At 42.5% G+C, this 115,343-nt stretch carries 96 protein-coding genes and 2 tRNA genes (1 of these 98 only partly in view); 30 read left to right on the top strand and 68 right to left on the bottom strand.

The genetic code is table 11. The features are described 5' to 3' along the window. Nucleotides 1–391: the start of an alpha-2-macroglobulin family protein gene (locus B4K11_RS15235; protein WP_292951208.1), read on the bottom strand. Its footprint begins 4,511 nt before the window's first position; the window shows 391 of its 4,902 coding nt (coding positions 1–391); its start codon is at nt 389–391; its stop codon lies off the left edge, out of view. A 157-nt stretch (nt 392–548) separates the two neighbouring features. Here B4K11_RS15235 and B4K11_RS15230 point away from each other — a divergent pair, with 157 nt between their 5' ends. Further along, complete coding sequence (locus tag B4K11_RS15230) at nt 549–1,040, top strand: hypothetical protein (protein ID WP_292951210.1); 492 nt, start codon at nt 549–551, stop codon at nt 1,038–1,040. An 81-nt stretch (nt 1,041–1,121) separates the two neighbouring features. Here B4K11_RS15230 and B4K11_RS15225 read toward each other — a convergent pair whose 3' ends face one another. Beyond that, nucleotides 1,122–1,766, bottom strand: coding sequence for a TetR/AcrR family transcriptional regulator (locus B4K11_RS15225; protein WP_292951212.1), 645 nt, complete (start codon nt 1,764–1,766; stop codon nt 1,122–1,124). Between the two features lie 520 nt (nt 1,767–2,286). On the opposite strand from B4K11_RS15225, the gene B4K11_RS15220 reads away from it, so the two are divergent. Beyond that, on the top strand, nt 2,287–3,087 hold the full coding sequence (locus B4K11_RS15220; protein WP_292951214.1) for a response regulator: 801 nt from the start codon (nt 2,287–2,289) through the stop codon (nt 3,085–3,087). A gap of 85 nt (nt 3,088–3,172) precedes the next feature. Here the strand turns inward: B4K11_RS15220 and B4K11_RS15215 are convergent, their stop codons facing one another. The 3 genes from B4K11_RS15215 to B4K11_RS15205 form a co-directional block, all read right to left on the bottom strand. After that, the gene (locus B4K11_RS15215) at nt 3,173–4,039 is read right to left on the bottom strand and encodes an IS3 family transposase (protein ID WP_292951320.1); all 867 of its coding nucleotides are present in this window, start codon (nt 4,037–4,039) and stop codon (nt 3,173–3,175) included. A gap of 556 nt (nt 4,040–4,595) precedes the next feature. Beyond that, a complete protein-coding gene (locus tag B4K11_RS15210) occupies nt 4,596–6,395 on the bottom strand; it encodes a methyl-accepting chemotaxis protein (protein WP_292951217.1) in 1,800 nt (599 codons plus the stop codon). Nucleotides 6,396–6,546: 151 nt separating this feature from the next. Beyond that, nucleotides 6,547–7,227: a M48 family metallopeptidase gene (locus B4K11_RS15205; protein ID WP_292951220.1), complete on the bottom strand. Its 681-nt coding sequence runs from the start codon at nt 7,225–7,227 to the stop codon at nt 6,547–6,549. Between the two features lie 150 nt (nt 7,228–7,377). On the opposite strand from B4K11_RS15205, the gene B4K11_RS15200 reads away from it, so the two are divergent. Further along, nucleotides 7,378–8,034 (top strand): uracil-DNA glycosylase family protein, encoded by a 657-nt coding sequence (locus B4K11_RS15200; RefSeq protein WP_292951223.1) that lies wholly within the window; start codon nt 7,378–7,380, stop codon nt 8,032–8,034. On the opposite strand, the gene B4K11_RS15195 is transcribed toward B4K11_RS15200, so the two are convergent. The 5 genes from B4K11_RS15195 to B4K11_RS15175 form a co-directional block, all read right to left on the bottom strand. After that, nucleotides 8,018–10,033 (bottom strand): DUF3488 and transglutaminase-like domain-containing protein, encoded by a 2,016-nt coding sequence (locus B4K11_RS15195; RefSeq protein ID WP_292951226.1) that lies wholly within the window; start codon nt 10,031–10,033, stop codon nt 8,018–8,020. The two genes, B4K11_RS15200 and B4K11_RS15195, sit on opposite strands and share 17 nt — an antisense overlap. Continuing rightward, on the bottom strand, nt 10,033–11,019 hold the full coding sequence (locus B4K11_RS15190; protein WP_292959450.1) for a DUF58 domain-containing protein: 987 nt from the start codon (nt 11,017–11,019) through the stop codon (nt 10,033–10,035). Before B4K11_RS15190 ends, B4K11_RS15195 begins: the two co-directional genes overlap by 1 nt. Then, complete coding sequence (locus B4K11_RS15185) at nt 11,006–11,926, bottom strand: AAA family ATPase (RefSeq protein ID WP_292951232.1); 921 nt, start codon at nt 11,924–11,926, stop codon at nt 11,006–11,008. Before B4K11_RS15185 ends, B4K11_RS15190 begins: the two co-directional genes overlap by 14 nt. A 308-nt stretch (nt 11,927–12,234) precedes the next feature. Then, nucleotides 12,235–12,540 (bottom strand): hypothetical protein, encoded by a 306-nt coding sequence (locus tag B4K11_RS15180; RefSeq protein WP_292951235.1) that lies wholly within the window; start codon nt 12,538–12,540, stop codon nt 12,235–12,237. Nucleotides 12,541–12,750: 210 nt separating this feature from the next. Next, entirely contained in the window at nt 12,751–13,236 is a 486-nt protein-coding gene (locus B4K11_RS15175) for an FKBP-type peptidyl-prolyl cis-trans isomerase (protein WP_292951238.1), read from the bottom strand. Nucleotides 13,237–13,487: 251 nt separating this feature from the next. Between B4K11_RS15175 and B4K11_RS15170 the strand changes: the two genes are divergently transcribed. After that, nucleotides 13,488–13,754, top strand: a complete 267-nt coding sequence (locus B4K11_RS15170; protein WP_292951241.1) for a hypothetical protein — start codon at nt 13,488–13,490, stop codon at nt 13,752–13,754. Between the two features lie 24 nt (nt 13,755–13,778). Here the strand turns inward: B4K11_RS15170 and B4K11_RS15165 are convergent, their stop codons facing one another. From B4K11_RS15165 to B4K11_RS15140, 6 genes are all read right to left on the bottom strand, one after another. Then, on the bottom strand, nt 13,779–14,552 hold the full coding sequence (locus B4K11_RS15165; protein ID WP_292951323.1) for a LuxR C-terminal-related transcriptional regulator: 774 nt from the start codon (nt 14,550–14,552) through the stop codon (nt 13,779–13,781). A gap of 1,126 nt (nt 14,553–15,678) precedes the next feature. Further along, nucleotides 15,679–16,155, bottom strand: coding sequence for a DUF2947 domain-containing protein (locus tag B4K11_RS15160; protein ID WP_292951244.1), 477 nt, complete (start codon nt 16,153–16,155; stop codon nt 15,679–15,681). Nucleotides 16,156–16,252: 97 nt separating this feature from the next. Further along, nucleotides 16,253–17,143 (bottom strand): sensor domain-containing diguanylate cyclase, encoded by an 891-nt coding sequence (locus B4K11_RS15155; protein WP_292951247.1) that lies wholly within the window; start codon nt 17,141–17,143, stop codon nt 16,253–16,255. 124 nt (nt 17,144–17,267) lie between these two features. Continuing rightward, entirely contained in the window at nt 17,268–18,425 is a 1,158-nt protein-coding gene (locus B4K11_RS15150; protein WP_292951250.1) for a type III PLP-dependent enzyme, read from the bottom strand. Between the two features lie 149 nt (nt 18,426–18,574). Then, entirely contained in the window at nt 18,575–19,177 is a 603-nt protein-coding gene (locus B4K11_RS15145; RefSeq protein ID WP_292951253.1) for a CBS domain-containing protein, read from the bottom strand. Between the two features lie 151 nt (nt 19,178–19,328). Further along, a complete protein-coding gene (locus tag B4K11_RS15140; protein WP_292951256.1) occupies nt 19,329–19,631 on the bottom strand; it encodes a hypothetical protein in 303 nt (100 codons plus the stop codon). 144 nt (nt 19,632–19,775) lie between these two features. Here B4K11_RS15140 and hrpB point away from each other — a divergent pair, with 144 nt between their 5' ends. Then, nucleotides 19,776–22,313 (top strand): ATP-dependent helicase HrpB, encoded by a 2,538-nt coding sequence (hrpB, locus tag B4K11_RS15135; RefSeq protein ID WP_292951259.1) that lies wholly within the window; start codon nt 19,776–19,778, stop codon nt 22,311–22,313. A gap of 53 nt (nt 22,314–22,366) precedes the next feature. Here hrpB and B4K11_RS15130 read toward each other — a convergent pair whose 3' ends face one another. Together B4K11_RS15130 and rapA are read right to left on the bottom strand one after the other, a co-directional pair. After that, complete coding sequence (locus B4K11_RS15130) at nt 22,367–23,962, bottom strand: methyl-accepting chemotaxis protein (RefSeq protein ID WP_292951262.1); 1,596 nt, start codon at nt 23,960–23,962, stop codon at nt 22,367–22,369. Between the two features lie 248 nt (nt 23,963–24,210). Continuing rightward, the gene (gene rapA, locus B4K11_RS15125; protein ID WP_292951265.1) at nt 24,211–27,084 is read right to left on the bottom strand and encodes an RNA polymerase-associated protein RapA; all 2,874 of its coding nucleotides are present in this window, start codon (nt 27,082–27,084) and stop codon (nt 24,211–24,213) included. 139 nt (nt 27,085–27,223) lie between these two features. On the opposite strand from rapA, the gene B4K11_RS15120 reads away from it, so the two are divergent. Next, the gene (locus B4K11_RS15120) at nt 27,224–27,715 is read left to right on the top strand and encodes an NlpC/P60 family protein (RefSeq protein ID WP_292951268.1); all 492 of its coding nucleotides are present in this window, start codon (nt 27,224–27,226) and stop codon (nt 27,713–27,715) included. Nucleotides 27,716–27,780: 65 nt separating this feature from the next. Here the strand turns inward: B4K11_RS15120 and B4K11_RS15115 are convergent, their stop codons facing one another. Together B4K11_RS15115 and B4K11_RS15110 are read right to left on the bottom strand one after the other, a co-directional pair. Beyond that, nucleotides 27,781–28,206 carry a hypothetical protein gene (locus B4K11_RS15115; RefSeq protein ID WP_292951271.1) on the bottom strand — a complete coding sequence of 142 codons (426 nt, stop codon included), beginning with the start codon at nt 28,204–28,206 and terminating at the stop codon, nt 27,781–27,783. Nucleotides 28,207–28,261: 55 nt separating this feature from the next. After that, complete coding sequence (locus B4K11_RS15110; protein WP_292951274.1) at nt 28,262–28,912, bottom strand: glycine-rich domain-containing protein; 651 nt, start codon at nt 28,910–28,912, stop codon at nt 28,262–28,264. A 185-nt stretch (nt 28,913–29,097) separates the two neighbouring features. Between B4K11_RS15110 and B4K11_RS15105 the strand changes: the two genes are divergently transcribed. Further along, nucleotides 29,098–29,328, top strand: coding sequence for a hypothetical protein (locus tag B4K11_RS15105; RefSeq protein WP_292951276.1), 231 nt, complete (start codon nt 29,098–29,100; stop codon nt 29,326–29,328). 16 nt (nt 29,329–29,344) lie between these two features. On the opposite strand, the gene lhgO is transcribed toward B4K11_RS15105, so the two are convergent. The 5 genes from lhgO to B4K11_RS15080 all read right to left on the bottom strand — a co-directional run bounded on the left by lhgO (nt 29,345) and on the right by B4K11_RS15080 (nt 37,905). Further along, nucleotides 29,345–30,541 (bottom strand): L-2-hydroxyglutarate oxidase, encoded by a 1,197-nt coding sequence (gene lhgO / locus B4K11_RS15100; RefSeq protein ID WP_292951326.1) that lies wholly within the window; start codon nt 30,539–30,541, stop codon nt 29,345–29,347. A gap of 73 nt (nt 30,542–30,614) precedes the next feature. Beyond that, nucleotides 30,615–32,750 carry a TRAP transporter permease gene (locus B4K11_RS15095; RefSeq protein WP_292951329.1) on the bottom strand — a complete coding sequence of 712 codons (2,136 nt, stop codon included), beginning with the start codon at nt 32,748–32,750 and terminating at the stop codon, nt 30,615–30,617. A 240-nt stretch (nt 32,751–32,990) separates the two neighbouring features. Next, nucleotides 32,991–34,019, bottom strand: coding sequence for a TAXI family TRAP transporter solute-binding subunit (locus B4K11_RS15090; RefSeq protein WP_292951279.1), 1,029 nt, complete (start codon nt 34,017–34,019; stop codon nt 32,991–32,993). Between the two features lie 402 nt (nt 34,020–34,421). Continuing rightward, the gene (locus tag B4K11_RS15085) at nt 34,422–35,810 is read right to left on the bottom strand and encodes a sigma-54-dependent transcriptional regulator (RefSeq protein ID WP_292951282.1); all 1,389 of its coding nucleotides are present in this window, start codon (nt 35,808–35,810) and stop codon (nt 34,422–34,424) included. Further along, nucleotides 35,803–37,905 (bottom strand): ATP-binding protein, encoded by a 2,103-nt coding sequence (locus tag B4K11_RS15080; RefSeq protein WP_292951286.1) that lies wholly within the window; start codon nt 37,903–37,905, stop codon nt 35,803–35,805. Before B4K11_RS15080 ends, B4K11_RS15085 begins: the two co-directional genes overlap by 8 nt. Before the next feature lie 239 nt (nt 37,906–38,144). On the opposite strand from B4K11_RS15080, the gene B4K11_RS15075 reads away from it, so the two are divergent. The 4 genes from B4K11_RS15075 (at nt 38,145) to arsJ (ending at nt 41,904) form a co-directional block, all read left to right on the top strand. Further along, nucleotides 38,145–39,011, top strand: a complete 867-nt coding sequence (locus tag B4K11_RS15075) for a prephenate dehydratase (RefSeq protein ID WP_292951289.1) — start codon at nt 38,145–38,147, stop codon at nt 39,009–39,011. 329 nt (nt 39,012–39,340) lie between these two features. Then, complete coding sequence (locus tag B4K11_RS15070) at nt 39,341–39,664, top strand: metalloregulator ArsR/SmtB family transcription factor (RefSeq protein ID WP_292951292.1); 324 nt, start codon at nt 39,341–39,343, stop codon at nt 39,662–39,664. Between the two features lie 6 nt (nt 39,665–39,670). Next, nucleotides 39,671–40,684 carry an ArsJ-associated glyceraldehyde-3-phosphate dehydrogenase gene (locus tag B4K11_RS15065; protein WP_292951295.1) on the top strand — a complete coding sequence of 338 codons (1,014 nt, stop codon included), beginning with the start codon at nt 39,671–39,673 and terminating at the stop codon, nt 40,682–40,684. Beyond that, nucleotides 40,681–41,904 (top strand): organoarsenical effux MFS transporter ArsJ, encoded by a 1,224-nt coding sequence (gene arsJ / locus B4K11_RS15060; RefSeq protein ID WP_292951298.1) that lies wholly within the window; start codon nt 40,681–40,683, stop codon nt 41,902–41,904. Before B4K11_RS15065 ends, arsJ begins: the two co-directional genes overlap by 4 nt. A 132-nt stretch (nt 41,905–42,036) precedes the next feature. Here the strand turns inward: arsJ and B4K11_RS15055 are convergent, their stop codons facing one another. The 5 genes from B4K11_RS15055 to B4K11_RS15035 are packed head-to-tail and all read right to left on the bottom strand — an operon-like array spanning nt 42,037 to nt 46,663. Next, complete coding sequence (locus B4K11_RS15055) at nt 42,037–43,290, bottom strand: bifunctional molybdopterin-guanine dinucleotide biosynthesis adaptor protein MobB/molybdopterin molybdotransferase MoeA (protein WP_292951301.1); 1,254 nt, start codon at nt 43,288–43,290, stop codon at nt 42,037–42,039. 11 nt (nt 43,291–43,301) lie between these two features. Further along, nucleotides 43,302–44,408, bottom strand: coding sequence for a molybdenum cofactor guanylyltransferase MobA (gene mobA / locus B4K11_RS15050; protein ID WP_292951305.1), 1,107 nt, complete (start codon nt 44,406–44,408; stop codon nt 43,302–43,304). Further along, nucleotides 44,401–45,078, bottom strand: coding sequence for an energy-coupling factor ABC transporter ATP-binding protein (locus tag B4K11_RS15045; protein WP_292951308.1), 678 nt, complete (start codon nt 45,076–45,078; stop codon nt 44,401–44,403). Before B4K11_RS15045 ends, mobA begins: the two co-directional genes overlap by 8 nt. A gap of 24 nt (nt 45,079–45,102) precedes the next feature. After that, on the bottom strand, nt 45,103–45,804 hold the full coding sequence (locus tag B4K11_RS15040) for an ABC transporter permease (RefSeq protein ID WP_292951311.1): 702 nt from the start codon (nt 45,802–45,804) through the stop codon (nt 45,103–45,105). Between the two features lie 31 nt (nt 45,805–45,835). Next, nucleotides 45,836–46,663 (bottom strand): substrate-binding domain-containing protein, encoded by an 828-nt coding sequence (locus B4K11_RS15035; RefSeq protein WP_292951314.1) that lies wholly within the window; start codon nt 46,661–46,663, stop codon nt 45,836–45,838. A 358-nt stretch (nt 46,664–47,021) separates the two neighbouring features. Between B4K11_RS15035 and B4K11_RS15030 the strand changes: the two genes are divergently transcribed. Together B4K11_RS15030 and B4K11_RS15025 are read left to right on the top strand one after the other, a co-directional pair. After that, on the top strand, nt 47,022–48,410 hold the full coding sequence (locus B4K11_RS15030) for a sigma-54-dependent transcriptional regulator (RefSeq protein WP_292959449.1): 1,389 nt from the start codon (nt 47,022–47,024) through the stop codon (nt 48,408–48,410). Continuing rightward, nucleotides 48,407–50,539 carry a cache domain-containing protein gene (locus B4K11_RS15025; RefSeq protein ID WP_292953257.1) on the top strand — a complete coding sequence of 711 codons (2,133 nt, stop codon included), beginning with the start codon at nt 48,407–48,409 and terminating at the stop codon, nt 50,537–50,539. The genes B4K11_RS15030 and B4K11_RS15025 overlap by 4 nt, the downstream gene beginning before the upstream one ends. A gap of 35 nt (nt 50,540–50,574) precedes the next feature. Here the strand turns inward: B4K11_RS15025 and B4K11_RS15020 are convergent, their stop codons facing one another. Both B4K11_RS15020 and B4K11_RS15015 read right to left on the bottom strand, forming a co-directional pair. Further along, nucleotides 50,575–51,495 carry a helix-turn-helix transcriptional regulator gene (locus B4K11_RS15020; RefSeq protein WP_292953260.1) on the bottom strand — a complete coding sequence of 307 codons (921 nt, stop codon included), beginning with the start codon at nt 51,493–51,495 and terminating at the stop codon, nt 50,575–50,577. Continuing rightward, a complete protein-coding gene (locus B4K11_RS15015) occupies nt 51,492–52,406 on the bottom strand; it encodes a formate dehydrogenase accessory sulfurtransferase FdhD (protein WP_292953263.1) in 915 nt (304 codons plus the stop codon). Before B4K11_RS15015 ends, B4K11_RS15020 begins: the two co-directional genes overlap by 4 nt. 289 nt (nt 52,407–52,695) lie before the next feature. On the opposite strand from B4K11_RS15015, the gene B4K11_RS15010 reads away from it, so the two are divergent. From B4K11_RS15010 to B4K11_RS14975, 8 genes are all read left to right on the top strand, one after another. Then, complete coding sequence (locus B4K11_RS15010) at nt 52,696–53,154, top strand: DUF3305 domain-containing protein (protein WP_292953266.1); 459 nt, start codon at nt 52,696–52,698, stop codon at nt 53,152–53,154. Next, a complete protein-coding gene (locus tag B4K11_RS15005) occupies nt 53,144–53,758 on the top strand; it encodes a DUF3306 domain-containing protein (RefSeq protein ID WP_292953269.1) in 615 nt (204 codons plus the stop codon). Before B4K11_RS15010 ends, B4K11_RS15005 begins: the two co-directional genes overlap by 11 nt. A gap of 275 nt (nt 53,759–54,033) precedes the next feature. Beyond that, nucleotides 54,034–55,704, top strand: a complete 1,671-nt coding sequence (locus B4K11_RS15000) for a 4Fe-4S binding protein (RefSeq protein WP_292953272.1) — start codon at nt 54,034–54,036, stop codon at nt 55,702–55,704. 11 nt (nt 55,705–55,715) lie between these two features. After that, nucleotides 55,716–56,345 (top strand): TorD/DmsD family molecular chaperone, encoded by a 630-nt coding sequence (locus B4K11_RS14995; RefSeq protein ID WP_292953275.1) that lies wholly within the window; start codon nt 55,716–55,718, stop codon nt 56,343–56,345. Nucleotides 56,346–56,419: 74 nt separating this feature from the next. Next, on the top strand, nt 56,420–56,623 hold the full coding sequence (locus B4K11_RS14990; RefSeq protein ID WP_292953278.1) for a twin-arginine translocation pathway signal: 204 nt from the start codon (nt 56,420–56,422) through the stop codon (nt 56,621–56,623). Nucleotides 56,624–56,644: 21 nt separating this feature from the next. Next, nucleotides 56,645–59,509, top strand: a complete 2,865-nt coding sequence (locus tag B4K11_RS14985; protein ID WP_292953281.1) for a formate dehydrogenase subunit alpha — start codon at nt 56,645–56,647, stop codon at nt 59,507–59,509. 13 nt (nt 59,510–59,522) lie between these two features. Beyond that, nucleotides 59,523–60,131 carry a formate dehydrogenase FDH3 subunit beta gene (gene fdh3B, locus B4K11_RS14980; protein WP_292953284.1) on the top strand — a complete coding sequence of 203 codons (609 nt, stop codon included), beginning with the start codon at nt 59,523–59,525 and terminating at the stop codon, nt 60,129–60,131. 58 nt (nt 60,132–60,189) lie between these two features. Then, nucleotides 60,190–61,152, top strand: coding sequence for a formate dehydrogenase subunit gamma (locus B4K11_RS14975; protein WP_292953287.1), 963 nt, complete (start codon nt 60,190–60,192; stop codon nt 61,150–61,152). Between the two features lie 391 nt (nt 61,153–61,543). On the opposite strand, the gene sucD is transcribed toward B4K11_RS14975, so the two are convergent. From sucD to sdhC, 9 genes are all read right to left on the bottom strand, one after another. Next, nucleotides 61,544–62,416, bottom strand: a complete 873-nt coding sequence (sucD, locus tag B4K11_RS14970) for a succinate--CoA ligase subunit alpha (RefSeq protein ID WP_292953289.1) — start codon at nt 62,414–62,416, stop codon at nt 61,544–61,546. Then, nucleotides 62,416–63,582, bottom strand: a complete 1,167-nt coding sequence (gene sucC / locus B4K11_RS14965; protein ID WP_292953292.1) for an ADP-forming succinate--CoA ligase subunit beta — start codon at nt 63,580–63,582, stop codon at nt 62,416–62,418. Before sucC ends, sucD begins: the two co-directional genes overlap by 1 nt. 143 nt (nt 63,583–63,725) lie before the next feature. Further along, on the bottom strand, nt 63,726–65,165 hold the full coding sequence (gene lpdA / locus B4K11_RS14960; protein WP_292953295.1) for a dihydrolipoyl dehydrogenase: 1,440 nt from the start codon (nt 65,163–65,165) through the stop codon (nt 63,726–63,728). Nucleotides 65,166–65,206: 41 nt separating this feature from the next. After that, nucleotides 65,207–66,415, bottom strand: a complete 1,209-nt coding sequence (gene odhB / locus B4K11_RS14955) for a 2-oxoglutarate dehydrogenase complex dihydrolipoyllysine-residue succinyltransferase (protein ID WP_292953298.1) — start codon at nt 66,413–66,415, stop codon at nt 65,207–65,209. A gap of 57 nt (nt 66,416–66,472) precedes the next feature. After that, the gene (locus tag B4K11_RS14950) at nt 66,473–69,304 is read right to left on the bottom strand and encodes a 2-oxoglutarate dehydrogenase E1 component (protein WP_292953301.1); all 2,832 of its coding nucleotides are present in this window, start codon (nt 69,302–69,304) and stop codon (nt 66,473–66,475) included. Nucleotides 69,305–69,552: 248 nt separating this feature from the next. Further along, on the bottom strand, nt 69,553–70,257 hold the full coding sequence (locus B4K11_RS14945; protein WP_292953303.1) for a succinate dehydrogenase iron-sulfur subunit: 705 nt from the start codon (nt 70,255–70,257) through the stop codon (nt 69,553–69,555). Between the two features lie 12 nt (nt 70,258–70,269). Continuing rightward, the gene (sdhA, locus tag B4K11_RS14940; protein ID WP_292953306.1) at nt 70,270–72,042 is read right to left on the bottom strand and encodes a succinate dehydrogenase flavoprotein subunit; all 1,773 of its coding nucleotides are present in this window, start codon (nt 72,040–72,042) and stop codon (nt 70,270–70,272) included. A gap of 3 nt (nt 72,043–72,045) precedes the next feature. Beyond that, the gene (gene sdhD, locus B4K11_RS14935) at nt 72,046–72,393 is read right to left on the bottom strand and encodes a succinate dehydrogenase, hydrophobic membrane anchor protein (RefSeq protein WP_292953309.1); all 348 of its coding nucleotides are present in this window, start codon (nt 72,391–72,393) and stop codon (nt 72,046–72,048) included. Then, entirely contained in the window at nt 72,387–72,764 is a 378-nt protein-coding gene (gene sdhC / locus B4K11_RS14930) for a succinate dehydrogenase, cytochrome b556 subunit (RefSeq protein ID WP_292953312.1), read from the bottom strand. Before sdhC ends, sdhD begins: the two co-directional genes overlap by 7 nt. Before the next feature lie 463 nt (nt 72,765–73,227). Between sdhC and gltA the strand changes: the two genes are divergently transcribed. Further along, nucleotides 73,228–74,505, top strand: a complete 1,278-nt coding sequence (gene gltA, locus B4K11_RS14925; RefSeq protein WP_292953315.1) for a citrate synthase — start codon at nt 73,228–73,230, stop codon at nt 74,503–74,505. 42 nt (nt 74,506–74,547) lie between these two features. Here gltA and B4K11_RS14920 read toward each other — a convergent pair whose 3' ends face one another. Continuing rightward, nucleotides 74,548–75,408 (bottom strand): LysR substrate-binding domain-containing protein, encoded by an 861-nt coding sequence (locus tag B4K11_RS14920; protein ID WP_292953318.1) that lies wholly within the window; start codon nt 75,406–75,408, stop codon nt 74,548–74,550. A gap of 117 nt (nt 75,409–75,525) precedes the next feature. Here B4K11_RS14920 and B4K11_RS14915 point away from each other — a divergent pair, with 117 nt between their 5' ends. Next, nucleotides 75,526–76,008 (top strand): tautomerase family protein, encoded by a 483-nt coding sequence (locus tag B4K11_RS14915; RefSeq protein WP_292953321.1) that lies wholly within the window; start codon nt 75,526–75,528, stop codon nt 76,006–76,008. Nucleotides 76,009–76,042: 34 nt separating this feature from the next. Here the strand turns inward: B4K11_RS14915 and B4K11_RS14910 are convergent, their stop codons facing one another. From B4K11_RS14910 to rlmKL, 3 genes are all read right to left on the bottom strand, one after another. Then, nucleotides 76,043–76,378 (bottom strand): EAL domain-containing protein, encoded by a 336-nt coding sequence (locus B4K11_RS14910; RefSeq protein WP_292953324.1) that lies wholly within the window; start codon nt 76,376–76,378, stop codon nt 76,043–76,045. A 266-nt stretch (nt 76,379–76,644) separates the two neighbouring features. Beyond that, nucleotides 76,645–77,853 carry an ammonium transporter gene (locus tag B4K11_RS14905; protein WP_292953327.1) on the bottom strand — a complete coding sequence of 403 codons (1,209 nt, stop codon included), beginning with the start codon at nt 77,851–77,853 and terminating at the stop codon, nt 76,645–76,647. Between the two features lie 209 nt (nt 77,854–78,062). Then, nucleotides 78,063–80,204 (bottom strand): bifunctional 23S rRNA (guanine(2069)-N(7))-methyltransferase RlmK/23S rRNA (guanine(2445)-N(2))-methyltransferase RlmL, encoded by a 2,142-nt coding sequence (gene rlmKL / locus B4K11_RS14900; protein ID WP_292953637.1) that lies wholly within the window; start codon nt 80,202–80,204, stop codon nt 78,063–78,065. 311 nt (nt 80,205–80,515) lie between these two features. On the opposite strand from rlmKL, the gene rmf reads away from it, so the two are divergent. After that, nucleotides 80,516–80,722: a ribosome modulation factor gene (rmf, locus tag B4K11_RS14895; protein ID WP_292953331.1), complete on the top strand. Its 207-nt coding sequence runs from the start codon at nt 80,516–80,518 to the stop codon at nt 80,720–80,722. Between the two features lie 53 nt (nt 80,723–80,775). Here the strand turns inward: rmf and B4K11_RS14890 are convergent, their stop codons facing one another. The 5 genes from B4K11_RS14890 to B4K11_RS14870 all read right to left on the bottom strand — a co-directional run bounded on the left by B4K11_RS14890 (nt 80,776) and on the right by B4K11_RS14870 (nt 90,547). Then, a complete protein-coding gene (locus B4K11_RS14890) occupies nt 80,776–81,801 on the bottom strand; it encodes a quinone-dependent dihydroorotate dehydrogenase (RefSeq protein ID WP_292953334.1) in 1,026 nt (341 codons plus the stop codon). 224 nt (nt 81,802–82,025) lie between these two features. Beyond that, the gene (locus B4K11_RS14885; protein ID WP_292953337.1) at nt 82,026–82,247 is read right to left on the bottom strand and encodes a DUF2835 domain-containing protein; all 222 of its coding nucleotides are present in this window, start codon (nt 82,245–82,247) and stop codon (nt 82,026–82,028) included. Between the two features lie 56 nt (nt 82,248–82,303). Next, nucleotides 82,304–87,148, bottom strand: coding sequence for an NAD-glutamate dehydrogenase (locus B4K11_RS14880; protein WP_292959448.1), 4,845 nt, complete (start codon nt 87,146–87,148; stop codon nt 82,304–82,306). Nucleotides 87,149–87,385: 237 nt separating this feature from the next. Then, nucleotides 87,386–88,810 (bottom strand): aldehyde dehydrogenase family protein, encoded by a 1,425-nt coding sequence (locus B4K11_RS14875; RefSeq protein ID WP_292953343.1) that lies wholly within the window; start codon nt 88,808–88,810, stop codon nt 87,386–87,388. Between the two features lie 81 nt (nt 88,811–88,891). Next, on the bottom strand, nt 88,892–90,547 hold the full coding sequence (locus B4K11_RS14870) for a thiamine pyrophosphate-dependent enzyme (RefSeq protein WP_292953346.1): 1,656 nt from the start codon (nt 90,545–90,547) through the stop codon (nt 88,892–88,894). 167 nt (nt 90,548–90,714) lie between these two features. On the opposite strand from B4K11_RS14870, the gene B4K11_RS14865 reads away from it, so the two are divergent. The 3 genes from B4K11_RS14865 to B4K11_RS14855 all read left to right on the top strand — a co-directional run bounded on the left by B4K11_RS14865 (nt 90,715) and on the right by B4K11_RS14855 (nt 94,481). Beyond that, nucleotides 90,715–91,650, top strand: coding sequence for a LysR family transcriptional regulator (locus B4K11_RS14865; RefSeq protein WP_292953349.1), 936 nt, complete (start codon nt 90,715–90,717; stop codon nt 91,648–91,650). A 301-nt stretch (nt 91,651–91,951) separates the two neighbouring features. Then, a complete protein-coding gene (locus B4K11_RS14860) occupies nt 91,952–93,628 on the top strand; it encodes a BatD family protein (RefSeq protein WP_292953352.1) in 1,677 nt (558 codons plus the stop codon). A gap of 25 nt (nt 93,629–93,653) precedes the next feature. Continuing rightward, the gene (locus tag B4K11_RS14855) at nt 93,654–94,481 is read left to right on the top strand and encodes a potassium channel family protein (protein WP_292953355.1); all 828 of its coding nucleotides are present in this window, start codon (nt 93,654–93,656) and stop codon (nt 94,479–94,481) included. A gap of 110 nt (nt 94,482–94,591) precedes the next feature. Here B4K11_RS14855 and B4K11_RS14850 read toward each other — a convergent pair whose 3' ends face one another. Next, on the bottom strand, nt 94,592–95,719 hold the full coding sequence (locus B4K11_RS14850) for an OprD family outer membrane porin (RefSeq protein ID WP_292953358.1): 1,128 nt from the start codon (nt 95,717–95,719) through the stop codon (nt 94,592–94,594). Between the two features lie 375 nt (nt 95,720–96,094). On the opposite strand from B4K11_RS14850, the gene B4K11_RS14845 reads away from it, so the two are divergent. Then, nucleotides 96,095–96,514: a GFA family protein gene (locus tag B4K11_RS14845; RefSeq protein ID WP_292953361.1), complete on the top strand. Its 420-nt coding sequence runs from the start codon at nt 96,095–96,097 to the stop codon at nt 96,512–96,514. A gap of 31 nt (nt 96,515–96,545) precedes the next feature. Here the strand turns inward: B4K11_RS14845 and B4K11_RS14840 are convergent, their stop codons facing one another. The 3 genes from B4K11_RS14840 to B4K11_RS14830 all read right to left on the bottom strand — a co-directional run bounded on the left by B4K11_RS14840 (nt 96,546) and on the right by B4K11_RS14830 (nt 101,356). Then, complete coding sequence (locus B4K11_RS14840; protein ID WP_292953364.1) at nt 96,546–99,542, bottom strand: sensor domain-containing protein; 2,997 nt, start codon at nt 99,540–99,542, stop codon at nt 96,546–96,548. A 14-nt stretch (nt 99,543–99,556) separates the two neighbouring features. Continuing rightward, on the bottom strand, nt 99,557–100,066 hold the full coding sequence (locus tag B4K11_RS14835) for a PAS domain-containing protein (RefSeq protein WP_292953367.1): 510 nt from the start codon (nt 100,064–100,066) through the stop codon (nt 99,557–99,559). Nucleotides 100,067–100,459: 393 nt separating this feature from the next. Further along, nucleotides 100,460–101,356, bottom strand: coding sequence for a TIGR01777 family oxidoreductase (locus B4K11_RS14830; RefSeq protein ID WP_292953370.1), 897 nt, complete (start codon nt 101,354–101,356; stop codon nt 100,460–100,462). Nucleotides 101,357–101,449: 93 nt separating this feature from the next. Here B4K11_RS14830 and B4K11_RS14825 point away from each other — a divergent pair, with 93 nt between their 5' ends. After that, on the top strand, nt 101,450–102,055 hold the full coding sequence (locus tag B4K11_RS14825) for a riboflavin synthase subunit alpha (RefSeq protein ID WP_292953373.1): 606 nt from the start codon (nt 101,450–101,452) through the stop codon (nt 102,053–102,055). 117 nt (nt 102,056–102,172) lie between these two features. Continuing rightward, nucleotides 102,173–103,306: a sensor domain-containing diguanylate cyclase gene (locus tag B4K11_RS14820; RefSeq protein WP_292953376.1), complete on the top strand. Its 1,134-nt coding sequence runs from the start codon at nt 102,173–102,175 to the stop codon at nt 103,304–103,306. A 38-nt stretch (nt 103,307–103,344) separates the two neighbouring features. On the opposite strand, the gene B4K11_RS14815 is transcribed toward B4K11_RS14820, so the two are convergent. The 14 genes from B4K11_RS14815 to B4K11_RS14750 form a co-directional block, all read right to left on the bottom strand. Further along, nucleotides 103,345–103,896 (bottom strand): hemerythrin domain-containing protein, encoded by a 552-nt coding sequence (locus tag B4K11_RS14815; protein ID WP_292953379.1) that lies wholly within the window; start codon nt 103,894–103,896, stop codon nt 103,345–103,347. 214 nt (nt 103,897–104,110) lie between these two features. Next, nucleotides 104,111–104,692, bottom strand: a complete 582-nt coding sequence (locus B4K11_RS14810; protein WP_292953382.1) for an HAD family hydrolase — start codon at nt 104,690–104,692, stop codon at nt 104,111–104,113. 135 nt (nt 104,693–104,827) lie between these two features. Beyond that, nucleotides 104,828–105,223, bottom strand: coding sequence for a hypothetical protein (locus B4K11_RS14805; RefSeq protein ID WP_292953385.1), 396 nt, complete (start codon nt 105,221–105,223; stop codon nt 104,828–104,830). A gap of 140 nt (nt 105,224–105,363) precedes the next feature. Then, the gene (gene pepN, locus B4K11_RS14800; RefSeq protein WP_292953388.1) at nt 105,364–107,994 is read right to left on the bottom strand and encodes an aminopeptidase N; all 2,631 of its coding nucleotides are present in this window, start codon (nt 107,992–107,994) and stop codon (nt 105,364–105,366) included. 17 nt (nt 107,995–108,011) lie between these two features. Continuing rightward, nucleotides 108,012–108,839 (bottom strand): DUF2797 domain-containing protein, encoded by an 828-nt coding sequence (locus tag B4K11_RS14795; RefSeq protein ID WP_292953391.1) that lies wholly within the window; start codon nt 108,837–108,839, stop codon nt 108,012–108,014. After that, entirely contained in the window at nt 108,839–109,111 is a 273-nt protein-coding gene (locus tag B4K11_RS14790) for a YeaC family protein (RefSeq protein WP_292953394.1), read from the bottom strand. Before B4K11_RS14790 ends, B4K11_RS14795 begins: the two co-directional genes overlap by 1 nt. Before the next feature lie 68 nt (nt 109,112–109,179). Next, a complete protein-coding gene (locus B4K11_RS14785) occupies nt 109,180–110,052 on the bottom strand; it encodes an alpha/beta fold hydrolase (protein ID WP_292953397.1) in 873 nt (290 codons plus the stop codon). Nucleotides 110,053–110,060: 8 nt separating this feature from the next. Next, nucleotides 110,061–110,954 (bottom strand): rhomboid family intramembrane serine protease, encoded by an 894-nt coding sequence (locus tag B4K11_RS14780; RefSeq protein WP_292953640.1) that lies wholly within the window; start codon nt 110,952–110,954, stop codon nt 110,061–110,063. Continuing rightward, a complete protein-coding gene (locus B4K11_RS14775) occupies nt 110,954–111,934 on the bottom strand; it encodes a metallophosphoesterase (RefSeq protein ID WP_292953400.1) in 981 nt (326 codons plus the stop codon). Before B4K11_RS14775 ends, B4K11_RS14780 begins: the two co-directional genes overlap by 1 nt. Nucleotide 111,935: 1 nt before the next feature. Beyond that, on the bottom strand, nt 111,936–112,817 hold the full coding sequence (locus B4K11_RS14770; protein ID WP_292953403.1) for an NAD(+) kinase: 882 nt from the start codon (nt 112,815–112,817) through the stop codon (nt 111,936–111,938). A 106-nt stretch (nt 112,818–112,923) separates the two neighbouring features. Next, a complete protein-coding gene (locus tag B4K11_RS14765; RefSeq protein ID WP_292953406.1) occupies nt 112,924–113,829 on the bottom strand; it encodes a 1-aminocyclopropane-1-carboxylate deaminase/D-cysteine desulfhydrase in 906 nt (301 codons plus the stop codon). A gap of 200 nt (nt 113,830–114,029) precedes the next feature. Next, nucleotides 114,030–114,980: a sensor domain-containing diguanylate cyclase gene (locus B4K11_RS14760; RefSeq protein WP_292953409.1), complete on the bottom strand. Its 951-nt coding sequence runs from the start codon at nt 114,978–114,980 to the stop codon at nt 114,030–114,032. 161 nt (nt 114,981–115,141) lie between these two features. After that, a tRNA-Val gene (locus B4K11_RS14755) sits at nt 115,142–115,217 on the bottom strand. A 49-nt stretch (nt 115,218–115,266) separates the two neighbouring features. Continuing rightward, nucleotides 115,267–115,343 (bottom strand) — tRNA-Asp (locus tag B4K11_RS14750).

Raw genomic sequence — 115,343 nt, 5'->3', positions numbered from 1 at the left:
ACCCGTTATCAGCTTCAAGACCTGCTCCTAGATCAAGCTGATACTCTGTCGCCGGCTCAATACCCGTGAAGTAAAGCGTTTTACCATCTTCACTTAAAATGGGCTGACCTAATTGAGGTTCAACCTTTATATACTTTTTGAAAGACTGATCAGGCTTGATAGGCGTATTAAATAGAAGGGAGATAGCGTTTAGATCGCCAAATTCACGCTCGGAAATATCAAGGATAGCAATACTAAGCTCATTTACATCTCCAGCAGATTGCTTTTCTAACGCCTGAGCAACAGAATGCCCCTCTCCAGTACTCTTTTGCGCTGCACTATCGTCATCAGAACACCCCACTAGCAATAAAGTTGATAGCAAGCCTAGACTGATCGCTTTATACCCTAACATTCAGATTCTCCCTAGCTGAATACATATGAGGACAGCTTAATCTAAGACGGGGCGCCTTAGATAGTCACACAGGCTCTTTTTCTTAGAGCGCATACTATTGCATTAACCTTCACTTCAAGGGAGACTCTCAGCTATCGATCTAACTAGGTATAGATAAGTGGATAAGACAGAGCCGGAAAAACAAAGCTACTCGTGGGATAAAGAGTTTTTTGAGAAAAAGATAACTTTTTTTACAAATCTACAACTAGGTTCTGTTGGTGCAGCACTTATGTTAATGATGATGAACCTTTCAAAGCTGTATTTACTAGCACCTTTAGTTATCGTGCTTATCTTAGCAAGCTGGTACAAGCATCATATAACCAAAGTAAGCGATGAAGTAAAAAACAGTAGCGTTACATTTTCGCCTAAGTCTGTTCTTGTGACGATCCCTAATCAAGAAATTGAATCACGTGTAACTTTCCGTCAGATCGATGAAATCGGGATACACAAAGAGAACTTCATAGAGACAGTCACTCTTTATTTGAAAGAAGATGAAGATAAAATCGAACTAAAAGCGATAAAGAACGCAAAACAATTCGTCTCAGAGCTTAACCAAGCGGCTTTTAATACAACGGGTAATACGACCGGTAACACAACTGAGCAAAGTTGATCTACCATCTGCAAGAACTCAGAGACTAAAGAGCTCTATATCGGTATAGAAGCTCTTTAGTTAAAAACAGCTACAAAACAACTAGAAATTTATCGGGATAACTGTATCCAATCCTTCTGATAGATATAAACCTTGCGAACTATCTTGCTGTATTGCAGAAACCAACAGAACACGAAGCCCTTGCCAGTAATTCTTTAAACTAACAGAATCAACCCCTGAGAAAAGCCTTGCCGTCAAACCCAGCTGTAGTGTAGAAATCAGCTGTACAGCACTGTGTAATATCACCGGCGGTACGTTAGGCGACACAGTTTTTAACCTTTTCAATCGAAGCAGGGTTAACTCTTCCATAAATTTATTCAGCATCGTACCTATTTGAAGGTTCGTTGCCGCTGCTGAAGTAAAAGCAAACAGTGCACAATTTGATTCATCTTTAACAAGAAAGTTTTCAAATATCTCCTGCTCTACGTACTCAAAAAAATTATCGACCGAATCAGGCTCATCGCACGCTGAAAGTTTAATAATAAAATTTTGAAGTAACCGTTCCAGCACTTCAGATTCAACCTCAGCCATGGTTCTAAAATGGTGGTACAAACCTCCCTTACTAATTCCTGCCAATTCTATTAAGCGACCAGCGGTGAGCGCTTCCAACCCATCTTGGCTGATAATAGAAGTAGCCGATTTCAGAATTAAACTACGTGTGAGACCTGCATTTCCATTTGGAGGCATTGTCTATAACCCTTTGTATCAGTGAACTACACAGGATAGATAAGCAGCCCTTCACTTATCTTAAGCCCTCTTTTATCATGCTACGCCTGTCGAAACAGGTTTCCATCGGTATATAGCAAAAGACTGATATAAGTCAATTTACACTCAAATGATTATGTAAACTCGCTCTGCGGCATTTAAACGGCTAACAAAAATGTATTAAAAAGACCTGTACGCTAAAAGCGAACAGGCCAAAGGGAGGTTGTTGATTACAACAAAAAGAGCAATGAAAAACCTATTAAGCCACCCCCTCTCTGAATTAAAACTTAATACAACAGGGTGCTTATTGAGCAAACGCTACCAAATTGTACATTTAATAAACAAAGTTTTAAAAAAACACTATAAATCAAGCAAGTTAGGTCAATTCCTTAACTGTTTTAACATTTTCTAGTAAACTTTTCATACTCATGATCTAAGCTGTATATATCTGCAGCGGCGGATAAGCAATTCATATTTTTTTCACTATTATGGATCTTAGGATATGGAATTAAGTAGTCTTTATGTCACTGTAATTGAACCGTCAAAGGTTCAACGCCATATTATTACAGGTCATCTAAATAGTTATGGTATTACCAATATTGATGAGTTTACAGAAGCTAAACCTGCGCTTACTCACATGTTGACCTCTCCGCCAGATATCGTACTCTCTTCAATGCATCTACCAGATATGACGGGAACAGATCTAGTGACTCAAATGCGAGGATTAGAGCGGCTAGAAAATGTCACATTTCTCCTCATCTCATCTGAAACACACTACCGCTACTTAGAACCTATCCGACAAGCGGGTGCTATCGCTATTTTACCCAAACCCTTTAGCCGTGCTGAAATGGGAATGGCCCTTAGAAGCACACTGGATTACATCACTGATTTCGAATCCGACAATGACAGTGATGCTTATGATGCACTCAGGGTCCTCGTTGTAGATGACAGCTCTCTGTCACGTAAATATATAAAACAGATGCTTGAATCCCTTTCAATTCAATCCATTGAAACAGCGAAGGATGGAGCCGAAGCGTTGCAACTCATTGATCAAGGCTACCGTTTTGATCTAATCATTACTGACTACAATATGCCTAATGTAGACGGAAAAGAGCTCACAGAGCATATCCGAAACCACAGTGAGCAGCCTACAGTCCCTATTTTAATGATTACTAGTGAGCAAAATGAAAGCCGTCTTGCCGCAGTCCAAAGTGCTGGCGTTTCCGCCTTGTGCAGTAAACCACTGTCTTACGATACAGTTAAACAGCTTATAGAGCAGCTAGTTACCGACTGTGATCTATAGAGAATCATAAGCTCTGAGTGTCTTCCCTCTAGGCATAAAAAAACGCGGTTAATTGAAGTGACCCCATAAAGTTAGACACTTTTTGTTAAGCTGCTGATAAGGCCTGATTACGGTACTCGACCGGAGTCAGGCCTTTTAGTTTTACCTTAATGCGTTTCGTATTGTAATAGTCAATGTATTCACCGATCTGATTTATCAGATCGTCAGCATCCGTGAATTCTTGTTGATGATACATCTCCGTTTTGAGTAAGGCGAAAAAGCTTTCTGCTACCGCATTATCCAGGCAATTCCCTTTTCTGGACATGCTTTGTGTAAGCCCTTTCTCAGATAGAATCTTCTGTGTAAGAGGGTTTCGATATTGCCACCCCTGATCACTGTGTAATATCGGATATTCACACTCTCTCAAGCCATCAATGGCCTCTTCAAGCATATCTGTAACGAGTGGCAAGCGTGCAGACCTTGCTGTTTTATACGTCACCACTTCCCGACTAAACAGGTCGATGATCGGCGATAGATATACTTTTTCGCCTTTGATATTAAACTCTGTGACATCCGTTACCCATTTTTCATTAGGGCGCTGAGCTTCAAAATTGCGCTGCAATACATGCGAGACACTTTTACCTACATCTCCTTTATAGGATTCATAGCGCTTAGGGCGAACCATCGATTTTAATTTTAGCTCTGTCATCAGGCGTAGCACCGTCTTATGGTTTATCCATATATCGAAAGCCCTTAAGGCCAGAAGTATGCGCCGGTAACCATAACGCCCTTTGTGCTCATGAAAGATCTGGCTAATCAACGCCTCCTCATGGACATAACTATCAGGTTTTTGCAGTGCTTGACACTGATAGTAAAAGACACTGCGTGATAGCTCACATGCTTTCAAAAGAGGTGCGAGTTTAAATGTCGTTTGGAGTTCCTGAATAATTAACGCTTTCTCTTGGTTTGAGATTGTTTTTTCAGGTACAAGGTATCTAACTTTTTTAGAACAGCGTTCTCCGCTCTAAGGTATTCAAGTTCTTTTCGAATTCTTCAGCTGTCATCTCACTGATTTGGAAGGCTGAGAGGGCGATGACTTTTGTTTCATAAAAGCTTTTCCGCGTATGTAGGGTTCTAACCCCTTAATGTCTGAAGACCTATAGCGGCGCTGCCAAACATGGAGAATGCCAGGGGATATAAGATTATAGTATGCACTTGTATAGCCTAAAGACCATCGCTCTGCCCACATTTTATTAAGCATGCGAAGCTTATCCTGTGCGCAATAAGGGGAAGGTGGAGAGAGAAAAGCTGATTCACCATGAAACCGGTAAACCTGTGTCCATTAGCGAATCAGTGAAGCGGGAACGTTTAGTTCAGCCCCCAATGCTAGAGAAGATATACCGTTAAGATATTGTTTAGCTGCAGCAATTTTTAAATGCTCTGCTGTACTTTGCCATAAACCCCCCCAATGTTGGTTGTTCAACTATTGGGGGTCACTTCATAATACCGCGTTTTTTGTTATCTACTCTTTAACTAGGATCATCTAAAAGACGTTCAGGCACAAAGCCCATAATCAAACCGCCCCAATGCTGACCATTCACGTATAACGGGATAGACAGATCATTCAAAATTTCCCCTGTATCTCGAATATAGGTCTGCAGTAAGAACGGTGCGGTGGATGATGCACGTCTGATCTCTGCTCGATTACCTGCAAAGATTCGTCTATTACGGCTCTTTAAATTATCTACTTCAAAATTACCCGTCATACGCTCGGATACTTTTGTGTGATGCGCTGCAGCATAACCATTACGGTCTACCGCAATCGCGTATATAAACTCAGGCCTTTGTGCGATAAAGCCATCAAAAATTGGTCGCATCATAGTTTCATACTGATCAGCATAACTCGTGTCATACTTCTCTGGCACTTGACCATCATTAAGGCGCTTATAGTTAGTATCAAACAAGTTACAGCCACGCGATGATAGCTCCTCAAGCGCTGATTGAACTTCTTGGCTCCATTGACGGCCCGTTTGAATCATACCTTCAAACCCACCATAACCAATGATAAACCGAGAGAGCAGCTCTTGAGTTTCCTCTGTGGAGTGCTCCAATTCTTCAGAGTAACGACGCGACTCTTCAATCTCACCATGCATGGCAGTAGAGATATCAGTAATCTCTGATACGTGGTTATGAGATTCTTTGTTCGTGTATGCAAGCTCATCAATCGCAGCACTGATACTACTTAGTTGACCATTTAGATCTTCGAAGTCATTCACCAAACCATGGAATTGATTGTTTGTACTACCAATAAACTCCTCAGTAGAACCAACATATTCAAGAATGGTGACGGCACTAGTCCCTGTTTTATCAACCAGAGAAGACATCTGACTAATATTTTGGTCAATTTCACTCGTAGCAACACTTACTTTCTGTGAAAGGTTTCGAACTTCGTCAGCAACAACGGAGAATCCACGGCCTGCATCACCTGCACGAGCCGCTTCAATTGAGGCATTCAGTGCTAGTAGATTTGTTTGATCAGAGAAATCTTTAACCATGCCTAAAATTTCTGTGATATTACGTGAATTCACCTCTAGCTGATGAACGGTTTCTTGGAAGTCCGTTACTTGATGCCTAATCGCTTCAACCTGCTGTTGAACTCGGCCTAACTCTGCACTTGATGATTTGATCTCTTCTAAATTATGTCCATTTCGTTCAGAGATCTGCAGGGTACTGCCTGCTATGTTATCAATAGCCTGGGTCGCTTCCTGACTAGACTGAAAAACTTTCTGAGCCTGCTCTTCTTGTTTATTAGCAGAACCCTGAGCTTCAATTAATACTTTTTGCAATCTTGTCGAGCTTAAAGCAACGCTCACGCTACGACGGCGACTTTCTGCGATCATCGATTTTAAACTGGTTGAGAATGTATTATAGCTCTCAGCCATGTCTGAAATTTCATCGTGGGTATATTCAGGTAATGTAGCGGATATATCGCCATCTTTGTCCTTAATCGCCTGTAATACATCTGTCATGCCTTTTATCGGTCGCAAAAACAGATGCCGCATAAAGAAGATTGTGAACACACCTGCAATTAAAGCAAAACTGACAGTAGCAAAACCATAAATCCAAAACGAATCTAGATGCGCTTGTATCACCTGAACCGTCGAAGCATCAGTAACCGTCTCTTTCAGACTCGTCTCAAGTTTTCCAAAGTGACTGTAACCTATAAAAAGAAGAACGACGTGCGGCAATAACAAAAAAAGAACATTACCCAAGATTTTTTTGGTTAATGTATTAAAGAAGGTTTTCTCTACACTACTATAAAGGCTCATTTGATCACTCTTTATTGTTATTAGATAAATCTCAAGTGCATCTCGGTAATGCTGCATTAATCAGAATAGCTCAATAATGCGCACTATAATTTTTTAACACTCAGATTTAATTACTGTTTTACCATAAACCTCATAACTTTCAAACAATAGACTACCAAAACACCCAACCATTACATTTCTGTAATGCTTCCCGACAACTTCGCCACTCAGGACAATACTCACCAACTAGATTCCAAAACTCCAAGCTATGATTTAAATGGGTCAAATGTGCTAGTTCATGAATAACGACATAATCTATTAATTTTTCTTCTGCAAAAATTAAACGCCAATTCAGCGATACTTCACCGCGCTGATTACAACTCCCCCACCGGCGCTTATAATCCTTTACTATTAATAATTTAGGCGAACACCCCATACAATTAGCCCAATATATTAAACGCTTTTCCAGATAGGCTTTCGCCTCAGTTTTGTACCACTCCTTTAAGCCTTCTGACGCTCTATCTGCTTGAGGCCGCTTAGATCGATTACTAATAGTAACAAGTAGTCTATTACCCTCTATGGAAACAGATCGGCGCTTACCCACGTCCCAGTGTAATTGAAATGATTTCCCACGATATGGGAAGGCTGCTCCTTGCTCTACTTTCAAACAAGTTGCTTCCAACTGTTGAGACAAAACTAAGTTTTTACGTTCAATCCAAGTTCGCTTATTTTCAACCCATTCGGTGATCCATTGATCACTGACCCAATGTGGCACTCTTATCTCTACGCCTTTTTCGCTAATACGGATAGCCGCTGTTTTTCGTTTACGGCTCCGTATAACGTTATAATTCATGGATATATCATTCATTGTTTGTATTGAGCGCCTACTTACAAGTTGCTTCAAGATGAACATTGTACCGGGCAATATTAAGCAGAGTAACCCAACACTCTTTGTATTATTCTTTAATGAAACACTATCGTATTTCGGTAAAAAGCGTTCTTTATGCTTAATTACGAAACCAAACCAAACCAAAGAAGCCCATTAAACCGAACGACAAACATAGAGATAGGCCCTTTGAAAGAATTACTCGATGAAATCCATAACTGCACACTATGCTCTCGAGAACTGCCTCTTGGCCCAAACCCTGTAATACAGGCAAATAGCAGTGCCGAATTGCTAATAATTGGCCAGGCTCCTGGTATTAAAGTTCACACATCCGGTATCCCTTGGAATGATGCCAGCGGTAAAAGATTAAGAAGCTGGTTAAATATTGATGACGCTTCCTTCTACAACCCTAAAAATGTTGCCATTTTGCCTATGGGGTTTTGTTATCCGGGAAAAGGCAAATCTGGCGACCTTCCTCCAAGACCTGAATGCGCGATGACTTGGCATAATCAGTTAATTTCAGCACTGCCCAACATTAAACTGACGTTATTAATCGGCCAATACTCACAAAAGTACTATTTGTCAGGCACAAAATTCCTCGAAGATCACCGGACATTAACAGAGAGAGTAAGGAATCAAGAAGAATGTCCAGCATCATTTTTTCTTCTTCCTCACCCCTCACCTAGAAACCAAATTTGGATAAAAAGAAATCCTTGGTTTGAAACTAAAACCTTGCCTATGCTTCAGCAGATCATCGCTACGCTCTCTTTTTAAACCCCTTTCGATGAGCTGATATACATTCGGTAACCACCTTGGAAAGCTGATTGATTTCATCACCACCAACCACTGTCGCATACTGATGGTTTACATATAACGCAGATATTTGATCTAGATAGACCTTAAGCTCAGGCCTCATAGTGGATACTCTTAGACAATAACGCGACACAGTTTCACCCTGCATCCTTTCTAAACTCGGTTCAAAAGCACCTATTAAGCCCCCATCGCGAGAGAGGCCTTCAGAAAGTCGAATTATCAATTTATTCGCAGGATTATTATGGACCGTACGTTTAGGCCAGTAGATTAAAAATACGGTGAGCGTAATAACCACTATAAATGGGATTAAGAAGAACATTGCGATACTTAAGATCGAATATGACCCTAGGAGCAGTTCTAGAATTCCCTTTTGCTGATGATGATAGTTCAGTACCCAACGATGCCAGCCATAGTTAAATGCTTCAATTCGCAGCCTGAGTTGTGCAAAAACACTGTTATTAGCAATCCCCCAGGCAGCAAACGGGCTGTCCTTTAGAAAAGAAGTATCATTTGAAAGAATCTCATCAGCCGGTGCTTCAACTCTTTCTGGAGCGACCCATGCTGTTGGATCAAGACGTGTCCACCCCTGACTAGGCAGCCAAGCTTCAACCCAAGCATGGGCATCATATTGTCTTATGAGAAAGTATTCTTCATAAGGGTTTAGCTCTCCCCCTTGATAGCCTGTCACGATACGTGCAGGTACACCTACGGCTCGAAGCATGAACGCTGTTGCACTGGCAAAGTGGCCACAAAAGCCCTCTTGTGTGTCTAGTAAAAATTCCGAAACTGAGTTTTTACCTAAAGGTGGGGGTGACAAAGAATACCTAAAACGGTCATGAAAGTAGCGTTCCACCTTCTGAATAAAGCCCTCATAGCTGCCTGTTTCATCCCACCAAAGCTTAGCAAGATCGCGCGCTTTACGGTTACCTTCGGGTAAATAAAGTTCACGAGAGAAGTTATCGTCAACTGAACGTAACGAAACAGGAAGCTCTAACCGGGAAGTCAGTTGATATTGATTGCGTGCGGTTTGGGGATTAGCCGATGATAACGTACCATCTTTAGACGCCATTAAGTCGCTAGGCCATTTAGAAACATAATCTAAAACAGGCACATAATTCCTCTGGCTTGCCTCTAAAATCATCTCATACTTCAATTGCCCTGTTGCTTGAGGTGCTGGATCGTTTCTTCTCTTTGAAGCAACTAACCCATCCTGATTAAACCAACGCCGGCCATCAAAATCATTTAATACAATAGAGCGCCAATAGAGTTGTGACTGAGCCGGTGGCGCTGATATAAAACGTACACTAAAGGCAGCCTCTGCAGATCGTGTCAGCTGTGTAATATCACCAGGGGACATAGAATCAGATAAGCCGGTTTTGGCTGCTTTATCCAAGCCAACTTCCCACATCGGCCCCAAACGAGGCATTCCGATAAACATTACTATCATCAGCGGTAGCGCAGGAATCAGCATAATCACACACCTTTTAAAAGGCTCTAAAAACGATGTATCCCTATCAATATGACTGCTTAACAGAGCTGATGTAACTATGCTAATAACAACTATGACATAAAGCGCCATGGCAACGCTTTGATCAAATAAAAAGGCAGTAGATAAAACGATATACGCGACATAAAGCACAACCGTAGAATCCCTTCGACTGTTTATTTCAACCATTTTCAAGCCAAAGCCGGCAATTAACAAAGCAACTGTAACACTGATACCTCCGCCTGCTTTATAACTTGCGAGAACGCTTCCTCCCGCCATAAGAACAAGCAGCCCTTTTATCCACCATTTAGGGAAAGACCAACGCCCTGAATAAACCATAAAACGAAAAGAGAGAGTAAACAGTACTAGAAATGGTACCCATACAGGCAGATGCGATAAGTGAGGAAGAGTAACCGCTATAACAGTTAATAATTGCCAAAGTAACGCTGTACGACTTAGCGGCTTATCATTCATTACAGCCGTCCACGTAATTCAAAACGAGCCAACGCAGTGAGTACCGCTTTTAAATGTTGTGGGCCATTACTTGGGGAAAACACAACTTCTGGAAGAGCCAAGCCATACTCAACACCCTGAAATTCAAATTCAAGCGCCCAATATGTCATCACCGACAAACGTTTTTCTGATGGCAATTCAGCCCAATCATCCCAAGATAACCACAATTTCCGATTCTCTTGTCCGACGTAATCTTTTGTCAGTAATCCGCGCCCCTGAGCATAATGTTTCCACGCGATATGCCGTAAAGAAGCCCCTGGGATGTATTCACTTAGACCGGAAAAATCATCCCCCCTGTTATTCTGACCTATCCCCTCATCCAAATCACTCTCTATAGAATGAGGTAACCGCCCTTGCTCTATTTTGGGATAGATAATCGAACCAAGCTCTAACTCAATCCAACTCCAGGCCCTTAAAAGCCCGAAAGGGTAAACAGTCTCTATCTTTATAGCTGGCGGTGAAAAATCACCCCGTGTTCGAGCAAGGGTGGCTATCCTTAGTTTCTTTTCTCTCTTCTTCACTAAATACACTTTAGAAGAATCACGCTCACCTTTAAAAGAAACATTTATACTTTCATAACGCCTTAAATTATTTGCCTTAAGTATCAAGGTGAATTCTGCTAACTCGCCCATATGGCAGTTACGGCCTTCACCAGCTATAACGACCAGGCCTGAGAGATTAAGGAATGTATAATGAATGGTCAGCACACCCAGAGAGATCAAAAGAAACGATATGGCGTGAATGAGATTGTTTTGATAATTTGTAGCAATTAAAAAAAGGGCCATACAAACAACAAAATACAGCCAACCCGCAAGGGTAGGAAAAATAAATATACGTTTCTGATTCAATTCAACTTTCTTCCCCTTTGGCCTACGTTTCGCAGCCCAACGCTGAAACACAGTAGCTAAAGGGGTAAAAATTGAACTCAGTATCTTATCCAATGACATCCACTTCCGTTAAAATCTTCCTAATGCTTGGGTTTTCCCCCTCCCCACCATTTACGGTGGCTGCTCTCAATCTATGGGCAATCACAGGTTCTAGAAGCATTTGTATATCATCAGGTAAAACAAATTCGCGATTATGTAGATAAGCCCAAGCTTTCGCTGTATTCAAAAGCGCCAAGCTACCTCTTGGGGATATACCATATTCAAAACCGTCAGACTCTCGGGTATAACGCACAATACGTTGCAGATAGTCTAAAACACTATAAGACACCTTAACCTCAGAGCACTGCAGACGAATCTGACTTAAATCCTCCAGCGACACACAAGGTTTAAGCGATGATATTTTCTGTCTAACGTCCCCCCCCGTAAGCAGCTCTCTCTCTGCCGCTTCACTGGGGTAACCCAACTGAATTCTCATTAAAAAACGATCTAACTGTGATTCAGGTAAAGGGAAAGTTCCATATTGTGAAATAGGGTTTTGCGTAGCGATAACAAAAAAAGGATCAGGCAACGCATACGTAACACTTTCAATAGTGACCTGACGTTCCTCCATCGCCTCAAGCAGAGCACTCTGTGTTTTAGGTGTTGTTCTGTTAATTTCATCCGCGAGTAATAATTGAGTAAATATAGGGCCTTTATGAAAGACAAATTCCGATTGGTTAGCATTAAAAATAGAGACTCCAAGAATATCAGCAGGCAACATATCACTGGTAAACTGCACCCTTTGGTAATCTAAACCTAAAACCTTTGCTAACGCATGCGCAAGTGTCGTCTTGCCCATTCCAGGCAAGTCTTCAATTAAGAGATGCCCTCCTGTAATTAGACAAGTGATAGCTTGCTGGATCTGAAGATCTTTACCGTAAAGAACATGACTTACACTTTCGATTAATTCCTGTAACTTATGTTGCATTCAAGACCTTCCTCTACTTTTAACGTTCTTCAAAGATGACTTTAAAGGAATCTTTTTAAGCCTTTGGAAACAATGAAAACCACTAACAACGATATCGCTCCTCATAAATGCTAACTTACAGAGCGGTTATGATTTAGGAGTGGATGACTTTCACCACTATGACTTTAACCACTATAGCTTTAACCACAATGAGCTTTAACTGCAATGAAAACTCGCGAGTATCAAGAAACTATGAAGTTAAATCACCCCTACAGAAAAACTTAAGATCTTATTAGGCTTGATCTTTTTTTACAGAACGTCCCATGTCATTAAAAACTCAAAGGTATGCTCTTGGTGCAATAATCTGCATAATCAGACATTGTCGCTTCATCGTCGGTTTCAATTTGAACCAGGTTGGCTGCCCTCACCCCAATACCTAAACAAATATCGTATCCCTCTTTCAAGTTATGGCATGTGATCACATCACCATGATCATTCTTCAGCAGGGCCTTAAAAGTTTGATCATTATCGGTATACACCAACTCTATAACCATTGGGGCATGTCCAGACTCAATGAAATTAACAGCCTTCAGTTGATTCCTAAGTTTTAATTCTCTTACTTCCTCTAGATTCATAAAATGCCCCCTTTTTAAAACCACTTAACAAGGAAAAGGTTAAAAATAGCATTAAGCTTGCAAACGTATTAAGCACAATAACATAGCGATAAGCTTTAGATTTAAGAATAGCCAAGGTTAGGCCAGAGAAAAGAAATACATAACAAAATAAACAATTTAGACAAAAAAAAGCCCGGTTTGAACCGGGCGTCTATAGATCTATAGTAAAGCTTAGTGATCGTGATTACAGCCTTCACCATGCACATGACCATGAGCCAGCTCGTCTTCAGTGGCAGCGCGGACTTCTGTTACTTCAACACTAAATTCAAGAGTCTGACCCGCTAATGGGTGGTTACCATCAAGCTTTACTGTATCTTCAGCAACTTCCATTACCGTTACAGGCTGCTGGCCCCAAGGCGCCTCAGCCATAAACTGCATACCAACTTCAATATTATCGATGCCCTGAAAGTTTGCGCGATCAACTGATTGCACAAGCTCTTCACGAATCTCGCCATAACCCTCTTCGGGTTTAACAACTACATCCAATTTGTCGCCTACAACTTTACCGATCAATGCGCTTTCTAGGCCGGCAACAATATTGTTTGCGCCACAAACGAAAGGTAAAGGTTCTTGGCCTTCAGACGAATCTAGAACATCCCCAGCTTCATTTTTAAGTGTGTAATGAATAAGAGCTACTAAATTTTCAGCGATTTGCATAACAATGTCTCAATTTAAGGGGAGTATCTACCAAACCAAATCACTAACAATACGGTTAAGCAGTTCTGTAGATCCCAAATTTATAAAGTGTGAATAATACCGTTTGAGCTAACTTCCTACCACTATTCAGCCTGAAACTATCAAAGAAGCACCGAAGCACCGAAAAATAGGAATTTTTCTTACACTCAATTTAGGCTTTCTATGCTAATTTTACTGTAAAGAGGGAAGAAGATGGCATTGGAGGCCTGTTTATGGAAAATGCATGCACACACTGTTACGACCTAGTGCTACATCACAAGCACCACTCTGAACTAAGAAAAATAAGTGAACTAAAAGGAAGCGAACTGTATAAATGCTGTTTTTGTCATGCTTATCTACATAAACATAACAACGAATGGGAAATAATCAGTGGTGGGAGCTTTACGGGTACGCCACCAAACAACAATTCCATCAACATTGATAACAGTCTGGATACAACGGAACGAAGCTCAGCCAACACCATCAGCCATCAGCACTAAACAACTGATAGCGATAGGCCTTCTCTAAAGAAATCCCACTTCATGCATGATGGCTACTAGCTGTGTCTTATTTTTGGCATTAAACACCCGTTTTGCCCGAGTAATATGGTAAGTAATACCCTCTTCAGTCAATGCTAATTTATCTGCAATACGCTTAACGGCCATACCCTGAGCTGTCATCTCTAATATTTGGCGGCATGTAGATGAAAGCAGCTCATCTTTGAGATAAGGGTTTTGCTCTTTTTCACATACTGCCTGTAACAGGTCATGGTAGCGCGTAAGAATCGGTAAAAACCATTCACTGATCTTATTGAAATATACTTCGAACTGCTCTGGCGGTAATTGATGAAACAAGCCGAAATAATGGAACCAATAACCATCACTTTTACTTTTCATCGGAATATATACACGCGACGCAACATCGTTCTTATGCCAAAAAGCATCAACATTTCCACTTGGCGATTCAGGTAAAGAACTCACTAACAAGGGAGATTTTATTTCTGGCAAGGCCCCCCAAAGAGGATCATCCTTGGCAATATCTCGATAATACTCTCTCACAACACCGTCAGGTAAAGAGCCGACTAGGTCTGCCCCCTCCTCCCAACGTTTTTTTAACAGTTCAGCGCCAGAATTAATACGCCCTCGGGTCAGTACTGAATAGGTAAAAGAAGAAAATCCCAACTGACTGAGAAGATCATTAATTTCATGTAACAACTTGTCCCACGTACACTCAAAAGCCAATACAGGTTTTTCCTGAAAATCTGGCTGCTGTTTTAGTTGTAGAATAAGGTTTTCCATATCTTCCACTAAAACACTCCCTCTATATATTAATCTACTAACCCAGTGCGTTATAAAACGCCTACAGAGCTATAAAAATACAACTATCATTTGAAATTCAAACAAATATTTTAAAATTCAAACAACTTTGTAATAACTAAAGCCGTACGCATATCTAATACTATCCCTTAATAATAAGCATATTCATAATATGCTGAAGTACCAAAACCTATAGTATCGAGGCTGTTTTTTAATCTTCATTCACATTTTGCTACACTAAAGCCTAATAAACATTGATTTCAATGACCTTCAGAGCATTTTCTTATACTATTTACCCGACCATAACAGTCTGATTTAGCCAATAAAAATCAGTACTAAAGTGTCGGGAAAGTGTAGACCAACTCATAGAGACAGCATCATAAACCACACAAAATGAAGGGCTAAATACTTTAAATGGCAGGGTTTATAAAGTTTAAACCAATCAAAAAAACACGAGATTTCAAACAAAGGTATAACATTTTCAATAAGTTGTTATAACAAAAAGTTTATATAAATTAGCAAAACTTCATTTTATAAAGTATCAATTATTCATATTAAAAATTCATTACGACATAAGATTAAGGCATTAAAAAACAAAGGAGATAATTAAAACAAACTTTTCGGGATCATATTCTATAAAAACAGACGCTTACATTACCTCGGCAATCTATTTTCTCTTTTCGAATATTATCTTATGGCACACTCAATTATACCAAAGGGCTAAGCGAACAAACCCTGAACGGTTTTGAATAATTTAAATAACCAAGGGGGGGGAGAATACACTTTAATCAAACCAAAAAATTTAGCGCTATGCAGGGAAGAAAAAAAGCTCACACATTAGATGCTTCTAATGAGAAATACCTCATCACCACACTAATAGCACCTTTAGTACATGGAAGTTAGCAGAATTAACTTATGCTAAAAATGGAACAGAGGTTACCCTCATGTCACACACGACCGGAAAAACATGATGCGATTCAAGCTGCACGCCTAACTCATGGGTAGGAGTAGGCGCTGGAGTATAGGTAGACGAAGGCGCATAGGCAGGAGTAAGGGCATGACAATAAAAGCCACAACAAATCATAGAGTTATGTGATTTTTAGAGCCTTTATCCCCTTGTACCAATTCGGTAGCTTCCATTGTCAAAAAATTGAGCAACCTCTTTTCTTTTTCGCCCAAGCAGAACAGGACCATTGTCAAAGAAGAGAAAGTTCTTCCAATGTCGCTTAAAAACCCCCCACTTCGTTTCGATAATATGGTCACTTTGATAGCAAAAATAGACCGTAATATTCTCATCCCAACTGGCAACATATTCCTTTAGCAACGAAGGAAGTTCATAGCTGTTTGAGTCCCAAGCAGATTGCCAAAAATCTTTCTCTAACCAATTAGAGTCTTGGGCAGCCCAATCCTTGTCAGCAAAGTGCTCAGGGTGGGAACACTCTCTACTGATATGCTCAGACCATATCTGCTCTGCACGCATCTCTGTCAAAGGTTTTATCTCTTGCATGTCCTCATCTGAGATAGGAAGCTCACGGTGGCGAAAAATCCACGCCTTATTGTAATCTTCAAGGGATATGTAATTCATAGGTCGCTCATTGTAATAACTAGCTAAATTAAGCTAAAAATAAATAAAGGGAGCAATATGCTCCCTTATGTATGTGCAAGATTTGGCTTTCTATAGATTAGGCTTCGCCTTCAACCCTATTATAACCACTTTGCTTAGCAATAAATAAATTCTCATTAGCACGTCGAAGCATATTATTACCATCATCCTCAGGACCACCCAGTGCGGCTACACCTACACTAACAGTAAAATGAACTTCACCTGCAGAATAAGGAATTTCCATCTCTTCCATCAAGCGCCTTACACGCTGCCCTGCTGCCATACCTTGTTCATGGTTAGTTTCTGGCATAAACATAACAAACTGATCATCCCCATATCGCGCTAGGAAATCTGAAGTACGTTTCATTCCATGAATAGATGTAACCAACTGCTGAAGTACTTGATCGCCACAATCCCAAGAGTAATTATCATTAAGATCACTAAACTGGTCGACATCTATCACCATTAGACTGCAAACCCAGTCATAGCGTTGCGCCTGAGCAACCGCTTGCTCTAGCACTGGGCGTAGCGCCCTGCGGTTATATGCACCTGTTAAGGGGTCGCGCTGTGCCTGACTGGTTACTTGCCTTTCCAATCTGCGTTTGGCGGTAATATCTCTAAATACAACAACCGCTTCATCCCCTACTACTGAACAACGCAATTCAATCCATTTTGTTTCAGTAAGACCTTGCTCACGCAGCACAGGAACATGCTCTGGTCGTAACTGTATATCTAATTTAACAACAGCATTTTTATCCGCAGCCTTTACGGTCGCCGCGGTTATATCTCCAGCAATATCAGCTGGAAATATATCTTCTAACTTCCGACCAGTAACCGCTTCAGGATCTAACCATTTCGCGACTCCTGTAGAGCACGACAGTATAAGACCTGTGACTTCAGTAACCATAACAGAATCGGCTGTGGCTGCTAAAAGAGCTCCATAACGTGCTTGAATCTTTTTATCGGACATTCACTACTCCCTAACGGAACCAGACAATTAAAGTGACATATTAAAAAGATAGCTGTTTGCCATCTTAGGAACAAGCGCTTTAATCACTTTTATATCAATGCACTAAATAAAAGCACTCATTTTTTTATAAGATATAGTAATCCAAAGGAGGAAAGCCATTGAACTCAATAGAACTATAACTCGTTGTATATGCTCCTGTTGAAAACCAATAAACATAATCACCAATTTCTAACGATAGCGGTAATTCATATTTATGCTGTTCATACATAATATCTAAGCTGTCACAGGTAGGTCCGGCTAAAATCACTTCCTCTTCAGGGCCCTCTTTCGACGTTGCCAATGGGTATTTTATGGCCTCTCCTAATGTTTCTATTAGGCCATTGAACATACCTACATCGGTATAAACCCATCTCTCTAGTGCTGTTGTGGATTTACGTGATATAAGGACAACTTCTGAAACGATCACACCCGCATCACCGACTAAAGAGCGCCCAGGCTCCAAAATCACCCTAGGTGACTCTTCTCCAAAATCCTCTTTTAAGAAGCGTTTGATCTCTTCGGCATAAGTAGAAAACTCATTTGTTTTTTGGATATAGTTTGCAGGAAAGCCGCCGCCCATATTGATCATTTCAAGCGAGATTCCATATTCACTGTTCAATCGCTCATAAATAATCTTTACTTTAGCAATAGCCCCATCCCATACATCTATATCCCGCTGCTGTGAACCAACATGAAAGGAAACACCATAGGGAACCAGACCTAAATCACGGGCCAACACGGCAAGCTCTATAGCCATTTCAGGGTTGCAGCCAAACTTGCGTGACAATGGCCAATCAGCACCCTCGGATCCATCCGTTAAAACTCGAATATATACCTCTGACCCTGGCGCATTCTCAGCTATATTACGCAGATCAGCCTCAGAGTCAGTCGCATAAAGCCTCACTCCTTTCTCATAGAAATACTTAACAGCCGAACTTTTCTTAATGGTATTTCCGTAACTAATGCGTTCTGCCGACACACCGCAAGCTAATACTTTATCTAACTCCTGAGGTGAAGCTATATCAAAACTTGATCCTAAATCCGCTAACTTTTGAATGACCTCTGCTGCAGGATTGGCCTTTACTGCATAATAGATATCTGCACTTGGAAAGCCATTTTCAAGCTCATGGTAGCGAGTTTGAATAACGGATAAATCAAGCGCTAAAAAAGGTGTAGGATAAGTTTCGGTTAATGCTGTCAAACTCGCTAAAGCGGATCGACTAAACTGCTGAGGTAAAATCATGCGCAATAGCACCACACGACAAAGAATTTATTGAATATGATAGCCCTCTAACGAGCTATCACATGAGATTTTGCGAAGTATAGTAAGGTTTAGATTAACAAGTCCAGTACAAAGTCCAACTAAAGGCACACTGCTTTTTTCAGACAGACTTAACCTTTAATTCCTTGTGATAAAACATTCTCTATCTCGGCAAAGCTTTTAGCCTCATACATCACATCAAAGCTAATTTTTAACCTACGGGAAATATCGCTCGAAGAGATAATACCGCGTATCCTATGAACCCCTGCTGTGCTTTCATCGACAACGATAACATGTTGATCGCCAGAATCCTTTAAGGTCAGCATTATATCCCCTACCTTTGCTTCCTCAAGCTGATTATAGGTAAGTGCCCTAATATTAAATTTACTTAACATTACATGCCTGACCTGCACTTGCTCGCGGCCAACCTGATCCTTTTGCATAAAGGCCATTACCTTTCTACCTGAAGCATCTGATGCGGTTATTATACCTGCAAACCCATCTTGATTATCAAGAACAAATAGCAGCCTAACATGCTGGCTTTTCATATATTCAAGCGCCTCAATTATCGACATAGACTCTGATACAGTAACCGGCTTAATAAGCGTAAAGTCTGTAAAAACATCCAGCGCTGAACTTGATAGGCTCGCAGGGGCTAAAGACTTTTCAGGGGATTGAATATATTCAACAGCAGTGGCGTCAAGCAATCTAATGTTTTTATAATCTTGAAGCATAATATCAAAACCTCGAAGTGATTTTTATTTCAGAATAGTACAGTTCAGACAAATTGCTCTTTTATGTAACTATATAATTATGAAACGTTTATTCATTTTCAAGGCACAAAAAAAGCAGCGTTCAAGCTGCTTTAATAGTAAACCCTGTTCCTCAATACCCCAGTTCACTAGGATCAATGACAACACCCAATGAGCGTTTATCTACAAAATTACCTTTGCTTGTCTCTTTGTATCGGAATGTCACTTTCTTTCCTAACTCAATCTCCAACGCTTTATCCGGAGACATATAGGAATATTTCTCACCATCAACCGTAATAATATGAATATAGTACGGAGGCATACCTACCCACTCAACATGTGGTCCATCCGTTTCTACGCTTTCTAACACACCTCGACCCGCAAGTTTTGGTGTTTTTTTATAGCCGCCTTTGCGACCTCTAAAATTTCCAGCCATTAAGGCTCCTTGACTATTAAACGCTACAATAAAATCACATTGCCTATTCATTGTAGCGCCCCTGAAGATAGTGTAAATCTATATAGCTAAATTCACTCAATAAAACTGCTAGAATACGCCTTCGACTCTCTAAATACTGTCATCATGCCTAACTTACCTATTTTATCTGTCATACCTCAACTATGTGACTCACTTAATAACCGTAACGAGGTCATTCTTGAAGCCCCTCCCGGCGCTGGTAAAACAACTCAAGTGCCATTATCCCTAATCAATGAAACGTGGTTGGGCGATCAGAAAATATTAATGCTTGAACCCAGACGCTTAGCCGCAAAAAATGCCGCAACACGTATGGCGGATATGCTAAATGAGTCCGTAGGAGAAACGGTTGGTTATCGTATTCGACTAGAGCAAAAAATCAGTAGCAAAACACGGATAGAAATCATAACCGAAGGAATACTGTCGCGTTTATTACAGACGGACCCTAGTCTTGATGGATATGGGCTCGTAATCTTCGACGAATTCCATGAACGTAGTTTAGATGCTGATCTTGGACTAGCATTAACACAAGAAGCACGTTCAATTTTCAGAGATGATTTACCTTTAAAGATTCTCATTATGTCTGCCACTTTAGATGGCAAAGCTATCTCGGCATTAATGAATGACGCCCCCATTGTTAGTAGTAAAGGTCGTGCATACCCGGTCGATTTAACGTTTGTTGGAGAACCTAAACGAGGGCAATGGCTGGAAAAGCATGTTGTTAATACAATTTTAAAAGCTATCTCTGATCAAAGCGGGAGCATCCTCTGTTTTTTACCTGGCTCAAAAGAGATTCGCCAAACAGAAACTCTTCTCAACGAAGCACTTAAGTCAGAGCGTATAAGCGATGAAATAGTCGTTTCCCCACTTCACGGAAACTTGAAGCTCAGTAAGCAACAGGAAGCAATCAATCCAGCGCCATCGGGAAAAAGAAAAATAGTATTAGCAACCAACATTGCCGAAACCAGCCTGACGATTGAAGGAATTACAGTCGTCATTGATAGCGGTTTAGGTCGTGAAGCCAAATATGACCCAAAAACCGCGATGACGAGGCTTTTTGATAGGAAAGTATCTAAAGCAACAGCCACACAACGCGCTGGACGTGCAGGAAGGTTATCTCAAGGTACCTGTTACAGGTTATGGCGCGAATCTCAACAGGATCAACTTACACAATTTGATTCAGCTGAAATATTACAAGCAGATTTAACGGGGCTTGCTCTACAGTTGCTTAGCTGGGATATTCAAGACCCTAAACAATTATGCTGGTTAGACTCCCCTCCTGAATCAGCCTTACTACATGCCAACCACTTACTCCAAAAGCTTGGCACTGTCTCTGATGGCAAGATATCTAAGCACGGCGAAGCACTCGCACAGTTCCCGGCTCATCCGCGCATTGGTCACATGCTTATTAGAGGCACTGAGATTGGTCTCAGCAACAAAGCCTGCCTGATTGCAGCACTCTTAATGGAAAAAGATCCATTACGAGAATCCGGCGCAAATATTAATGATCGTTTAGAATGGCTTGATAGCTCGCCCTACCAACAAAAAGAGCTCTGGAAGCGACTACATAAACAAGCAAAGCAATACCAGCAACTCTGCTTAAAGGCTGTGCCATCACCAACTCCCGTTCAAGTACCCACTGAGGAACAAGCAGGCCTATTATTAGCTTTTGCCTACCCTGATCGTATTGCTAAACAACGCAGCAAAGGCAGTACTACTTATAAAATGAGCAATGGCCGTGCCGCTAACTTATTCAACCTTGATAAGCTGACTATTCATCAATGGATATCCATTGCACAGGTCATTGGTAAAGAGGGGCAAGCAACCGATTTGATTCCCTTAGCTGCTCCAATCAATCCATTACACATTAAGAGCTATCTTAAAGAACTCACTAAAACGACAGAAGTTATAAACTGGGATAATCAAACAGATAGAATTGTTGCAGAATCGCAAACAAAGCTCGGAACGCTAGCAATAGATTCAACACCCTTAAAATCTCCATCTCAAGAATCGATTACCTCATCACTGATAGAGGTCATTCGAAAAAGAGGAATCGGAATACTCCCTTGGACAAAAGATTTACTTCAGTGGAAACAGCGGGTGAGTTTTCTACACAATGTAAGTATTCAAAACCAAAAATCACCCACAAGTGCTTCAATCAAGTGGCCTAATCTAAGTGACAAATGTTTAGAGAAGGATTTAGAAACATGGCTAGGCCCCTATCTACATAACGTAACGCGCTTAGCCCATCTTAAGCAGCTTGATATGAAAAGTATTCTCCACTCACTATTGCCATGGCCGCTTCCTCAGGAACTAAACAAACTTGCACCTGAAAAGTTACGCGTACCTTCAGGCTCTAGCATCACAATCGACTATTCTCAAAACCCTCCGGTGTTAGCAGTAAAACTTCAGGAGATGTTTGGCTGTAAAGAAACGCCCAAGATAGCAAATCAGGTAGCTCTACAGCTTCATCTACTCTCTCCTGCAAGGCGCCCCCTCCAAGTCACACAAGATCTAGCCAGCTTTTGGGAAAATGCTTATAAAGAAGTCCAGAAAGATATGAAAGGCAGGTATCCTAAACATCCTTGGCCTGATAACCCTTTAGAGGCGATCCCTACTTCAAGGGTTAAACATAAACGCACATAAAACAGCGCCACTTAAATAAGTGGCGCTGTTTTGGTAATCCGCTCAGCTCAATTTTATAACCGGAACTTCATTACTAGTTGATTCAATTCATGTGCTTCACGACGGATCTGCTCCGTAGCTTCAACAACACGTTGAGTATCATTTTTAGTTTGGCCTGCTATATCAGAGATATTAACAACTCTATTATCAATATCTGATGCTACAGACGACTGCTGCTCAGCTGCAGTAGATATCATCGTATTCATAGAAGAGATGGTATTAGCCGAAGTAATAATTTGATCTAGAACATTTGCGGCAGATGATGAAAGTTCACTACTGCGCTCAGCTAAATTGGTAGTCACCTCCATGGAAGTTACTGCATTTTCAGCTTTTTTCTGAAGTCGCTCAATAATATCCTGAATCTCTTTTGTAGACTGCTGCGTTCGTTGAGCTAAGGTACGAACTTCATCCGCTACCACAGCAAATCCACGTCCCTGATCTCCTGCACGAGCAGCCTCAATGGCAGCGTTCAGTGCCAACAAATTTGTTTGCTCCGCAATACCGTTAATTACGGATGTTACATTACCTACGGCTAAGCTTTCGGATTCCAGCTCTTTTAGGATATTCGCAGTATTATTTAATTTATCCAGCATCTCATTGGCTTGAGAGCCTGATTCACCGACAACATCTCCACCACTTTTGGCATAAGCATCGGTCTCTTGTGCAGCTTTCTCAGCCTCTACTGCATTATTTGCAACTTCCTGAACAGTTGCACTCATTTCAGTCATTGCCGCTGCAACAAGCTCGATATCTTCGTACTGTTTACTAACACCTGCATTTGCATCAGAGGTTGCTTGCACTACATTATCAATATGTAGCTCTGTATTCTTTGAGACTTTTTGTACCGATTGTAATAAGCCACCCACATGATCCAGCATTGTATTATATGCCTTAAACATCTGACCTATCTCATTATCTGTATGACTCACAGTAAAACGGTGCGAGAAATTTCCTTGCCCTACTTCTGTCATTCTCGCATTCAAGCGCGTGATATTATCCATAAGCATACGCAAACCAAAAACGCGTCCAAAAACAACCAGCAGCAATATACCTACAACGCAGACAAATGCTAATAGCAGCTGATTCCGGCTCGTAGTACTCGCCTTTTCGGTCATCATCATAACCGCCTTATTCATCTCTTTAAGCACTACTGGCGACTGTACTTGTATGGCCGACAATGACTGATCATTGCTCTCAATAATATGCTGCTCAATAACTTTCTTATAATCACTCCACAACTGTTCAACATGCTTCAGTTGAGCCTTAATCTCTGGATCTGTTGTCGCATTTAAACCTAGTTTTGTGTCACCATTCAAAATAGCCTGATGCGACGTTTCAAACAGTTGCATCGTTTTCTTCAGCGTAGATTCTTGCTCAATTTGAGCGGCTACCAACAAAGCTTCCTTCGCAATCTTTTGACTTAACATGCGCTGGCGACCGGCCATATTGATCGTTTGCGGATTAATCGCCATGCTGAAATACAAACTAATACCAGAAGACGCAGCCAGTATAAATACTAATGCGTAAGACAAAGTGAACTGACTATTCAGGGTTTTAAAACCGAACGCCCTCAGCACAGTGTCAATTAATGTGGAGATAGAACCAAACATATTTCACCTCTAGACTACGCATTAACAACTACTCGGCACTGCCAAATAATGCTTAAATTTGATAAGTGGCAAGCTGTATTAACACACCTGCCGAAAACTCTAATCAAGTGTATACCATTATAATTAGAACGTATTGCTTAAGATCAATCAGCGATCTAATCACTTAGCTTAACGTACTTTTAAGTCATTCTATTTACAACAAAAAAAACCAGAATGAACTGGTTTTTTAAATATCACTTAAAGGCTACTTATTCATGGGTGACAACAGCGACACGTATCGCATCCATTTTCAGGGAAGCCCCTTCAAGTGATTCGATAAGTTTGGCAGTTAAAAGATCATGAGCTTCAAGCTCTTCATCCCGTATATTAGGATTCACTTTGGATAATGAAACTAAACGCTCCTTCTCCTCTTGCTGTTGCTCCTTCAACGATGATAAAGCTTCTGCTAAAAGCTGCTCTTCTGTCTCTTCGACCTGACTTTCAAGCTTAGTTACTAACGTGTTTATATCATCACGAGTGTGCTTAACAAGGTTATACGCTACATTCTTGCCTACACGCTTACCTAACGTTGCAAAGTGCTGCTCGGTAATAACATCCGTTAAATCATTGCCATTACTATCGATAACTCGACGCAAACAAGCGTCGGATAGATATCTCTGCAGCTGTAAGGACTTTTCGGAGATACAATGAACTCGGAAAATAGCTTCAATCAATAAACTACCCGCCTTCAAAGGCAACAGCTTCATAGTACATAGAGTAGAACTACCGTAGCTTCCCTCCAGCATCATCTCCATTGAACCAGACACCATAGGATGCTCCCAGCTAAGATAATGCATATCTTCACGAGACAAGGCCTCATTGCGCTGGAAAGTCGCCGTCATACCATCACTCGGTAATCCGGGGAAATGACTACTTAGCATGTGATCACCGGGATGCAAGATGACCCCGTTAATACCTGTTGTTTCCTGCTCCACTCCAAAGTGATCGAACACTCGCCCCATATAAGAAGCTAACGTTCCCGGTTTGCTATCCTCTTCAACCGCATCAAGCAGGCTTTCAGCCAGATCCGTATTACAAGAGTTAAGCTCCAATAAACGATCACGACCTTGCTGCAGTTCACTTAGCAGTTCTGATTGGCTAGATGCTGTTTTCTTAATCAGAAGCTCAACCTCATCAGCCTTATCTGTATTTTCCATACACTGATGGAGCTCTGTTGCGTACTGCTGCATCAAACTATGACCTGTAGGACACACCTGTTCAAACGCGCCCAAACCTTCCGCATACCAACGTAACAACACCTCTTGCGCGCTATTTTCAAAATACGGAACATGTATATTGACGTCTTTTAGCTGCCCGATGCGATCCAAGCGTCCGATTCTCTGCTCTAGCAGATCAGGATTCATTGGTAGGTCAAACATCACCATATTATGAGCAAACTGGAAATTTCGCCCTTCACTACCAATTTCAGAACAGACTAATAATTGAGCACCTTGCTCACTGTCTGCGAAATAAGCCGCTGCACGATCACGTTCAACTAGGCTCATCCCTTCATGGAAAAGAGCGGTACGTCGCCCTTCAAATAAACGCAGCTGTTTCTCAAGCGTAATTGCCGTTTGAGCATGCGCACAGATAACTAAAATCTTTTCGCCACGGTAATCATCAAGCCATTTAATTAACCAATCAGCCCGGTTATCTTCCAATAGCCACGCAGAACCGACTCCGTCACCTATTAAGGTTTCAGGATGCAGGCGTCGCTCCATAGTCGCCTCATCTATAACATCTTTATAAGCTTCAGGCAGTTCTAATTTGTAGGTATGCAGTTTTCGTTGCGGAAAGCCTTTAACACTTTCACGAGTATTCCTGAACAACACACGACCTGTGCCATGCTGATCTAAAAGCGCTTTTACCGTTTTATCGATCAATTCAGCTCTAGCGTCACTGTCATCGTCTTTATGCTGTTCTAACAGGTCGGCAGCTTCATCGCCTAAATACTGGTGTAGCAGACCGGTCATTGCCTGATCACTAAGAGCGCTCTCCCAGCTTTCGGGTTCTTGTAAAACTTCAATGAGCTGATTAACACATTTAAAGTCTTGCTCTTCTGCAATGAATTTCTCTAGATCATAATAACGATCAGGGTCAAGCAACCTTAAACGAGCAAAGTGACTTTCTATCCCTAGCTGCTCAGGAGTCGCAGTTAACAGCAGCAACCCTTTAACCTGTTGCGCTAATGCCTCTACACAACGGTAGGAGTGACTTGCACCCTCTTCGCTCCAACCTAAGTGGTGTGCTTCATCCACCACCATCAGATCCCAACCAGCACTCACCGCCTGATCTAAATATTTATCTTCTTGAGTGAATAGAGAAAGTGGACACAAAACAAGTTGAGCGCTTTCAAATGGATTCCCTTCGCTGTCGATACAACGCTCTTCATCTAAAATTGAAAAGTGAAGATTAAAACGACGCAGCATTTCAACAAGCCACTGGTGAATCAAACTATCCGGTACCACAATTAAGATACGGTTAGCTAAACCTGACACCAATTGCTGATGAATGATTAGACCCGCTTCAATCGTTTTACCTAAACCGACCTCATCCGCTAATAACACGCGTGGCGCCATACGCTTACCAACTTCAGATGCAATATAAAACTGATGTGGAAGATATTGAACACGCGGACCTAAAAGACCATAAGCTTCAGACTGCTGATGGTTATGTTGATGCTTTAACGTTTCTAAGCGCAGCTCATAGTGTCGTAATTTATCAATTTGGCCTGCAAATAGACGTTCATAAGGTTTACTGAAATGAACAGCACTTTCCAATGATGCTTCATGAATGATCTGCTCATCTCCATTTTCATCATCACCGAAATAGATCACACATCCTTTGCTTTCTTGATGTTCAGTCACGGTAATAGAAAGCCCCTCATCATCCGCGATCTGGTCACCTATTGGATAAATGATACGACTTAATGGAGCGTTAGTTTGCGCATAGGTACGCTCTTCACCTGTTGCAGGAAACAATATGTCTACGCGTCGATCTACCAGTTCTGTGACGACACCTAAACCAAGTTCCGCTTCTGTGTAACTATACCAACGCTGGCCAATCTGAAATTCTTCGGTCATTATCAATCGCTTTCTAGAGATGATGAAAAATAGCTGGGCATGATAGGCAGTTCCGCCAAGAAAGCCAAACTGTTTAGTACATATTAGTTAGGGTTATACTGTTAGCAAATGAACTTATGATCATTTATGGAGACAATTGATGAATTTACGAACAATCGCTGTATGTTTTTTACTCATTCTTACGTTGCAGGGTTGTAGCTCTAACTCCACAAAAACACACTCTCAAACACTCGCGATAACCCCACAATCATCTACAGCCTATGATTTATTAGCACAACACTCAAAATGGGAAGGTACACCTTATCAGCTAGGCGGAAACTCCCGAAAAGGTATTGATTGCTCTGCTTATACAAAAATCACATATCAAAAAGTATTTGGTTTAAATCTTCCTAGAACCACCATTGATCAAGTTACCACTGGAGAAAACATCCAACGTAGAAACCTAGCCCCTGGTGATCTGGTTTTCTTCAGAACCGGAAGTAAACAACGTCACGTAGGTGTGTATGTTGAACAAGGTGTATTTATGCATGCATCCACCAGCAAAGGGGTAACCTTAAGCAGACTAGATAACCCTTATTGGCATCAACACTATTGGAAATCTATAAGGCCACAAGGAAAGTCAGAAATTTAATTTGAAGAAAAAAACCGTAGCTCATCACTACGGTTTTTTTTAAAAGGAGGAATCAAAAGACGACGCTATTCCATCGCTGCTTTGACTTTATCCGCACCTTGAGCCGTTGCTTCTTTTGCAGATTCAATCGTATCTGCCGTTACCTCTTTAACCGTTTCGATAGAGTCAGATGTTACATCCTTAGCTTTCTCTACCATTTCACCACTTACATCTTTAGCCTGTTCCAACATTGCGTCTGTTTTCTCACTGACGTCACCAGAAACTTCAGCCGCTTTTTCTTTAGCGCCTTCAAGCGTCATTGCTGCGCCTTCTTTTATCTTATCTACAGCGCTCTTTTCATCAGAAACAGACTCATTGTTTACAGCTGCTCCTGGAGAATCAACAACTACATCGGCTGCTTTAACCGGTGTTTTCTCCTCTTCACCACAACCCATAACCAAAAAAGCAGAAATACCTGTAGCCGCTAACATTTTCATCATTGCCGTGTTCATTCTTTTTCCTCAAGTAAAGTTGGAACTATCTTAATTCTGTTAAATTAACTAGGTCTTAATCTCCCCCGCAACCACCACTACTGCATCCACTGTCATTTGAACTATGGCTGTCACTACTGCCTCCGGAACAACCACTTCCGCAGCCAATATGACTCGCACAGTATTGATCCCCCTTCTTTCCTTGGCAATTCAAAGAATACTTAAACCCGTTTTCAATTTTTAACTTAGCGTCTATCGAAAAAAGAAGAGGTAACCGCTGAGGAGACTGAGTATTAATACTCTCCCGAAAACAGGATAAGCGCCACGCTCTTTTAATACCCTCTTGCGCAATAGTAGGAGAAGACATAGCTTCGGCTGGAGTATGATGTAAAAAGCGCCCCAAAGCCTTATTACAAAAGTGATGATACTCTCGAGTGAATAAAATAAACTCATGCCATGCAACATCAACAGCCTGAGATGGCATAGCTAGCGCTTTTCGTTTAGCCAATAAGCTAATCTGAAAATATTCCCGAAGTCCCTCTATAACAGACTGAACCTCCCGTTTAGATAAATGCGGGTATTCAGCTTGCACCCTTTCATAAACTTTGTCCGGAAAAACAAAACTATCAACCAACTGACTTCGTTTAACATGAAGCTGCTTTCTTTTTAAACGTAAAAAAATAAAAGCAGATATAACAATAATAATGACGATTAAAAGCGGTGACATAATTCTTCCTTGTGGGGCATTCAAGCAACAAATACTACATCATTTTATCCGCGGTTTAAGAGCATAATGAAATTCACTATTCTCATATCTCAATAGCTAAAATTAAGAAATAGTCCTATACACTTAATTGAAGAGTGGATATAAACTGTACTCATAATAAGAAAATAAAAAGGATGGAGAGTAGCATGAAGGAATGTCAAAAGTGTATCGACACAATCGAAGAGAACGATGGGTATCCGACACAAGAACAATTAGAAAACATAGGTGTAGCAAAAGCAAAAAAGTGGTGCGAGATCTGTCAGCAATTAATGATTGCAAACTATCGCATCCGTAAAGAATGCGATCAGCCACAAGATATTTTCAGCCGAACACCGCATAGTAAATCCGATTCAAGCTACACGCGATTTGATGTTTAAGTCGCGTGTAACTGAATTACTTTTCAACTAACTCTGATACCTTCTCTACAATATGCTTTCCAATAGGGATTGCAGATGTTGCAGCAGGTGATGGTGCATTGCATACCGCTAATGCACGGCCCGTACTCATAAACAAGAAGTCATCAACAATATCACCATTTTTCGACACTGCTTGAGCACGGATACCCGCAGGATAGGACTCAAGATCTTCAGGGGTTAATTCCGGGCAATACTTCTGAACCAGTTTAAGATAACCACGCTTCGATAAAGAGTTTTTCAACTCCACCATACTCACTTTAAAGTGGCGCATCAGCAGCTTAATCATCCCTGGGTATGTCAACATCTGAAAGCTATCTTTCAAGCTGATATCTGTTTTCTTATACCCTTCTCGCTTAAACGCTAACACAGCATTTGGCCCAACCGTCACATAACCATCAATCATCTTGGTTAGATGGACGCCTAAAAACGGCAGATCTGGGTCAGGTATAGGGTAGATGAGATGATTAACAATCTGATTATGCTGAACCGGTAACCGATAATACTCGCCCCGAAAAGGAATAATACGAAAATCAGGTTCAAGCCCCATCATTTGAACCATTCTATCCGATTGTAAACCCGCACATGCAATCAAAAACCGACCATGAAAGCGGCCATTGGAGGTAAATACAGTAACGCGATCAGCGAACTCTTCAATCCCCGTAACAGCAGTGTTATAAATAACCCTACCCTTAGCCGTCTCGACCAAACCACTCATACACTGCGTGATTTTGGTATAATCAACGATCCCTGTCGAAGGAACAAAAATAGCGCCAACACCAACAATATTTGGTTCTCTTTCCCGTAAGCTGGCCTGATCTAGTACTTCAATTTCAATACCGTTCTCAGCGCATCGATCGACTAGCGCCATCATGCGGCTTAATTCAATCTTATCGGTGGCAACCAGCAACTTCCCACACTCATCAAACGGGATATTATGCTCGGTACAAAAAGCTTTAGTCGCGATATTGCCCTCTTTACAAAAGAGAGCTTTCAAACTTCCAGGCTTATAATAAACACCGGCATGTATAACACCAGAGTTATGGCCTGTTTGATGCTGGGCAGCCGTCGGCTCTTTCTCCAATACAAGCACCGATTTATCAGGATACTTATACTGTAACTCCCGAGCCGTAGACATACCCAGAATACCGCCACCAATCACGATAAAATCGTAAATTTCTTGTTCTAAACTAGACGTCACAAAATCTTCCTACTATCGCAATTAATTGGGTTATTTGACGGCTATTGAATTACTCCTGAACGGCATTACTGCTAGCCTTTTTACTCAGAATAAATATTCCAATAAAAGCTAAAACTGCGACAAGGTTAACCAGTATCTCGCCATGTGGCCATAACAATACAATGGCTAAAAGCCCAGACAACACCCTCAGCATCCAACTTAATGGACCTTCTAAATACCCTTCCATAAATCCAACAAAAGCATATAACCCAAACACGGCAAAAACAAATATGCTGAATACTTCCATCGCTCCGCCACCAATGAAATTGGTATAAGCGAAAAGCAAAGGAACAATATACAAACCTTTAGCAATTTTCCACGCCATAAATCCTGTTGCCATCGGAGGTGTTTTAGCGATTGCCGCCGCTGCAAAGGCCGTTAAACAAACAGGAGGGGTCACATTCGAGTCTTGCGACAGCCAAAAAATAATCATATGTGCTGATAACAAGATCATTGCAAGTACTTCGGGCGCCATCGCCTGTTCAAGCAGCTGCCCTTTAAAATCAGACGGTACAGATGCGAGTAACGCTTTAGCGTCAATTTCACTCATGGGCGCAGAAAGCAAAGCGACCTTATCCATATCAACCAACATAAATATGGTGCGGGCCGCTTCAGGCAAACCTCCAGCAACCATCATATCTAGCAAGCGGCTTTCAGCCATCAACCCATAAAGAGCAGGAGCCGAAAGTGTCGCTAAAACAATATAGGCAGCAGTTACAGGCAACCCCATCCCTAAGATAAGTGATGCCAATGCAACTAATACAATCGTGATAAATAAACTGCCACCCGCCCATTCTGTCACCATTAACGAGAAAGTATTACCTATTCCCGTCATAGCGACCACATTAACCACTAGGCCAACGGCGATTAGCAACATAGCCGTCGTTGCCATATTGCGAGAACCTTGTGCTAAAGAATCTAAAATATCTTTGACACCCATAGGCTTCTTGGATAACCAAGATGCAGCAATCACTGAAATAATTGATATACCCGCAGCATAGGTTGGTGTGAATCCATAGATAAGCAACGATACTAATACAACCAACGGCAATAAAAAGTGCCAACCACCTTTAAAAACTTCTCCAATGGAGCGGGTATCAACTTCAATCGCATGTGCATGACTACGCTTAGCCTCTACTCGAACAAAGAAACCAACAGATAGGAAATACAAAAGTGCGGGAAGTGCAGCAATAGAGATAATATCTAGATAAGAGATTTGAGTATAAGAGGCCATAATAAAAGCACCCGCACCCATAACCGGTGGCATCAACTGCCCACCTGTAGAAGCTGCCGCTTCAACCCCGGCAGAAAAGCGAGCAGGAAAACCTGCTTTTCGCATTAAGGGAATGGTAATTACACCAGTAGAAACCGTATTAGCGACAGAAGAGCCTGAAACAGAGCCCATTAAACCTGAACCAAGCACAGCAACGAAGCCAGGACCACCAACAAACCGTCCCGCGGCACACCGAGAAAGATCAATAATAAAATCGCCGGCGCCCGACTTCACTAGAAAAGCACCAAACAAAATAAACATGAATACGTAGGTCCAAGAGATTCGCGCGATCTGCCCAAACATACCTTCAGATGAAAAATAAGAACGGTAAAGTAGAGTTTCTAGACTCAGACCAGCAAAACCAAACATGCCATCAATATACTTACCCCACCAAAACACATAGGTTAAGGCGAACAATATTAGACAGGGTATAAACCACCCTGTCGTGCGACGGGCCATCTCCAAGGCAATAAAAATAGCGCACATAGAGAACACCCAATCCCACTGAGCAAACTTAACACCTCGCTCATACAATGCGTCTTCAAAACCAACTAGATACAACGCGCATACTATTGCTGCAACACCGAGCAATAAATCCAAACCTAAGGCTAGTTTTTGTTTGCCTTTATCTGAAGAGTTAAACATCGGAACCATCAGAGCACATAGCAACGCAAATCCACCAAAATGAACCGCAGAGACATATAATTCTGACCAAGTGCCTAGTGTATTAAAGTAAATGTGTACTAAAGCAAATGCGACACCTACCCAATAAATGACTTTACCCGTTACTGAGTCTTCGGGTCTCTGAGCTAACTCAAACCCCTTCAGTTTTTCATCTAGATCTTGTTGGGACACGTTACTATCACTCGCCATGGTTCTATCACTCAAGCAGATTTGGTCCACACTCTTCCGCAATCTAGATACGCTAGCTTAAGGTACAACAACTTAAGCTACGACAACTAAGAAATGTATGCAGAAAAAATAGTGGTTATTATTAAGAAAGGCGCAAGCTAACCTCGCTGGAAAAGCTAACTTGCGCCTGTTGGAACACAATCTAAGAACACTTATATTAAACTAGCCACTTTTAAAGCGGTTAATTCAGTTACAGGCTGATTACTTAGCCATTAGGTGTTCAGGAATTTCAACGCCTACTTCCTTATAATAACGAGCTGCGCCCGGATGCAATGGAACAGGCAAGCCTGCAATCGCTTTTTCCAAAGCCATCGCTTTTGTTGCTTTATGGATGCCATTTAGGAAAGGAAGGTTTTCATAAACCGTTTTGGTTAACAGATAAACATCTTCTTCAGTAACGTCATCACGTACCGCTAAAAAGTTAGGCTGCGCCATTGTCTGAATATCTTTAGTTTGGCCTGGGTATGTATTCGCAGGAATCACATAACGCGTCCACAGTTTATAACCACCATTCGCTTCTTTAATCTGCTCGTCTGTAAAATTTAATACCGTAATATCACTGCCTAAAGCTGCATAAGCACGTGTAATTGCAGAAGTAGGAACACCCGATGGGATATTCATCCCCTCAATAGTGCCGTTCTGAAGTGCATCAGCTGAAGCACCGTAACCCATATGCGCCAAATTAAAGCCGTCGGCATTAACGCTTAAGTTACTTAAAATTGTGCGGCCTGAACCCTCAGTACCTGAATTTTTCTTACCGATTGAAAATTTCTTATCAGCGAATCCATTTATATCAGCGATTGTGCCGGTTTTAACAAAATCGCTTTTTACTACAAACTGCTCAACGTTTTGCCACAACATAGTCACTGAACGTAAGTTCTTTTGAGCGCCTGTCGCTTTTAAACTGCCTTCACCTTCCCATGCCCATGCGCCGTAAAGTCCTTGAAGAATGGCAAACTGCGCCTCGTTTTCACCCAGTAACTTAACATTTTCACCCGAGCCAGCAGAGTTAATAGCAGACATAGATATTTTATGTTTAGGCTCTAACTTAACCTTAGCAAGCGTCGCCAATGCAACTCCCACTGGATAGTAAGTTCCACCCGTTGAAGCCGTCGCTAAAATATAAGACCGTTTATCAGCGGCCTGTACGATACCAGCAGCACCTACCGCAGTGCTCACAGCTAAAGCTAAGCCCATACCTTTAATGAAAGTGCGTTTTGTTATTGTCATGCTCTTACCCTTCTTCATTATTGGAGTTTCTATAAATTGGTTACCCCTCTTACATAGCAAACGGGGTGCCAACATAAAGAACATGGAGTATTTCCTTAAATAACAACAAGTTAAATAAAGCACAAAAACCACAATAACAGCAATAGGCAAAAAACAGCTCATTAAATCTTATCGAACAAGCAAAAATCCGCTTATTGGTTATCAACTAAGCGCTTAAAACCTACAGAACGTAGCTTTGATGGATAAAAGAGTGAGATAGAGGAAAATGCGAACACTTATAGTAAAAATATAGCTGAAAAGGCCGCTAGAAATCAGACCTTATTGAATGATAAGCAAAAAACCGCCTACTCAAACAAAAACAATAAAAATCATAAGGTTAGCGGCAAAATCCGTAAACACAACTTAAACAAAATCAGTACGTACTAAACCATACTTAGCCATTTTTTGATTCAATGTCCTTCGCGGAAGATCCAGTGCTTCCATAACTAATTTTATATTGCCATGATGTTCAGTTAAGGAGCGCTTAATAATCTCCGCTTCGAAAATGGCAACCTGTACAGATAATGACTGGGTTTGATCTGACTCTACTGTGTCAGAACTCACCACCACTTCATCCGGAAATAAAATATCAGCAACAGACATTCGTTTATCTAACGCATAACGCACGGCTACATTCTTTAACTCACGAACGTTACCCGGCCACTGATAGCTTTGTAGCGTGCGTATATCCTGTACTGATAATGCCCGAGCCTCTTTGTCATGACTTTCCGCAGTCATTCCCAAATAGTGCTCAAAGAGAAGAGGCGCATCTTCTTGCCTTTCACGTAGCGGAGGGATCTGAAGCTGAGTAACATTCAAACGATAAAAAAGGTCCTCACGAAAGTTCTCATCTGCTCTTAAATCAGTTTTTGCTGCAGCTATGACTCTGACATCTACAGAGATCGGTGAATTGCCACCTAGCCGTTCAATAACGCCTTCCTGCAAAGCTCTTAAAAGTTTAATTTGAAGGTGCAATGGCATACTTTCAATTTCATCAAGAAAAAGCGTGCCTCCGCTGGCATACTCAAATTTCCCTATACGTCGCTTAGTGGCACCTGAAAATGCCCCCACTTCGTGACCAAACAGTTCACTTTCGATCAAAGATTCAGGAATGGCTCCGCAATTTATCGGCACAAAGTGTGCTTTTTTACGAGGACTATATTGATGCAGTGACTGTGCAACCAGCTCTTTGCCGGTACCCGTTTCACCATAAATGATAACGTTTGTATCCAAATCAGCTAGCGTCACAATTTCCTGCTTTAACCGCTGAATGACAGGTGAAATACCAATTAAACGTTTATCTATTCCGCTTGAAGAGGCTAGGTGGTGCTGTAATCGCAAATTATCCAACATCAAGCGACGCTTTTCACAAGCTCGCTGGATTGTTTCAACTAATCTCTCAGGATTAAATGGCTTTTCTATAAAGTCATAAGCCCCTTTGCGCATTGCCCCGATGGCCATATCAACATCACCATGACCTGTAACCAACACGACTGGTAAAGCCGGTACGCGTTCTAGTATCAAGGCCATTAACGTTAAACCATCCATACCTGGCATTTTCACATCACTGACAACAATCCCTCGAAAGGATTCACTGATATGTTCAAGTGCTTGGGCTCCATCACTACAACCAATGACTTCAAAGCCAGCCATCTTTAGCCATTGCTCCGTCGACTTCCTAACCATCGCCTCATCATCAACGAGTAAGACAGTTCCTCTAAAGCTATCACCTTCTGATCTAGTGTTATTCATGGCTGTTAACTTCTTCCTCACTCAGCACAGGTAGGTGAATGGTAAAACATGCGCCACCTAAAGCGCTATGGCTAACCTGAATATCGCCATTCAAGTCACGTAGAATTGATTTAACTATAGCGAGACCAAGACCTAAACCATCTCCCATCTGCTTGGATGTAACAAATGGATCAAATAACGAATCCATAAGTGCTTCATCAATGCCCTCACCTGAATCATTCACAGAGATAATAACTTTATCCTTAACACTCAACTCAATTTGCAGGTTTTTATGAGCACTTGAAGCCATAGCATCCAACGCATTCTTCACTAGATTCACTATAACCTGCTCTAAACGTGCATTATCACCTAAGACATAAAGAGTTTGATCATCCATGCAGGTTATTAATTCCACGCCCTCATCTTGAATTCTTTGTTTAAAAAGTAGCAAAGAATGCTCAATCACCATCTGCACTGAAATCGGTACTTTTGCTTCCGGTTTTTTATAGGCATAAGTTTTTAATTGTGAAGTAATGGCAGCCATATGCTGTGTCAGAGAATCAACCTCTGATAGATTCTCAGACATCATCTCTGGCTGATCTAGTAATTGTCTGCAGATAGCGACATAATTACGCATGGCAGTTAAAGGCTGATTAAGTTCGTGAACAACCGCCGTCGACATACGTCCCAAAGCAGCCATTTTTCCAGCTTGAACAAGCTCATCTTGAGCATCTCTAAGCTCTTTTGTTCGTTGCTCTACCTTCGACTCCAATGATTCATTTGCCCTTTTCAGAGCGAGTTCGAGCCCTTTACGACGTGAGATATCTATAATCGTCACTAGGTATTGTTTATGAGTCTTCCGTTCAATCGCAGCCGAACGAAGTGAAGCGTTTACAGGTTCCATTTTCCTTATGGAGATCATCAATGGAAACTCGGTTTGATCCCCACGTAAACCAACGGATTCATAGCCAACTAAGGGAGAAAAGCCATCCCAATCCAAACGCCCCAACATTCTAGCGAGTGGAGTATTATCATCACAAATAAGCAGATCACTCATCTTGCGGTCAATAATTAACCCTATAGATACACTAAATTGCTTTAACGCCGTACTGTTAGCAAAGGTAATTACGCCATCAGGACTGACCAGCAGTAAACCAACCTGCGCATGGTTAATGATTGCCTTCTGCTGTGCTTCATTACGGGCCAACGCCAGGCGAGTTTCATTCTGGGAGCGCAGCTTCAACTGTCGTTCACGGAACAAGAGCCCAAGCAAGCCAATGGCAAAACACCCACCAAATGCGAACAAAGAAGCATTGCGGACATTTTTCTGCACCGCTTCCGTACTATTTAATACGGTGACCTCCCAAGCTAAATCATCTAGAGCAACAGATCTGGAAAGCCAATTATCTTTATCCCTTGCCCACAACGTGGTCGTCACACCGTTACTTAACATTTGTTTAGAGATAAGTGCTTGTGTTTTAAGTTTTTCGAAACGTGCAAAAGCGCCCGTAGAAAAGAATAATGTCCCATCGAAATCACTTAATAATACTGTTCCAGTTGAACGCACCTTTTTGACCATACTCTGCAATTCAATTCGAACAACCGCTGCACCGATGAAACGACTTCCATCATAAATTGGGGACGATAGAAAATATGCCGGTCGCTGCGTCTCTATATTTAAACTAAATTGTCTCCCACGGTGGCCATTTTTTGCTTGTTTAAAATACTTTTGAGTATCATGAGAACGTTCGATAAAAGTATTTTCATCACGCCAATGACTATATGCAAGCGCTCTTCCTTCGCTATTAAGTAAAAAAAGTGAGGACGATCCTGCAACCAAATTCGTTTGTTCTAAATACAAACTAACATCTGCACTTTTCTCGTAGGTCGGTAAAGCCAACAAGGCCTTAACATCACGATTTTGTGAAATAAGAAAAGGAAGATAACGGTATTGATCTAAACCCGCTCGGAGCTCTGTAATAACCTCCAGCAGTTCATCAGAACCTTGTTTATGGATATTTTGTAGCGTCCAGTCACGGGTGACATTCACGACCTGCCAAGTGAACAGCAATGTAAACACGAGGAAGATTAAAGCAATCAGTAAACGTTGAATCATTACAAACCTTCTACTAGGACTGATAGATCATTATTCACTAACATTAAGGATCTACAAAAAGAATTCTACATCTTCAGAAATGTAATCAGCATCTGATCATGACAGGATAAAAACAAACCAAACCTCAAACAAACCTATTAAAACGTTAATCTAATGGAATAAGCCATGTGGAACAGTAACAGAGTACCTACGACTGTGTAATAATATGCGCTCCGTTTTATATTAATAGATTAGATACTATGACAGATCTTCCGGCGATTATCGCATACCAAGGCGTTCCAGGTGCTTATTCACATTTATCCTGCCGCAAAGCATTTCCAGAACTACAAGCTCAAGCATGCCATACGTTTGCCGATGCGATGTTTATGGTGGATAGCGGAAAAGCTCGTTTTGCAATGATCCCTTTGGAAAACTCAACCGCTGGACGCGTTGAAGAGATCTATCGTTTAATGCCGAAAACAAAATTGCATATTGTTGGGGAGCATTTTGAGCCGGTCAACCACTGCCTATTAGCACTCAAGGGTAGTGATATTGCTCAGATTAAAACCGTGGCCTCTCACCCTCAGGCACTGGCCCAATGCTACGATAACCTGAATGATTTAAGCATTAGCCCAATTGCGAGTTTAGATACTGCAGGTGCGGCGGCCGAACTCAGCGAAAACCCTGTACAAGGCCACGGCGCGATCGCATCTAGCCTCGCGGCAGAGTTATATGACCTTGAAATTCTCCGTGAAAATTTTCAGGACAAATCGGGCAATACTACTCGTTTTATGATACTTGCACGTGATAGCCACATGCCTGAACTGCGAACAGATACACGCTTCATGACCTCTATTATGTTTACAGTGCGTAATATGCCCGCAGCGCTATACAAAGCGCTAGGCGGTTTTTCCACTAATGGTGTCAATATGCTGAAGCTCGAGAGCTATATGGCCTCTGACACAATGAGAGTATCCAGTTTTCACCTTGATGTTGAAGGCCACCCCGCTCAAAAGTCTATGAAATATGCACTTCAAGAATTAGATTTTTTTGCTAAAGATGTACGCATAATGGGCACTTACCCTTGGCACCCATTCCGTTTACAGGATGATCAAATTATTGAGTAAGCACGAAATATAACGACATCAGTATTACACTTATATGTACAACTATAGTATCCGTCTATGTATGTAATTCTGACCCTAAAGAGCAATGCTGCACTGCACAAAAAAATTGCATAATAATCAAGCAATTGCTGCTTACTAAAGCATATCCTTATGTGATTTATTAGGCTCAGCTGCATCCGTCTTAAACTCAGGCCTGGCCATGAGTTAACGTATTTGCCCCTCTTTTGAGGGGCTTTTTTATCTGTATCCCTCTTTCTTCACTGTTTGTATCTTGAAAACTAAATACTTTTCGCCCATCATATATGAAAATTCATATATGATAATAGCTAATGCACCCACCAATCTTCTTTAAATGCCTTGCTGATGACACCCGTTTTCAAATAATCATGTTGTTACAGCAACACAAAGAGCTTTGCGTTTGTGACCTAATAGAACACCTTAATCTAAGCCAACCCAAAATTTCGAGACACTTGGCCTTGCTACGAAAAGGTGAACTATTAATTGACCAACGCAAAGGGAAATGGGTCTATTACCGAATAAACCCTGATCTACCCCTTTGGTGCAAAAATACATTACAAGAATGCTTAGACAGTAATAAAACAGTACTGAGTTCTCTGCTGACCCCTCTTTCAACACAAGCCTGCTGCGAGTAACAAATAATGAAAAAAATTAAAATTGGAATCAATGGTTTTGGCCGCATGGGCCGTTTGGTGATGCGCGCATCTTGGGATTGGCCTGAATTTGAATTCATTCAAATAAATGATCCAGCAGGTGATGCCACAACGCTATCTCACCTTTTAAATTATGATTCTATACATGGTATTTGGCAGCATGAATCCACAGCATCCGAGGACTCTATTTTTATAGAGGGTAAGCAGCTAACTGTCACACAGAATACGCAGATAGCTGATACAGATTGGAGTCAGTGTGACTTAGTAATTGAAGCCAGCGGTGTGATGAAGAAATCCCCTCTTCTTCAGAGTTACTTAGATCAGGGTGTAAAACATGTTGTTGTCACTGCTCCCATCAAAGATGAAGGTGCTCTCAACTTGGTGATGGGAATCAACCACCAGCTATATAACCCTGAAGTGAATAAGATTGTTACTGCAGCCTCATGCACAACTAACTGCCTAGCCCCTGTCATTAAAGTGATTCAGGAAAAAATAGGCATCAAACACGGTTCAATGACAACCATCCATGACATTACTAATACCCAAAGTATTTTAGATACACCCCACTCAGATTTACGTCGAGCACGCGCTTGTGGAATGAGCCTTATTCCAACAACTACCGGGTCAGCAAAAGCAATTACCCAGATATTTCCAGAGCTAACCGGAAAGCTAAATGGTCATGCTGTACGTATACCTCTCGCTAATGCCTCTTTAACCGATATGGTTTTTGAGTTAGAGCGTTCGACCAATGAAGAAGAGATTAATCAGCTGTTCAAAGAGGCCTCTAAAAATGAACTGCGCGGCATTCTTGGCTATGAAGAGAAACCTTTAGTATCAATTGATTATCGTACAGACCCGCGCTCAAGCATCATAGACGCCCTATCTACAATGGTTGTAAACGGCACTCAGCTTAAACTTTACGCTTGGTACGACAATGAATGGGGCTATGTTAACCGCACAGCTGAATTAGCCAAATATGTAGCAATTGACGCCATAAAATGAATAACGCTCCGACCAACCAGATTAAGCAATACGGTTTAATTACATTTAACTATTGGGTATTTACTCTCTCCGATGGCGCCTTGCGGATGCTGGTTGTGCTCTATTTTCATCAACTCGGCTACGAACCGTTGAGCATCGCTCTTCTGTTCTTATTCTATGAGTTTTTTGGTGTTGTCACTAACCTCGTGGGGGGCTGGTTAGGCGCTAGAATTGGTCTCAATAGAACGATGAATTTAGGCTTAGGCTTACAAGTCTTAGCACTGCTGATGTTAACAGTACCTACCGCGGCACTGACCGTTCCGTGGGTTATGGCTGCTCAAGCATTATCAGGCATTGCGAAAGACTTAAATAAAATGAGCGCTAAGAGCGCCATTAAATCTCTGGTTAAAAATGACAACCAAAGCACTCTCTACAAATGGGTTGCGATTCTTACCGGATCAAAAAATACCCTTAAAGGTGTTGGTTTCTTCTTGGGTGGGCTTCTACTGACCCTATATGGCTTTCAAGAAGCCATATGGATTATGCTGACCGTACTTGCTATAACCTTAGTGTCCAGCCTCTACCTTTTACAGAAAGATTTAGGCAAAACACGCCACAAAGCAAAATTCAGTGAAGTTTTCTCAAAAAGCAGATCGATTAACCTTCTATCAGCCGCTCGATTATGTTTATTTGCGTCTAGAGATGTTTGGTTTGTTGTAGCACTGCCTATCTTCCTCCATCAACAATTTGGGTGGGATTTTTGGGAAGTGGGTAGTTTCCTCGCAGCATGGGTAATCGCTTATGGTGGCGTACAAACAATCGCACCGTTTATCACCGGGAAAAAATCCGCTCGACCAGCAAACGCTAAAGATGCGCTTTTTTGGGCGCTGTGCTTATGCTTAATTCCAGCAATAACGGCCTACTGTCTCTCGTACTCGCCTTCGCTCATATTGATGGTAGGGCTGATAAGTTTTGGGATTGTTTTTGCGCTAAACAGTGCACTCCATAGCTTTTTAATTGTGAGCTATGCGAGGGAGGAAGGCACCTCGATGGATGTCGGCTTTTATTATATGGCAAATGCATTAGGGCGACTTATTGGGACGGTCTTATCAGGTGCAGTATTTCAATTTTATGGAATTGAAGCATGCCTCTATATTTCCTCAGTCTTCATACTCATGACGATCTTAATTAGCATTAAGCTGCCACATGATCAGAATGAGGAGACGGGAGAAAAGATTTAAAAGAAACAGCAGTGTGAAAAAGAAAAAATAGGGTAAGCAAAGAAATCGTAAAAATCTTTGCCTTTCATATGCCCTTTTAACTTTAATAGCAGGCTTTAATAACATAAATAACAAACTTTGGTAAAAATAGGCTTAGATCAGATCTGAGAAAGGTTGAATGGTGACAGTCTCTCCCTCTTCAACCTTATCAAACTCATTTCCTATCTCAATGAAACAGTTAGCTTTTGACATAGATGTCAATATCCCCGAGCCCTGCATACCGGTTGAGGAAACAACCAGCTGACCCGTTTCATTGATACGGTATACACCTCTTGAATAATCCGTGCGATTAGAGCGTGATTTTAACCTTTCCTCGGCAACTGCAACCATTCTCAACGGCTGCCAACCTTTCTGCCCCATCATTTTACGCAGCGCAGGCTGTACAAATTGAGTAAACGTTACCATCACAGCGACAGGGTTCCCTGGTAAGCCAAAAAACGGCGTTTTACCTAATTGACCAAAAGCTAAAGGTCGGCCTGGTCGCATCGCTATTTTCCAAAAATTAATATCTCCAATCGCCTCCAAAGCAGACTTTATATAATCCGCCTTGCCCATGGACACACCGCCTGAAGAGATAACCATATCGGCACTTTCAGCACCCTTACGCAGAACCTCTTCCATTTTGTCCTGTGTATCTTCCACTATACCTAGATCGATCACTCGACAGCCGAGTCGCGTAAGCAAGCCTTGCAGGGTAAAGCGGTTAGTATCATAAATGCAGTTATCCGGTAACGGAGATCCTTGTGCGACAACTTCATCACCAGTGGAAAAAACTGCCACTGTAGGCTTAACAAAGACATTTAACTTTTCATACCCAAGTGAGGCAAGCAGGCCTAACTCTTGAGATCTCAAAAGAGTCCCCGCAGGAAGTACAACCTGCCCTTGCTGTATGTCCTCACCCGCCTGTCGAACATGCTGGCCTTTTTTCACAGGACCAATAAAACTCAACTGATCACCTTGCTGTGTACAAGCTTCACGAATGAGAATGCTATCAGCACCTTCCGGCACAGGCGCTCCTGTCATAATTTCAACAGCTTCGCCTTGAGTGATAGTGTTTTGAAAGGATCCACCCGCAAATACCTGACCGACAACCGTCAAAGGTGACGATGGATCTAATCCATCAGCAGCCACTGCATAGCCATCCATCGCTGAATTACGTTGTTGCGGCACATTAATATCAGAAACCAAATCCGTTGAAAGTACACAGCCAATTGAAGATGCTAAAGCGACCTCTTCTGTCGCAACAGGATCATTTATTTGAGCCAAAATATGTTGAATACTTTCATCAACCGCTAACATACCGCCAGGATTTGCAGCCGGATCAAAACAGCTTAAAACTTCAGACATCAATTACCTTCTTAGGATTTTTCTAAATAAGCCAACACAAACTGCAGCATACTTTCAGTGTCGTTCAAATCCAACTGGGGAATGTCTCTTTCTAGAACGACAGGCTCATCTGCAGCGATGGCTATGATGTTATCATCATCAGCATACATAAGTTCACGCTTTAAGCTCTGACGATGCAACTCTATCTTAGGGAAAGATTCCTGTTTAAACCCTTCAACTAATACTAGATCCAGTAATGAATGATCCATACGATTCAACATATGGCTCAGCGATGGCCTGTCTCCTTGATCCTCTTCAACCATCAACGCCCATCGTTTACCGGAACTGATAAGCATCTGGTCAGCGCCCGATTTACGAAGTTCATAGCTATCCTTACCAGGATGATCGACATCAAACTTATGATGGGCATGCTTAATTACACCGACCCTGACACCACCCGCTTTTAATGCAGGAATGAGTTTTTTCAGCAAGGTCGTTTTACCTGTACCACTCCATGCAGCAAAACCTAACAATTTCGGCATCTGCTTAAGTTCGTCCAGATCATCACGTCGATTAACATTAATAAACGCTTCAGGGTGATCAGAAAAATCGACCGTCACAACATTCTGCATTGCATACCAGCGATCAATTTTTCGCTCACCTTCAGACAAGGTTGCGCGCACGCTATCTAATAACTCACGTTTTATCAAAGCGACCACGGGCTGAAGACGTTTCCCATCATGTGCTACAGCTATATCAGCATTATCTGACTTAGCGCTGGATAGCATACGTCCAACTAGATCGTTAGGTAAATATGGACCATCACAAGGGACAAACAAAACCCAATCTGTATCAGCATGATAAAGCCCTGTAGCAATCCCCATAAGCGGACCTTGAAAATCGCCTTCTAGATCAGAGATTACTGGTTTGCCTAACGTACCATAGGCTGTATGACTGCGGTTCGCATTTATCAAACAACGGCCAACCTGCGGATCAACTATATCTAGCACATGCTTAACAAGAGGCTTACCATTGAGTTCCATCCAACCTTTATCGACTCCACCCATTCGTCTTGCCATACCACCGGCAAGTACAACAGCTGTTACCTGTTCATTTAACTTCTGGTTTACTTCAAGCATCAAAAAGCATCTCTTTTGGAAATTGGGATTCACTGACCTTACCATCAGCAAGTAATAAACTACGCTGACAGACCTCAGTCAGTGGATTAGTTTGATGGCTGGAAATCATTACAGCAGCACCGCCATCAACCATTTTTCTCACAAGTTCAGTAACAGAATCTACCGATTGCTTATCCAAATTAGCCGTTGGTTCATCTAAAAATAACAGCCCGGGCGTTAAAACCCATGCACGCGCTAATGCCAACCGCTGTTTCTCACCTCCGGATAATGAGTGAGCAGCATGGTCAGCGAACTCTTCAAGTCGAGCCCACTCTAAAGCACTCTGTACAGTCCTTTTAATTTGTCCTCGCGATATCCCTTTTAGCTTTAAACCATAAGCAATATTGTCTTTCACACTGCCGCTAAAGACATAAGGGGTTTGGTGTAGATATATCACTTTAGGGTGCAAGCTCGTTGACCAGCGCCCTTTCATATTAGGTGTTACATTAATACGACCTGCACAAGGCTTATCGAGCCCCGCTAAAATTTTCATCAGTGTTGTTTTACCTACACCATTATCACCGCTCAAGTGCAGGCTTTCGCCCTCTTGAACCTGAAGCTGTTCAATACTAAACAACTCCCTTTCGCCAAAACGCTTAACTATGTTACTGGCTGTTAGCTCAAGACCCATATTGATTCCCCTCAATCAAGACAGTTAGACCAAACGACCCTTGCCACGAATTGAGGCAAGCGTGAAATTTAATAAAAGCGCTAAAATCAATAGCACTAAACCTAATGCAATTCCCTGTGCAAACATCCCTTTGCTTGTTTCAAGAGCTATCGCTGTTGGGATATTACGGGTATAACTCATGATGTTCCCACCGATCATCATTGAGCAACCCACCTCTGAAATAATACGACCAAAACCGGCTAAAACCGCGGCAAGTAAAGCAAAGCGCGCTTCCTTCATGATGGTAGTGACTGCAAAAAAACAGTTAGCTCCTAACGTTCTTGCCGTTTCCCAAGCGCGTTTATCTATAGATTGAAATGCGGAATGGCTCATACAAACCAATAAAGGAAAAGCCAGAGCCACTTGCCCAATAATCATCGCAGGCTGCGTAAAAAGCAGGTGAAGATCACCCAACGGACCACTTCGCGAGAGCAACAGATAGAGAGTAAGTCCTACAACAACAGTAGGTACCGCCATGAGGGCATTAAAAAGCGCAATGACCATCCAGCGCCCTTTAAAATCCACCATGGCTAAAAAGAATCCCACCAAAATTGCGGGAAGTGTAGCAATCAGAATAGCGGTAATTGATACCCGAAATGAAACACCGATAATATCCCACAACTCAGCATCTAAGCTAAACAACAACTGCAGAGACAACATTGAGGTCTCTAATAAATTATCTTGCATTACTACCGCTACTACTTTTCATTTAAAAAAATTATTTTTCAACAACTTGAGGATTGGCCGAACCGTGGAAAAGCGCTTTCTCATTAATTCTAAAGTCGTTAATCATCTGCTGACCTTTAGAAGATACAAACCAATCCGAAAGTTCTTTAGCACCTTCAACATTTAGACCCTTATGTAATTCAGGATTAACCTGAATAATCTGATAGGGGTTAAATAAACGTTTATCCCCTTCAACTAGTAACTTTAATTGCAGACGACTCTCATACGCCAACCAAGTACCACGGTCTGTCATGGTGTAGCCTTTCAGTTCATCAGCCATTTGAAGAACCTTACCCATCCCTTGACCGACCTCTTTATAATTGGAGAACTGTTTACCTGCCGATGTAGTAGCCCAAAGCGATAATTCCTTTTTATGCGTACCAGAATCATCCCCACGTGAAATAAACTGTGAATCTGTGGCAGCAATTGCTTGCAAGGCTTTAGTTACATCAGCAGCACCTTGAATTTGGGCTGGGTCTTCTGCTGGGCCTACGATAACGAAATCGTTATACATCACGCTTTTCGGATGTACCCCAAAACCGCCATCGACGAATGCCTTCTCTGATTTTGGAGCATGCGTCATTACAACATCCACATCTCCCGCCTGCCCCATACGTAATGCCTTGCCCGTCCCTACCGCAATCACTTGAACTTTTGCATTGTGAGTTTTTTCAAATTCAGGCAGTAACTTATCAAGTAAGCCAGAATTATAAGTACTCGTAGTCGTAGCTAATCGAATAATTTTCTCTTCCGCTGAAAAAACCGCGGCACTTACCGTCATCAGAGCAACTGTGAGAGCACCCGAAATCCACTTTTTCATCACAACAATCCTTTTCATCTTCATTAGTATTATTTTCACCAGCAGCCTGTTTCTTAACTGAACAGGTCTACAGCATTCCAATAAACAGCAATTAGAATGCCAAAAAACCATAAGCTGCAGCAGAAAGCGAAAATAGAAAAGAAAGCAGCGGCTTTCTTAACATAAGGTCTAAGCCATATTCTAAAAATGCAGATTTTAAATGCCGCAAAGTACAAAATGAAACATAAGTATTATCACCTCAACGCACTTTTTGAGTCATAATGTCCACAAGAAGACGCATAGGGGACATTTTGTCCCTAGCGACACAAAGCCACCTTGATTCCCACCCCCTCAAGGTAATTATTAGAGATCAATACCAATGGAAACAAATCAGACCAAACACCAGATGCCTGCAGCATCAGTTCTGGTAGTGGATGATGAACCTGGAATTCTTAGCTTTTTACAAAAAGCTCTAAGTAAGCGCTTTGCACTAGTTGAAACCGCAGGAAGCGTAGAAGAAGCAGAAAAGCTACGTGCCCGTTGCCATTTCGATCTACTGATTGTTGATATTAAGTTACCTGGCCGCTCAGGCATGGAGTGGCACGAAGCACTGCAAAACTCTGAAAGACGCAGTGATGTTATATTTATGACAGCATATGCCGACCTCGAAACAGCGATTCAAGCGATTCGCTTAGGGGCAGCTGATTTTATTTTAAAACCTTTTCGCTTAGAACAGATGATGAATGCGGTTGAGCGCTGCTTAGAACATCGCGCCCTTGCCAGAGCAAATTTCGTTTTGCGTCGTGAAGTTAATAACGCATTCCCTTCCAGTAACATGATTGGTAACAGCCCTGCGATCCAACAAGTACAAGATGTTATTCGCAGGGTCGCGAAAACACCTTCAGCCATCTTAATTGAAGGTGAATCAGGTACAGGTAAAGAACTTGCTGCGAGAATGCTTCACCAACTCAGTAATCGTTCAGGTCCCTTTGTCCCGATCAACTGCGGAGCTATTGCGCCAGAGCTACTGGAAGCCGAATTATTTGGACATACTAAAGGTGCGTTTACCGGCGCGAACAAAGCACGTGAAGGACTGTTTAACTTTGCGAGCGGAGGCACACTCTTTTTAGACGAAGTCGGTGAGATGCCTCTACTTATGCAAGCCAAACTATTGCGCGCGCTCGAACAAAAAGCTGTTCGTCCTGTAGGCAGCGAGCAAGAAACCAGCGTAGATGTTCGCATCATAGCGGCCACAAACAGACACCTAAAAGAGGAAGTGAGTCAAAATCGTTTCCGCGAAGATCTATTCTATCGACTCAACGTTCTCAGCATAACACTTCCTCCGCTTAGAGATCGTCGTGAAGATCTACCTGAATTAATCCATCACTTTTCAGCAAAGTTATCGCGTGAACTGAGCTTATCACCCATTCCTTTTAGCCATGACGACCTAAAAGCGATGCAGTCCTACCACTGGGCTGGCAACATCAGAGAGCTTAAAAACTTAATAGAACGTTGCATACTTTTAGGAAAACTACCTGCAGACTATTTCAAAGAGCAAAGCGACAATGAAAAGAATAGCTGCAACAATTTCTCAGGCTGGTCCCTAGAAGCACTTGAAAAACATCACATATTACTGACTCTAGACCAGCATCAAGGAAACAAATCATCTGCTGCACGAGAGCTTGGCGTTTCTCGAAAAACACTTGATCGTAAGCTCTCTAGCTGGGCTGAACAGTCACAGGCAATCACAGATGAGCAGTGTGCATGAGCCTTTCTTGGTCAAAAATAAACAGCTCCCTACAACATAAATTATTACTACTCACACTACTTCCATTAGCCTTAACCGCCGCAGGTTTCGCGCTAATGGCAGGTTACTGGACGAGTAGCTACACTGACAGACAGCTCTACATGAAGGTCAGCGCCGACCTTTCGGTGGCCAACGGTACGCTGAATATCATGCAAAAAGAGCATGAAAACACGCTGACCCAATTAGCTAGCAGCTATGAATTTAGAACAAACTTACAGCTAGATAACCGCCGAATACTTCAAGTCCAGTTACTTGAAATTAAACTCAACCGATCGCTAGATTTTCTTCGCTTTATTCCAGTAGAGAAATTACCTGAAATTAATGAACCTTCCTTCGTTCCGCTTTTAGAGCGACTTGAACAAAAGCAAGCCATCAATGGCATTACCGTACTGAAAAGCAGTGAATTAGATAAAATTGCTTTCGGTCTTGGGAGCAAGGGCAAAATCATACTGATTGATACTCCAAGAGCGGCCCCCACAGACAAGCAAATCGAAGATCGATCAATGGTCCTTAGAGCACTTGTTCCTGTAACAGATGATTTTGGAGAACTTATTGGCGTTTTAGATTCTGGCGTTATACTTAACAACACATCAAAAGCTGTAGATACCATCAGAGACCTCGTCTATGGCAAAGGCACCCTCCCAGAAGATGGTATTGGGACCGTTACCCTTTTTCTAGATGACGTCCGCATTAGCACCAATGTCCCTCAAGATATAACCAATCCAATTAGCAGTGAAGAAGCTACTCTAAAGAACCGAGCCATCGGCACCCGCGTCTCTGCTGAGGTAAGAAAAGAGGTCCTATTAAAAGGAGAAAACTGGATCAACCGCGCCTTTGTTGTTAATGACTGGTACATCTCCGCTTACCAGCCACTAATCGATTTAAATAATAAAAAGATAGGCATGATTTACGCTGGTTTCACCGAGGCACCTTTTACAAAAATCTATTATAAAACCCTGCTTGAATCAGGAACGTTCATCGCTCTTATCATGCTCGTTGCCTCTGTTGTGGTGATCAATCATACAAATCAACTTTTAAAGCCTTTAAGAAAGATCCACTCAGTTGTTAGAACCGTTAGAAACGGCAACACCTACCCTAGAATAGGTAAATTGGATTCTTCAGATGAGCTAGTCGATCTTGCAAAGCAATTTGATGTCATGCTTGACCTTCTAGAGCAGCGAGAACAGCAAATCAGACAGTCAAACGACCGCTTGGAAGCAACTGTAGATAAACGAACAAAGTCGCTAAGCTTAAGAACTGAGGCACTAAAAGATCATATAAGACTCTTAAAGAGCACACGTAAACAATTGCTAGACAAAGAAAAATTAGCTGTACTTGGAGAGCTAACCGCGGGTATCGCGCATGAAATAAACAACCCTGCCGCTGTCATACTGGGAAATATGGACCTTTTAGTTGCCGAACTAGGCGCTAACGCAGCCCCCGTTCAAGAAGAGGTCGATATGGTAATTCAGCAGGTCTATAGAATCCGCTCTCTGATTAACAATCTACTGCAATATAGCCGTCCAGGACATTACGTAGACCACTTTGAACACCACCCTGTAAACAGCATTATTGATGATACGCTGCTTCTGGTATCCCATGCTTTAGACAATCAAAATGTAAGCATCATTAAAAACTATCAATCCTCATGCCCTGTTGAAGTAAACTATCAACAAGTTCAACAAGTTATCGTCAATCTTATTCTTAATGCATCTCATGCCTTAGACGGTCCTGGCAAAATAGAACTAGAAACACATGACTGGATACAAAACGACAAGGTAAAAGGCGCTATCATTAACGTCATTGACCACGGGAAAGGGATCAGCAGCAATCATTTAGCTAAAATATTCGACCCATTTTTTACAACCAAAGAAAGCGGAACGGGTTTAGGCCTGTCAATTAGCTACGGCATCATTCGACGCCAAGGCGGTAATATAGAAGTAGAATCTCACGAAGGGGAAGGCACAACCTTTTCTGTTTATTTACTAGAAAACGCTGTTGTATCGGGCGATGGCAGTCTAGATGGCATACTGCAAGGGCTAGCAGAAGTAGAACGCACCAACCGAAGAGCTACCGCAGAGCTCCCTTGATATAGGGAGCAAATGCAGACATTTAAATACAGGCATCAACCAGGATCAGAACTCCAAACCAAGCGCCCACAACGGCTTAAATCATAGCCTTGCAAGCGATGAGCAAGATCGATCCCCTCATCGCTTTGAAAAAATTCAAAAAGCTGCTGTAACAACCGACGGAAATAAACATTTCTAGGCACAACAAGATCAAAACTTTCATTACAGACGGGAATAAAACCTAAACCAAACTCTTTTGCCGCGCTCAATGTCCCCGGCCCGATATCAGCCTCACCTTTCGCAATTAAAGAAGCAACCTCCCTCTCCGAAAAAGCGGTGTTAGTCACTGTTAAGTTGTCGATAGGAAATGCCTGCCCTGCCAACCACTCATTAAGGAAGCGCTGAGAACCGGCCCCATCTTGACGAACAACCCAGCGGGTACTAAAACTGAGCGCTTCAGCGGGATCATTTAAACGCTCAAGACAACCTGATCTAACAATTAAGCCCTGACTACGACAAAATAGGTGCACTAGAATCCAATGCTTTGACTGCGAATATTGCTGCAATAAAGCGGGATGACGAACATCACTTTCTTCCGCCCTTCCCCAATGGATAGCACAAGCATCTGCATGACCTTGCGCCAGCAGATCCAAACCCAATTTAGTTCCGGTAACGGTGTAACTAAACAGCGCTTGAGTACGTAACTTTTGCGTTAAGCGGTTAGAGGCCGCCTGCAACAAGGGATCATCACTTCCAGATAGCAGTAAGCGATCTGTCATAATTCCACTATGGCAGCTCTCTAATAGCCACCTATCTACGAGCGACTTAGGAAATAACCATTTTCCTGTCAGCTTCGTAGCAGGGATTGCCCCCTCGGCAGCCATGGCATAAACCTTCTTTTCATTAAGATGAAGGTAATCCGCTAACTGGCGTACATTCATAAATGCCTGCGACATTTCATTGGTCATATCATTCATAAAGCCGCACCAGTTTTAAGGTTAGCCTTTTTTAGCTTAGCCTTCTCCTCTGATTGAAGCACTTTCTTTGAAGACACTCCTCTAGATTCAGGTATCGCATCAAGCACCAAAGATGACTCTCCGCTAAACTGCAAAAAATGCTTTCCCTTGGCTCTAGCCAACATAGTAATCCCAAGCTCACACGCAAGACCAAGCCCCATCTGAGTCACACCTGAGCGCGATAACAAGACAGGAATCCCCATCTGCGCAACCTTTATAACCATCTCAGAAGTCAGCCGCCCCGTGGTATAAAAGATCTTATTGTCTTCATCTATTCCTTCAAGCCACATTCTTCCAGCTAAGGTATCAACGGCATTATGTCTACCAACATCCTCAACGAAAGCAACAACCTCTTCACCTTGGCAAATAGCACAACCATGTACAGCCCCTGCATTTTTATATGTTTCATTGTGACGATTTAAATTATCAAGCAATGCATAGACCGTACTTTGTTTTAATGAAACATCGGGAAGCGAAACTTCCGCTATCTTATCCATTAATTTGCCAAACATCGTTCCCTGACCACATCCCGTTGTCACTGTGCGCTGCTGAAGTTTTTCTTCTAAACCCTCTGGGTCTTCATGGGTGACAACCGCAGCAGCGTCAACATCCCAATCCACCTGAATAGCCACTAGTTGATCTAATGAAGTAATAAACCCTTGGTTTCTTAGGTAACCTAACACTAGTGCTTCCGGATCACTCCCCAGTGTCATCAGCGTAACGATCTCTCGCTTATTAAGATAAATAGTTAGAGGCCTTTCACACGCTATATGAACTAATCTTGGCTCCCCTCGCTCATCCAAGACATGAACTGATTCAGTCAATTCTGCAGACGCTTTACTTAAAGTAATCGGTGACGATTGTGCCTTCATTTGAGATAACCACTGTGTTTAATCGCATCATTTACAAGGTTATTAGCAAATACTGTTCCTAACTGGCTAATCCTCAGAACTTACTAGGGCTACCTATATAAAACACACAGCAGAAAGCCACATAAAATAAATTAAACCAGTCTAAGACTGGGACATAATGTCCCATCAAACAAACATAATGACCCAACTCCTGTCATTGTTTTCCACAAGAATGCAAATAACCCCTCAGATTCCAAGGGTGGCCCAGCACTTGCAAGAAATAGCAGGTCATGCAAATAGGAGCAATTCAATGAGCGCACAAAGAACCAGTAGCAGCTGGCCACTTCAAATCAGCCTAAAAAGCGAAACAGTAGAAGTTAATGGCTGGGAAAGCGAACGCTGGCAGATAAATGAACTCCTACCGCATCAGGATCCAAATGGGTTAGAGAAAGATGGAAACTATCACCTAACACTGGATCTGCATAAAGATGAACGCACTGCATATCGTTTCAATTTAAATTCAACATCTCCCCATCTATTTATTCTTTGTCATGAAGATGAGGTCGCTGGTGGATTCACACCCGTTAACATCACCGCTAGCCAAGATGATGCTGCATCCTTCATGGATGGAGAACACCAACTACTTGAGTACCCAATGCCTGAAGCACTTCAATGTTGGATAGATACCTATCTAGGAATTCATGGAGAGCTAATCGACGAAGGTAAGAAAAAGAAGAAAAAAGGAAAAGGACGCAGCAGTGAAAGATAACAGTTCATTTTTATCACGCTGGTCACAGCGAAAAACAGAACAACAAGGACAGACTGAAGAGAGTGAAGTCCAGGAGATAGACAGCTCTCAAAATCAACAATTAGAAACACTCGAGACACAAAACCAAAGTCCTACAGATACGATTACCGATCTAGATAGCAACACCGAATCAACCACCCCATCTGAATTAGAAGAACCACAACTAACCGACGAAGATATGCCTGACATAGACAGCCTTGATCAGGACTCAGATTTTAAACAGTTTCTATCTCCTGGGGTAAGCGAAGAACTAAGAGGACTTGCTCTACGAAAACTATTTCTTCTACCTGAGTTTAACATCCGAGATGGCTTGAACGATTACGATGAAGATTTCAGCAAAATGCCAGAGCTTACAAAAGCAGTCGTAGACAAACTTAGAAGCTGGGTAAATGAGAAGGAAGAAGAGATAAAAACTGAACTTTCAGAATCATTAGAGAGTGATGACGATACAACAGCAGAACATAGCTCAGAAGAAACAGATAAAAAACCTGAGGATTCAATAACTTCCTATACAAATGAGTACGAAGAAACTGATGATTTAGGGGATGCAGATCTCGAAGGCTAATCAACGAAGAAATAGCAGTTCCGCTTAGATCAGTATCCATATGACGCAACCCAAAAGAAACTTTGGACAGAATGTCCCCATCAAAACCAATTCACGGCAAAGCAGCCGACCCAGACACCGTAAACAAGACTTTCTTGCCCGAATTTCTGGTTCCGCCTTTGCTTTATATAAATACAAAATACGACTAAAACCTTCAGGGGTTCAAAGTCGAGACTGAAAATAAGCTAGAAGCGACGATAGATCGCAGGACTATTTTCAGTAACGTGAGGTAGAGGATGACAAACGAGCACAGTCTCAACAAAGACGCCCTGGTAGCAGCACGCAAACGCGTAATGCTTCCACATAATCTTGCGCCTGCAACGGTGACATACAGCACCTATGGCCACCTATTGATTATGGGCTCAGAAGATATGATACGACTTGCAGCCGAACAGTTAAGCGGCATGGCAAGTATTACTCTGTTGGCTACAGATTCTGTTGAGAATCAGAATGAAGAACATCTTGAAAAAGCGCTAAATGCGGCCCAAGAGATCACGGTTTATCATTCAAAACTGCAAACGATAAAAGGATTTTTAGGTCAGTTCCAAGTGACCACGGAACAAAACGGTCAATCCGAAAACTTTGCCAAAATCACTCAAAACCGAGTTCATTTCGATCTTATTTTGAACTTAGGTCAAAAGAACCATTTTGTCACAGAGCTTGCTCCTACAGGCTATTTCAACGTAGCCCCGGGAAGCGACAAACTCGCATCAATCATTGAAGAGCTTCCAAGCTACATTGGCGAATTTGAAAAACCTCGCTATTTTCAAATTAACACTGATATTTGCGCACATAGCAGTCGTGGACAAATAGGCTGCACTCGCTGCTTGGACGTATGCCCAGCGGACGCAATAAGCAGCGAAAAAGACCTTATCAATATTAATCCCCATTTGTGCCATGGTGCTGGCGGCTGTGTAACGGCCTGCCCAACGGGTGCTATTAACTATGCACTTCCTCAGCCTGCTCATATGCATAGTTACTTACAGAAATTACTCAGTGCCTATAAAGAGTTTGGGGGATCTGAACCTGTAATACTTTTCCATGATCACGAAGAAGGCCTGGAAATAGTCGAACGTCTTTCAGATACGCTACCAAGTAACTTTATTCCTGTACAACTTGAAGAACTGGCTGCCGCAGGACAAGAGACTTGGCTCACCTGTTTAGCCAGTGGTGCCCAACAGGTTCTATTATTAAAAACGGAATCGTTACCTGAAGTCGTTAATGCACTTCTAGAGAAAGAAGTCTCTATTACTCAGAAGATATTAGAAGGACTTCAATACAAAGAGGAACAGCTAAAACTCATAGATGAGCTTGAAATAGCGAACTTCTCTGCGCCATCCAATATTAAACAGATCACAACTATTGATCTGATCGATACACACAATAAACGTGACACCCTGTTCACTGCACTTGATCACCTAATTGCTCAAAACAATTTAGAAAATACCGATCACCTCGCCCTGCCGGCGGGTTCTCCCTTTGGCCAAATAGCCGTAAATAACACAAGCTGCACACTGTGTATGTCCTGTGTGGCCGTCTGTCCCACCCAATCTTTGACCGATGGCGGAGAAAAGCCGGCACTTAATTTCAAGGAACAAAACTGCGTTCAATGCGGCTTATGCGAAGGAGCCTGCCCTGAAAAAGCGATTACGCTTGTTCCTAGGCTGTCGCTCTCTGAGCAAAGAAATACCTCAGTAGAAATTTACAGTGAAGAGCCTTTCGAGTGCATATCATGCTCTAAGCCTTTTGCGCCGAAAAGCACAGTAGAAAAAATGATCGAAAAACTCAGTGCCCATCCTTATTTTCAGGGGCCGGCAATTAATCGCTTAAAGATGTGTGAAGACTGTCGCGTTAACGACATTTTCACTGACTTAACAGCTAACCCTGAAAAACAACTAGAGCTATAGGGGCACAACTTATGAATATTATTAATGCAGCCCCAGCGCTACAGGAAACTGATGAGCTCCGTGCTGATATCTATGCACTACTGGCCACTTTACTGCGCAGTGCACCCTCAGAGGAACTAACTGAGTGGATGGCAAGCATCGAGCCAGATCAAGATGAAGACACACCTATGGCTAGAGCTTGGAGCACACTAGCGCTAGCAACAAAGCACAGTGACACCAATCAAAGAGATGATGAATACCATAATCTCTTCATAGGTGTTGGCCGTGGCGAGTTAATGCCATTTGCTTGCTGGTATCTCACCGGCTCACTGATGGAAAAGCCATTAGCCATATTGCGTGAAGACCTTGAGGTTCTCGGCTTTCAGCGACAAGACAATGTCAAAGAGCCTGAAGATCATATTGCTGCACTATGCGAAGTGATGAGCATGCTAATCACCAGCGGCAGAGGCTACGAAATTCAACACCAGTTCTGGAAGCGTCATATGCAGAGCTGGACTATAAAGTTTTTTACAGATTTGCAGAATGCTGAACATGCTGTTTTTTATACGGCTACAGGCTTGTTGGGCCAAGCATTTATGCAACAGGAAGATAATTGGTTCCTGCAGTTATCCCCTGCCGCACGTGAGGGCGGACAACAATAACAACAGGGCAATTGATACTAAGTAAGAGCCAAAAGCTCCTACGAAGTTGATTTACGTTGATGCGGAGAAAAAATATGAGCCAGCAAGAAAAGCCTGATTCAGGTCGTCGCGGCTTTCTGAAAAAACTGGGGATGGCTAGTACAGCTGTCGGTGCAGTTGCTGTTGCAGGCAATGTACAGGCAAAAGTCACTACGGCTGAATCCGGTGAAAAACAGGAAGGTACCGGTTACAAAGAAACCAAGCATGTTCGTAGTTTCTACGAAACATTGCGTAACTGATAGCCGCGAAGAGGTGAGGAAATGAGATTAACGAAGAAATCTAATCAACCTGCGGCAGCCACAAAAGCTACAGGTTTAGGTTTGAGCCGCCGACGCTTCCTGAAAAACTCAGGTGTAGCTGCTGGTGGTGTTGCAGCTGTAGGCATGATGTCACCAGGCATGATGAAGCAAGCAGAAGCTGCAACCGCATCAGCTGGTGCGCCGACTGATGTAAAAAGAACTATCTGTTCACACTGCTCTGTAGGTTGTGGTGTGTATGCAGAAGTTCAAAACGGTGTTTGGACAGGCCAAGAGCCTGCATTCGATCACCCATTCAACGCAGGTGGGCACTGTGCTAAAGGTGCTGCATTGCGTGAACACGGCCATGGTGATCGCCGTCTAAAATACCCAATGAAACTTGTTGATGGCAAATGGAAAAAACTTTCCTGGGAAGACGCAATCAATGAAGTGGGCGACAAAATGCTTCAGGTTCGTAAAGAATCTGGACCAGATTCAGTTTACTGGTTAGGTTCAGCTAAGTTCAGCAATGAGCAGGCTTACCTTTTCCGTAAATATGCAGCAATGTGGGGCACAAACAACGTAGACCACCAAGCGCGTATCTGTCACTCAACAACCGTTGCAGGCGTAGCCAATACTTGGGGCTACGGAGCAATGACGAACTCTTTCAACGATATTCATTTTGCTAAATCTATTATCTTGATTGGTTCCAACCCTGCTGAAGCGCACCCGGTTTCCCTACAGCACATTTTCCGTGCTAAGGAACGTAACAAAGCACATATTATCTGTGTTGATCCGCGTTTCACCCGTACCGCAGCGCACGCAGATGAATACGTACGTATTCGCCCTGGCTCAGATGTAGCCTTCATCTGGGGTCTGCTATGGCATATTTTTGAAAATGGCTGGGAAGATAAGCAATTCATCCAGCAACGTGTATACGGCATGGACGAAGTACGTGCTGAAGTGAAAAACTGGACACCTGATGAAGTTGAAAACGTAACAGGTGTTAAAGAGTCACAGATGCGTCGTGCAGCGAAAGAGCTAGCTGAAAATCGTCCGGGCACAGTTATCTGGTGCATGGGTGGTACACAGCATACAACGGGTAACAATAACACCCGTGCATACTGCATCTTAATGCTTGCTCTAGGTAACATGGGCACATCCGGTGGCGGTACTAACATCTTCCGTGGCCATGATAACGTTCAGGGCGCAACCGACTTAGGTATTCTTTCGCATACTCTTCCAGGTTACTACGGCCTGTCTGATGGCGCGTGGAAGCACTGGTCTAAAGTGTGGGATGTTGATCATAGCTGGATGCAAGATCGATTTGATCAAACGGTTTACCGCAAACTTAAACCAATGAACAACAAGGGTATCCCTGTTTCTCGTTGGATTGACGGTATTCTTGAAGATAAGAAACTTATTGATCAGAAAGATAACCTTCGCGTTATGGTTTGCTGGGGTCACGCTGTTAACTCCCAGACCCGTGGACCTGAAATGAAAAAAGCGATCGAGAAACTTGATACGCTTGTTATCGTAGATCCATATCCAACTCATGCAGCAGTTATGTCCGATCGTAAAGATGGCGTATATCTGATTCCAGCATGTACACAGTTTGAAACTTACGGATCTGTTACTGCATCAAACCGCTCTATCCAGTGGCGTGATCAAGTAATCGAACCTCTGTTCGAGTCTAAGCCTGACCATGAGATCATGTATCTGTTCTCGAAAAAGCTGGGCTTCGACAAGCAGTTATTTAAAAACATCGAAATCAAAAACAATCAGCCGGTTGTTGAAGACATTACCCGTGAAATCAACAAAGGTATGTGGACTATCGGTTATACCGGTCAGAGCCCTGAGCGTCTTAAGCTTCACCAGAAAAACTGGCACACATTCAACTTTGATACTCTCAAAGGCGAAGGCGGACCCGCTTCTGATGAATACTACGGCATGCCTTGGCCATGCTGGGGCACTGCAGAACAAGGCCACCCTGGTACACCGATCCTTTACGATACAAGTAAATCTGTTGCGGACGGCGGCTTAACCTTCCGTGCTCGCTTTGGTGTAGAACGTGATGGCGTTAGTCTTCTTGCCGAAGGATCTTTTGGTAAAGATTCAGATATTAAAGATGGCTACCCTGAATTCAGCGACAAACTTCTGAAGAAACTTGGCTGGTGGGATGACCTAACAGCTGAAGAGAAACAGATGGCTGAAGGTAAGAACTGGAAGACAGATCTTTCCGGTGGTATTCAGCGTGTTGCTATCGCACACGGCTGCTCACCTTTTGGTAACGCTAAAGCACGTGCTGTTGTTTGGACATTCCCAGACAAGGTACCTCTACATCGTGAGCCTCTTTACACTCCACGTCGCGACCTTGTTAGCAAGTACCCGACTTGGAACGATTCTGAATCTATGTACCGTCTACCGACAATGTACAAATCAATTCAGGATAAAGATGTTTCTAAAGAGTACCCAATCATACTGACTTCAGGTCGTCTGGTTGAGTATGAAGGTGGTGGTGAGGAAACTCGCTCTAACCCTTGGCTAGCAGAGCTACAACAAGAGATGTTTGTTGAAGTTAACCCTGTCGATGCTAACAATCTTGGCTTTAAAGATGGCGAAGATGTGTGGGTAGAAGGTGCTGAAGGCGGTAAAGTTCTCGTTAAAGCATTAGTTACTCGTCGTGTTGATGAGGGCGTTGTCTTTATGCCATTCCACTTTGGCGGCATGTTCCAAGGTAAAGACCTTACTGACAAGTATCCTTCAGGTGCAGCACCATACGTAATTGGTGAAGCTGCTAACACCGCAACCACTTATGGTTACGACCCAGTCACCCAGATGCAGGAAACGAAAGTTACTCTGTGTCGTGTTCAAAAAGCAACGGCTTAAGGGGTAACAGATTATGGCTAGAATGAAATTTCTCTGTGACTCAAAGCGCTGCATTGAATGCAACGGCTGTGTTACAGCATGTAAAAATGAAAACGATGTTGAATGGGGCATACAGCGCCGTCGCGTAGTAACCATTAATGATGGTGAACCGGGTGAAACATCAATTTCAGTAGCATGTATGCACTGTTCGGATGCTCCTTGTATGGCTGTATGCCCTACAGATTGCTTCTACCAAACAGATGATGGCATCGTGCTTCACAACAAAGATTTGTGTATCGGCTGTGGTTATTGCCTATATGCCTGCCCGTTTGGAGCGCCACAGTTCCCTAGCGACGCAGCTTTCGGCGAACGCGGTAAGATGGACAAATGTACTTTCTGTGCTGGCGGACCTGAAGAGGACAACAGTCCTGAAGAGAAAGCCAAATATGGTGCCAACCGTATTGCAGAAGGCAAACTGCCAATGTGTGCTGAGATGTGTTCTACAAAAGCGTTGCTTGCAGGCGATGCCAATGAAGTATCTGACATTTTCCGCGAACGTGTGATCTACCGTGGTCACAATGATGGTGCATGGTCAATGTCAGAAGAAGAACTGGCATACGATGCAACTCAGCAGAAAGTCTGATAAACCCAACACGTTATCGGAAGCACCGCTTCCGATAACACGGATTTAAGGGGATATTATGCTCCGCTTTAAATTGCCACCATTGTTTTTATTGCTGGCAGCACTACTGTTTTCTAATTTAGCGATGGCGACTCCATCAGATGCTAAAGTTGCCGGTTTTGCCGGTGCTGATTACTGGAATGTTGTTAAGCAAGGAGATCAAGGCAGCACACAAGCACAAGGTCAAGAAGCGGGCCAATTAATTAATGTTGCCGGTGAAGAATGGCGTTTATGGCGTAATCAGTGGGTCACTCCTGCTGGTGCTTATGCTATTGGCGGCACACTTGCAATATTAGCAATTTTTTATCTAATCGTAGGGCAGAAGAAACTTGATGCCCCGCGCTCAGGAGAATTAATTGAACGCTGGAAACGCCTAGATCGCGCTAACCATTGGACCGTTGCAATACTGTTCATCATTTTAGCCGTCTCGGGATTAAGTCTGCTTTATGGCAAATTCTTCCTAAGGGATGTATTAGGCGACTCACTTTGGGCTAACTATATTATGTTGTGTAAGTTAGCACATAATTACTTGGGTCCTCTGTTTGTCCTCGGCCTTCTATTCATGATCGTTCGCTGGATGAAACACAACATATTCAATGGTACGGATATTGTTTGGTTTCTTAAAGGTGGCGGTATTGTTGGTAAAGCCCACCCTAGCGCGGGCTACATGAATGGCGGCGAAAAGATTTGGTTTTGGTTACTCACAATTGTTGGCCTTGTTGTATGTGCATCAGGTCTAGTCATGGATTTCCAAAACTTTGGGCAAGATCGCGAGACAATGCAAATTGCTAATTTGCTACACGGCGTTGGCTCACTCATCCTAATCGTGGGCTCTTTTGGCCATATTTACATTGGTACACTTGGTACTGAAGGCGCTTTAGAGGGTATGAAAACTGGCTATGTTGATGAAACATGGGCTAAACAACACCACGACCTTTGGTACGAAGAAGTCAAAAACGGAAACGATAAGTCTTCCAGTTAAAATTTAACGCTTCAACTTGATCTCTGATCACCACTACGGCGTTTGTTACCATCTTACAAACGTGCTTCTTTGCCGGCTACTATAGCCGGCTTTTTTATAGCCTGGAGTATCAAGCCCCTAACAACAATCTAACCCACTCAAACTGACTGAGAACATGACAAGGTTAACTTTAACCAAACTCGATAGAAGGTCTTTTATACGAAGAAGCTAAGCTGCCGTTATGAATACTGCTAACTGAGGAGAGGCTGGTTTGGAGCCGAGTAAAAACACCCTAAGATAGAAATTTATACTTAAATACTGATTTAGGGCATTAGGCATGCTTGTCGCTTACCAAATAAAATTTAGGCACAAAAAAAGGCAGCTAAGGCTGCCTTTTTTAAACGTTAGTAGCTTACCAACCTGTTAGCTCTTTAAGAGCATCACCGATCTGAGCCAAAGAACGTACAGTTTTAACACCAGCATCTTCTAGTGCAGCAAACTTCTCATCAGCAGTACCTTTACCACCAGAGATAATCGCACCAGCATGACCCATACGCTTACCAGCAGGCGCAGTAACACCAGCAATGTAAGATACAACAGGCTTAGTTACGTTAGCTTTAATAAAAGCAGCCGCTTCTTCTTCAGCAGTACCACCGATCTCACCGATCATTACAATCGCTTCAGTCTGTGGATCATTCTGGAACATTTCCAGAATATCGATGAAGTTAGAACCTGGGATTGGGTCACCACCAATACCAACACAAGTAGACTGACCGAAACCAGCATCTGTAGTCTGCTTAACAGCTTCATACGTCAGAGTACCAGAACGGGATACGATACCTACTTTACCTGGCAAGTGAATGTGACCTGGCATGATACCAATCTTACATTCGCCTGGAGTGATAACACCTGGGCAGTTAGGGCCGATTAGGCGAACACCTAGCTCGTCACACTTAACTTTACACTCAAGCATATCCATAACAGGAATGTGCTCTGTGATACAAACGATTAGCTTAATACCACCGTTTGCAGCTTCAAGAATCGAATCTTTACAGAAAGCAGCTGGAACGTAGATTACAGATGCTTCAGCGCCTGTTTCTGCAACAGCCTCAGCGACAGTGTTGAATACAGGCAAACCAAGGTGAGTTGAACCACCTTTACCTGGCGTCACACCACCAACCATTTTTGTTCCGTATGCAATTGCTTGCTCAGAATGGAATGTACCCTGACCACCTGTGAAACCCTGACAGATTACTTTGGTGTCTTTATTAATCAAAACGGACATTATTTACCCTCCGCTGCGTTTACTGCCTGCTGCGCTGCGTCAGTCAAGCTAGTAGCTGCGATGATATCAAGACCAGATTCTGCTAGAAGCTTAGAACCTAGATCAGCATTATTACCTTCCAGACGTACAACAACAGGTACGTTTACGCCAACTTCTTTAACTGCACCGATAATACCTTCAGCAATTAGATCGCAACGTACGATACCGCCAAAGATGTTAACTAACACAGTCTTAACTTTGTCATCAGCCAAAATTAGTTTGAACGCTTCAGTAACACGCTCTTTAGTCGCGCCGCCACCAACGTCAAGGAAGTTAGCTGGGAATCCGCCGTGAAGTGCTACGATATCCATAGTACCCATAGCTAGGCCTGCACCGTTAACCATGCAGCCGATTGTGCCATCTAGTGCAACATAGTTAAGATCCCACTCAGCCGCATGCGCTTCACGCTCATCTTCCTGAGATGGGTCATGCATAGCTTGAAGATCTTTATGACGGTATACAGCGTTGCCATCGATCGCTACTTTAGCGTCTAGGCAGTGCAAGTTACCTTCATCAGTGATTACAAGAGGGTTGATCTCAAGCAATGCTAGATCTTTCTCTTCAAACATCTTAGCCAAACCTAAGAAGATCTTAACGAACTGCTTAATCTGGTCGCCTTCTAGGCCCAGTTTAAATGCAAGTTCACGACCCTGATATGGCTGAGCGCCAGTCAAAGGGTCAATCTCTGCTTTTAAGATTTTCTCTGGCGTTTCTTCTGCAACTGTCTCAATTTCAACACCACCTTCAGTGGATGCCATGAAAATGATACGACGAGTAGAACGGTCTACAACCGCACCCAAGTACATTTCATTGGCAATATCAGTACAGTCTTCAACCAAAATTTTTGATACAGGCTGGCCATTCGCATCAGTCTGAAAGGTAACAAGGTTTTTACCCAACCAGTTCGCTGCAAACTCAGCTGCTTCTGCAGGAGAGTCAACTAGCTTAACACCGCCAGCCTTACCACGGCCGCCTGCGTGAACCTGAGTTTTAACAACCCACTTATCACCACCAATTTTTTCAGCAGCTTCAGCAGCCGCTTCTGGAGTATCTACAGCGTATCCTTTGGACACGGGTAGATTATATTCGGCAAACAGCTGTTTACCCTGGTACTCATGAAGATTCATGCTCTAATCCGTTGTTTTATCACTAATGATTTTTCTGTATCAGAGGTCTCTAAACGCCCCTGTAACAGCCCTGTTGGATCAACAACAAGTTTCAAAACGGCTGGTACCGATAAGTCCCAGCCGAATCTTGTTTACGCTATAAATTAGCGTTTTTTGCGGTTCGCCATATGAACGGCATGACCGTCAGCTGCTAGTGCAGCTTCATGCAATGCTTCACTCACGGTTGGGTGAGCAAAAACAGTCATCTGTAGGTCTTCTGCACTAGAGCAGAATTCCATTGCGATGCCAGCCTGACCGATCAACTCGGAAGCTAAACCACCGACCATGTGAACACCCAGAACTCGATCCGTCTCTTCGCAGGCAATTAGCTTAACGAAACCGTCTGTATCGTTAGATGCCATTGCTCGGCCGTTGGCAGCAAATGGGAATTTACCCACTTTAATTTTTACGCCATCAGCTTTAAGTTCCTGCTCAGTTTTACCTACCCACGCCAACTCTGGGTGCGTGTAGATAATGTTAGGAATCACATCATAATTAAGCTGAGCATGGTGGCCGGCAATAATATCAGCAACCATGATGCCCTCTTCTGACGCTTTGTGCGCTAGCATTGGACCACGTACTGAGTCACCGATCGCGTAAACACCCGGTACACCCGTTTGGCACTGCTCGTTTACAAAGATAAAGCCGCGCTCATCCAAGCTAACACCAGAATCATCAGCCAATAGACCTTGAGTCTGCGGCTTACGACCAACGGCTACGATAAGCTTATCGACAACTAGCTCTTTGTCACCTTCGGAATCAGTGAATTTAACCTTCACTTCTTTACCGTCAATGATCTCTGTGCCTGTGCAACGTGCGCCTAACTTAATATCTAGGTTCTGCTTTTTAAAGATTTTAGCAGCTTCTTTCGCTACATCTTTATCAGCAAGTGCTAGGAAATCATCCATCGCTTCCAAAACAGTAACTTCAGTACCAAGACGCGCCCATACAGACCCCATCTCAAGACCAATAACACCGGCACCGATAACACCTAAGCGTTTAGGTGTTTCATTGATATCCAAAGCACCCGCATTATCAAGAATCAAATCTTCGGTAAGCGGCGCTGGCGGAATCTCAACAGGTACAGAACCTGATGCTAGAATTACATTCTCTGCTGCATAAGTAGCAGAGGTTCCATCAGCTGCAATTACTTCAACCTGTTTATTGCCATGAAGCTTACCCATACCCTGAAGCACAGTTACGCCATTCGCTTTAAACAGACCAGCAATACCACCAGTCAAGTTACCAACAATCTTATCTTTACGGGCAACCATCGCCTTAACATCCATAGTGACTTCGCCACTAACTTGGATGCCATGCACATCTGCATGCTGGGTGGTATGGAACTGATGAGTTGATTCCAGTAAGGCTTTAGAAGGAATACAACCAACGTTCAAACACGTGCCGCCTAATACCGCCGCACCTTTATCATCAATCCATTTTTCAACGCATGCAGTTTTCAGACCTAGCTGAGCCGCACGGATAGCCGCAACATAACCGCCAGGACCTGCACCGATGACAATAACGTCAAATTTATCAGACATGTTTTATCCTATCTTCACTCTGTTCTTGTTAAGGACTGACTTTAGACTTCTAGGAGCATACGTGCAGGATCTTCCAAGAGATCTTTAATCGTCACTAGGAATTGTACAGCTTCCTTCCCATCAATCATACGGTGATCATATGACAGAGCCAGGTACATCATTGGCAAGATTTCAACTTGACCGTTCACAGCCATTGGGCGCTCTTGGATCTTATGCATACCCATGATAGCAGTCTGTGGTGGGTTCAAAATTGGTGTAGACATTAATGAACCGAACACACCACCGTTAGTGATAGTAAATGTACCACCCTGCATATCATCTAGACCTAACTTACCTTCACGGCCACGCTTACCAAAATCAGCAATCGTTGATTCTACATCTGCCAAAGTCATTACGTCAGTATCACGCAGCACAGGTACCATCAAACCACGGTCAGTAGATACGGCAACACCGATATCTTGATAACCATGATAAACCATATCATTGCCATCAATAGATGCGTTTACAGCTGGGAATTTCTTCAGTGCTTCTGTCGCAGCCTTAACAAAGAAAGACATAAAACCTAAACGTGTACCGTTGTGAGTTTTCTCAAACAGATCTTTATACTGTTTACGAAGCTCCATAATAGGCTTCATGTTGACTTCATTATAAGTAGTCAACATTGCTGCATTTTGCTGAGCTTCAACAAGACGCTTAGCAATCGTCGCACGAAGACGTGTCATAGGGACACGTTTTTCAACGCGCTCACCCACAGGAACATTAACAGCAGGTGCTGCCGCAGCTGGTGCCGCAGCTGGTGCTTTAGCCGCAGCAGGCGCTGGAGCTGCGCCGTTTTTAATGAAGTTTTGTACATCTTCCTTAGTGATACCGCCATTTTTACCGGTACCTGCAATTGCAGATGCATCCAGACCATTTTCTTCGATCAGCTTACGCGCAGCCGGACCTACTTTGTCAGCATCACCTGAAGCCGCTGGCGCTGCAGCGTCAGCAGCCGGAGCAGCAGCACCTGCCGCACCCGCTTCAAATTTAGCAATAACTTCGTCACTTAAGACCGTATCGCCTTCACCTTTAATTATTTCAGCAATAACACCATCTTCTGGTGCTACTACTTCAAGTACTACTTTATCAGTTTCAATATCAACAATAAGATCATCAGCTGAACAAGCCTCACCTGGTTGCTTGTGCCAAGTCGCGATGGTGCCGTCTGCTACAGATTCTGGGAACGTCGGCGCTTTGATTTCGATGGACATATTTTTTCCTTTATCGTTATCACCGTCAGGCGATTGAAATTTTGGTTAATCGCCTGATCAACCGTTAATTGCTTGATTAACTAGTGTTTCCTGCTGCTCAGCGTGAACAGAGATATACCCTACCGCTGGCGCTGCAGATGCTGGACGGGCAATACCTTCCAGATGCAGTTTACTATCGTGTTTCTGAAGAACATGACGCATATGATGCTGCATTGAATACCATGCACCTTGGTTCATAGGCTCTTCCTGACACCAAACAACTGACTCTAAATTTGTATAGGGAGCAATTGCTTCTGTCAGTGCGTCTTCAGGGAACGGATACAACTGCTCAATACGAACAATCGCAACATCCTCTTTCTCAAGTTCAGCACGGCGATTATAAAGGTCGTAATAAACCTTACCGCCACACAGAACAAGACGTTTAACCTTCTTAGGATCCTGCTTATCCGTTTCTCCAATGACCGGCAAGAAAGTACCTTCCGCTAAATCATCTAGAGGTGATGTTGCCTGTTTATGACGCAACAAACTCTTCGGAGACATAATAATAAGAGGCTTACGAAGTGGGCGTATGACCTGACGACGCAGCAAATGGAAGATCTGCGCAGGTGTCGTCGGTGTACATACTTGGATATTATGCTCAGCACATAGCTGAAGATAACGTTCCAAACGAGCAGATGAATGCTCTGGACCTTGCCCCTCGAAACCATGCGGCAATAGCATAGTCAGACCACATAAACGCTGCCACTTATGTTCACCGGAAGTAATAAACTGATCAATTACAACCTGTGCACCATTGGCAAAATCACCAAACTGCGCTTCCCAAATAACCAGTGCATTGGGCATCGTAGTGGAATAACCATACTCAAACGCAAGAACTGCTTCCTCGGAAAGGAAAGAGTCATGAAGCGTCAAACGTGGCTGTTCCGGTGAAAGGTTCTGCAGCGGTACATATGTATCAGCTGTTTTCTGATCATGTAATACAGCATGTCGGTGAGAGAACGTACCACGGCCAACATCTTGACCTGTAATACGAAGCGGATGGCCTTCAGCAAGGATAGATGCGTAAGCCAAAGACTCAGCCATACCCCAGTTAAGTTCCATTGCACCGTGAGCCATGCGTTTACGGTCATCAATAATTTTCATAACCTGACGCTGTACAGCAAACCCTTCTGGCACTTCGCAAATTCTATCACCAAGATCTTGCAAAAGTTTCAGATCAAGCTTTGTTTCACAGTCAAATGACCATTCGTGACCTAAATATGGTTTCCAATCAACAAACAGCTCGGAATTAGGCTCATGAATAAGCGATTTAACAACATGCTCACCATTTTCTAATAGCTTGCGATATTCTTTCTCTTGCGCCTTACTTTCTTCCTGAGTCAAAACACCCTCAGAAATAAGTTGCTGTGCATAGAGTTCACGCGTAGTTTTCTGCTTTTTAATCTGCGCATACATAAGTGGCTGTGTGCCTGATGGCTCATCAGCTTCGTTATGACCGCGACGGCGGTAGCAGAAAAGATCAATAACTACGTCTTTCTTAAATTCATTACGATAATCAACAGCAAGCTGGGTAACAAAACGTACAGCTTCAGGGTCATCGCCATTTACATGGAAGATTGGAGCCTGAATCATTTTTGCTACATCAGTCGAATACTCTGTTGAACGAGAGTCTTCCTGCTTAGATGTTGTGAAACCAACTTGGTTATTCACCACGATGTGAATTGTACCGCCCGTTTTATAAGCACGGGTTTGAGACATCTGGAATGTCTCCATAACAACACCCTGACCACAAAAAGCTTGGTCACCATGGATATTGACAGGTACAACCGTATCACCAGTAGCATCTTCACGACGGTCTTGACGTGCTCGAACTGAGCCTTCTACAACCGGAGCAGAGATTTCTAGATGTGACGGGTTAAATGCCATCGCGATGTGTACTTCACCGCCAGCGGTTTCAACATTTGAAGAGAAGCCCTGGTGATATTTAACATCACCGGAAGTATCTAATGTCTTCTTACCTTCAAACTCATCGAATAACTCTGCAGGGTTTTTACCAAAGATATTAACAAGCGTATTAAGACGACCACGGTGGGCCATACCAATAACAACTTCTTTTGCGCCCTGCTTTCCTGCACGCTGAATCAGCGTGTTAAGCGCAACGATCATGGATTCACCACCTTCTAGACCGAAGCGTTTAGCACCGGCATAACGGGAACCCAAATATTTCTCTAAACCTTCAGCTGCCGTTAGGCGCTCAAGGATCATTTTTTTCTTTTCAAGCGGTGCTTCTGGATGCGAACGCACTGGTTCAATTCTAGATTGTAACCAACGTTTTTCCTGAGTATCTACAATGTGCATATACTCAGCACCTACTGTAGAACAGTAAGTTTTCTTTAGATCAGCAACAATATCTTTCAACGGTGCTTCTTCTGGTCCAAAGAACAGAGAACCTAGCTGAAATACAGTGTCATAGTCCGCTTCTGAAAGTTCGTGGAAGCGCAGATCTAAATCTGGCACATCTTCACGCTGCATTAAACCTAACGGATCAATCTTAGCAATCTGATGTCCACGCACGCGGTATGCGTTAATCATACGAAGCACGCGAACCTGTTTCTTTTCATGCTCAGAGCTCACGGAACTCGTTGCTACAGGTGCTGCCCGTTTCTGATTTTTTGATAAATAAAGGAAATGCTCCTTAATCGCAGAATGTGGTACATCCTGAGTCAAGTTATCGCCCACTTTAGGCAAGCGATCAAATTCCTCTCTCCACTCCTGAGGAACCCCATTAGGGTCCATAAGGTATGTTTCGTACAGTTCTTCAATGTATGAAAGGTTGCCACCATAAAGGTGAGCATTTTTCCACATGAGATCCATGATGCTTTCTTGCATTCTTGATCACCCTGGCTCTGGGGGCTCTTTCGATTCTGTCGGGATCATCCGACGAGAGATCGCCCCTCTTTGAGTTACATTCGATTTCCCCGATCAAACAGCACAAACTGTCTCGGGAATTCTATTTTAAAGCTTTTATGCGAAAGCTTTAATCATTCTTTATGTGAATATCGTAGTTTTTTTACAAAAAAAACTATTTTTCTTTCAAACAAAAAAAAGCGGCGCCAATGGCACCGCTTTTTTCTTGATCAAGTTGCTTGAGAAAGCAACATATTACGAATTTTGCCGATCGCCTTAGTTGGATTTAATCCTTTAGGGCAAACGTTAACGCAGTTCATAATACCGTGACAACGGAAGACACTGAACGGGTCATCCAAGTCAGCGAGTCGTTCATTAGTCGCTGTATCTCGGCTATCTGCCAAGAAACGGTATGCCTGAAGCAAACCAGAAGGACCAATAAACTTATCTGGGTTCCACCAGAAGGATGGGCAAGATGTAGAACAGCACGCACAAAGAATACACTCGTACAAGCCATCAAGCTCTGCTCGATCTTCAGGTGACTGCAAACGCTCAATAGCAGGTGCAGGCGTATCATTAATCAAGAAAGGCTTGATCTTCTCATACGCTTTGTAGAACTGAGTCATATCAACAACCAGATCACGGATAACCGGAAGACCTGGAAGAGGACGCAATACTAACTTGCTATCTTTAACAACAGCAGACAATGGAGTAATACACGCCAAGCCATTAAGGCCGTTCATGTTCATCCCATCAGAACCACACACACCCTCACGGCATGCACGGCGATAACCTAATGAAGGATCTTTATCTTTCAACAGCTGTAAAAGATCCAACACCATGATGTCCTTACCACCAGGAATATCGATATGGATATCCTGCATGTAAGGAGCATCGTCCGTCTCCGGGTTGTAGCGATATACACTAACCAACATGATAGAAGCTCCTTAGTAAGTACGAATCTTAGGTGGGAAAGCATCCATTGTCTTCGGCGCGAAGTTTACAGCACGCTTGCCAATGGTCTTATCACCTGGGAAGTATACGGAATGGCAGAGCCAGTTCTCGTCATCACGCTCAGTGAAATCGTTACGTGCATGAGCACCACGAGACTCTTTACGTACTTCCGCAGCGATTGCAGTCGCTTCAGCAACCTCAAATAGATTCTCAAGTTCAAGCGCTTCAATACGCGCAGTATTGAAAGCCTGACTCTTATCTTCAAGGTGAAGATTATTAATCTTCTCACGAATGCCTTTCAGCAATTCAAGACCTGTCTGCATGCTTTCGCCGTCACGGAACACACCAAAGTAAAGCTGCATTGTGCTCTGTAGTTCTTTACGAACTTCAGCAACACTCTCACCGCCTGTGGAATTATTCAAGCGATCTAAACGAGTCAGTGCAGCATCAATGTTTGCTTCAGTAGCATTCTTAACTTCGTAACCGTCACGCATCTGCTGCTCAATTTGCATACCTGCAGCTCGACCAAATACAACCAAATCTAGTAGTGAGTTACCACCCAGACGGTTTGCACCATGAACAGATACACAAGCAACCTCGCCACATGCATAAAGACCATCAACGATATGGTCATTACCATCCGCATCAGGTGCAATTGCCTGACCACCGATGTTAGTAGCAACACCACCCATCTGGTAGTGACAAGTTGGAACAACAGGAATCGGCTTAACAACCGGATCTGTCGCTGCGAACGTTTTAGACAGCTCACAGATACCAGGAAGACGCGAATGAAGTACCTCTTCACCCAAGTGATCCATCTTAAGGTAAACGTGATCGCCATCTTCGCCACAACCACGGCCTTCTAGAATCTCTAGAATCATTGAACGAGCAACAACGTCACGTCCAGCCAGGTCTTTAGCGTTAGGAGCATAACGCTCCATGAAGCGTTCGCCATCTTTATTGATTAAGTAACCACCTTCACCACGACAACCTTCAGTAACAAGCACGCCTGCGCCCGCTATACCGGTTGGGTGGAACTGCCACATTTCCATATCCTGCGCTGGAACACCCGCACGCAGAGACATACCCATACCGTCACCAGTATTGATAAGAGCGTTAGTAGTTGAAGAATAGATACGGCCAGCACCGCCTGTCGCAAGTACAGTCGCTTTAGCCTTGATGTATACCGTTTCACCTGTTTCGATGCAGATAGCAATACAGCCAACAACTGCACCATCATCATTCTTAACAAGATCAACTGCGTACCATTCGTTCAGAAAGGTAGTACCCGCTTTCATGTTGCCCTGATATAGAGCATGAAGCAGTGCATGACCGGTACGATCTGCCGCAGCACATGTACGCGCAGCCTGACCACCTTCACCAAAATTCTTAGACTGACCACCAAACGGACGCTGATAAATACGTCCAGCTTCGGTACGAGAGAATGGCAGACCCATGTGATCAAGCTCAAAAACAGCTTGAGGACCTACAGAACACATGTACTCGATAGCGTCTTGGTCACCGATATAATCAGAACCCTTAACGGTATCGTACATATGCCAACGCCAATCATCATTCGGATCAGCACTTGCGATAGCGCAAGTAATACCACCCTGTGCAGACACAGTGTGGGAACGAGTTGGGAATACTTTTGTTACACAAGCAGTATTCAAACCACTTTGCGCAAGCTGAAGTGCAGCACGCATGCCTGCACCACCGCCACCGACAACAATTGCGTCGAAAGTTAGCGTACGTAGTTTAGACATTTTTTAGATACCCCACAAAATCTGAACGCCCCACACAACGTATACAAACGTCAGTAGGCCACTAGCAGACTGAAACACAACACGCATTCCGGTTGGCTTAATATAATCAGTAGAAACCGACCACATACCAATCCATACATGCGCTGCAAAAGAAAGCAGTGCTAGAAGGGTAAAGGTACGCATAGCTGTACCCTGAAAAAGACTCGACCACATGTCGTAAGTCAATTCAGCGCCAAATGCCAAATAACCGATCATAAAAACGGTATATGCAGCAAGGACGACAGCGGTTACTCGCTGAATTAGCCAGTCATATAGGCCACTACGGCCAAAGCTAGTTACACTAGTTACCATATCCATACTCCCGAAATGAGGACTGATGCAGCAGCAAGACCCAAGGTCACTTTCGCTGCCAATAAACCACTTTCTAATTCTTCACAGTGGCCAAAGTCCATTACCAGGTGTTTGATACCCGCGAAGAAGTGATACAGCAATGCTGATACGCTTCCCCACGCTATAAGCTTCGCAATGAAGCCATTTTCAAACATATCAACAGCTTCATTGAAGCCCGCCTCTGATTCCAGAGATAAACCCAACGCATAGAGAGCAAATACAGCGCCAAAAAATAGCGCCACACCTGTTGCACGATGCACGATGGAAGTAATCGCCGGTAGCGGCTGTTTGATTGTTCGAAGATCTAAATTTACAGGTCTTTTCTTATTCACGGCTCTTGTTCACACTTTGCGGCCCTTTTGCAGGACTCGGTTGTTCGGAAGTGTTGAAAATAAGTACCTCGCTTTGAAAGCTTAAACTACATATCAACTCCACTAATTCAAGCACAATGCAGACATAAACTTCGGGGCGAGAGTATAAGCATTCCGCCTCAAGAATACAATGCAAACACGCTGGCATTCGCCCTTTGTCTAGCACCAGGGAGCATATAAAAAGTCGTACAACGAAATAACTATTCAGTCCTTACAACTTTCGTGCTAAAACACCCTCAGTTTTATCCCAACGTCAAGATAAAGTCATTTTTTTGCTGCGTTGCGATAACTAACCCGCTTAGTCGGATTGACAAACTTTTTTCACACTCTATATTGTGTGGGTCCAAACTATCGGGCCATGACTCTTAGATCTGACTAGCAATAAGTCAGGACAGAACTAAAACATAATGATAGGAGCCTATTGATGGCTGACAAGAAAGCACGTTTGACGGTCGACGGCCTGGATGAATCTATTGAACTGCCTGTTTATTCCGGCACCCTAGGTCCAGACGTAATTGATGTGCGCCCACTGACCGGCAAAGGTTTGTTTACCTATGATCCTGGTTTTGTATCTACCGCAGCATGCGATTCCAGCATCACTTTCATTGATGGCGGCAAAGGCGTGCTTCTGCACGGCGGCTACCCAATCGATGAGCTAGCAGAAAAATCAGACTACATGGAAGTATGCTACCTGCTATTGAACGGTGAACTACCAACAGAAGAACAGAAAGAAAAATTTGTTCTAACCGTTAAGAACCACACAATGGTTCATGAGCAGCTAAACCACTTCTACAATGGTTTCCGCCGCGATGCACACCCTATGGCTATTATGTGCGGTGTAGTAGGCGCTCTTTCTTCTTTTTATCATGACTCTCTTGATATTGATAATCAGCACCACCGCGAAGTATGCGCTTACCGCTTAATTGCGAAAATGCCAACCATTGCAGCAATGTGCTTCAAATACTCAAACGGCCAGCCTTTCATCTACCCTCGTAATGATCTTAGCTATGCGGGTAACTTCTTACAGATGATGTTTGGCACGCCATGCGAAGAGTACCAAGTTAACCCAGTGCTCGAAAAAGCAATGGATCGCATCTTCGTACTTCACGCTGACCACGAGCAGAACGCGTCTACTTCAACAGTACGCCTAGCAGGTTCTTCTGGTGCAAACCCATTCGCTTGTATTGCTTCTGGTATTGCAGCACTTTGGGGCCCAGCACACGGCGGCGCGAACGAAGCAGTACTAACAATGCTTGAAGAGATTGGCGATGAAGCCAATATCGAAGAGTTTGTTGCTAAGGCGAAAGATCCTAACGATCCGTTCCGCCTAATGGGCTTTGGTCACCGCGTTTACCGTAACTTTGACCCACGCGCTAAAGTTATGAAGAAATCCTGTGATGAAGTACTAGCAGAACTAGGCCTTGAAAACGATCCTCTATTGAAGATTGCTAAGCGCCTAGAGCAGATCGCCCTTGAAGATGAATACTTTGTAGAACGTAAACTTTACCCGAACGTTGATTTCTACTCAGGCATTATTCTTAAAGCCATCGGCATTCCAACAAACATGTTCACTGTTATTTTCGCATTGTCTCGTACAATCGGCTGGATCTCTCATTGGAGCGAATTCCACAGCAGCCCGAACAAAATTGGTCGCCCACGTCAGCTATATACTGGCCCTGTTCAGCGCAAATACCCTGGCTAAACTCTGACCTTGCAAACAAAAAGCCGCTTTATGCGGCTTTTTTTAATTCTTTTTTGCGATTTCCGACTTAAAGAGAGATGCCAAAGAACAGCCAGCATCCAATGTAGGACTATATTGCAGCCAGGTATATACATTGGGTAAAGCGGGTAAACCTAGCCGGGCACCTACTAGCTCAGTCCCACCCATAACAGCACTTTCAGGTCTAACTGTAATCGCCAGGCCACTTTTAACCGCAGCCATCAAGCCCTGATAACTTGATGTTGTATAGACAATACGCCACGGTACTTCCGCTTTATCCAAAGCCACCGTACAAGCTCGCCGAAACTGACAAAATTCAGTATATGTCGCCAAAGGCAATCTTCTGTTACCCGACCACTCCCAACTTTCAGCCGCAATCCAAGCCAATGGCTCTACCGCAAGCAACTCTCCTTTCCCGCTAGACTCATCCAGTGAAAGCGTTATCACTAAATCATATTCTCCCCGCTCATAAGCCGCAATTAAATCAGGACTATAGCCCGTTTCAACAAACAGCCTTACCTCAGGATTTTGACTCGCAAATCCAGCCAATAACTCCGGTAGCATTATTTCGGCCACACCCTGAGATACCCCCAACCTAACCTCCCCACTAATCCCACTAGTACGCAGAGAAGCGATAGCATCATCCTGCAAAGCAAGCAAACGCTTGGCATAACCAAGCAACATCTCCCCTTCATTTGTCAGCTCACGCCTACGCCCAACGGTCTTGAATACCTCAACACCTAACTCATGTTCAAGCTTTTTCATTTGCTGACTAATCGTTGATTGGGTTTTATGCAAATATTCAGCCGCACGTATAAAACCACCCTGTTCAACCACTGCGATCAACGTTCTCAATAGCTCACTACTTATATTTGGCTGAGCCATTAAAGCCCCCTCAACAAATTCAATCATATTTAACGATCAAAATAATTAATTTAAATCGTTATTTTAAATGCAAATATATCACTATTATCTTAATTCATCGACATGGAGGAATACCTAATGCCCATCATCAACATTCAACTCACTGCCAGCATAACTGAGAATGAAGCCACAGAGATTGCACAACGAAGCACAACTATAATGGGAGAGATACTTGGAAAAGACACGAACCTTACCGCTGTAGCTATTACCAGAATTAAAAAACAACACTGGTTCATAAATAACACTAGCCTTAGCAACAATAAGACTGAAAGCGCGCTAGCTAACATAAAAATAAGCCAGAATAGTAATAGCACAGCACAAAAATCTGCCGCGATTAGTGCTTTTTATTCACTACTGGATGAGATAGCAGGCCCTTTAGACAATACGAGCTATGTAGCATTAGAAGAATTACCCATCACCGACTGGGGTTACGGCGGAAAAACACAAGCCGCTCGCAAAACCAAAAGAACAGAAACAGGGGCCGTAGACACTGATTATTACATCCAGCAAGGAAAAAAGCAGCGCGCTAAATCTTTCCTTAACTTATTTCAAAGCATCTAAAATAAAAAGCCGGAGAGATTCGGCTTTTAAATATTCACAACTTAAACATATAAGCAAAAAAACTCAGAGCCCCTTCAATTAAGCTAAGCTCTTGCGGCTCATGAAATAAATACCCCTGAGAATAATCAATATGCAGATTCTCAACTACCTCCTGCACTTCTTTACAATGAACAAACTCCGCCACAACCTTAACATCCAGAACTTTAGCGAAACTCACGATAGCCTTTACTGTTAAATAGGCATTCTTATCAATATGTATATTTTTAATTAAAGAGCCATCTATTTTTAAAATATCTACATTAAGCCTAATGATATATTCGAAATTTGAATAACCCGTTCCGAAATCATCAATAGCAATCCTACAATCCAACTACTTAGCCCCAGCAACAAAGCCTCAACTTCAGAATATTTCTCAATTCCTTCTGATTCAGCAATTTCAAGGGTCACACCTCCTGCAGCATCAACCCTTTTCAAGCTATCAAATAGGCGCCTGCAGTATTCACCACCAACTATTCAAAGCATTTCCACATAAACACTACGAAGGTCTATTTCACTATCCATCACAGCCTGTCATTTTTTGAACCGCAGAAACAAAAAAACCGAGCAAAGCCCGGTTTTTTTTAAACAATGCGAAGATTAACTCTCACATGTAGATTCAATTTTATGAATACTTAAATCAGCACCGCTGTATTCTTCTTCCTGCGTCAAGCGCAGACCCCAAACCGCTTTAACACCGCCATAAACGATAGCGCCACCAACTAATGCAACTGTGATACCTGCTACCGTACCGATTAACTGTGACGTTAGGCTAACACCACCTAGACCACCAAGCGCCTCCGTACCGAAAACACCACAAGCGATCGCACCCCAAGCACCACACACACCATGAAGAGGCCATACACCCAATACATCATCAATTTTCCATTTGTTTTGCTGCACGGTGAACAAGATCACGAAAATCGCACCCGCAACCGCACCAACAACCAAAGAGCCCATAGGATGCATAACATCAGAACCCGCACAAACAGCAACCAAACCAGCCAAAGGACCGTTATGAATAAAACCAGGGTCATTCTTACCAAAGATCAAAGCAGTAATGATACCGCCGACCATCGCCATCAAAGTATTAACAGCAACCAAACCAGAGATGCCATCCATCGTCTGAGCCGACATAACATTAAAACCAAACCAACCAATACACAGGATCCAAGAACCCAAAGCGAGGAACGGGATATTTGAAGGCGGGAACGCAACTAAACGACCGCCTTTATAACGACCATTTCGAATACCCAGCAGAAGTACCGCGACAAGCGCTAGCCAACCACCAACACCATGCACAACGACCGAACCTGCAAAATCATGGAAAGGCGCACCAAAACTTTCCTCTAGCCACGCCTGGAAGCCAAAGTTACCGTTCCAGATTATTCCTTCAAAAAATGGATACACAAAAGCAACAATCAAAGATGACGCTATCAAGAAAGGCCAGAACTTAGCACGCTCAGCAATACCACCCGAAACAATCGCGGGTATAGCCGCCGCAAAAGTCATTAAAAAGAAGAATTTAACAAGCTCATAACCATTATTGCTTGCTAACTCAGCCGCAGGAGAAAAGAAGGTTACTCCGTACGCAACCCAATAACCTACAAAGAAGTAAGCCATTGCGGAGAAGCCAAAGTCAGTTAAAATTTTAACCAGCGCATTAACTTGATTTTTATGGCGAACCGTACCCACCTCAAGAAATGCAAACCCTGCGTGCATGGCAAATACCATGATCGCACCCATTAAAATAAACAGAGTATTAGAACTCTGAACTAGCGTCTCAACTGCGCTATTAACGTTTTCCACGTACAGTCTCCTGTTATTATTCGCCACGCACCATAATTAAGCCAAACATAGAACAAGGCACTAATAAGGTGCATCTTAAATATGCAATTTATTGTTTTTAGTCGCTACAGCCCTTATAGAATCAAACATTCAATTCCAACTCAGCATTTATGCGCTATATAAAAGCATTTATTATGCCAACATGACGCAGACGCACCAAAAATGACCGCTTATCTATGTGTTATTTTAAAGCAGGAATGTATACGGCTATTTCTTTTAAAATCAGGATCCAAAGTGCGGTGCGTAATATCCTCTATAAGGTAATCACTCAAAGCATCATGATCTATTTTAAAGCGGCGATAGTTATTGGAGAAATACAGCACACCATCGCTACGTAACAGCCTCATGGCAGCATCAACCATATCAACATGATCCCTCTGCACATCTAATACTCCTTCCATGCGCTTAGAATTTGAAAACGTTGGCGGGTCCATAAAAATCATATCGTATGCAGCGGTTCGTTGAAGGCGCAGCCACTTAAGGCAATCCTCTTGAATCTGATGATGAGCAGCATTATCAAAACCATTAAGATCTAAATTACGCTTGGCCCAATTAAGGTAGGTCGCCGACATATCTATACTGGTTGTACTTTTAGCGCCTCCTTTTGCTGCATGCACTGAAGCGGTACCTGTATAACAAAAAAGATTTAATACGTCTTTACCGCGCGCTTCTTGCTGGATACGGTAGCGAATTGGGCGATGATCTAAAAACAGACCCGTATCTAGATAATCATGCAAATTCACTAACAATCGACAACCATGCTCAGTTACCTCTTTAAAGCGATGGGTTTCTGATTGCTTCTCATACTGACTAATCCCTTGCTGCTTCTTGCGCTGCTTGAGAATCACCTTCCGAGGCGAAATACCCAGCGTTACAGGAATGGCATTCATCACTTCCTGAAGACGAGCAAAGGTTTTCACTGGATCAATCTTTTTAGGAGCTGCATACTCCTGCACATGAACTTCATCACGATAGATATCGATTGCGACAGAGTATTCAGGAAGGTCAGCATCATAGAGACGGTAACAATCAATCTCTTCTCGCTTCACCCACTTGGAAAGCTGTTTACGGTTTTTTAACAAACGGTTTGCAAACATTTGAGCACCATCACTTAATGGCTTAGCTTCCTGCTGCTCTTGCTGAGCTGAATCAGCTCGTTTTTCAGATATTGGATACACGAATAAACGACTTTCCAATGCACCATTAAAGAGTTTGTACTGTTTATCAGCGCGCATGCCCATGACTTTGCATAGATCTGGATTTGAGGTAAATATTGAAGCAGTCCAACCTGCAAACTGCTCTTTCAAACGATCCCCTAAATGACGATAAAGAAACATCAACTGCTGAGTTTCACCTAAACGCTCGCCATAAGGCGGGTTAGTCACTAATAGCCCTACACCTTCAGGTAATTCATCGCGCTGCAGATCCTCAACTCGGCAGGCAGCAAAGTCTATAAACTCAGATACGCCTGCGCGTTCAGCATTTTGTCTTGCAGACCTTAATACTGATTTATCTTCATCACGCCCAACCAAATTGATATCTAACTGAGATAAGCCTTTAGCCTTTCTTGCATTTGCTTCAGCAAGCAACTCATCCCATATCTCTTTCTGATGTCCGGTCCAACGAGAAAAGCCATAACGCTTACGATGCAAGCCAGGAGCAATATCGGCAGCCATCATGGCCGCTTCAATTAGAAGCGTTCCAGAACCACACATAGGATCGAGTAACAAATCGTAATCCTCAATACGTTTAGGCCATCCACTACGTGTGAGTACTGCGGCAGCTAGATTTTCCTTCATCGGCGCTTTACCCGCCTTCAAGCGATAAGAGCGTCTATGTAGACTATCTCCTGATAGATCTATCGCTACCGTCACCTTGCCACGATGCATACGCACATTAATACGCAGATCAGGTGCTACTTTATCAATATTAGGTCGAGCTCCGGTAAGATCCCTGATCTGATCAACAATCGCATCTTTTACCTTCAAAGCGCCAAAGTGGGTATTATTAATTGCCCGAGTTTGCCCTGAAAAGTCGATTAATAATGAGCCTTCACTGCGCATATGATCTAACCAATGCACTTGTTGAACGGCCTCATAGAGCTCTTCAGTTGTCTCTGCCTCACCTTCATAAACAGGCACTAAGACACGGTTAGCTAAACGAGACCACAAGCAGATGCGATATGCATCTTCAAGTTCTCCATGACACTGAACACCCGCCACCGTTTGCTTTGTATCTTCAATACCGAGCTGATGCAGCTCCTCTTCAAGTAACAACTCAAGACCTTTCGGGCATGTCAGGAACAGTTTCATAGGAATCTTTACTCTAATAAGAATTTCATTCATTTCATGAATACGATGAAAAATATTCACCACATCACATAAAAAACATTTAGCGATCTAACTTAATGAATGCACTCGTTTTTTTGCACCCACACACTAAGTTCAACTATTAACACATTAACCCTGATAGCTACATTCAATCGCGCTCGGGCGTTTTTTTCGATATTTATAGATATCTACCTAATATTGTTTAACAACCGATAGGTAGATTTTAAGCGGATACCATGCCTCAAGGAACCGCTGCTCTCAAAAACTAAAAACATCAAGAGAGGCTCTACTACATGAAGAGACAAAAGCGTGATCGTACTAACACACTTTTCAATCGAGGCTTTCAAGCCGGATTAAATGGTAAATCCCGGGATGTCTGCCCGGTTAATACAACAGACCTCAGAAGTCACTGGATGAGCGGATGGCGCCAAGGACGCGAAGCTCATTGGAGCGGTATGGACGGAGTTTCAGCAATACAAGCAGATCCCGCACTCCATTAATTTTTTACAGGCTCCCAATTGGGAGCCTTTTTATATAAAGCTATTTTCAGTATTTATTCTGATAACTGCTGAATCGCACGAACAGAGTCAGCCACTAGCTTAGGTCCACGATAGATAAATCCACTGTAAACCTGCACTAAGCTTGCACCCGCTTCAATTTTCTCAGCGGCATCAAAACCTTCAGTAATACCACCTACACCAATGATAGGTAGTGCACCATCAAGCTCTTTGGCAAGAATACGAATGACCTTAGTAGATTTATTACGAACCGGCGCACCTGAAAGCCCACCCGCTTCATCTGCATACTCTAAGCCTTCAACGCCTTCACGTGAAAGGGTTGTATTCGTTGCAATCACTGCGTCCATTTCATAAGACTTCAAAGAAGCTGCAACAAGTACTAGCTCCTCTTCTGTCATATCCGGTGCTATTTTAACGGCAATAGGCACATAACGATCATGGAACTTAGCTAATTTAGCTTGCTCAGACTTCAAAGCACCCAATAAGCTATTCAAAGACTCACCGTACTGCAATGTACGTAAGCCCGGGGTATTAGGAGAAGAAACATTCACTGTAATATAGCTGGCACGCGCATAAACCTTGCGCAAACAGTAAAGATAGTCATCATTTGCCTGCTCATTAGGCGTATCTTTATTTTTGCCAATATTAATGCCTAAAACGCCGTTGTAACGACTTTTATCTAAGTTTGATAAAAGTTCATCAACCCCCGCATTGTTAAAGCCCATGCGGTTAATAATGGCGCACTGTTCAGGCAAACGGAAGATACGGGGTTTTGGATTACCCTCTTGGGGCTTAGGCGTGACAGTTCCAACTTCCACAAAACCAAAACCCATCGCAGCCATACCATCGACAGCAATACCATTTTTATCTAAACCCGCAGCCAAACCCACTCGGTTAGGGAAATTTATACCCATAACTTGAACCGGATCAGATAATTTTTCAGCGCCCAACATCTTATTAACACCCAACGTAGAGGCTAAATTCATTGAATGAAGCGCTACATTATGTGAAAGCTCTGGATCAAGCTGAAACATTAAAGATCGAGTAAGTGAATACAACATAAGGATACCAACTGGCAAAAATTTGCACGATTATAGGCGAGCCTTAATCAGAATGACATAGCCTATGAATGATCAAATTTGCTCATTTCTCTATTTTATAAGAGAAACATAACGTTAGAGCATGCTTATACTTATAAAAAACCGCTAAAGACCACATAAGCAAAAAGAATTAAATCAAGGAAAGTAGATAAGCAAAATATCTGATGGTTGTCGCTTCCTAGCGACTAACCCACCTTCTCAATCCCTTTGTATTTACCTTGATCATCAAAAAAAAGATTAAATCGGCCATTAATACCATCACGTAACAAAAAGGGTTTTAGTATTTTGGCTGGAAATTGAACGCTACGTCCATCAATGGCTCGCGTATATACATTTTGCGCGACGCCTTGGTACAACAACATATATTTTTCTGTCGGTATTTTTATTTCGATTGTGATTGATTGCATACTGAAATAATAAAGATAATTTACGCTAGCTAAACCGCCCGCAAGGGCAGCATCGTCTAATTACTGAATTGACTCGTTTTAGCCAAATCAAACAACTCTCTCAATGCGACAGTATACATTGCGTATTCATTTTTTTTAGCATTTTTAAGTTCACTTAAAACATTTTCCCAACGGGTCAACAGACACGCATTATCGACACACCAGTTTTCTATAATATTCTGAACAGAATCTCCTTTGACTTCAGCTTTTATTGCCGTAGAGACAATCGCTCGTTGTTGCCAATCCAGATCATCCCTAAACGCCTCTCTCGCCAGAGCTTGCCAATAGTTATCGACAGGTAAAGTATTTAACTGCTGTGATAGCCAATCTAGCTCCAAGCGCTCGCCTAACCCAAAGTGAACTTTTGCCACTTTATCTGTTAGCGCTTGCGCCATATCAGCCACTTCAATAATACCTAGTGAAGCAAATAAACACCGAGCACCAGCCACTTGTTTAGACAACTTCGCAGGCACACCCGCCTGCTCATAATATTCTTTTGTTCTTTCCCAACGCTGTAGAGGGTTACCGCATAGAATAGAATCTTGCTTATTAAATATTTTACTCACTTTATGACTAAAGCGTTCGACTTCAGCAGTACAATCTAAAGCTGTTCGGCGATTACGTACAAACCACCGTGTAGAGCGACGCATTAAATGCTGTAATTCATGCATCATCTTGATTTGTATTTCATTACTCACTTTATGATCAAGCTTTTCTATTTGTTGCCAGAGTGACTCAATATCAAAAACATCCCTAGCAACAACATAAGCCCGAGCGATCGTGGCTTCATCGGCCCCCGTTGATATTCTTAATCGATCAACAAAGTTAATACCCATCATATTAACCATATGATTCGCTATCTGTGTCCCAATGATCTCCCTTCTCAATCGATGGGTCACTAACTCACCCTGATACTCCGTTAACAAACGATCAGGAAACGCGCTAAACAGCTCTGTACTTAGATATGGATCATCAGGTACATCTGACAAACTCAAGGCTTCTTTTAATTCAGCCTTACTGTATGAGATAAGAACAGAGAGCTCTGGGCGTGTCAGTCCAACATCCGAACTTCGACGCTCATTGATCACATCATCGGAGGGCAAAAACTCCAATGCTCTCTTTAACTTCCCAGCATTTTCCATATGCGAGATATAACGCTGGTATTCAGAGAGATTTTCCAGTGAACGTGATTCTGCCATCGAGATCGCTTGAACTTGACGATAGTTATTTTGTAAAACCAGCCCTGAGACATCTGAGGTCATCTCTTCAAGAAGGATATTTCTCTGCTTACGGGTCATATCCCCATTATCAACGACGCCATTAAGTAAAATTTTGATATTTACCTCATGGTCAGAACAATCTACTCCGCCTGCATTATCAATAAAATCTGTATTCATCCGCCCACCAGCCAGTGCGTACTCCATACGCGCAAGCTGACTCATTCCGAGGTTTCCGCCTTCCCCTATCACCTTGCAACGGAGTTCACTCCCGTTTATACGAATAGGGTCATTGGCTTTATCACCGACATCCGAATCAGTTTCTGATTCAGCTTTGACATAAGTACCTATCCCTCCATTCCACAATAGATCGACAGAGCTACGGAGTAACGCACTTAAAAGCTCGGTAGGGGGCACTGCGCTTTTATCCAAACCGATTAATTTCTGAATCTCAGGCGTAAGTTTGATGGACTTACTACTACGTTCAAATACTCCGCCCCCTTTTGAAATAAGCGATTTATCGTAGTCTGACCATGAAGAGCGCGGCAGCTCAAATAACCTCTCGCGCTCTTTCCAGCTTTTCGCAGCATCCGGAGTTGGATCAATGAATATATGCAGATGATTGAAGGCAGCGACTAATTTGATATGTTTTGACAACAACATACCATTACCAAAAACATCACCTGACATGTCTCCAATACCCATCACTGTAAAATCGTGCTTATCCGTATTAATCCCCATTTCACGGAAATGACGTTCAACAGAGACCCAAGCTCCTCTGGCGGTAATACCCATCTTTTTATGGTCGTAACCCAAGCTACCACCGGATGCAAAAGCATCACCTAACCAAAAGGAATAGGTATCTGCAATTTCATTAGCGATATCAGAGAAAGTAGCCGTTCCTTTATCCGCCGCAACCACAAGATAGGTATCATCTTCATCGTACCTAACAACCGATTCTGGTGGCACTACAGCCCCATCAACTAAGTTATCAGTTACATCCAGCAAGCCGCTAATAAACATTTTATAGCAGCGTACACCTTCAGTACTCCATTGCTCTCGACTCATTGTATCTACGAGTTTCTTAGCAACAAAACCACCTTTTGCACCGACCGGAACAATCACCGCATTTTTAACCTGCTGGGCTTTTACTAGCCCAAGAACCTCCGTACGATAATCTTCTAAACGATCCGACCAACGTAATCCTCCCCTAGCCACTTTACCGCCTCGTAAGTGCACTCCTTCCACTTCAGGCGAGAAGACAAATATTTCATACTTCGGTTTAGGTAAAGGAATATCTTGAATCAGCTCGGGCGCTAATTTAAAAGAAAAGTATGATTTTAAATGACCATCGACTTCTTGATAGTAATTAGTGCGCAAGGTTGCCTTTATCAACGCTAAGTATTCACGAATTACCCTATCATCATTCAAGCTAAGTACAGTGTCTAAACCCGTTAAAATAGCGTGTTCAATCTCTTCTTGGTTCGCGTCATTATTGGGTTCAAACCGTGCTTGAAAGAAGCTGACTAAGCGCGCGGCAATATCAACATATGTATTAAGCGTATTACTAATTGCCTCCTGACTCATCGGAAAGGCTATCTGCTTCATATAAGCGGCATAAGCTCTTAGCATGGCGACTTCACGCCAACTGATACTACCGCCCAAGACTAAACGGTTAAACTCATCACTCGCAGCGAGTCCTTGCCATACTTTTAAGAACGCATCCTCAAAGACATCTTTTAACGTACTTAAAGAAACCTCACCTGTGCCAATATAATGCAAGGTAAAATCATGAATCCAAATATGCTGCTCTTGCCCCTCAATCCTATAAGGGTGTTCATCTATAACCCTCAAACCCAAATTCTCTAGTACGGGAATCACATCCGATAAGGGTAATGAAGCCCCCAAACTAAACAGCTTAAAGTTCAAGCTATCCTGTTCCCTTTCAAGGGCCTGATAAAAGCTTAGTTTTAAAGGGTTTTCATCTGATAATTGGACAATATACTGAAGATCAACCACTGCTGTACGTGGAGAGAAATCAGCCGTATAACTTGGAGAAAATCCGCCACCATATGCATTATAAGTTGTCGTTCCCGACTCTTCGCCAAACGCTTCAACCAATGCGTCTCGAAGGTCATCTGACCAACTCCTAGCAGCCTGCCTAATTTGTACTTCTAGTTGAGAAGCATCAAAAGTTTGAGCAATATTTTCACCGCGTAAAATCAATTGTGTCCGCGTGAGAATAGATTCAGAGAAGTAAGTAGTGAAGTCGACCTGATCGCAGCCCAATTCTAAACGCAGCCGCTCTTCTACTTTGCGCCTAAACTCAGTGCTGTAAATATCTCTTGGGGAATACACTAAGCATGAGTAGAACTGACCAAAGTAATCTCTGCGAATAAACAAGCGAATCTGTCGCCGTTCGTGGATCTGCAGTATCCCCATCACCGTATGATAAAGATCATCAACATTAACTTGGAAAAGATCATCACGGGGATGTATCTCTAAAATCTGTAACAGCTCTTTCCAGTCATGGCCTTGGCGGTGCAAGCCCGACTTCTCCATTATCAAATTAACTTTACGACGCACAATTGGAATTTGGCGAGAACTTTGGATATACACACTGGAAGTATATAAACCAAGAAAACGGCTTTCCCCTATGATATTCCCCTGATCGTCATAACGTTTAATACTAATATAGTCAGGGTAAATAGGACGGTGTACAGTGGATTTGTGATTAGATTTGGTAAAAGACAGTATGTCAGGAATTAATACGAAACCCTCAGCATCTCGATCGTTGTCATTCACTAGAGCTGATCTACAATGCTCATCGCAAAATTTTAATAAGCCAAATTGACTACCCGCAGCAGCCACTAATATTTGCTTACCCTCTTCAGAAACCAGTTTGTATTCATCATAACCTAAGAAGGTAAAATGCTCTTTTAACCAACCGATAAAATCATGTACTTCGTCAGTAATACCCGACTCAAAACCAATAACTCCTTTGGCAAAGTCTTCCGTAAGAGCATCACACTTCTCGGTCATGGCCTCAAAGTCTTCCACCACCATAGACACATCTTCAAGCACATGTAACAGAGACTGCTCTAACGCTTGTAGCTCCTTGACACCCGTATGGCGATCCACTTGTATCGAAACAAGCAGTTCACGATGAGTATTCTTCGCCCGGCTAGTTTTACTAAATGCATCTATCAACTCACCATCGCTATCTCTTCGCATTGTCAGGACAGCATTATGGATAGCATGGATGGTTAGGTTCCGGCTGTTTAATTCCATACGAAGGGAATCAACAACAAAGGGCATCTCTTCGAGTAGGACTTCAATTATTGTATGGGTCGATTGCCAACCATGTTGCCCGTAATCAGGGTTGAACACGCGAACTTTAGCTTGCTCTCTTTTCCTTGATTGAATAAAAGAACGACACGCAAGAGTAGAGCCGTATAGATCCTCTATTTTCCATTCTTTAAGGTCAGCTAATGATGCGGAAGAGTAGTAGAGCTGAGCAAAATCAGTGAGATCTTTTGCCCGTTGTTCCGTTAGTTTAGATTCAATTATCTCATCAAGGAGCGTAAGAATATTGGCTTTCTCATTTGACTTAAAATTATCCATAACGCCCTCAATTTTTTTCATCGTTATCAACAGTATAGATAAAAAAACAGTGAGAGCGGTTTATGTAGTACCAAAGTTAAAGTTTGTGATAATTGAGAAGAAAAACTTAGCCCTTCTGCGACACTTTTTTCATTCAAAAAGCGTCGTTAAAAATAGCAACGAAACAATCCGTAGGAATAAAAAATGTAGGTAAAAAGCAAATTAAGTAAAGGGCATTTCAGCCCCTATAATCTATCAACCCTGAACTTGAATAAGCACCTAAGCTCGTTTAATTTTCAGCGTATGCAAGGATGTACACTCTTCTAGACCATAACGTCCAAACTCAACACCAACACCGGATTGCTTAACGCCGCCAAAAGGTGCGTCAGGCTGCACATCTCCATGGGAATTAACCCACGCAGTGCCGCACTCTAAACGTTGCGCTAACTCCGTTGCGATTTCAGAGTTAGCAGACCAAACAGATCCGCCTAATCCATTTTGGCTATCGTTAGCTAATTCAAGGCCCTGCTCAGCATCAGTTACTTTGATCACTGGCAAGATAGGGCCAAACTGCTCCTGATCAACCAAGGGCGTGCCATTCGTCAGATCAGCAACAACAGTGGGCTCAAAGAAGAAGCCATCTCGCTCGATTCGGTGACCACCCGCAAGAATACGACCGCCACTGTTTTCGATCGATGCAGCTAAGCCCATCACTTGTTGTAACTGCGCTTCATTTTGTAATGGCCCTAGTTGAGTATCACTTTCAAGGCCATCTCCTACTTTAATCTGTTTCGCTAAAGCAGCTAATTCATCACACAAAGAGTCATAGATATCTTCATGCACATAAAGACGCTTTAAACACGCGCAGGTTTGTCCATTGTTATGGAACGCAGCGCCAAACAACTCTGGGGCGATCGCTTTCACATCCACATCAGGCAAAACGATGGCCGCATCATTTCCACCCAGCTCTAATGTAAGACGCTTAAGATTACCCGAAGCCGATGCCATAATTTTCTTGCCGGTTTCAGTAGAACCGGTAAACACAACTTTATTAACATCATCATGAGATACCAGTGCCTGTCCTAGATCCCCAAAGCCCGTCACAACATTCAAAACACCTGATGGTAAAACCGTATTAGCTAGTTCAACAAAGCGTGCGGTAGAAAGTGGTGAATTTTCAGAGGGTTTAATAACAACCGTATTACCCACCCTAAGCGCCGCTATCACATGCCAAATGGCAATCATAAGTGGCCAGTTCCACGGAGTGATGGAAGCGACTACGCCTAAAGGTTTTCGATAAGCTTGCACATAAGCGTCGTCATTGTCTTGAATGATATCAATAGGTAACTCTATGTCAGCCGTCACATGACTCCAGCCAATAGAGCCCATTAACTCCATATTGGCACCCACGCCATTCAGACCATTAAGAGGCTTCCCTGTTTCCTGCGTAATAAGCTGTGCTAGCTCCGGCATGTTCGTTTCAAGCAGCTGTGCAATTTCATGCATAAGATGTTGGCGCTCACCATCCGGCCGTTTGCTCCATTCGGTAAACGCCTGTCTAGCTGCCTTAACTGCGGCATCAACCTCGGTTGTCGTCGCTAAAGCACAAGTTGCAAAATGCTGTCCTTTTGCGGGATTTATAACCGCAAATTTATTCTCTGTGTCAACGCTCTGACCACCGATTGTCATCTTATAATGCTGCATAACTCGCCTCTTCTTTTCTTATTTTTATAAATATTCAACACGCACGACTTAACCGAAAAGCGCGTATTCATTAGTTATTTATTATTCTGATAAACGCTGGGTCATATGAATAAACTCCCAAGGTGAAGCTTCAGAACCACGCTCACAAACCACCTCAATCAAAGCAGGTGCATTAGCTTCAATGCATTTTGCTAAAACAGGCTTCAATTCAGCAGGCGTCGTTACCCTATAGCCTTTTACATGAAAACTTTCTGCTAGTTTTAAAAAGTCAGGGGTTTGTAATTCAGAGCCCGAAAAACGGCCTCCATAACTCTGCTCTTGGTCACGACGAACATTACCGTAAGCGTTGTTATTAAAGACCAGTGTCACTAACCCGATGTTATGCTCTGCCGCCGTAATCAATTCTTGTACGCCGAACATGAAACCACCGTCTCCGCAGACTGAAACAACCGCTTTATCAGGGTTTGCGACTTTGACACCTAAGCCGGTTGGGAAGCCATAACCGAGGGTTCCTTGAAAACCGCCTTCTATGTAAGTTCGCGGTGCTAAGACCGGCAAACCACCAATCCAAGTAGCAAAACCCATTTGAGATAATTCAGGCACATAAAAACCATCGCGGGGTAAGACATCTCTAATCACTTCAAGATATGAGAGCTGTGGTTGTACTTTCTGAATCGCATTCCACGCAACGAATTTAGCTGTAGCTATATCATCTAAACGATTTTTATTCGGTGAAACCTGATCCGCTAACTTATCAACCAGTAAACGACAAGCTTCTGCTGAATCTGCCACAATACCCACATCAGGAATAAAGGACTCCATCTGCGCAGGGTCAATATCAATACGAATTAACTTAGGCCCCTTTTCCGGCGCTTGCTGGTATTCCATATAATTACCCCAGCGCATATAGGGCATCTCTACACGCGAACCAATACCGATCAATACATCCACACCGTCCCACAACTCACGTGCAGCTACCGGAGGGACGCCTAAAGGATGATCTTCCGCGACAACACCACGTCCACTACGGAAAGCAGTGACAGGCGCATTGAATAGTTCAGCCAGAGCAAGCACCTCTTCAGATGCGTGTTGCGCTCCCGCTCCACACATAATCATCGGATTTTTAGCCGTACGTAAGAGTTCTACCGCCGCATTGATCTCATCTAAATTTATTTCAGGGAGATCAGGCTTTTGTGCCACGGTTTCAAAGCTAACATCATGCTCTGCCGCCATCGTATCCCAGCACATTTCAATACTAACAGGACCAGGGCGACCACTACGGGCCATTTGGAACGCTTTATTCACCTGCGTAGACGTTTGCTGAGCATCATTAATGCTAACGGCATCTTTAATAATTGTGCGTAATGTTCCCGCCTGATCACTCAGCTCATGCAGATGACCACGCCCCTTCCCTACAAAGGAGGAAGGTACTTGACCTGTAAGACCGATAAGAGAGCTACAATTACCCATCGCCGTACACAAAGCGGCGGTCGTATTCAAAATACCGGGGCCGGGAACGACTGAAAACACACCTGTTTTCCCGGTTGATTTTGCATACCCCATCGCCATATAACCCGCGCTTTGCTCATGACGCGGCACAATCAAATCGATAGATGACTTATAGATCCCATCAAACAATGGATAAATTTGCGCGCCCGGAATACCAAACACAGTATCAGTTCCATTTGCAATTGCCGCTTCAATAATGGCTTCGCCACCCGTCATACGTGATGTCATATTCTTCTACTCACCTTCAAATTTAGCCATTGGTTTTATTATCATTCATGGCTGATCTGACTGAGATATTAGAAAAGCAAAAGATATAGCGGAACTATAAAGAATATATACAGGGTATAATTAAATAGTTATAGTCTACTCATAACCTCCGTTACTAGGCAAAGACTGTGAACACCAAGCAACTCAATTACTTTCTGCAGGTTGTTGAAACTAAAAGTATTGCGGCAGCCGCTCGACAATTAGACATCGCACAACCAGCACTTAGCCTACAAATGGCGAAACTCGAACATGAGCTGAAAACAACTCTATTTATACGTGACTATCGCGGCGTACAGCTGACCGAAGCGGGCGCTATTTTTGAAGCACATGTGCGCACAGTGCTAAACCAATTGGATAGAGCACTCAATGATATTGCTGAAGCTGAAGGCAACCCTAAGGGCAAAATTGTCGTCGCAATGAACCAAGCCAGCATCAATATATTAGCCATGCCTTTATCTAATATCATCGAACAAAAATTTCCAGATATTGAACTAGATCTTCGTACTGGATTGTCTTATGAAGTGCTCGACTTACTGAACAGCGGTGAAGCCGATATGGCTGTGGTTTATGAGGATGGCCTAGATAACCCAAATATCCGCCGTGAGCTTTTAATTAAAGAGAACCTTTTCTTCGCCACCAGCCCAAACGCCCAACAGAAACAGACAGACGAAATTAAATTCACGTCTCTACCTGAGTATGAGGTCGTCACCACATCGGAGAAGGAGTCACTCGGGCATATCCTAAGTGAATATGAAAAACTAACAGGCATTAAGTTAAGAAAGCGCCGCCCATATGGTCAGCTGTTAACAGGGCTCAGGTTTGTCTGCGAAGGGCACTGCAATATGATTTTACCCTCCTCTGCGCTGTATCATCTAGAGGAGACTCAGCAAATTAAGAGCTTAAAAATTATCGAGCCTGAGATATTCCGAAATGTATACATAGCCACCGACATGAGCCGGCCTATCCGAAACATAACATTAAAGATCATCGAGCTAGTTAAGCAGTGTACCGCTCAAGAACACCAAAAAAATAACTGGAGAGGCTGTTTGCCAACATCAGAATAAAACAGAGAAAAGCAGCCTCCTTATTGCGAACTTTCTCTAAACCAGCGCTTTACAAAGTTCACACCCTACGTAAACAAAAGGTCGTTAAACAAACACTTTCTAACCAGTAGAAAGCCGTTAGCTGGCCATATTTTTACAAGAGTAAACCAAGTAAGAGAATTTACCTTAACCTCCCTCGGAAGAACCATTGCTATGACCTTTGACTTTACTCATAATGAAATAGTTACAGTCATTCATATACTATTAAGCTGATAACATTTTGACCCTAGCGCTACTCAAATTTTGACCATAGGAAATTGCATTGCTAAATCGTTTTTCTACTTTGCTGCTTATTTTTTTATTTACATCTCCCCTTTACGCGGCGGTCACTGCCAAAGTAGATCAATCAACGCTTTATCAAGGTGAAAAACTAACCCTTACATTAGAAACAGATCAGCTCGATGTCACACGTCCAGATCTTAGAATGTTGCAACATGAGTATCTTATTTTAGGTACCAAAAAAGTCACGGTATCAAGTCACAGTACCAATAAGGTTGTGACCAAGACTCGTTGGGTGCTACTGCTTAGGCCAATAGGTGATGGTGAAAAAATCATTCCTTCGATACAAATCGGCACTGAAAGCAGTCCTGAACTAGCCATATCTATACTTCCCGCAGACCAGAATACAGCAGCTGGTGAAGGCTCTCTTCGTTCGATTTTTCTAAAAGTAAACGTTGATAAAGATGAAGCTTACATCAACGGGCAAATCATCCTCCGTGCACAAGTTTTCCACCTTTCACCACTGCCTAATGATTTTAATCTGACGCAACCGGAATCTGATGACGCTTTAATAAAGCCCCTTGAAGAGCAAAAAGAATATTCAACAATTATTCGCGGACAAAACTTTACAGTAACCGAAAACAGTTACACGATCTTCCCTCTCAAGGAAGGTACTATAGAAATATCATCACTTTTCTTTAGTGGTTCGCTGAATAACGGATCTTTAGTTGAGTTAAACAGCGCCCCTCTACTCATATCAGTTTTACCCAAAGCAATAACGACTGCCAATAAGCTGTGGCTGCCTGCGAGTAGTATTCACATTGAAGATAACCTATCAGAATATACGGAATCAGAGTCAGGGAAATCAATCACGCGCTTCATCACAATGGAAGCGGAAGGGGTACCGGCTTCAAATTTACCCTCCTTATCTCCACTGAATCATAAAGATGCAGATATCAAACTCTTAAACGTAGTACTCGAAGAACAGATGACGGAGCAAGGCATCATCAGTCAACGGGTCGAAGAGCTATTGATTACGCCACATAATGACCAAGGCACCACTATTCCTGCAATTGAGATCCCTTGGTGGAATACACAGACAGAAAAATTAGAAATCTCGAAGATCTCCGAACGAACTATCAAAACCTCAATGCTGACATACACTGAAACGCAATCCTCCAAACAAGCGTCTCTCGTCCCGCAACACAATAGTGTCACGAGCCAATCCAATTCATCTAATCTGCTAATTTGGCTACTCACCGCGATTAGTCTACTGACTACCTTAGGTTGTATATATTCTTTTAACCAACTTCGCCGGCTGCAACAAAATGCCGTAGAGAGTGAAACTGAACTACAGCACGAACAGGATTTAAGGGATCAGGTTGCCTCAGATATTGCTGAAAAAAACACTTTTCAGGCACTATCTATGGCATGCAATCAAAACAATCCCGAAATAGCTCAACTTCGTCTAATAGAATGGGGGCAAATATTTTGGAACGATGCAGAGCTACACTCTTTTGAACATATCTGTGAGTACGCTAATAATCACACTCTCAATTTCTTAATTTTAGATCTTGAGCAGCATCTATACAGTAATGACAATGAAGTATGGCAAGGGGACCTTCTCCTTGAAGCGATTGACAAAATACGTAATCGTAGACAACGCACGCAGTTTGATAGCAACACTGAATATGAAGAGTATGCTCTCCATACAAACTAGTTTATTCATATAGGATTTATGACTCATGGAATACGCAAAGCATTCAGCGCTTATGCGACTCATCGGATTAGGTGGCGTAGATTCCAAAGAAAATAGTCGTGCCAAGCTTTGGGGGAAAAGACTTGAAGCCCCTATGGTACTGGCTGCTATCTGGATATTAATCGACTGGTATATCCAATCAAAAGGGCTCGATAACCAATACACAGCTTTCACATCCGATTGGCTCATCTGGCTTATTTTCCTTGGTGAGTTAATCACTATGCTGTTTTTGGTAGATAACAAAACCCGCTACTTAAAACAAAACTGGATGAGCCCCCTCATCGTACTTGGTGGGCTACCTATTCTATGGGGCGTAGATACATTCTACACAGGTCTACTTCGTACAATGCGTCTGGCATTAACCATCGGAATATTTATTAGGGTATCGAAAGACACGCGCGATTTACTCTCCCGCCATAACTTAGGTACCACTCTGTTTGTATGTTTTATTATTTTAATTATTTCTGGGTTATTAATCTCTGGCATAGACCCCGCCTTTGAAACACCCATGGACGGCTTATGGTGGGCTTGGGTCACCGTCACAACAGTCGGCTACGGAGACCTAGTCCCGCAAACGACAGAAGGGCGAATCTTTGGTGCACTCCTCATCCTAATGGGCTTAGCTATGTTTTCCATGCTGACAGCAAGTTTTTCTGTTTTCTTTATTGAGCAGGATGAACGTGAGATCAGTGAGAAAGAGGATCGTAATATCAAAAAAATTGAAGGCTTAGAGGTAAAGCTCGAACGCATTGAGCTTAGACTTGATCAAACGCTTGAAGCACTCTCACGTTTAGAAAAGGACAGAGATAAATAGCCTGATAGAACACCTCTTTTATCATGGGTCATTTTTATGAACTATGAGAAAAGAGGTGTTACTTGACTTAAAAACCGTAGTTCACAATCAAACGTATTTCATCGATATTATCATAAGCATCCCCTTCCACATGAGATGCTCTCAAACCTGAGACTCATACCCTCCAACGTACCGCCAGCTATAGTGTAAGCCATCTCAACGTTAGTTTCTGACTCATCTACTTTCAGAATACCTTGGGCATAGTCGCCCCATGTATGACGCGCCATCACTCCTAACCCTGGTACAGCTGCAACCTGATAATCCGCCCGTATAAGCCAGGAATCCTCATCTAAACGATTAAAATCTAAAATCTGAACTGAGTTACTTGTTTGAAGCCCATTATCATCTTCTCCACCCCATAGATAATCATAACCACTATCACCGGAGACAGTTTGATAGCCAATCGTTAGCTTTAAATCTTCAAAAACGTAGGATGCCACCAAGTTTGTAAGATCAGAATCAAACGCTGCATTTGCCCCATCCCCTTCTCCATGATAATGGTGTAACGCAACCTTTGAACTGTCGCCAATAGGCATGCCTACATTGAAATATAACTGCTGTTTATAATCATCGGCATCACCATAAGCGGCAACAAAAGACACTCCGTTATCTAAAACATAATCCCCGCCAATAATAGCTACACCATAATCATCACCATTACTGTCTTCATACTTCTTAAAGTGACTCCCTGTTTTACTCACTGCACGGTCTGAATACATTAAGTAGGCTTGACCATTTTTATAGAGAGACGTTAACTTAATCGCTTGTGTTGAAGAGGGTGTTGCGCGGCTATCTGAATCATTGAATAGCGGTGTACCTGTGATCCACCTCCCAACACGCAATGTCGTAATATCGGTCAAACTAAAATCAGCATATATCTGACCAAGCTTAGCGTACCCTTCTGCGTTCTCCGTAGTTAATAACCCCGTTAAATGAGAGTCCCCATCATCATAAATACGCGCATTAAAATATGCCGATGCCCCAACACTTATTGAATCAGTAATCGGTGCATAATAATTTAAATGCAACGCTTGAGTTAAAGCCTCCCTATGTTCTGTGTTATCTCCATCGAAATCACGATACAAATAGAAAGTACGCAAATGAACATCAACCTCTGCTGAGGCCGAAGGAATATGAACCAATGCAGCTGTGCCGGCCAACAATGCTATTGTCAGAGGTTTAATCATATTATGAGTCATTATTTTTCCATCCTATTACTCAGAGTAATAAATAACGTTTACAACGACTAAATAACCTCCCTAGAACTACTCCCCCCACATTCTAATCCGGCCTCCTGCTCAGAAAGATAATTCAATAGATACCGCACCCAAACAATTACCCTACTCATTCGTAACTTCATATATCGGAAGTGATGAGTAAGAGTGCGACTTGTTAAGTATCAATATAGGCTACTTACAGAGAAAGAGCTGATCAGAAAGGTAAGAGTAGATAACAGCCTTGATCACTAGGCCTTGAGGAGTGACAAAAAACAGAGATATTAGTAATCTAAGACGTCCTTAGAAAACCATCCAATCTCAGTCCTCTATATCGTATATAAATTAAGGAGTTACATAATGGCAGATATACACCCTTTAAAAGGCAGCTGCCTTTGTCAGGCCATTAAATATGAGGTAAAAGAGATTAAGCCGCACATGGCCCATTGCCACTGCTCCATGTGCCGAAAATTTCATGGGGCTGCTTTTTCAACCTTTGGGGTTGTAGAAAAGAAAAACTTCCGCTGGATCACTGGCACAAACCTTCTAAAAACCTATGAAGACGCTAATGGAACTAAGCGTCAATTTTGTTCTGAATGTGGTTCTAGCCTAATTTTTATCCCTTCCGAGGATACAGGGGACACAGTTGAGTTCGCCTTAGGCACGTTAGACACCCCCATTCAGGAGAAGCCTGATGCACATATTTACTGTAGTTCTAAGGCTAATTGGTACGATATCAGTGATCAATTACCGCAATATAAAGAGGGTAGAGAGGAATAGTTATGAGTACTTATCTGATCAGGATCTTTACTTAACATGCATTACTTAAACGAGGCTGTTTAAATAGCTCCTCTCTCGGTGTGGGTCGGCCATAAAGCCACCCTTGCGCAATCCTACAGCCATAACGTTTAAGAAGCTCCGCGTGCTCCTCTGTTTCAACACCTTCAGCAATTACATCTAAACCTAAGCCTTCAGACATCGCAATAATTGCAGTCACTAACGACCGATCGCTTTTATTATCAATAATGCCTTTAACAAAACTTTGGTCTATTTTAATACAATCAAAAGGCAGATTTTTTATATAACCTAAAGAAGAAAAGCCTGTCCCAAAGTCATCAATCGAGAGTCTCACCCCCAGCGCTTTTAGTTGGTTAAGGACGTCAGCTGCTTTTTGAGGGTTATGAACCATAAAACTTTCGGTAATCTCTAATTCAATGGACGATGGAGGTATCTTATATTTATTCACAACACCTTTAACATCAGTCACTAAATCGGAACGGGCAAGCTGTAATGCCGAAATATTAACGGCGATATAACCTGGCGCCATATCATTATCTAACCATTCACGTATCTGACTTGCTGCTTCATCTAAAGCCCATTGACCTAAAGCGATAATCAAACCGGTCTCTTCCGCTAAAGGAATGAAATCTACAGGAGAGATAACACCTCGCTCAGAATGGGTCCAACGAGCAAGTGCTTCATATCCTAAGACCTTTCCCGTAGCCATCTCAACCTGTGGCTGATAATGTAACTCTAAATCATCATTATCCATCGCTTCACGTAGAAGATTTTCCAACTCATGGCGCTCTTTGGCCATATAGGACATCTCAGTGGAATAAGTTCTATAAACGCCACGGCCATCAGCCTTTGCCCTATATAAAGCGGCATCTGATGCGACTTTCAATTCATCTAAACTCTGGCCATCTTGAGGATAAAAAGAGACACCTATACTCAACCCAACATGAGCAGTGCATCCATGTAAATTATAAGGTTCTGAGATCATCGAGATTAAACGATTCGCCAAGGCAAAAACTTCATCCTCAGTTTCAAAGTCATCTACAAAAATTGCAAACTCATCTCCTCCTAGGCGGGCGCAATAATCCATATCCCTTACTTGGGAATTCAAACGGCTAGCACACTCTATGATTAGCTTATCGCCGTAATCATGGCCCATACTGTCATTTATGTTTTTAAAACGGTCCATATCTAGGTAAAGCAACGCAGATTTTCTATTACGCCGTTTCTCACGCGAAAGAAGATGAGAAACAATACTTTCAAAGAAAAATTTGTTTGGTATGCCCGTTAACCGATCATGATTAGCAAGCTCAATTAGCTGCTCTTGAGTTCTTTTTTCTTGGCTGACGTCATTCAAAACGCCGATATAATAAAGCTCACCAAAATCATCAATTAAGGTCGTAATTGAGAGAAGTTCTGTATATACACTTCCATTTTTCTTTCTATTTTCTACCTCTCCTTTCCAATAGCCTTTTTTTTGTAATGAATGCCACATGTCATCATATATGAATGGATCAGTTTTACCTGATGAAAGCACTTTTGGTGCATTGCCTATCACTTCAGAGCTTGAATAACCGGTTATCTCCTCAAAACCTTTATTCACTGACACAATCTTATTATCTGAATCAGTTATCATTATCCCTTCAGCCGTATTCTCATAAACTGCAGCTGAAAGTTTTATAGAGCGTTCGTCTTCCATTTGTTTAGATATATCGTAAAAAGACATTACCGCACCGGTGATTTTTCCATCATTTAGAATAGGTGCAATTTTTCGATGTACTGGGATAAAGGTGTCATCAGTTCTAATGAACCAGTCATCACCGGAAATGGGCTCTCCTGTTCGCAGAACCATTTTAATGTCGCAATCATCTTCGCAGCATACTTCCCCCACTGGGTGGGCATACTGCCATGTACTAACTGCGGTTTTTCCCAACATATCTTTAGACGAGAAACCCAGCATTTGAGAGGCCGCTTTATTACTATATACCTGCTGAGCATCCATATTAAATTCAATAATCCCATCACTGATGGTTGATAATATAGTGTCATTACGAGTGGCAAGTTTATTTGCCTGATCCTTCTCTTTAGTCAGCTGATTAGCAACTGCTTTTGACTCAGATATATCAATATGAGCGCCCATTACTCGTATAGCTCGACCAGAAGAATCATAAAAAATAGAGGCTTGAGCTTTAACCCAAATATAGTGCCCTCGTTTATGTAATAAACGGTGCTCTAACAAAAAATGCTCTGCCCCTTTTGTAAAGCATCGTGTTAACTGATTATTAAAACGCTCTGTGTCGTCCGCATGTAAACGTGAAGCCCACTCTTGATAGTGAGTCTCTATCTGTTCTTTTTTATAGCCTAACTGCTCTGCCCACACACTCGAATAAATAACAACATCCGTTAGCAAGTTCCAATCAAAAAGACCGACATTCCCCTTTTTGGTTGCTGCTGCAAGGAATGTTTCGTTTTCAAATATTTTCTTATTGCGATGTTTTTTTCTCATTCCCTGCCAAACGGCATTGGCCAATGCCATAGCCGTAGCAACCTGATCTGGAGAAGGCGCATCACGCAGCTTTATTGTGATGATTGTTGTAACATCATCATTATGTAAAATAGGCAAAAGAAGTAGATAGTTACTCCGCTTTTCCCCCTTATCAGGCAACTGTAATAGCTCCCGTTGTGACTTAATCACTTTCGATATTAGCAGTTCATTATCAAGTTCAAGTCCCTTACATTTTTCATCCAAAATGAGGGTCGAGTTATGACTGTAATTAATCCATATTTGATTTGAACCATAGATAGAACTGACTTCATCTAAGCATTTCTTTAAAAAAGTTAGATCATCAACCTGATCACTAATAGAGATAATTGAATCGAGTGCGCTCAAGGCATTTTGATAATTAACATTCAGCTCTTTGCTTTGATCATTAACCTTAAGCGAATATAAAAATAGCCCACCTGCCACAATTAAGAGGGTTGTTAAAATAAGATATACGATGTTGTAATCCACAATACCCCTCCCATTTATATAGCCTGTAGCATTGATCTCAAGTCAGTTACCAATACACTTAACTCTTTGGATGAATGCTGTATTTTTTGTGAAATGTCATTGTTTTCAGAAGCAACAGAACCAATAGGCTCAATATTAGAATTAACCTCTTCAGCCACCGCGCTCTGCTGTTCTGAAGCTGCAGCAACTTGGGTACTGCGGTCTGTAATATTTAACATGGCACCATTAAACAACGGTGTCACATAGGCTTGAACCCAATAATAATCACCATTTTTACAGCGGTTTTTAACTAACCACATCCAAGGCTGATCATTTTTAGCATGTTTCCAGAGATCGCCAAATGCAGCGGCTGGCATATCAGGATGTCTAACTACGCTATGGTTCATACCGACGAGTTCATCAATGCTATAGCCCGCTACTTCGCAAAACTCTGGGTTTGCATAAGTAATCACCCCATCCAAGTTCATCGTAGATATCAATCGAACATCTGCTGGGTAGTTCTGTTCAATATTTGTAGTATGCATATGAATACCTCACCACTTAATACCAACCACTCAGTCTGACTTTTTATTAAAAAAACCACCACTGATCAGTATTAGCCAGTTAAGACTACAAAGACTTATACTGTGCACTTACAACATAATCGCCCCAAAATGTTTCAAAAAAATGAAAATAACCATAACTAATATAGGAGCATGCTAATTGATGCATAGTTTGGGCCAAACCATTTATTCTTTAATAAATATTAAAAAATAGACGTTAAGAGGTGACATATAAGAGGAAAGGCAAAGGAGACACACAAAAATGGGGTTAAGTGCATACAAACACTCTCTGACATATAAATAGAGGAGACGTAACGCAGTAGGGATAAGTAGTTGGTTCTAAAAAGTCATTAGAACCGTTCAAAAAATCATTGTTCAACAACGTTCAACAACGGCTCTTAGTGCAGATTCAAGCTCAGTAAACTTAAACTCATACCCAAGATCCAAAAGCTTTTTAGGATATACATTCTGCCCCTCTAACAGCAATTCAGCTCCTTCACCTAATAAGAGTTCCATAACAAAACTAGGCATCGGAATGAATGCAGGACGTTTAAGAATAGCTCCAAGGGTTGTAGAAAACTGTTTATTAGTCACTGCATTCGGAGAGGTCAAATTAAAACTACCGTGTAAATGTTCATGGGTTAAAAGCATCTCAATAATATCGATCTCATCGTCGATATGAATCCAGGACATCCACTGCCCCCCTCTTCCTATAGGACCGCCTAAGCCCAATTTAAAAGGAGGTATCATCTTAGCTAACGCGCCACCTTCGCCTAACACGATCCCTGTTCGTATAGTACAAACCCGCAAATTAAACTCTTTTGCTTTAAACGCTGCTTTTTCCCATTCGGCACACAAATCATAGGTAAAACCCGGTTGAGAAGAGCTTTCTTCATCCAAAACACCTTCTGCCTGACTGCCATAAAAGCCGATTGCTGAACCACTAATCAGTGTTTTAGGTTTGTTCGTTTGATGCTCAATCCAAGCAACTAAATCATGGGTAAATTCAATTCTACTGTCCCTAAGCTGCTGCTTACGCTTATCATTCCAGCGTTTATCTAATATTGGTTCCCCTGCTAAATTAATAACGGCATCAACCACAATCTCATCTGGTTTAGGTAGCTCGCTTAACGCAGATACTTCAGAAGGAAAAAGCATCTGTACCTTTTCAGGATCGCGGCTTAAACAATAGATCTCATCCCCTGCTGATAACCGTTTTTCTATCAAACGCTGACCAATAAAACCTGTACCACCCGTTATTAAAACTTTCATAAAGCTTCCTTATTATATCCATGTGCTAACGCATTAATATTGGTACGATATCTATCCATATTTAGATTAGCTAATTTTTTAAAGAGTGTATTCATGTTTACAGGCATCGTTCAGGGTAAAGCCATTATTCGCGCCATTAATAAAAAAACAGATTTTATGCATCTTCAAGTGGAATTGCCGATTGAGCACTGTGACAACCTGCAGATTGGTGCAAGTATTGCCCTTAATGGAACCTGTCTGACGGTAACGTCCTTTGAAAACAATTTGATAACTTTCGACCTGATCATGGAAACCTTAAGAGTCACTAACTTAGGCGAACTCAACATCGGTGATTGTGTTAATTTTGAACGCGCTGCAAAGTTTGGGGATGAGATCGGTGGACACTTGCTTTCAGGGCATATCCATCAACAAGTAGAAATAGAGCGTATAGAAAGACCTGATAATAATTGGATAGTCTGGTTTAAAGTAAAGCCTGAATGGAAAAAATACATCTTCGCAAAAGGTTTTATAGGTTTAAACGGATGCAGCCTTACAGTAGGGGAACTTAAGGATGACCTTTTTAACGTCTTCCTTATCCCTGAAACCTTAGCAATAACTACCTTTGGTGAGCTAAAAAAAGGTAGCTTGATCAATATGGAGATCGATGCCCATACACAAGCCGTTGTAGAAACAGTTGAACACTATATGAGCAACCGTTAAGTATTTAAAAACTATATAAAATTGTCATTAGTTTTTCTCAATTTAAAGTTTAAAAAAAACTATATAGTTCTCTAAAGCGGCCGATAGATATATTGATATCCTATAAAAGGGACAAGGATGACGGATAGTTCAATCGAAAAAGAGAATCAAGAACTGAAGCGAACATTACGTCTTGTAGTGAGTAAAGCTGAAAGAAATGAGTCTGTACTGAATAGTTTTTTCCAGGTAGAACTACGCCTGCTTTCCTGTGCACGCCTGTCAGAACTGCTTGATCTTATATTGATTGAATTCAAGGAACTTTTTCGACTTAGTAATGTAAACCTAATTCTGTTTGATCCTGAACATGCAGCCAGAAGCCTGCTTGACGACTATATTCCACCACGTCCGGGCAACACGCTGCGTTTTGTTCAAAGCCAAAGACTGCTTAAATCAATATACCCGAACCAGAAAATGATCATTGGGGCGCCCAGCGCTTCACTTAAATCAGAAGCATTCCCTGTTACAGAGCACCCGATAGAATCTTGTGCTCTTTTGCCTCTTATCAGACAAAACTGCTTAATCGGAAGCCTTCATTTAGGTAGTAATGATGCAACACGCTACACAGAGCATGTTAGGTATGACTACATTCAACACTTAGCTTCTGTGGTATCCGTCTGTATAGAAAACTGCATCAATCAAGAGAACCTTCATCGCCTTAGCAGTATCGATATGCTGACTAAAGTTCATAATCGCCGCTCTTTTGATCAAGAGATCGTGCGAGAACTATCCCGTGCCAGCCGTAGTGAACACCCCCTTGCCTGCTTATTTATCGACTTAGACCATTTTAAAACGGTCAATGATACCTATGGGCACCAAACAGGGGATCGTGTGCTGCGAACGGTAGGCTTATTTCTTAATAAGCAACTACGAAAAACAGATATTATTGCACGTTATGGTGGAGAGGAGTTCGCCATATTACTACCAAACTGCGACCAAAACCGAGCCCTTGAGATAGCAGATACCTTAAGGTTAAAACTATCACGCCTTATTTTTAGAGACGAAGATTCAACCCCCTTTAGAATGACCACCTCAATAGGGGTATCCCTCTGTGAGCCGGGTAAATATTCAACACTGAAGCTAGATAATATAGCCTATCAGCTGATTCAATCAGCAGATAAAGCCGTGTACGAAGCCAAACGAAGTGGCCGTAACCAGATCTCTTTTACCCCTTTCCCCACTACAGATAAAAAGCAGGAATCAGAACACGGCTAAGTTGTCGTAGCTAAGTACTCAACGTGCCCGCTGGCTCCTTACTTATTATTCATATCTATAATTAATTCACGATACAACTCTGTATACTTCTCCGCCTGCTTAGTGCCAAATAATGGATCATCTTGACGCGGGAGTAACGTATTTACGATCGCCCAATCGTTATCCGTTGCTTGGCTCTCAATCAAAGGGAAAAGCATACCCTCTTCAGTATTTAAGTGGCTTAACTGTTGAGAAATAAACTCATCAAGCAAATCAGAGATCTCTCCCATAGGCCTAACCGTATCATGTAGAACACCATCGATAGCTTCTTTTAACTCCTCTGTTGCGATCTTAAGAGCTACATGCTCCTCTGAACAACACTTTAACTGGCTATCTAGCTCATCTGACCTACCCATGAAATACTTATTCAGCTCATCCTCTCTCGGATGATGAAAACCATCAGCGTAGTTCGTTATGTAATCCATAACATCTGCGATTAAAGCAAAATTGGGTTCTGAGCCTTCTCTAAGGGCCTGCGCTTTTAACCTTAAAATCACTAAAAGCTTACTAAGGTTTACATGATCTTGATGTAGTTCGCTAAGAATGGTCATACTTTTACCTATATATACAATATCTAGGGGAACGCTATAAGCTTCACAACTGCGACATTGTTATTTGCGCCCTAAGCACTACACATTAAATTATAGAAAACTGGAAAATAGCTGTTGATAAGGATCAATTATCATTCGATTAAGCTCATAGCGGTGCAAAATAAGCGGAAAAGAACAGACTGAGCTTTAAAATTGATTAAGTGAAAAGGAAGATCTAAACGATTAACTTTCTTAAATCATGAAGGGTATTAACTCTAACATCCGTATCTTCCGGCCAGTGTCTCTCACTACTATCAACATGCACAGTAATCACTGATGCTGACCGGCCTGCCAACAGATCAAAGTGATAATCTCCAACCATCACTGCGCGGGAAGGGTGCCCTTTCCATTGGTTCAATAAAAAATGAATCCCTTCAGGTGAAGGCTTAGGCAAAGCCTCATCTCGCCCTAGAATATCTTGAGTATCAAAATAATCCCGTACCCCAATAGCGTCGAGTGAAAGACGCGCAAGAGGCTTTGTATTGCGAGTTAAAATCCCTAGTCTGCATCCCTTCTCACCAAGCATATCTACTAACTCTATAGCACCCGGAGCAGGCTGAGCTAAAGACGCATAATAGCTCTCTAAGGCATCTAACTGCTGAAGCGCCTTATGTTTACGTGGGCCGTCATAAGAATTGATAGTTTCTAAAATATCTTGATCCTGGGGAATATCGAGCTCATTACGTATATGTACAAAATCATGGACGGGAAGTGTTAACGTACCATCAAGATCAAATACCCAGTAATGCTTATCCATGAAACTAATCAAAATAGGAAGCTACTCTCAAATTGGAAACGACTCAAAACAGGGAACGACTGCGATGTTATTGCATAAATAAAAATGCCGAAAAGCTTACACTTTTCGGCATTCAGTCTTTCTCAAAGAACGATATTATTCCGCTGTGGAAAAGCACGCTTCGTTAAACGGGTCGATTGGATTCTCAAGCAACTCGTCTTGAGAAAAATACAAGATACGACCTTCAAACTTCAACTGCTTAGTTATAAACCAACGGTCAAGTTCTTCGATACTTTCATCACTGGAATTTACATCAAGTCCGCTAATGATGAGATTATAGAAATAAACACCAAACAGACCTGCTGCAGCCCCTAAGAAAAATACTGAGGATAAAGCAAATAACAGTAAAATAATTCCCGCTATCCAAATACGATTAGCTTTAGCCGTTTTATAAGCGTCATTAGCCAGTTCATTGCTATCTTTCAAACGCATGTAGCGTCGAAAGTTTTGTTGAATATCAAACTTATCTTCCGCAGACAGTAATTGTGACATGTTGCATCCTTGGTCAAACTTATAATTTATTATTTTTACTTAAATCTAAACCGCTCGAGAGATTTAGCTTACACCTCAAAGCGAGTATAGCGGAGGGAAAACGATCCGTCCCCCCGGCTTAAGGCGAATATACAAATTATTTACACTAAGCTTTTGCTTACAACCTCAAATACATCCTTTGAGAGCTCACCACTATCACGAATACGCTCTAGCTCGGCCAACATCAGTGCTTGCCTTTGTGTTGAAAACTTCTTCCAACGCGTAAGCGGAGTCAACATACGGGCAGCGATTTGAGGATTTTGTTTATTTAGTTCAATAATTCTATCCGCTAAGAAGCGATAGCCACTTCCATCTAACGAATGAAAATTCACACTGTTCTGAGCACAGAATACAGAGATTAATGAACGTAACTTATTTGGATTTTTACGATCGAAAGCGGCATGTTCCATCAAAGCGTTAACGCGGGCCAAAGCACCTTCCGTCGGATTTGCCGCCTGAATAGATAACCATAAATTTACTACTAAGCTTTCTGACTTCCAGCGATCGTAGAAATCAGTCAATAACTTATCAGCATCATTGTCAAACGCAGAATGCGCTACTAGCACTAATGCCGTTTGCATATCAGTCATATTGTCAGCTTTCTCATACTGACGCTTGGCCAACTCAAGATACTCGCCAGTCTCTAAGCTCATCAGATAAGACAAACATAGGTTTTTAAGGCTACGACGTGCAACAGAATCTGCATCCGGCTGATAAACGTCATCCGTATCATTTTCTTTATAAACACTTAGCAAGGTGCTCTGCAGCTTTTCAGCCAGGGTACGTTTAACAAAATTACGCACCTCAAAGATAGCATCGACATCAACACAATCTGACAGTTCAGATAGATAAGCTTCAGAAGGCAGTGTAAGCACTTTACTGACCATCGCTTTATCAAGCCCTTCTGCCTCAAGAACACTCTTGAACGCAGTAACTAAGCGATTATCAAGCTGCATTTCTGCTTGTGTAACATAATCAGCAATAAGCGCCTGCATAATATCCACTGCAAGCTTTTGAGCCGCATCCCAACGTGAGAAGCCATCGCTATCATTCGCCATTAAGAACATAAGTTCATCGCGCTGATAAGGATAAAACAGTTTAACCGGCGCAGAGAACTCACGAAGCAATGAAGGTACAGGCTTTTGTTTTAGTCCTTTAAACGTAAAAACTTGCTCAGGCTCAGTGATGTTTAGAATTTCTGTTTTATGACCTCCCGCAAGCGGCAGTTCCTCTCCATCCCCATTGAGTAAACCCATTGCTAGAGGAATATGGAAGGCAGGCTTTGTATCTTGGCCAGGTGTAGCAGGACAGCGCTGTTTGACCTTCAGTTCATAGTCACCCGTTGCAGGGTCAAAATGGTCACTTACATGTAACTCAGGTGTTCCCGCTTGGCTATACCACAATCTAAACTGTGTTAAGTCACGACCTGAAGCGTCTTCCATCGCTTTAATGAACTCTTCAGTCGTAACCGCTTGCCCATCATGGCGATCAAAATAGAGATCAGACCCTTTACGGAATAGCTCACTGCCCAGAAGCGTTCTAACCATACGAACAACTTCAGCGCCTTTTTCATAGATCGTCAGGGTATAAAAGTTGGAAATCTCAATAAAGGAATCAGGTCTGATTGGATGAGCCATAGGCCCAGAGTCTTCCGCAAACTGTGCTGTGCGCAGCAAACTGACATCCTCTACACGCTTAACAGTACGGGAGTTCATATCAGCAGAGAACTCGGCATCGCGGAAAACCGTAAAACCCTCTTTCAGGCTCAACTGGAACCAATCACGGCAGGTTACGCGGTTACCTGACCAATTATGAAAATATTCATGCGCAACAACGGCTTCAACTCGCTGAAAACCGCTATCCGTCGTTGTCGCTGGGTTAGCTAGGACACAAGAGGTATTGAAGATATTCAACCCCTTATTCTCCATCGCTCCCATATTAAAGAAATCGACTGCCACAATCATGTAGATATCTAAATCATACTCACGACCATAGGTTTCTTCGTCCCAGGTCATCGCATTTTTAAGCGATGTCATCGCATAATCAAGCTTATCCAGATCTTTCTTTTCAGCAAAAATTCTTAACGTAACCTTACGTCCAGACATCGTCGTAAAGTCATCTTCTATATGCTGTAAATCACCTGCCACCAAAGCAAACAAGTAAGCAGGTTTAGGGAATGGATCTTCCCATGTTACCCAATGACGCTCACCTTCCGACTCGCCACGCGCAACAGGGTTACCATTGGAAAGTAGTTCAGGGTAACGTTTTTTATCTGCTTCCACCGTCGTGCTGAACACGGACATAACATCCGGCCTATCCGGGAAGAAAGTTATGCGTCTAAACCCTTCGGCCTCACACTGAGTACAAAACATGCCATCAGACTTATATAAGCCTTCCAGTGCTGTGTTTGTTTCAGGATGTATCCGCGTTGATGTTGTAAGGCGGAATTGATCAGGTAAAGATAGAACCGTTAACAACTCACCTTCGCGCTTGAACTTCTCTTTATCAAGTTCAATCCCATCAATCGCTATGCACAATAACTCTAAGTCGGCATGACCAAAGAGCTCTAGTGCAGGTGATTGCTGAGTACACTCAGGGTTACGGCTTATTTTAATATCGGCATGGACTAAGGTTTCTTCCTCAAACAACTCAAAACGTAGATCTGTTGTTTCAAAAAGATAAGTAGGGACTGTGTAGTCCTTTAAAAAAATTGCTTTAGGTTCCTGAGACATTCTGACACCTTAGCTTATCAAGCAGATATCGCGACCTGATAAGCTGTAAATTTACGCATATTAATAACACCAGTATCCAGAATAAGGTACTGGCCTTTGATTCCCTGTAATACCCCTGTTACTTCAGGTGTTTTATCGAAGTTAAATGAAGACACCTTCAAAGGGTAATTTAAAACAGGGTAATTGATCTCTATCTGTTCCGCATCTGGCAAGCGCTGGATCGCTTGAATACCAAATTCGTCTTCTAGCGCTTTTAAGCCATCTTTGCACTTTTCCAGTAACATATCACGTGTCTCGGAAAGTGTTAGATCGTCTACTTCATTCTTGAGCATCTTTCGCCAGTTAGTCTTATCTGCGACATGCTCGCCAAGCAAACGTTCAACTTTTCCTGACTGCAATCGTGTAGAGACCTTAAAGATGGGCAATGCTTGCACAGCACCCTGATCCATCCAACGGGTGGGAACCTGAGTACCACGAGTGATACCTACTTTTACCCCCGAGGAGTTAGCTAGATATACGTAATGATCCTTAAAACAAAACTGCTCGCCCCAACTCTCATCACGGCAACTGCCTTCATGGAAATGGCACAGCTCAGGTTTCACAATGCATTGATCACACTGCGGTAGCTTTTTAAAGCAAGGATAACAAAAGCCTTGGTTAAAACTTTTCTTAGTTTTGCGGCCACAGTGAGTACAGTTAATCGCACCTTGAAACAATAAACTGATCGGCTTCCCGATCAGCTCATTCATTGAAACTTCTTCATCACCGACAGGCAGGAAATATTTAACAGTATCGGATAGCTCCGTTCGCATTTTTTGTAATGCGCCACATGCAATCTGCTGCATCAGTTTTTATCGTCTGTGAGTATTTTAATGGTATCTGGTGCCAACGGATCTTTACCGTGTTGGGAACCATCTTTTTTAGTGCGATCAATATAGCCTACACGCTCATCTTCAGGCTTATGCTCTTGATCATAAGCAATAACCGCACGCATACAAATATCGCTTTGCTCTGCCGTCAATTTACGTCCATCAGGCCATTTTCCAAGCTCGATAGCACGCTTTAAGGATTGGTGCATCTCAGGCGTCATCGCCTGAATAAGTTGCTCATAGTTCATCGTTATATCTCTTACGCTACACGAAGCGGATCTCGATATATCCCGCTCTCCAGAATAGCGACAGTTTATCACATACTTTTTTCTTTCAGCATAAACTCAAACACTTCCGTTTGAATCTTTAATCTGTTTTTCTCATTAGGGATATGAAGATCATCAACCTCTACAACCTGCTTAAGGTTTCGAAGATTATCATTTGCGTATCTCGCCATTTTATCAGGTGCGAAATAAAGATCCTCAGATGCCACAAGTAACTGGACCGGCGCACTAAATTCACTAAGATCTGACTTTTCAAAAGGGCCCGGAGGGATCAAAGTCATGGGAAGACCCGCTTGAAAAACTGAATAGTAATAGGCCTCTAACTCAGGCCAGTTTCCTCCCATTAAGGGGTTCATCAACTGATCAAAGTGAGATTGATCCGTATGCAGTTTGAAACCTATAAACGGCATAAACAGCTTTTTCAAAGGCCGCCAAATAGGACGAAAGAAACCCGCCGGCACAACAAGAGATGCTGCTGTAATTCGGTCAGGTGAGAGGACAGCTAAATCTAGTAAGACCCCTCCTCCAAATGAAAGCCCCACCGCAGGGCAAGATTCTATTTTTAAACTATCTAAGACAGCTTCAAGCCATAGAGCATAAGCATGATTGGTAGGCATCAATGCCACACCTGATGTTTTACCTGCTTGCCCCGGAATATCAGGACAATAAACACGAAACTTTTCTGCTAATTTTGAAAAATACTCTAAGCAAAAAGGAGCCGTAGTATGCAGACCATGAATAAGTATAAGTGGGGGCGCATCCTTTTCGCCTGCTGTGGTCACCCAAACAGGTCCCATCGAGGTCTCTACATATTCACCTTCAAGGCCTGTAACAACAGAATCCAGCTTTCTATATTGCGTTTCATAGCGCTCTTTCAAATCCAGCGAAAACCTTGCTGCGTCCATGTTACCCCTCAGGCTTTCGCCAGTAATTTACCTATTGGCACAAATGCCAAACCTGCTAAAAGCCCAACCAAATGAGCAGTATTGGCTATTGCACCAAAACCTATACTCGCTAAAACCCCGGAATAACCCAAAGCCAACCAAAACACCATAAAGCCAATTAAGGCAGAAGGTAAGCCAAACTTGGGCGCGTAAAGTCGATCCCAAAGCCAAACATAGGCCAATAAGGCAAAGACAACACCTGATAACCCGCCGAATAAAGGACCACTTATCCAATACTGAGCTAAGTTGGCCGATATTCCGGAGAAGATCACCAGAGCAATCAATGTCGTCCTGTTTTGAAGACATTCAACTCGCGTTCCTACGACCCAAATCCAGAGAACATTGAAGACAATATGAGGAGCACTAAAATGCAAAAAAATTGGCGTAATAAATCGCCAATACTCCATTGAACTTACAGTATCCATTATAGTTGCTGGATAAACGCCCTCCGAGGAGAGACGGAAGTCTGTAATAGTAAACAGTTTCATCCAAGCGAGATTATCACCAAAGCCTATTAATAAACTGAGTAAACCACTTAGAATAATAAGAGCAGTGGAAAACCAAGCCCTTTTGGCTAATGTCAAAATACCGGGGGAATTAGGAACAGGTTGAGAAGAATAATCCTCATCCATAGATGATGTGTCGTTAGAGGATTGAGATGAAAAGCCCACTCGCGAAAGGTCTTCGCCTTTACGCCACATTTCATACAAACTGTATATATCTTCTGGGCTCACAACAGGCTCAACCCATAATTCCTGCTGCAACCCAGTCTCTATAACTCTATGGGGCACTTTGTGCTCCCAGAGAAACTTTGTGAATTCAGTAAGATCTTCCCTTAAGGGAACCGAGAATACTTTTATCATCACAAACCAAGCTCATCAGCAATCTCTTTTCGCACATCAACAAATACAAATTTATCAGGCTGTATTGTAGTTTCAGCATCTAAGCGGTACGCAACAAGCTTCCCATATTTAACCGCACTGTAATCTAAACACGCTATATTTGAGGTTATCGGTGCAGGAACCCCTTCACGCCAATAATGACCAATAAAAAGCATCTTCTCATCAGGGCCATAATAGATTAGATCATTAAAATCCTGCTCAGTCAGAGGAAGCCTAGCAACATGCTCAGGAAGAGGGTCTGGCTGAAAAACAACATCTCCATAAAATTCAGGCTCTTCAGCCCAAAACTTTGTTCTAAAGAAGCGACGCTCAAAGCCATCCTTACTCACCATGACCTCACCATCAGGTAAGCGGAGGTGTGTCCCTCTTAATAAACGATCCATCAATGCCCATTCGAATGTTCCACGCTTAGAAGAGCGGTGAAGAAAACGGTTATCGATAATATGGTTTGGGTATTCGGCCTCAAAACGATCCACTAATTTTTGATGCCAACACGCATGTACAACTCTAAAATGCTCAAACTCTAGATAAACCGGCATCTCTCTGATCCACTGAAGAAACATCGCTTCCTCATCAGGATAATTTGCAAACTGTTCTAGAGTTTCAGCGACTATACGATGGTGACGGGGGTTATGTTCACGCAGGTAGCTTAGACCACTACCCTCTTGCCCACGCGTTACATAGCTCAAATAATTAAATTCATGATTACCCATGACGATTTGAGCATGTCCTGCTTGAACCATGTCATATACAAGATGCAAAGACTCCCTGATCCTGGGGCCTCGATCAATAATATCGCCCAGAAAAATGACCTGCCGACCAGGATTAGAATAAACCCCATTACGCTTGGAATAACCAAGCTTTCCTAGCAGTAGCTCTAAACTAAGACCACATCCGTGCACATCACCAATGATGTCGTACCCTTTAGTTTCACTCGCCACTTTACTCTCCGAGTTTCCGGCCCCAACCAAGCTTCTCTCGGCAGGTGCTATAAAAATCATAATTAAGAGGATGAAGTAGCTTTAATTTATGCGGTTTTTTATGGACCGTTATCGTATCACCAGGCGCACAACTTATATCTTTCTGGCTGTCACAAGAAACTGTCGGGTAAGCACCATTATCAGGACTTATAACTAACTTAAGTTCACTGTTGCCATTTACAACAATAGGCCTGCTTGTCAGTGTATGAGGAAACATCGGTACTAGAACGAGCGCATCCAGCTTCGGATGCATAATCGGACCACCACCAGAAAGTGAATATGCGGTTGAGCCTGTTGGGGTTGAAATAATCAGACCATCAGACTTCTGTGTATATACAAACTGGCCTTCAATATACAATTCAAACTCGATCATACGCGCGGCTTTACCCGGGTGAAGAACACAATCATTGAGAGCTGTCGCTTCTCCAATGGGTACACCATCACGCTTAACGATAACATCCAGTAGAAAACGACTATCGACGGTATACTTTCCCTCTAAAACCTCGCCTACTTTCTCTTCAATCTCATTCGGAGAGATATCAGTCAAAAATCCTAGGTTTCCGCGGTTAACCCCCAAAACAGGTACATGGTATTGGGCTAATGACCGAGCTGCGCCCAGCAAACTACCATCACCGCCCACAACAATAACTAAGTCACAGATCTCACCCATCATTTTTTGGGTACTGGTCTGCTGACCATGACCTGGAATAACCTCAGCAATACGCTCATCCAAAATACAGTTGAGACCTCGCTCACCCAGAAAACGAGTCAAATGTTTTAGCGTATCAATAACTGACTTACTACCTAAACGTCCAATAAGGCCGATGTTACGAAAGTAATCCATTTCTGCTCCGGATGAACTCATAATGAGTAAACAATAAAAAACACTCTTTATCTAACTGATTTTTCACAATCTTTTCAATCAGTTTTTATAACTATACATGACCAACTCAAGAAGTAGAGAGAGATCTCAACCCCTGAAGCCCACCTGTATGAATAGCGAGAATCTTACTACCCTTACTAAACGCTCCATTTTCAATGAGTTGAAATAAGCGCATCATCATTTTCCCTGTGTATATCTGATCAAGTGAAACATTGTGATCACAATGAAACTGTTCGATAAAATCAATCAGCTCTTTAGAGGTTTTTCCATAGCCACCACAGTGACCTGAATAATCCAGAGACCAATTCCCCGGATCACTACAGCGCGCACCACTCATGAGCTCCTGTATATCAGAGACCAAAAACTCCGCGCCTTTTAGTACAGGTACACCCAATACAGATACTTCAGGCTGTGAAACTGCCACCCCAGCTAAAGTACCTCCCGTACCACAAGGCAGAACAATATGATTGAAACCATACTGGTCAAGCATTGACTTGGTCACAATCTCAGAAGCACCTTTCACCGCAAGGTGGTTACTACCGCCTTCAGGAATTATCAAAGGATCATCAAACTGTCGCTTTAATGCCTCTACAAACTCAATTTCATTTCGTTTTCTGTATTCAGAACGAGATACAAACAGCAACTCCATCCCCCAGCGGGCAGCATCAGTTAGCGTTGGGTTACTTGCGTACTCAGGCTCACCACGTATCACTCCAACAGTCTTTATACCTAATTTTTTGCCTGCCCATGCCAACGCATGAATGTGATTGGAAAAAGCACCGCCAAAACTAAGAACAGACTTACGCTTTAGTAAGAGCGCATCATTCAAATTATATTTTAACTTAAACCACTTATTTCCACTGACATACTCATCAGTCAAATCCAACCTAAGCAAATACAAAGCAACATCTGCCTTTATCGACGGCTGTAGTTTTATAGGAATAATTGGCGAGACTTTACCTTGTTCAAACATGGCGGTCCTGAGATTTAACAAATATGAAATATAAACATAACAATAGCGTCACTTTATACGCATAAAGTGAATAAAAAAGGAGAGAAAAATGGAAGACTATCTAGAAGACTTAATAAACCTGAGCTATGAAGAGTACGATGATGATAATGAGCATTCAGATGACGCAGAAGAGCAATAGCGTCATCTAAATGCTCCAAGCATTAGCAAACGTCTACTGTATTAACTTGGTTTTCCGGGGTACCGGGAACAACATCACCGATATACTGCTTAATCAATACCGTCCGGTTACCACCTGAGCTTTTCGACTCGTACATAGCCAAATCGGCGCGCTGAACAACCTGATCAGGCTTTTCAGCCCCATCAGTTTCAGTTACACCTAAACTCATAGAGAGCTTGACGATGGAATCATCACTTTTATCCATGCTGTAAGAACACTCAGCATTAAAAGCAATGCGAATCCTTTCAGCCGTTTTTGCCGCAGATGAAATATTTGTCTCTGGCAACAAAACCATAAATTCGTCACCGCCATACCTGACAGCGATATCAGCCAATCTCAAAGCGTCCTTTAATAGGTCACCAATGATACGAAGAACTCTATCGCCTTCCAAATGACCTAAAGAATCATTAACCTTCTTAAAATTATCCAGATCAAAACAGATCAAACTCAATGGATGCTTATAACGCTTCGCACGATCCAGCTCACGCGCCATCACATTGTAAAAATGACGCTGATTAAACAACCCCGTTAACTCATCAGTGACTGACAGCTTATGCAGTTGTTTTTCCATTGCTTGACGCTCAGTCAAATCATGGAAAAAACCGATACTACTACCCTCTTCGTTATCAACAATCACCGCAGACAAACGAATGGGAACTTCCGAACCATCTTTACAAGACAGTGAGGCTTCATACCCCTCAATCAAACCCTTTGAGCCATAAGATCCAGAATACATTAACTTCTTAATCTTACGAGCTGCATCACGACTAGGATATATTTCAGAAATATTCATGCGACCAATAACATCGCCTGAAGAATAACCTAACAGTTTCTCAGCTGCGGCGTTGAAAATCTGAACAACACCAGAACCATCAACACCTATAACAGGGTCTGGACATAGAGATACAATCACTGTTTCATCCACATTATTCACTAATGTTCATCCATATCTTTATAAAAGCCCAATAGAGCTATAATTGAGGCAACGAATTTAAGCGGTTAAATTTCGATCTACATTACCACAACATACATGTTTAATACATAAAATACAAAGAGATAAGAAGACAACAGAAGAGGGATAAAACAGAAGAATAGTGGTGGGCGTGGAGAGGCTCGAACTCCCGACATTCGCCTTGTAAGGGCGACGCTCTCCCAACTGAGCTACACGCCCACTAAGTAGATGGCTTGTTTACGATAACTTCAGCACTTCGAAGTTAAAGTGGCGGAATGGACGGGACTCGAACCCGCGACCCCCTGCGTGACAGGCAGGTATTCTAACCAACTGAACTACCACTCC

The sequence above is a fragment of the Neptuniibacter sp. UBA6509 genome, from assembly GCA_002435145.1.
In the GTDB taxonomy this organism is placed as follows: Bacteria; Pseudomonadota; Gammaproteobacteria; order Pseudomonadales; family Balneatricaceae; genus Neptuniibacter.
This window is presented reverse-complemented; position numbering and strand designations above follow the sequence as displayed.

Coding starts and splice junctions, on each gene's coding strand:
- B4K11_RS15225 (WP_292951212.1), bottom strand. CDS start 1,766: ATGCCTCCAAATGGAAATGCAGGTCTCACACGTAGTTTAATTCTGAAA.
- B4K11_RS15220 (WP_292951214.1), top strand. CDS start 2,287: ATGGAATTAAGTAGTCTTTATGTCACTGTAATTGAACCGTCAAAGGTT.
- B4K11_RS15210 (WP_292951217.1), bottom strand. CDS start 6,395: ATGAGCCTTTATAGTAGTGTAGAGAAAACCTTCTTTAATACATTAACC.
- B4K11_RS15205 (WP_292951220.1), bottom strand. CDS start 7,227: ATGAATTATAACGTTATACGGAGCCGTAAACGAAAAACAGCGGCTATC.
- B4K11_RS15200 (WP_292951223.1), top strand. CDS start 7,378: ATGCTTAATTACGAAACCAAACCAAACCAAAGAAGCCCATTAAACCGA.
- B4K11_RS15195 (WP_292951226.1), bottom strand. CDS start 10,033: ATGAATGATAAGCCGCTAAGTCGTACAGCGTTACTTTGGCAATTATTA.
- B4K11_RS15190 (WP_292959450.1), bottom strand. CDS start 11,019: ATGTCATTGGATAAGATACTGAGTTCAATTTTTACCCCTTTAGCTACT.
- B4K11_RS15185 (WP_292951232.1), bottom strand. CDS start 11,926: ATGCAACATAAGTTACAGGAATTAATCGAAAGTGTAAGTCATGTTCTT.
- B4K11_RS15180 (WP_292951235.1), bottom strand. CDS start 12,540: ATGAATCTAGAGGAAGTAAGAGAATTAAAACTTAGGAATCAACTGAAG.
- B4K11_RS15175 (WP_292951238.1), bottom strand. CDS start 13,236: ATGCAAATCGCTGAAAATTTAGTAGCTCTTATTCATTACACACTTAAA.
- B4K11_RS15170 (WP_292951241.1), top strand. CDS start 13,488: ATGGAAAATGCATGCACACACTGTTACGACCTAGTGCTACATCACAAG.
- B4K11_RS15165 (WP_292951323.1), bottom strand. CDS start 14,552: ATGGAAAACCTTATTCTACAACTAAAACAGCAGCCAGATTTTCAGGAA.
- B4K11_RS15160 (WP_292951244.1), bottom strand. CDS start 16,155: ATGAATTACATATCCCTTGAAGATTACAATAAGGCGTGGATTTTTCGC.
- B4K11_RS15155 (WP_292951247.1), bottom strand. CDS start 17,143: ATGTCCGATAAAAAGATTCAAGCACGTTATGGAGCTCTTTTAGCAGCC.
- B4K11_RS15150 (WP_292951250.1), bottom strand. CDS start 18,425: ATGATTTTACCTCAGCAGTTTAGTCGATCCGCTTTAGCGAGTTTGACA.
- B4K11_RS15145 (WP_292951253.1), bottom strand. CDS start 19,177: ATGCTTCAAGATTATAAAAACATTAGATTGCTTGACGCCACTGCTGTT.
- B4K11_RS15140 (WP_292951256.1), bottom strand. CDS start 19,631: ATGGCTGGAAATTTTAGAGGTCGCAAAGGCGGCTATAAAAAAACACCA.
- hrpB (WP_292951259.1), top strand. CDS start 19,776: ATGCCTAACTTACCTATTTTATCTGTCATACCTCAACTATGTGACTCA.
- B4K11_RS15130 (WP_292951262.1), bottom strand. CDS start 23,962: ATGTTTGGTTCTATCTCCACATTAATTGACACTGTGCTGAGGGCGTTC.
- rapA (WP_292951265.1), bottom strand. CDS start 27,084: ATGACCGAAGAATTTCAGATTGGCCAGCGTTGGTATAGTTACACAGAA.
- B4K11_RS15120 (WP_292951268.1), top strand. CDS start 27,224: ATGAATTTACGAACAATCGCTGTATGTTTTTTACTCATTCTTACGTTG.
- B4K11_RS15115 (WP_292951271.1), bottom strand. CDS start 28,206: ATGAACACGGCAATGATGAAAATGTTAGCGGCTACAGGTATTTCTGCT.
- B4K11_RS15110 (WP_292951274.1), bottom strand. CDS start 28,912: ATGTCACCGCTTTTAATCGTCATTATTATTGTTATATCTGCTTTTATT.
- B4K11_RS15105 (WP_292951276.1), top strand. CDS start 29,098: ATGAAGGAATGTCAAAAGTGTATCGACACAATCGAAGAGAACGATGGG.
- B4K11_RS15095 (WP_292951329.1), bottom strand. CDS start 32,750: ATGGCGAGTGATAGTAACGTGTCCCAACAAGATCTAGATGAAAAACTG.
- B4K11_RS15090 (WP_292951279.1), bottom strand. CDS start 34,019: ATGACAATAACAAAACGCACTTTCATTAAAGGTATGGGCTTAGCTTTA.
- B4K11_RS15085 (WP_292951282.1), bottom strand. CDS start 35,810: ATGAATAACACTAGATCAGAAGGTGATAGCTTTAGAGGAACTGTCTTA.
- B4K11_RS15080 (WP_292951286.1), bottom strand. CDS start 37,905: ATGATTCAACGTTTACTGATTGCTTTAATCTTCCTCGTGTTTACATTG.
- B4K11_RS15075 (WP_292951289.1), top strand. CDS start 38,145: ATGACAGATCTTCCGGCGATTATCGCATACCAAGGCGTTCCAGGTGCT.
- B4K11_RS15070 (WP_292951292.1), top strand. CDS start 39,341: ATGCACCCACCAATCTTCTTTAAATGCCTTGCTGATGACACCCGTTTT.
- B4K11_RS15065 (WP_292951295.1), top strand. CDS start 39,671: ATGAAAAAAATTAAAATTGGAATCAATGGTTTTGGCCGCATGGGCCGT.
- arsJ (WP_292951298.1), top strand. CDS start 40,681: ATGAATAACGCTCCGACCAACCAGATTAAGCAATACGGTTTAATTACA.
- B4K11_RS15055 (WP_292951301.1), bottom strand. CDS start 43,290: ATGTCTGAAGTTTTAAGCTGTTTTGATCCGGCTGCAAATCCTGGCGGT.
- mobA (WP_292951305.1), bottom strand. CDS start 44,408: ATGCTTGAAGTAAACCAGAAGTTAAATGAACAGGTAACAGCTGTTGTA.
- B4K11_RS15045 (WP_292951308.1), bottom strand. CDS start 45,078: ATGGGTCTTGAGCTAACAGCCAGTAACATAGTTAAGCGTTTTGGCGAA.
- B4K11_RS15040 (WP_292951311.1), bottom strand. CDS start 45,804: ATGCAAGATAATTTATTAGAGACCTCAATGTTGTCTCTGCAGTTGTTG.
- B4K11_RS15035 (WP_292951314.1), bottom strand. CDS start 46,663: ATGAAAAAGTGGATTTCGGGTGCTCTCACAGTTGCTCTGATGACGGTA.
- B4K11_RS15030 (WP_292959449.1), top strand. CDS start 47,022: ATGGAAACAAATCAGACCAAACACCAGATGCCTGCAGCATCAGTTCTG.
- B4K11_RS15025 (WP_292953257.1), top strand. CDS start 48,407: ATGAGCCTTTCTTGGTCAAAAATAAACAGCTCCCTACAACATAAATTA.
- B4K11_RS15020 (WP_292953260.1), bottom strand. CDS start 51,495: ATGAATGATATGACCAATGAAATGTCGCAGGCATTTATGAATGTACGC.
- B4K11_RS15015 (WP_292953263.1), bottom strand. CDS start 52,406: ATGAAGGCACAATCGTCACCGATTACTTTAAGTAAAGCGTCTGCAGAA.
- B4K11_RS15010 (WP_292953266.1), top strand. CDS start 52,696: ATGAGCGCACAAAGAACCAGTAGCAGCTGGCCACTTCAAATCAGCCTA.
- B4K11_RS15000 (WP_292953272.1), top strand. CDS start 54,034: ATGACAAACGAGCACAGTCTCAACAAAGACGCCCTGGTAGCAGCACGC.
- B4K11_RS14995 (WP_292953275.1), top strand. CDS start 55,716: ATGAATATTATTAATGCAGCCCCAGCGCTACAGGAAACTGATGAGCTC.
- B4K11_RS14990 (WP_292953278.1), top strand. CDS start 56,420: ATGAGCCAGCAAGAAAAGCCTGATTCAGGTCGTCGCGGCTTTCTGAAA.
- B4K11_RS14985 (WP_292953281.1), top strand. CDS start 56,645: ATGAGATTAACGAAGAAATCTAATCAACCTGCGGCAGCCACAAAAGCT.
- fdh3B (WP_292953284.1), top strand. CDS start 59,523: ATGGCTAGAATGAAATTTCTCTGTGACTCAAAGCGCTGCATTGAATGC.
- B4K11_RS14975 (WP_292953287.1), top strand. CDS start 60,190: ATGCTCCGCTTTAAATTGCCACCATTGTTTTTATTGCTGGCAGCACTA.
- sucD (WP_292953289.1), bottom strand. CDS start 62,416: ATGTCCGTTTTGATTAATAAAGACACCAAAGTAATCTGTCAGGGTTTC.
- sucC (WP_292953292.1), bottom strand. CDS start 63,582: ATGAATCTTCATGAGTACCAGGGTAAACAGCTGTTTGCCGAATATAAT.
- lpdA (WP_292953295.1), bottom strand. CDS start 65,165: ATGTCTGATAAATTTGACGTTATTGTCATCGGTGCAGGTCCTGGCGGT.
- odhB (WP_292953298.1), bottom strand. CDS start 66,415: ATGTCCATCGAAATCAAAGCGCCGACGTTCCCAGAATCTGTAGCAGAC.
- B4K11_RS14950 (WP_292953301.1), bottom strand. CDS start 69,304: ATGCAAGAAAGCATCATGGATCTCATGTGGAAAAATGCTCACCTTTAT.
- B4K11_RS14945 (WP_292953303.1), bottom strand. CDS start 70,257: ATGTTGGTTAGTGTATATCGCTACAACCCGGAGACGGACGATGCTCCT.
- sdhA (WP_292953306.1), bottom strand. CDS start 72,042: ATGTCTAAACTACGTACGCTAACTTTCGACGCAATTGTTGTCGGTGGC.
- sdhD (WP_292953309.1), bottom strand. CDS start 72,393: ATGGTAACTAGTGTAACTAGCTTTGGCCGTAGTGGCCTATATGACTGG.
- gltA (WP_292953315.1), top strand. CDS start 73,228: ATGGCTGACAAGAAAGCACGTTTGACGGTCGACGGCCTGGATGAATCT.
- B4K11_RS14920 (WP_292953318.1), bottom strand. CDS start 75,408: ATGGCTCAGCCAAATATAAGTAGTGAGCTATTGAGAACGTTGATCGCA.
- B4K11_RS14915 (WP_292953321.1), top strand. CDS start 75,526: ATGCCCATCATCAACATTCAACTCACTGCCAGCATAACTGAGAATGAA.
- rlmKL (WP_292953637.1), bottom strand. CDS start 80,204: ATGAAACTGTTCCTGACATGCCCGAAAGGTCTTGAGTTGTTACTTGAA.
- rmf (WP_292953331.1), top strand. CDS start 80,516: ATGAAGAGACAAAAGCGTGATCGTACTAACACACTTTTCAATCGAGGC.
- B4K11_RS14890 (WP_292953334.1), bottom strand. CDS start 81,801: ATGTTGTATTCACTTACTCGATCTTTAATGTTTCAGCTTGATCCAGAG.
- B4K11_RS14885 (WP_292953337.1), bottom strand. CDS start 82,247: ATGCAATCAATCACAATCGAAATAAAAATACCGACAGAAAAATATATG.
- B4K11_RS14880 (WP_292959448.1), bottom strand. CDS start 87,148: ATGAAAAAAATTGAGGGCGTTATGGATAATTTTAAGTCAAATGAGAAA.
- B4K11_RS14875 (WP_292953343.1), bottom strand. CDS start 88,810: ATGCAGCATTATAAGATGACAATCGGTGGTCAGAGCGTTGACACAGAG.
- B4K11_RS14870 (WP_292953346.1), bottom strand. CDS start 90,547: ATGACATCACGTATGACGGGTGGCGAAGCCATTATTGAAGCGGCAATT.
- B4K11_RS14855 (WP_292953355.1), top strand. CDS start 93,654: ATGGAATACGCAAAGCATTCAGCGCTTATGCGACTCATCGGATTAGGT.
- B4K11_RS14850 (WP_292953358.1), bottom strand. CDS start 95,719: ATGACTCATAATATGATTAAACCTCTGACAATAGCATTGTTGGCCGGC.
- B4K11_RS14845 (WP_292953361.1), top strand. CDS start 96,095: ATGGCAGATATACACCCTTTAAAAGGCAGCTGCCTTTGTCAGGCCATT.
- B4K11_RS14835 (WP_292953367.1), bottom strand. CDS start 100,066: ATGCATACTACAAATATTGAACAGAACTACCCAGCAGATGTTCGATTG.
- B4K11_RS14830 (WP_292953370.1), bottom strand. CDS start 101,356: ATGAAAGTTTTAATAACGGGTGGTACAGGTTTTATTGGTCAGCGTTTG.
- B4K11_RS14825 (WP_292953373.1), top strand. CDS start 101,450: ATGTTTACAGGCATCGTTCAGGGTAAAGCCATTATTCGCGCCATTAAT.
- B4K11_RS14820 (WP_292953376.1), top strand. CDS start 102,173: ATGACGGATAGTTCAATCGAAAAAGAGAATCAAGAACTGAAGCGAACA.
- B4K11_RS14815 (WP_292953379.1), bottom strand. CDS start 103,896: ATGACCATTCTTAGCGAACTACATCAAGATCATGTAAACCTTAGTAAG.
- B4K11_RS14810 (WP_292953382.1), bottom strand. CDS start 104,692: ATGGATAAGCATTACTGGGTATTTGATCTTGATGGTACGTTAACACTT.
- B4K11_RS14805 (WP_292953385.1), bottom strand. CDS start 105,223: ATGTCACAATTACTGTCTGCGGAAGATAAGTTTGATATTCAACAAAAC.
- pepN (WP_292953388.1), bottom strand. CDS start 107,994: ATGTCTCAGGAACCTAAAGCAATTTTTTTAAAGGACTACACAGTCCCT.
- B4K11_RS14795 (WP_292953391.1), bottom strand. CDS start 108,839: ATGCAGCAGATTGCATGTGGCGCATTACAAAAAATGCGAACGGAGCTA.
- B4K11_RS14790 (WP_292953394.1), bottom strand. CDS start 109,111: ATGAACTATGAGCAACTTATTCAGGCGATGACGCCTGAGATGCACCAA.
- B4K11_RS14785 (WP_292953397.1), bottom strand. CDS start 110,052: ATGGACGCAGCAAGGTTTTCGCTGGATTTGAAAGAGCGCTATGAAACG.
- B4K11_RS14780 (WP_292953640.1), bottom strand. CDS start 110,954: ATGATAAAAGTATTCTCGGTTCCCTTAAGGGAAGATCTTACTGAATTC.
- B4K11_RS14770 (WP_292953403.1), bottom strand. CDS start 112,817: ATGGATTACTTTCGTAACATCGGCCTTATTGGACGTTTAGGTAGTAAG.
- B4K11_RS14765 (WP_292953406.1), bottom strand. CDS start 113,829: ATGTTTGAACAAGGTAAAGTCTCGCCAATTATTCCTATAAAACTACAG.